Consider the following 115,343-nt stretch of genomic DNA (forward strand, 5'->3'; position numbering starts at 1 on the left):
CCACGGGTACGTTCACCCGGATACGGATCCGCGCGAAGCTTTGTTGATCGCCGTCAACCGGGTTTTCCGAGGCAAACGCCGCCTCTATCCCGGCGACATAAGCGTCCATGCCAAAGCCGGCGCCGTTGTTGGGAATATTGGTTTCGGCGAGGAACCAGAAGGCTTCCGGCGGCCAGTTGTCGGGGAACACCATCGGCAGGCTGTCATCGAAGATGCCCGGTTCCGGCAGCAGGGTGCACATGTAGGCCGGTGGCGTGCTGGCCGCGACCCGCGAGCTGGCGGCGCGCGACTGGCAGAGTTCCATCGACAGATTATTGCTGTCCTGATACCACATCGGGAATTTCCCGGTGGCGAAGGTGTAGGGGCCGGGGTCGACGGCGGCGAGTTGCGCATAGGCACTGCCGGTCAGCGAGAGAGCGAGCCCGAGCGCGTTGAGCGCAAAGCGTGGCCACTTGTTCATGATGCCTCCTGATGCGGATCTGGGCATGTGAGCGTTCATTGCACGATGACCACTTCTTCGGTGTCGCTGCCGCCGTTGGACGACGTCACGCGGACCTTGGCGGGCGGTATCGGCGAGATCCCGGTGGCCAGGGTTTTCACCGCGCCGTCGCCGCTCAGCGCACCGATGGCGGCGCCGCTGCCGGAAGTGGCGGTGAGTACGGGTGGCGAGGTTTCGTCACTGGTCGAGGCCACTACCGTCAGTTGTCCAGAACTCAAGCTGTATTGGGCGCTCTGGATCACCACCAGGTCGGTCAGGGTCATGGGCAGGGTGGTCGGCGTGCTGCTGGCGATGGCGAGGTGGTTGTCGGCGGTCACTTGCAGGACGCTCGGCAAGGTCGGATTGGCCGACGATTGCGCGTACCAGGCGCCGGTGGAGTTGGCTTCGGTCATGTTCAGCACCGGGGTGAGGCTGGTCACGGCGACGGTGCCGGGAGCTGGCGGTGCGAGAACGAAAACGTCCTGCTGAGCGACCGGCGCACTGGTCCCCGCTTTGCGTGAGTAGGTGCTGCGCTGGGTGATCATCGGCGTGGGTCGAACCACGGTCGACAACTTGCCGGAGACCGCGAACGTGGTGGAACGCAGGTCGAGTCCGTTCGGCCCTTCAATACGCACGTAGTTGGTGTTGAATGGGCTACCGGTCACCGCTTCGGAGAGGTTCGGGTCGCCGACAAATTGCTCGGCGGCGCCGGTGACCGGGTTGGTTTCTGTGTACGGGCCGTTGACGCTGCGCAGGAACGGGCCGATGTCGCCCTTGAGCGCGCCGTCATAGGTTTTCGGCGTGCCGATGCCGATGTCGCGGGTCATGTTGATCGCGCGGCGACCGGGGGTGTCGATGTTGAACACATCGACGCCGTACGGGTGGGTGATGACGTAGGTGCCGGCGGTGGGCACATCGACGCGAATGCGGATCCGCGCGAAGCTGACTTGATCGCCCTCGACGGGCTCTTCGGCAGCGAACGCGGCTTCGACGGCGCTGACGTAAGTCAGGTCGATTCCGCGCGCCGCATCAACGAGGGTGGTCTCGCCGGTGAACCAGAACGCTTCATCGGGGAAGTTGCTCGGGAAGACAATCGGCTGGGTGTCGTCGAACACGCCGGGCGTCGGCAGCAGCGAACACATGTACGAAGGCGCGCCGGGAGTACTGGGTACTCGGGAGCTGAGCGCTTTGGACAGGCACAGATCCAGCGTGCGACCGTGGGTGTCCTGATACCAACTGGCGAAACCGCCGTTGGCCGGTGTGTACGGCCCCGGATCAACAGCGAACAAAGCGGCCTGAGCAATGCCCTGGGCCAAGGCGCTCACGACCAGGACGGTCGCGGTTTTGGACAGTAAAGGGTGCATGAGTTAATCCCTCTATCGAAGTACCTGCCCCTTGGGGATGGGTCAGTTGCACAGGGCCTGTACACCTTCCATGCCAAGCTGCGGTGGATGGGTGGGAGAGGGCCGGGGTAGAGGGCTTGGCGGGCGGTTTGGCGAAGTTTGTGGACTGCGGGGAACGGGCGTCATTCCCCAGGATTGGGGGCGGTGGGGATGCTCTTGATGGCCCGTCGTACGCAGAACCCCTGTAGGAGCTGCCGCAGGCTGCGATCTTTTGATCTTGATTCACAAAAGCAGGATCAAAAGATCGCAGCCTCGTTTCACTCGACAGCTCCTACAGGGATCTGGGGTGGGTTTGGGAGGTGTGCATCGGGTCGCTATCCCCGCATCCGGGCAAACCCCCACCCGTGGGCTATAACCCTATAGGGACGTATCGGGAAGTCGCCGCCATGAACATGCAGTCGAAATCGCTACCGGTCGAGGAGGCCAACTTGAGGTGGGGCTCGCGCAAGCAGTCGTTCAATCTGCTGCGCTGGTTTTCGCTGATCAGCATGGCCGTGATCGGCACCGTCGCCGTGGCGCTGGGCACGGTGTCGACGCGGTTCGTGATCGAGGAAAGCGTGCAACGCGATGCCTTGCTCACTGCGCAGTTCATTCAGGCCATCGCCTCGGCTGAAGTGCGCCACGTCTCGATTCCCAACGTGCGCACCATGGGCGATTTGCTCGATCCGCGGCTGGACAAGGATTTTCCCGATGTCGATCCGCAAGCCCGGGCTGATGCGCGAGGCGAGTTTCTCGATCACATCGGCCATCTGCCGGATGTGATCCTCGCCAACATCTATGCACCGGACCGACGGGTGATCTGGTCGACGAACCCCGCGCTCATCGGGACCAACATTCACGCCGATGAAGATCTTGATCGCGCCTTCAACGAAAAGATTCCGGTGTCGGCCAGTTACCACGACGTCGACAAGGCTCGTGAAGAACAAAAATTCGTCACACCGCCGGATTACATCTTTATCGAAAACTACATCCCGCTGTTCGACGCCGAGGGCAAGAATGTCACGGCGATGGTCGAGATCTACAAGGAACCGAAAGACCTCATCGCCCGCATGGAACGCGGACTGGCGCTGATCTGGCTGGCCACCGCGCTGGGCGGCGGACTGATTTATCTGGGCCTGTACTGGATTGTGCGGCGCGCGGCGATTCTGCTCGCGGCCCAGCAAAAACAACTGATCGCCAATGAAACCTTTGTCGCCTTGGGCGAGATGTCTTCCGCCGTGGCGCACAGTTTGCGCAATCCGTTGGCGACGATTCGCTCCAGTGCCGAACTGGCGCTGGAATTCGACGCGGGCCCGGCAGAAAAGAACATCAAGGACATCATCGGCCAGGTCGATCGCATGTCGAAATGGGTGCGCGAGCTGCTGCAATCGCTGCGTCCGCTCAACGATGACCCGGAACCGGTGAACCTGGTGGCGGCGTTGCACGAAAGCCTCGTCGCCTTCGAACAACAGATCGCCAAGGCCGGCGTGCAGGTGGTGTTTCATCCGCAATACACGCCGATGGTGCTCAGCCAGCCGGTGCAACTGACGCAGATCCTCAACAGCCTGCTGGCCAATGCGCTGGAGGCCATGGACAAGGGCGGTACGTTGACCGTCAGCCTTGAACCCGGCGGCGACCGGGGTGTGTGCGTGGTGCTCAGCGACACCGGTAAAGGCATGAACGAAGAGCAACGGACCATGGCGTTCCGGCCGTTTTTCACCACCAAGTCAGGTGGCTTGGGCGTTGGCCTGGTGTTGGTCAAACGCATCATGGAGCGCTTCGGCGGCGGCGTGACGCTGGACAGCCGCGAAGGCGAGGGCACCACCGTTCGCCTGGCCTTTCAACTGGTCCCCTGATTCACACCTTCCCCCTGTAGGAGCTGCCGAAGGCTGCGATCTTTTGATCTTGATCTTAAAAACCAAGATCAAAAGATCGCAGCCTTCGGCAGCTCCTACACAGGTTCATAAACGCCGCAAAAATTTATGAACTTCCCCCATCAATGGGTGTCAAGCCCCGGTCACCGGGGAGTGGGGAAATTCACAGCGCCCCCAAGTCCCTGTTACAACTGGAAATAATTTCTTGGCGCACTAGTTGCAAAACACCATCACCCCTTCCTTGATGAGGCGGCTGGTGATGGACAGAACAACGCGTGACCCAAGCAACACCTTCTTGTTGACGCCGTTGAGCGTCTTTCTGATGTTGACCCTCGGCACCATGGCCGGCGTTCACGCCAGCCCCATTGATGACGAACGACAGCCAGAAACCTCCGACCCGTCGGCGTACTACGACGAACCGGCGGACGAGACGACCGCCCTCAACGCCATCCTGACCATGCCCGAGGCCAACGAAGATTCCTTCGATTTGCCCGACGGGGTCAAAGGCTCGCGTGACACCCCGCGCGTCGAAAACCCGCTGCCGCCGAGCGTGCAGACCAGTTTCAATTACCCCACCAATGGCAAACCGAGCCCGCTGTTCGGCGCCCAGCCGTTTACCCAGCAGATCGTCCTGTTCGAAGAGTTCGGCCCGGAAAAACTCGACCCGACCACCCCGGCCGCGCCGCTGCCATTTCCGCCGGCTGCGATTGGCCCGGCACCGGCTCAGGATCCGAATAACGTCGCCCGCAGCGCGCCACCCGGCAGCGCCCTCGATGCGTTCCTGCGTCAACCGGGGCTGACGCCGTTCCCCAGCCAGTTCTCCAACGTCGTCGACCGCAACCCGTGGCAGGCGCAGATCGAAGTGTTCCTCAACCGCCACATCGGTTCGTCCGCCGAAGGCCGACCACCCGGAAAAGGCTGGGCGCATCAGCGCTGGAACGAGTTCTACCCGCAAGTCGCCTACAAAACCGTGCAGACCGGTGCACGGCTCAACGGTGGCCTGCGTGACAGTCGGCAAATGCACGGCTATGCCCTGGGCGAATTCGGCCCCGGTGGCCTGTACCACAACGTGGCTGGCATTCCCGCAACCGATGGCACTGCCAAAGGCGTCGATCCACGGTTCCACCCGAACATGCCAGTGCAAAACCACAACGCGGTGTGGACCTTCGACGGCACGCTGCCGCCGAAACTGTTGATGGTGCGCTACGGCCAACCGGTGATGATGCGCCACTACAACGGCTTGCCGATCGACCCGTCGGCCAACCGTGGTTTCGGTCTGCACACCATCAGCACCCACGAGCACAACGGCCACGCGCCAGCGGAAAGCGACGGCTATGCCAATGCGTTCTTCTTTCCGGGGCAGTTCTACGACTATCGCTGGCCGATCCAGCTCGCCGGTTACGACAGCATCAACACCAAGGCCGAAGACCCGCGCGCGGCGTTCCCCTGCGCCCCAGGCGAAACCCTGTGGGTCAACGATCTCGCACCCGCGAAGAAGACCTGCGACAACGGCACCATCAAGATTCGGGGCGACTGGCGCGAAACCATGAGCACCCACTGGTTCCACGACCACATGCTCGATTTCACCGCGCAGAACGTCTACAAGGGCAACGCGGCGATGATGAACTACTACAGCGCGCTGGATCGCGGCAACGAGTCGGTGAACGACGGCGTCAACCTGCGCTTCCCCAGCGGCAGCGCCTTGCCGTGGGGCAACCGCGACTACGACGTCAACCTGGTGTTCGCCGACAAGGCCTGGGATCAGGAAGGGCAGTTGTGGTTCAACCCGTTCAACACCGACGGCTTCATCGGCGATCAGGTGCTGGTCAACTGGCAGTGGAAACCGACCCTCGACGTGCGCGCACGCAGCTATCGCTTCCGCATTCTCAATGGCTCGGTGTCGCGCTACTTCAAACTGGCGCTGGTGCGCGAGATCAAAGGCAGTGGCGGAGAGTTCCAGGGGCCGAAAAACTCGGGTCTGACGTACAGCCGCGTGCCGTTCCACATGATCGCCAACGACGGCAACATCATGGAACACAGCGTGCCGTTCGACGGCAGCATGGACCTCGACGCCGACGGCGATAAACAGAACCACAACGCGATCCTGCCCACCCAAGGCATCGCCGAGCGCTTCGACATCATCGTCAACTTCTCGAAAAACGGCATCAAGCCTGGCGACAAGCTGTTCTTCCTCAACCTGCAGGCGCAGGACGACGGCAAAGGCCCGAAAGAAGTGATTCCCCTGGCCGACGTGCTCTCGGAGAAATACCTGCCGGTGATCAAGCAAACCAGCAAGGGCCCGCAGTGGGACAAGGGCGATCCGGCGGTGGGCAAGGTTTTGCAACTCAACGTCAAGGCGTACACCGGCCAGGATCTGGCGATGAACCCGGCAGCCTACGAACCGGCCAAACCCGGCAAGGCTGAAGGGCTGGTGATGATCCCGCTGAAGATCCATCGCGACAACGCTGCCGACAAGGCTCTGCTGGCCAAGGCTCGCCACCGTACCTTCACCTTTGGCCGCGCCGATGGCACCGATGAAGCGCCATGGACGGTCAAGACCGATGGTGGTTTTGGCTTCCACATGGATCCGCGTCGCCTGAACGCTTCGACGCAATTGTCCAGCGGTCCGACCGACGCCGGTGTCACCGGGTTCGGTACCCTGGAAGTGTGGAATATCAAGGCTGGCGGCAAGGGTTGGAGCCATCCGGTGCACGTGCACTTCGAAGAGGGAATCATCCTCAGCCGCGGCGGCAAGGCGCCACCGGAATGGGAAAAATGGGCGCGCAAAGACGTCTACCGCATCGGCTCCGAAGCCGATGGTCTGGACAACGTCGAAATGGCGATCAACTTCCGCGAGTTCGCCGGGACGTACATGGAGCACTGTCACAACACCCAGCACGAAGACAACTCGATGCTGCTGCGTTGGGACCTGGAAAAACCCGGCCAACTGCAACTGATGCCAACGCCGCTGCCGAGCTGGGACGGTGTGCGTTACGTCAACTCTGCCGCGCTGCCGACCTTCCGCAACGGTGACGGTATGGGCCCACAAGTGGTGATCAAGCCATGAACCGCCGCCACGCCGACAGCCCGCCGCTGCCTACCCCGCGCTCCCGGGCGCTGGGCATGCACCTGGTGCTGATGCTGGTGGCCTGTGTGCTCGGCAGCCGCGTATTGCTGGCCCATCAGGCCAGCGTCGGCGGATCGCCAACGGCCAGCGAATCCGCCACCCCGTGGGGTGGCGACTATTTCCCCAACACCCTGCTGACCGATCAGGACGGTCGGCAGGTGCATTTTTTCGATGACCTGATCAAAGGCAAAGTGGTGGTGATCAACTTCATCTTCACTTCGTGCAGTGATTCCTGCCCACTGGAAACCGCGCGCCTGCGCCAGGTGCAGAAACTGCTCGGCGATCGGGTCGGTCAGGATATCTTTTTTTACTCGATCAGCATCGATCCGCTCAGCGATACACCCGAGGTGCTAAAAGCGTATTCGCAGCGCTTCAAGGTCGGCCCCGGCTGGAAGTTTCTCACCGGCGAATTCGAGGACGTCACCGACCTGCGCAAGAAACTCGGGTTGTTCATCGACGGCGTCGACAACGGTCGCAGCAAGGACCACAACCTCAGCCTGATCGTCGGTAATCAGACCACCGGGCGCTGGATGAAAGCCTCGCCGTTCGAAAACCCGTGGATCCTCGCCGATCAACTGGCCAACACCTTGCAAAACTGGAAACAGCCGAGCATCGAAGAAAGCTACGCCAATGCCCCGGATATTCGCCCGCCGAGCAATGGCGAAGAACTGTTCCGCACCCGCTGTGCCTCGTGCCATAGCCTCGGCCCAATGGATGGGCAGGGCCTCGGCATGCGCAGCATTGGCCCCGACCTGATCGGCGTGACCCGCCATCGCGACGCCCAATGGTTGAACCGCTGGATTCGCGAACCGGATCGCCTGCTCGCGGAAAAAGACCCGATTGCCGTGCAACTGTACGAACAGTTTGAGCGAATCCCGATGCCCAATCTGCGCCTGGACGAGCAATCCGCGCAGTCGATCATCGATTTCCTCCGTGATGAAACCGAGCGTCAGCAACCGTCCACCGCAACCGTCGCCGACGGTGCATTGACGCCAGTAAAACCGGGCGATCCAGCCGCAACGGTGAGTCAGATGCGCTAGCGGCGCAATAGCATCATTGAACCGTGTGTCGTGGTCAGAGCCACCTACACTGATGGCTGTAACTGGCCCGATACAAAAACTCCAGGGCACTCCCATGCAGCGACTGGAAGCACAAAAAACACCGGCGCCGGACACCCCGGCCGCAATGGGCAAGAGCTGGCGCGAACAGTTCAATCTGCTGCGCTGGTTCTCGCTGGCGAGTTTTTTCATCATCGCCGCCGTGGCAGTGGGCCTTGGCTATATCTCCACGCGCTTCGTGGTCACCGAAAGCGTCGAGCGCGACGCCTTGCTGACCGCACAATTCGTCCAGGCCATCGGCGCGGCGGAAATACGCCATGCCGGCATCACCCCGGCGCGGACCATGGGCGAAATGCTTGACCCGCGCCAGGACGACAACTTTCCCGATGTCGATCCGGTTGCCCATGCAGCCGCCCGCGCCGAGTTCCTCGACCATGTCGAACACCTGCCGGACATTCTCCTGGCCACGGTGTATGCGCTGGATCGCACGGTGATCTGGTCGACCAATCCAGAACTGATCGGGGTCAAATTCGAGGATGACGACGAGCTCGACGAGTCGTTCGAGATGAAAGTCGCGGTGTCCTCCAGTTACCACAAAATCGACGATGAAAAACCCGAGCAGCAGTTACTGCGCGAACCGAAATACCTGTTCATCGAGAACTACATCCCGATGTTCAACGCCGACAAAAGCAAAGTCATCGCCATGGTCGAGATCTACAAGGAACCGGCGGATCTGGTAGACCGCATCGACCGTGGGTTCGCCTCGATCTGGGCGGCGACGTGTTTCGGTGGAGCGGCGATCTTTCTCGCCTTGTTCTGGATCGTTCGGCGTGCGGCGAAACTGCTGCAGAGCCAGCAGCAACAACTGATCAGCAACGAAACCTTTGTCGCCCTCGGCGAGATGTCTTCGGCGGTCGCGCACAGCTTGCGCAATCCCTTGGCGACCATTCGTTCCAGCGCCGAACTGGCCCAGGAAATCGCCAGCCCCGGCGCGCAGCGCAACATCGGCGACATCATCAGCCAGGTTGATCGCATGTCGCGCTGGGTCCGCGAGTTGCTCGTTTCGCTGCGGCCGATGAATGACGACGGCGAGGCGGTGGACCTGTTGATGGCGGTCGAGGACACCCTCGGCGCGTTCGAAGCGTTGATCAAACGCAGCAACGTCGAAGTGCGCTTCACACCGCACAATTGCGCGCCGGTCGTCAGCCAGAAGGTGTTGCTCACACAAATCCTCAATAGCCTGTTTGCCAACGCCCTGGAAGCCATGCCCAAGGGCGGTGTGCTCAGCGTCGAATTCGAATCACCGCAGCCCGACAGCGTGCGCCTGACCGTGAGCGACACCGGCAAGGGCATGAGCGCGCAGCAGCAACTGTTGGTGTTCAAACCGTTTTTCACTACCAAACAGGGCGGCCTCGGGGTTGGTCTGGCGTTGGTCAAAAGAATCATGGAGCGTTTTGAAGGTTCGGTCGTACTGACCAGCCGCGAGCAGGAAGGAACCCGCGTCAGTCTCAACTTCAAAGTGGCATCGGGAGGGGAATATGGAACACAGCATTCTGCTGGTCGAGGATGACGAACTGCTGGCCGAGAATATTCAGACCTACCTGGAGCGCAAGGACTTCGAGGTGACGGTCTGCCATTCGGCCGAAGACGCGTTGGGGCAATTGGAAAGCTTTATGCCGGACATCGTGCTCACCGACAATTCGCTGCCAGGCATGAGTGGTCACGACCTGATTCAGAAGCTGCGCATCAGCGCGCCGGATCTCAAAGTGATCATGATGACGGGCTACGGCAACGTTGAAGATGCCGTGGTGGCGATGAAGGAGGGCGCTTTTCATTACGTGACCAAACCGGTCGCGCTGCCGGAACTCAAACTGCTGCTGGACAAGGCGCTGGCCACCGAACGGATGGAGCGCACGCTGTCGTTCTATCAGGAGCGTGAGGCGCAGAAATCCGGGGTGCAGGCGCTGATCGGCGATTCGGCGCCGATGCAATATCTGAAAAACACCATCGGCCAGTTGCTCGACGCCGAGCGACGCATGGCCAACACTGATCTGCCGCCGGTTTTGGTGGAAGGCGAGACCGGCACCGGTAAAGAACTGGTGGCCCGTGCGCTGCACTTCGACGGCCCGCGCAGCAAAGGCCCGTTCATTGAGTTCAACTGTGCGTCGATTCCGTCGAACCTGGTGGAGTCGGAGCTGTTCGGCCATGAGAAAGGCGCGTTCACTGACGCCAAGGATCGCCGGGTCGGGCTGGTGGAAGCGGCGGATGGCGGCACGCTGTTTCTCGATGAGATCGGCGAAATGGATCTGCTGCTGCAGGCGAAGATTTTGAAGTTGCTGGAGGATCGGACGATTCGCCGGGTCGGTTCGGTGAAGGAGCGCAAGGTCAATCTGCGGGTGATCAGTGCGACCAATTGCAACCTTGAGCAGATGGTCCAGCAGGGTAAATTCCGCCGCGATCTGTTTTTCCGCCTGCGGATCATTTCCATCAAGGTGCCGCGTCTGTATGCCCGGGGCGACGATATTCTGCTGCTGGCGCGGCACTTCCTCGCCAGCCATGGCAAGCGTTACGGCAAACCCAATCTGCATTTCAGCCAGCAGGCCGAGGAGTTGCTGCTCAGTTACACCTGGCCGGGCAACGTCCGCGAACTGCGCAACATGCTTGAGCAGACCGTGCTGCTGGCACCCAGCGATACGATTGCCGCGCATCAACTGAACGTGTGCATGAGCCTGGTCGACGAACCGCCCATGCATTTGCACGAAGCCCCGATGCACTACGAACCGCGCCCGGCGAGCAACACCGAGTCGATGAACCTGCCGGAAGTCGAACGCGACATGGTACGCAAGATGCTCGACAAGACCGACTGGAACGTCACCAAATCCGCACGCCTGCTGGGCCTGAGCCGCGACATGCTGCGCTACCGCATCGAAAAACTCGGCCTCGCCCGCCCGGATAAACGGCAGTGGTAGCCCGCCACCGATTCCCTGTAGGAGTGAGCCTGCTCGCGATAGCGGTGTGTCAGTCGACCTGTTTATTGCTGACACACCACTATCGCGAGCAGGCTCACTCCTACAAGGGATCGGTGGTGCCGCAGATGTTGTACGCCACCAGAATCAATGTTGTTGTTGCCGGCTCAGACACTCCAGCAGACAACTGGGATCCAGCACCTCGTCATTCACATAAATCCCGCGCTCGGCATCGTACGTGCGAATAAACACCCGCACCGTCGCATCCGCCACGTTGGGCAATTGCGAGTCGTAGAACACGTGATCATCCGGAATGACCACAAAATCCTGCGGCGCCGTGTCCTCGTATGGCTTCGGCGGCGTCGCGTTCAACGAATACGGAGCAGGGTGGGCGAAGGGCTGGTTGGGCCCGTAGTAAACAAAATTGCTGTCCAGCGCTTGCGCCTGAGTGGCAGCGAGCAGACAGCCGGTCAACAACAGTCGATCGAGCATTGGCATGGCGGCACCTGCGAGTGCGGTTTTCCCCAAGGCTATTAACTATAGCTGCCCGACATTCAAACAATCAGATATGTAGGAGCTGCCGCAGGCTGCGATCTTTTGATCTTGACCTTTAAAAACAAGATCAAAAGATCGCAGCCTGCGGCAGCTCCTACACGAATTGGCTTACAAGTTTGTAACAACCGCAATTGCCGGGCTGATCTAGACTCGGATCCGCTCAATCAAGAGCACCGTCCGGAGTGCGCCATGGAAGTGCCCAACAATAAAACCGCCATCGACAGCAATCGACAGGCGTGGAACGATTCCGCCCGCCATCATCAGGATTCGCCTGACTGGCAGGCCTTGCTCGGCGAAGTTGCGCAGGCGGATTTCTCTTGTCTTGATGAGACCTTGAGCGGGTTGCTGGAGGTCGATGGCAAGGATGTGATTCAACTGGGCTGCAACAATGGCCGCGAGAGTCTCTCCCTATTTGCGCTCGGTGCCAGAAGCGTGGTCGGTGTCGATCAGTCGGCGGCGTTTCTCGAACAGGCGCGTGAACTGAACAAGCGTTCACCGCACAACGCCGAATTCATCGAAGCCGATATCCATCATCTGCCGGCGTCGCTGCACCATCGCTTCGACGTGGCACTGATCACCATTGGTGTTCTCAACTGGATGCCGGACATCGGCGAGTTTTTCCGCCATGTCGCTTCAACGCTGAAACCGGGCGGAAAACTGGTGATCTACGAAACCCATCCGTTTCTGGAAATGGTTGATCCGAATGCGGAAGATCCTTATCGCCTCGCCAGTTCGTACTTCCGCGCTGAACCCTTTGTGCAGGAAGAACCGATTGTCTATGTCGGCAAGGTTGAACAGCAGGCAGCGAAGTCGTATTGGTTTGTGCATACGCTGGGGGCGATTTTCAGCGGTGCGATCGGGGCAGGACTGAACATTGCGCACTTCAAGGAATACCCGCATTCGAATCGGGAAGAGGTGTATGACCAGTATCTGAATCAGCAAGCGCAGATGCCGATGTGTTTTACCCTGGTCGCCACCAAGATTTGATTGATCGGTGCGGCTACCGGCCTCATCGCGAGCAGGCTCACTCCTACATTTGAAATGCATTCCCCTGTAGGAGTGAGCCTGCTCGCGATGACGGCATCACTGCCGCTAGACATTTCAGATGTGAATCAAGCCTGCGCCGCCGCACTCACCACCGGCCGTCCCGGTTTGCGCAATGGCTCAAGTCGTGAACCCTCATACCGCGTTTCCCGGAAAAACTTCCAGCGACCAAACAGGCAATACACGTGCATCACGCGCCCCTGCTCGTGATAGCCCATACGGATATGCAGCTTCAGCGCCGGAATATTGTGCGTCTCACACACGTCCACCACCTTGTCGCAACCCTGCGCCGCCATGGCTTCCCACAATGCCACTTGCACGTCCACCGACAGACTGCTGCCGAAATACGCTCGGGTCATTTCGCCACCGAACTCGAAGAACTCACCCGGCTTCACCGGGAAGGTGCAGCCGTAATAGTGACGGTCGTGATAGTCGCGAATACTGCCCCAGATAAATGCCACCGCGTGGCCGTCGGCATCGAGGTACATGTGCCCGGTGTGACCCTCGGCGGCGAGTTCCGCCATGGTGCCCACGCGGTCACCAAAATGCTTGGTGAAGGCGATGGCATTCTCCGGCGTGATGTCGACTCTGCGCAGGCCATCATAAGGGCGCAGTTTGTGCGGCGGTACCGGGCTGACCAGGTCGCGCTCCATCCACAACAGCTCCCAATGGAAGAACACGTAGCGTTTCCACAACGTGCCGAAGGTGCGGCCGAGGCCTTTCTGGCGGATACGCTCTTGTAGTTTTTCGATGACGCTCATGATGCCCTCCGTGGCCGAAGCCCGGGTGTTGTGGATGGTGCTTTTGTGGGTATAGATCACCCTTGCCAGTTCATTTCAAAGTGCCATCTTCGAAAGTATTGCAAGGTATGTAAGTCAATCGAGTGCCGCGGCACCGCGTAGAAAATCCTTGTTCAAATCGGTGTAGGAAACCCGTTGAACACCCGCCAGCCGCAGCTCTAACACGCGGCTCAGGGATTCAACGGGAGGAAGATAGGCATCACCAAAATCGCTGCCGAGCTGAGTCGGGTGAGCGACGATTTCCAGCACGCCGTCGGTCGGCGCTATGTCGTCAAGCAAGTCGATGGGCGTGCACACGTAGTCGGCGGTAACACCGGCCAGACGCTGCAAACGCCAATTGAGTAAACCCTTGAATACGCGCTTGGGCAGATTGAGGTTTTGCCCCAGGTTGCGCGCCAGCCGAATCGGCACCCCTTGCTGTGCGGCGAAGCGCGCGACAATCTCGCCGATCGGCCAGATGTTGTGCACGTGCTGATGCGAATCGATATGGCTCGGACGCAGGCCGTGATCGACGCAACGTTGCCATTGCGCCTGCAGCTCTTCGCGTACCGCGTCACGGTCTTCGCGCGCGAGCCCAAAACTGTGACGCGGCAGGCTGAGGTCGAACACACCGAAGTCATCGCAGAAGGTGCGCCGGGCCAGAATCGCCTGACTCAGCGGTCGCCCGTAAGTCAGGTTGAAGTGCAGGCCGATCCGGCCCTGCAAGGTCGCATGCCGGGCCATGGCACACGCCGCTTCAAACGCCGGCATGTTGGCCATCGCCGTGGCAGAACTGATGACCCCGGCCTGAAACGCGGCGAAGATCACCGCATTTTCGTTCGGGCTGAGGCCGAAATCGTCAGCGTTGACTATGACTTGGCGAGGCATGTTCGCCCTCCGTGGTAATCGCGACAGGTTTCAGTGCAGGTTTGGCTTGCTCGGCCCGGCGTGTCCGCCACGCCTGTACGCGCGGTTTGAGTCGATGCCACAGGCGCAGGCCCAGGCCAAGAACCAGGCCACTCGGGCGCCAGGAATAAAAACTCCAGCGCCAGTGCTCCAGTTGTCCGGTCATGCGTTCGTGGAGTTGATGGCTGGAGTTTTCCAGACTGACCCGCGAGGCATCGATCCAGCGCCAGTTGTCGTCCAGGCCCCAGCGAATCCATTCCTCCAGCAACACCCGACCGCTGCCCAGATCGGCGTATTGCGGCAGGAACGCGAGGTTGTAATCGTAGAGTCGCCCTTGCTCCAGCAGGCCGAGGCGATAGCTGATGCAGCGGCCATTCAGTTCCAGCGTCACTACGCGCACCAAGCCTTGGCCGGCGAGGGCAGTGAAGGCGCGTTCGATCAACTGGCGGCTGCGTTCGCCAGCGAAAATCCCCACCCCTTCATCACCTTTCCAGCTCACCGCTTCGACTTCGCTGATGACCTGCAGCAGCGGCCCCATGCTCATCGCATCGGGAGTGATCCGCCGCACTTCGGCCCCGCAGGCGGCAATCCGTTTGCGTGCCCGGCGCAGCTTGTAACGCGGATCGCCGGAGACTTCCTGATGATCCGCCTCGCTGATCAAATGCACGGGCACCCGACAACTCAAGCGTCGCTCAGCGGTGGAGCTGCGCGCCATCCATTCGGTCAGCGTGCTTTCTTCACCGGCAGGCTCGGACAATTCATTGAGTTGCAGCAGCGCATGGGGCACTCGCTGACGAATCAGCAGCAAGGCCTTGCGCATGTCTTCGCCGCGAAGCAAAGACAACAGCGCCAAGCGATCCGCCAGCGGATAACCCAAGTGATGCAGGACCCGAAAGGGCACTCCGGCAAAACGCTCGCGACTCGCCACCAGCGGCAGACACAGACGCAATTCGTCCGCCTCCCAACCCAGCAGGATGTGCAAACGCTCATCCTCGCCAAGGGCCTGTTCGGCCGCGCACAACCAACCGAGGTTGTTGAACGGCGTGTGGTCCGTCACCCGCCGGCGCAGCGCTTCATACGCCGCTTGCGGGAAATCGGCGGCGCACAGCGAAGTGCGCCATTCGAATCGCGTCACCATAGGCTCAGGCCGCCGTGGCTGTTACGGGTGGACGGGACGGTTTGCGCAACGCATCCAGGCGCGAGCCGCTGTAGCGGCTTTCGCGGTAGAAGCGCCAGCGACCGAACAGGGTGTACACATTCATGATGCGGTTCTGCTCGGTATAGCCCATGCGCAGGTGCAGCTTGAGCGCGGGGATGTTGTGGAACTCGCAGACGTCGACGACCTTGTCGCAACCTTGCGCCGCCATGGCTTTCCACAGCTCCAGTTGCAGGTCCACTGACAGCTCGCTGCCCCAATAGGCGCGGGTCAGTTCACCGCCGAACTCGAAGAATTCGCCGGGTTTCACCGGGAACATGCAGCCGTAGTAGTGCCGGTCGAAATAGTCCCGCGAACTGCCCCAAATAAACGCCACCGCGTCGCCCTGATCGTCCAGGTGCATATGCCCGGTGTGGCCTTCGTTGGCCAGCTCGGCCATGGTGCCGACGCGGTCGCCGAAGTAGCGGGCGAAGGCGCTGGCATTGTCTGCGGTGATCTTCACCACCCGCAATGGCGGGTAGGGTTTGAGGTTGTGCGGTGGCACCGGGCTGACCAGGTCGCGCTCCATCCACAGCAGTTCTTGATGGGAGAAGATGTAGTGCTTCCATGCCTTCTTGACGGTGGCAGCGAGTCCTTTCTGCCGCAGGTGTTCAGTCAGTTTGTTGAGCATGTTCATGGTGTTCACTCCTGATGACGAGGCATCGCGCGGCCACTGGCCTGCGCGGCTAAACATCAACGGACGGTTCATGAAGCGCTCCAGCTGAGCGCGAACAGGGTTTGCCCCGGCAGCTCGAAACGCACATGCCCGTCCTGGCAGGCAAACGGCGCGTCGCGGCTGCGGTTGTCGGCGCCGAAGTAACGCAGGGCGCCGTTGTTCAATGGACATTTGGCGCCACTCAGGTCAACCCGCTGTAGCCGCGTGCCTTTGTTCACCCCGAGCAGACCACGCTGATCGTCGCCGGCCATCGCCAGCACATCGACTTCAAAGCCATCGTTTTCCAGCCACAGCACTTTGTGCAGCCAGTGTTGGGCTATGAATTGCTGAGCCAGACCGACGGGTTTCAGCTCGAAGCGTTGCTCATCCTCCGAGACGCGCAACATGCCTTTGGGATACTGCGGTTCATCGGCGGCCTGAAACCAGTTGAGCATCGTCAACAAGCCATCCTGCGAAGCGTTGATCACCACCGACGCCCACCATAGCGAAGCGTAGTGGGTTTCCTGATCGTAGGGGCTGAGGCTGGAGCCGCTGGACAGGTTGGTCTGGTCGAGCAGCAACGCCTTGCGCGGCTGACCTTTGCCGTCGAGGCCGACCAGTTCAGCGGCGCGGCGCACACTGTCGCGATACACGCGTGTGGCGAGCAGGTCGCGGATCATCCATTCGTGCCACGCCAGTGCGTCGACCTGATCGCCTGATTCGCTGAGCAAACGCCGCGCCCAATCGATGCCACGTTTGTCTGCCGCGTTGTTGGCAAAGGGTCCGTTGACCAGCCGCGAACTGGCCGGCATGGCGATGCGCACGCCTGCCTTGGCATTCGCCGGATCGCTGCGCACCTGCCGCGCCATGCTGGTGAAAATCGCCTGATACTGCGCATAACTGGAGTAGTTGAGGTTCGGCTCGTCGGCAAAACCGATGTAGTGCGTGCCTTTGCCACCGAGCGCGCGGGTGCCGGCCAGCCACGCATCAAGCCCGTCGTTGCTTTGCACATCGGCGCGCAGATCGGCCTGACGCTGACTGCCGGCCAGCAGGGTGATGTCCTGCTTGATGCCGAAGCGATCCTGATAAACCCGGCGAAACGCATCTTCGAACTGCGGATTCTTCGCCGTCACGTCGACAAAACTGTAGTAACTCGCCGCCGTCGGTTTCAGCGCATCCAGCGCCGCGTGACTGGCGGGCGGCGGCATCACGTAGGGCAGGGCGATGCCCAGATCCGGCGTGCGCCCGAGGATTTTGTCGTGCAATACCAGACGTGTCTGGCCAGCGTCTTCACGCAGCGGTTTCAGTTGCTGGGGTGTCTGGGCGAACAGGTTGGCGGTGCCATCGAGCCAGAACGCCGCTTTGCCGCTGCCTTGCAGACGCAGACGCCAGACCTGCTCGCGTTCACTGACGGGCAAGGCAACCTGATCGAATTGCCAATAGGCGCGATACGGTTTCAATGCCAGCGTCAGTTGCTGTTCATCGCCGACCCGCTGCGCCTGCAAGCCGTTGACGCCACCATGAAATTTACCGGCCAGCACCGCGTGTTCACCCGGCGCAACCTTGAAATACAACGCGTCGCCATTGTGGGTGTCGGCGCTGAAATGCACTTTCGCCGGGGCGAACAACGCCACCGTGCGCTCGTCATGTTCGACGCGATAATTGCGAAAGCTGTAGCCGGGAATTTCCAGTCGATAACTGGCTGCGCCGGGCAGCAGCGGCCAACTCTGGCTGCCACGTACTTCGCTGGCCTTGATAAACCGATCGCCCTGCAACCTGCCCTGGCCATCGAGCAGATACAAATGCTCTTCATTGGCCTCGGCCTGCCATGCCGGCGTCCAGCGCACGGTCACCGTGTCCGGCCGATCGGTTTGCAGATACAGGCTGCCGTCGCGGATCTCGCCCCAGCGCATCGACGCGGCGAACGCGTCCAGCGACAGGCCGAGACCGAGCAGCAGGGCGAGGCCTTTCATGCGGTTTTCCGCCGTTGCAGCATCAGCCACATGGGCGTGACGTCGCGGGGCAGGATGATCAGCGTCTGCCAGAACGGCACGCCGCTCAAACGGCAGTAGAGCACCAGCATCGCCACGGTCACGGCCAGATACGCAATCGAAGAAGCAGCGGCGGCGCCGACGATCCCATAGGCCGGAATCAATACAAGGTTCAGCGCCAGATTCAGCAGGGCACCCAGCCCCATCAGCAACGACACCGTGCCGGGACGATTCTTGCCGAGCAGGTCCAGCCGCAAGATGCTCGCGTAGCACAAGCCCAACAGCCCCGGCAGCAAGGCGAGCAGCGCCGGATACGCCGGTTGGTACGCCGCCCCGAACAAGGTGACGATCAGCCATTCACCAATCACCGCCATGGTCAGGCAGGCGCCGAGCATCACCGTGGCGGTCAGGCGCAGGGCCAGCGGGGTGACCTTGTCCATGCCTTCGTCCTGTTGCAGCAGGCGTTTCATCAGCGGCGTAGTCACCGCTTCCGGGACGATCAACAGCAGTTCAGCGGCAGCGCTGGCCATCGCGTAATGACCGAGGGCGGTGCTGCCGAGCAGGGCGCCGATAAACAGATAATCCGAACGCAGAATCACTTGCTGGAACAACAGATCCGGATGGCTGCGCGCGCTGTAGCGCAGCAGTTCTTTCTGGCTGGCGCGGTCCCATTGCAGTTGCAGCGGTTGTGCGCGCTTGAGCCAGACCCATCCGACCAGCACCACCAGACTGATGCCGGCCAGCCAACTGATCAGCGCCGCTTCCAGCGCCGCGCTTTGCCACATCCAGAACAGCGCGAGAAACAGCAACAGCGGCGCCAGCGACTCGACCAGACGCAAGGCGTTGAACGCGACCACGCCGCCCGAGGCGTTGTGCAGCGTCAGCAAGCCGCTTTTCAGTACCGTCAGCGGCACCGCCAGCAGCAACAGCCAGGCGAGCAAGCCAAGTTGCATCGTCACATCCAGCTCAGTGCCGAATTCGCGCACCAACGCCACCACCAGCAAGGTCAACAACCCCGCGAGCAAACAGCCGAACACCAACACCTGACTGAGCAACAAGCCCATCGGCCGTTGCTTGGCCGCTTGGTAACCGACCGCCGAATTCAAGCCGCCACTGGTGGCCGCGCTGATCAGATCCGGCAGGGTGCTGAGCAGCGCAAACAGTCCGCGCTCACTCGGCCCGAGAATCCGCGCCAGCAACACGTTGCGCAGCAAACGCAGGGCGATCATCGCCAGTTTGGTGCCCATGCTCAGCGCCAAATGCTTGAGGTAGTTACCTCGGCTCATGGCCGCGCCCCGCGGAAAATCCGCCACGACAACAGCTCCGGGTTGCGCGCCGTACGCTGGCTGACGCCGAAACGTGGCAGGTTCAGCGGATCGCCTTCGCCGCGATAAATGCCGGTGCCGGTGCCCAGCGCAAAGGGATAGTCATGGCGGGCAATCTGTTGCCGCACCCGTTCATCGTTATCGCCATTGGGGTAGCAATACACCGGCAGCGGCCGGTTGCAGCCATTGTGCAGGGCATCGCGGCTGCGGCTGATTTCTTCGCTCAGGCGCACATCGTCAAGGCCGGTGAGAATCGCGTGACTGGCGCCGTGCGGGCCGAAACGCACCAGCCCGGAAGCCTCCAGTGCGCGCACCTGATGCCAGTCCAGCGCCTGCGGTTGCGACTCCTGCGGGCATTCATCGGTCAGCCGTTCAAGTTCTTGTGGCTCGAGCGACTTCAGCCCTTGCAGGTAATGCAGCATCGAGAGGCTGCGGCGATCGACATCGATGTCATCCACCAGCACGGGCACCGGGTGGCCGCTGGCTTGCAGGCATTCGATCAAATGCATCCGCGCTTTTTCACCGTGGCTGCCCCACAGGGTTTCGCCAAGGCTTTCCCACCAGAAGCGCTGACGGCTGCCGATGAAATCGGTGGAGAGAAAAATACTCGCCGGCACCTGATGTTTCTGCAGCAGCGGATAGGCGTTGACCGCGTTGTCGCGCCAGCCGTCATCGAAGGTCAGCGCCACCCGTGGGCGCTCGGTGCGCAACGAGTTGGGCTGGAGGATTTCCATCAGCGGTACGCAATCGAAATGCCTGCGCAACCACACCAGCAAATGCTCGAAGGCTTTCGGCCCCACGCACAATTCGTTGCGGTGCGGCAGGTCGGCGGCGCGGTCGTTCGACAGCACGCGGTGCAGCATCAGAATCACTCCGGCGCCGTGCAACTGGTTGCGGCCCACGGAAGAGTTGAGATAGAGCCAGCCACTGGTGCGTTTTAGTAATTGTTTGATCGCCATGGCTTCGGTCCTCTTAACGGTTCTGTTCAGGATTCCACTGGGCATACCGCTGACCGCGCAGGAACTGCCACAGGCCAAGACTCATCCCGGCGAGGGTGACCAGCAGAAACGCGGCGAGGCGGAAGGGTTTCGGCAAGCGGTGTTGCGAATCCAGCAGCCCGGCAATCGCCACGGCATAGCCGAACAGTTGCGCGATCAGGGCCAGGCGATAAAAGCCGTGGTCTTCCCACAGCCAGAAGTTGCTCAGCAGCAGCGGCAGCAACAGGATCGGGGCGAGACGGCGGATCAGTTTGTGGCTGATCAAGGCAATCGAATACAGGCCATATTTCAGCGGATTAAGCAGTTCGCGACGCTGGGCGAGGCTTTGCAGACCACCAACGGTAACGCGCTGCCGACGACGGAATTGCTTGTCCGCCTCATCCACGCCGTGGTCGATCACTTGCGCTTCCGGCACGTAAACGATGCGTTTGTGCGCGACCGGCGCGCAGGTGCTGATAAAGAAATCATCGTTGACCTCAGCCGGAACTTTCTGGAACAACTCGCGGCGCAGGGCGAGCAGGGCGCCGTCGGCGGAGACCATGCAACCGGTGCGGTTCTCGACTCGGCGCAACCAGCCCTCGTAATGCCGATAGAGGCTGTCACCCACGCTCAAGCCGCCGCCGGTGACCGGAATCACCATGTGCCCGGCACAGCCGCCGACGTTGGGATCATTCAGCGGTGCGAGCAGATAACCGAGGGTTTCGCGTGACCATTGGTTGTCGGCGTCGGTGAACACCAGAATGTCGCCGGTGCTCAGCGCCACGCCGGCATTCAGCGTCGCGGCTTTGCCTTGGCGCGGCAGGTCAAGCACCGTGATGCGCGGGTCGACCACCTTGTGCGCGCAGGCCACGGTGTCATCGGTCGAGCCGTCGCTGGCGAGGATGATCTGCAGCGTCGCCGGCTGATAATCCTGAGCCAGCAACGTGCGCAACTTGTGCTCGATGTGCCGCGCCTCGTTGTGCGCGGCAATCACGATGCTGACATTCAGCGGCGGTGCCGGCGTGTGGCGCCAGGCCGGGAACAGCGGCGCCAGAATCGTCAGCAGCAGCGGGTAGCCGACATAGGCGTAGACCGGCAGCAACAGGCACATCCAGAAAATGAACTCAGCCACGGGCAGGCCTCCTGGCGTTCCAATGACACAAACTCAAAATGAACGCGGCGCCGGCCAGGTGCAGGCGCACCCAATGCAGGCCCCACAGTTGCAGGGTCAGACCAATATTGCGGTGCTTGACGCTTTGACGCAGGCTGAGGACCAGCGCCGGCAGGCTGGTCAGCGCAACCATGACGGCCGCGTGATGGGGGAAGCCATCGAGCAGCGCCGAAATCGCCAGAAAATCCAGCAACCACACCAGCAGCGACAGCATCGGGAAACGCAGCAGGCGCAGGCTGAACCCGTGGGTGCGCAGCAATTGCAGATGACTGCCCTGACGCCACAACTCCTTGCCCATCCACTCGCGCCAGTTCATTTCATAACCCCAGTGCAGGGCGACGTTGTCGTTGATCGACAGCAGCCGCGCGCCCTGTTCGTGCAGGCGCAAGGTGAACTCCTTGTCTTCGCCAGTGCGCAGGCTTTCGTTGAAACCACCGACCTTGTCGAACCAGCGACGGCGCATCAGCAGGTTGGCACTGGGCAGCCAGTCCACCGGGTGGGAGGTTTGCGAAGACACGCGCAACGTGCGTTTTTGCCAAGCGCTGGCGTACCACGGTGCTTCGGCGGGGGTGTGCAGATCAAGGCCGAAAACATCGGCCTGAGCGCTGGCCTCGATGTCGAACAGCGGCTGGAGCCAGTTCTCCGGCATTTCAACGTCGGCGTCGATGAACGCCAGCCATTCACCGCTGGCGATCGCCGTGCCGCGATTGCGCAGCGCGCCGATCAACAGCCCCGGCAGCACCAGCACCTGCGCGCCGAACTGGCGGGCAATCTGCGGGCCCTGATCGGTCGAGCCGTTGTCGACCACGATCAGTTCGCACTCGACACTGGCCGCGTGCGCGGCCTTTTGTGCGGCGAGCAAGGTGCGGCCAATGTGCCGGGCCTCGTTGAACATCGGGATGACGATGCTGATGCGGCTCATGCCTTGGCCTCCGTGGTCAGGGGTGCCTGTTCGGCTTTCAAGCGCAGGACGCTGGTCATGGCGAGCATGATCCACACGTATTTCTGGTTCGGTGCGCTGAGGAACATCAGAAACAGCGTCAGCGACAGGAAGCTCACACCGAGGTGGGTCATCATGTCGGCCTGATGCCAGTCGCGGCGCAGCATCCACGCGGCACGGGCGCGAATCAGGTTGTACAGGCCGAGGCCGAGCATGCCGACGAACAACAGGCCGGCGGGCACGCCCAGTTCACTGAAGATTTCCAGGTAGGTGTTGTGCGCGCGGCGATACAGATCGCCGATCTTGCGGTTGGCCGAAAACGCCTTGGCGTAACCGGTGGTCGCGTAGTGCAGCGGGAAGGTGCCGGGGCCGGAACCGAGCAGCGGGTTCTCGCGGATCATCTGGCTGCCGACCACGATGTACGAGGCGCGGCGGCCGAGGGATTCGTCATCGTGGCCTTTGGCCCCGGCGCTCAACACGCTCAGCGATTGAATCCGCGCGAGGTAACCGGCCGGCATCGCGTAGATCGCCAACGGAATCACGATGGCCGCGCCGAGCATGGCAAAGCCCAGATGCCGAGGACGAATCAGCGTCAGTTGCGTGCGGTAATGCCAGCAGCCGATCAACAGGCTCAAGGCCAATACCACCAGACCTGAGCGCGATTCGGTTTTGGTCATGCCGCCGAGTAACAGCAAGCAGCAACCGCCCCAGAACAAGCGGTGCAGCAGGTTGGGGCTGCGGATCACCAGCAACAGGCCCATCGGCACGGCAAAAGCGATCAGCAGGGCGAACGCGTTAGGGTCTTCGAGCAGTCCAGCGGCGCGGCCCTGGTCCTGGAATTTGGTCGAGAACATCGCCATCGCACAGGTGGTGCTGACGGCGAGAGTGACCAGGCGCGCGAACAGGTCGAGGTTCAGCTCACGGCCGATCAACAGGGTGATGACAAACAGAATCAGACCGACGCTGAGTTCACGCAAATGGCCGAGCGACATGCCCATGTCATCGGTATTGAGCAGGCTCAGAAAGTACAGGACCATGAACCACACGAGGAAGCGCCAGATGTTGCTGCGCAGGCGCTCCGACGGAATCTGATGCAAGGCCAGTTGCAGCATCAGGATCACCGCCAGCGAGGCACCGATCAGCTTGCTCCCGGACAGCATGCCGTCCTTGAAAAAGCCCTCGAAAGGCACCAGCGCGGCAATCCCGAGCAGGCCCCAGGTCGGCTTGCGGTACAGCACCGCAAAACCCACCAGGCCCAGCACCGCCCCCGGCGCCAGAAACGGATAAGGGCTGGCCAGCAAACCGATGCAGACCAGAGCGAGCAGACTGACGATCGAGAGCGGGAAAATCATGCGCGTGCCTCCCGTGCCGTGCGGATGTACAGCTGCGACCAGCGTTCGGCCAGAGCCTTGAGGTCGTAGCGATCCTGTTGCGTGCGTTTTGCGTTGTCGCGCAGTTGCCGGGCCAGTTTTGGCTCGCTCAGCAAGGTGTCGAGCTGGCGGGTCAGATCAGCGCAGTCGGTCGGTGTGGCGAGTAACCCGTTGTGCCGGTGTTCCAGCACATCGGGGATCCCGCCGACGCCGAACGCCACCACCGGCACCCCGGCCTGCATGGCTTCGAGCAAAATCATCGGGGTGCCTTCGGTGCGCGAGCTGATCACCAATGCATCGAGCTGCTGCCACCACGGTTGCATGGCGATCTGGTAACCGGGCAAACGAATCCGCTGCTGCAAACCGGCGCTGTCGATCCGCGCCTGCAACGCCTCACGTTCCGGGCCATCGCCGAGCATCACCGCGTCCAGTTGCGGATGCTGATGACACAGCGGAATCAAGGCATCGAGAAACAGGTCCGGGCCTTTCTCGCTGCTCAACCGGCCGACGTAACCGGCCAGCCAGCGTTGCCGATCCGCATCCGGCACCAGCGCCGCAGCGGCTGGCAGACCGTTGGGGATCACCTGCAACTTCTCCGCCCGGACACTGGCCTGACGGTGCAGCACAGCGATGCTTTCCGCCACGCAGACCACCCGATCCACCGACGCGGTGCGGCACAGTTGCAGGCTCAGCCAGGTGTAGAACTTTTGCTTGCGACTGCGTGGCGTGAAGCCGTGCTGGGTGATCACCAGCGGCAGGCGCAACAGCGTTGCGCCAACCCAACCGAACAACAGCCCTTTGAAATTGTGCGTGTTGATCAACGGCTTCTCACTGCGACGCTGACGCAAATGCCCAAGCAATTCGCCAAGTCCGGCACAGCCGCGACAGTCCACACCAGCCTCGCGAAAGCGCGCGAGCAGTGCTGGCGGCGCGTCGAGAAACAGCACCTGATGCTGCCCCGGCGTCGCCAGACAATGATCCAGCAACATGCGCTCGGCCCCATAGAAACCGCCGCTGCTGAGCAAATGAATGATCGGCAGCGCGGCAACCGGGGAGGACGCGGTGCTCAATTACGCACCCAGTGCAGGAAGCTTGGCACCGTCCAGTTCTTGTGCGGATTGCTTGGCAGCGTGTTCTGGTCGTTGATCACCAACAGCACCGGTACGCCCAGCTCGTGGCTGATCTGCGCCGGGTGTTTGAAGCGGTGATCGAAGAACTCACGCACGTAGACCAGGGCAATCGCCAGCAGCAACCCGGTGAACAAGCCGAACGGAATGATCAGGCCCGGTTTCGGGAACGCTGCTTCGGTCGGTTCGAACGGCGGGCTGAGCACCCGGGCGTTGGACAGATCGTCGTTGAGCGCGCCGGTGGTGCTGCTTTCGGCAAACCGCTGGGCGTAGGTCGAGAACGCGGCGTGCAGCGCATCGATTTCGGTGTCCATCTGCCGCAGCTTGCTTTGCGTCTGCTGCAACTCGTGAATGCGGTTCTTGAACTCGGCGATGCGCGCGGTTTTCTGATCGATCACCTGCTTGACCACCGCCAGATCGTTGGTGCGTTCCTGAATGCGGTTGCTCACCACTTTGAGGAATTGCTGACGGGTGCGGGCAATCTGCTCGCGGGTCAGCAGCATCGGTTCGCTGCCGGGCTGGAACACCGCCAGGTCATTCATGTAGCGGCTGACCTGGGTAGTGAGTTGCTCGCCCATCTGTTTGATTTCCCGATCCTCGAACGCCACGTTGTCGACGGTGGTGGTGAAGGTGTAGGGGAAGGTGTAGTCGTTGAGCTTGTTATTGCTGGCGGCGGCCAGCGCGGTTTTCAGGTATTCGAGCCAGCGCTGGCTCTGCAACAGGCGGTCCTGATACAGGTTCAGGGCTTGCTCTTCGGTGTTGATGGCATTGAGGCGGAAGGTGATTTCTTCCTTCGGATCCGACGAGCCGACACTTTCCAGCAAGGCTTGGCGATTGCCTTCCAGGCCATCGAGACGCACTTGATACAGGTGCTTCTTCGACTCGTAGAAGGATTGCGGCAAGTCAATCGATTGCAGCGCCTGACGACTCACCAGATAGTTTTGCAGCAGGGCCGAAACAAACGTCGTGCCTTGGTGCGGATCGGGGAAGCTGTAGACGATCGAGATCACGTTCGAGCCGGGCAGGGTCTCGATTTTCAGCTTGTCGATGGCTTCTTGCGTCAACGCATCAAGTGCGGTGTCACGCACTGGGTCGGTTTCCAGCCCGAGCATGTTGCGCACCGGGTTGATCACGTACTGGCGCAGCGGCGAACTGACATAGCGTTTGAACGGCTCGGCCACCAGTTTGCTGAAAATGCCCGGCGAAGGTGTGTATTCACCCTTGTCGCGCAGTTCGCTGATGGTCTGGCGGATCAGCGCCGGCGAACGGAGGATGTTGGCTTCCGTTTCCATGTCCGCCAGCGACGGCGGAATAAACGTGGCGTTGTCCACGGTGAGCGACGTGGTGGCGTCACCCTGAGAGAGTTTTTTCGACTGCACGATGACCTGCGCGGTGATATCGAAGCTCTGTTTGAGCACCAGCGGCAGGAGCAGGGCGATGACTGCAAAGATCAGGAAGACGCGCTTCACCAGTTGCTTGTTGGCGAAGAAGATCCTGAAGAACTCATGCAGGTAGTTTTCCTTTGGATTCATGTCGGTCACCTGAGAGTCAGTTGTTGTTACTGTCTTTGTTGTCGACGCGGTAGCCGAAGCTGAACCCGACGCCCTGGAACAGCACCACGTCGGCCAGTTGGCGGGCGAGTTCGCCGGCGCTGGCCAGTTTGGTTTTCGGCACGTAAAGCATGTCGTCCGGTTGCAGATACGCGATCTGCGAAGCATCACCCGACAGTGCTTTCTCGACGTCGTAACGCACCGCCTGCACCTGATTGCCGTTGCGGCGCATGATCACCACCGAATCCAGCCGTGCCTTGACGTTGGTGCCACGGGCCAGGGTCAGCGCTTCAAGCACCGAGACTGGCCGGCGGATCGGGTAGGAACCCGGTTGGCCGACTTCGCCGAGCACGTAGATTTCGTTGCCGGCAGTGGATTTCAACAGCACGTCGACGGTCATGCGGCCGGGCAGTTGCGCGTATTTTTTGTTGAGGAAGGTTTCCAGTTGATTGACGGTCATGCCTTGCAGCGGCACGGCGCCGATTTCCGGGAAACTCGCGTAGCCGTCGGTGCCGACGGTGATCTCGCGGCTCATGCCGGTGGCGGGGTGATTCAGCGCGCTTTTCAGGTTCTGCTCATTGGTCAGCGGGCTGATGATCTGCACGGTCAACTGATTGCGGTTGGGCTGGAACAGTTGCTTGCGCTGATAGGCGCGCTGGATTTCTTCACGCGCCTGATCGCTGGTCAGCCCGGCGATTTTCACCGAGGTGTTGGCGCCCGGCAGTTCAATGGTGCCGTCCGGCAGCACCAGTTGATTGCCGTTGAGCTGGCTGGCAGCGGTGAAGTTCAGGCCGATCTGGTCACCCGACTGCACGCGGTAAGCGTCCGAGCCACTGGTGCTGATGTGGAAGATCACATCCAGCACATCCTGCGGGCGCAGGGTCTGCTCGATCTTCGGCATATCGGTGGCCTGGGCGTTGGCCGGGGTGGCGGTGAGAATGTTCACCGGCATGTTCTGGGTTTCGGAGTTGCTGGAGCAGCCTGCAAGCGGCAGCATCAGCAGCACAAGAATCTTGGCGTTCATGGCGTCATCCTTCGCGTTCGCTTAGAGGTTTTTGTAAAGCCATTTGGGCATGTAGTACTTGCGCCGGTTGAACACGCTGCCGACCACTTTTGCCCCGGCCTGGGTCAGGCGTTGCACGGCCGCCTGGGCGACTTCCCAGCGGGTGTCTTCGGCGCGCACGACAAACACCACGCCATCGACCTGAGTGCTGATCACCAGGGTGTCGGCGGCGGAGTACACCGCGTCGCCGTCGATCACCACGAAGCGGTACTGGCTGCCCAACTGGTCGAGCAACGGGCCCAGGCGCTCGGCGGTCAGGTGTTCCATGGTGCGGATCGGCCGGCCGTTGGGCAGCACGTGGAACGGCAGGCTCGAAACCTGCACCACGCAGTCCTGCAGCAGCGGCGGGTTGTCGGGGTTGAACAGCAAGTCGCGCAGGCCGCGCTCCTTGCTCAGGTTCAACTGCTGCGTGAGGTTGCTCGCCGACTGGCTGGCGTCGACCAGCAACACCTGGCCGCTGCTCATTTGCGCCAGTTGGCTGGCCAGCGCCAGGGCGCTGGTGGTGGTGCCGGCGCCGGGGTTGGCGGCGGTCAGGAACAGGATCCGCAGATCGAGATCCAGCACGGTCGAAGTCAGGTTCGATTCGCTGGGGTTGGCAATGCTCAGGCTTTTGTTGGTTGAACCGTCCATTAGCTTGCTCCGTGGCCGCTGAATACTTTGAAGGGGGTTTTCAACAGAATCTTCAGATCAAGCAAAAGGCTCTGCTCGGCGATGTAGCTGAGGTCCAACTCAACGCGCTGGTCGAAGTCGATATTGCTGCGCCCGGAGATCTGCCACAGGCCGGTCATGCCGGGGTAGATCGCCAGACGGGCGAGGTGACTGTCCTTGTAGCGATAAGCGTTGAACGAGGTCGGACGCGGGCCGACCAGGCGCATGTCGCCGGTCACTACATTGATCAGGTTGGGCAATTCATCGAGGCTGGTGCGCCGCAGAAAACCGCCGATGCCGGTGATGCGTGGGTCCTGGTCAATCTTGAAGTCGATAGCGTCGGCACCGTGTTTGTTCAGGTGACGCAGCGACTCTTTCAATTCTTCGGCGTTAGCGACCATGGTGCGAAATTTGTACATGCCGAATTTGCGGCCGCGATAGCCGGTGCGTTTTTGCACGAACATCACCGGGCCTTTGCTGGTGAACTTGATGATCAGCGCGAGGCCCAGCAGCAGTGGTGAAATCAGCACCAGAATCATCAGCGCGCCGAGGCAGGCGACCACCCGATTGGTACGTGACAACTGCCATGGGCGACCGCCATCGCGCCCTGTGAACCAGCCGCGTCCCTGGCGGTGAATCGCCGCGTCGAGACGCATCCGGTGTTCGGGGTCAACGCGCTTGTCGCGGCGCATTTGTTGGATCGGTACACCTTTTTCATGTCCAGTCATGGAGTCCTCCGCTGATGTTCAGCCGCGAGCGGCGCGTGGGCGATAGGCAGTGGGGTAGTAGTCGCGGAACCAGGTGATGAAACGTCCAAGTCCCTCATCCAGCTCGATCCGGGGCTGAAACCCGGTGGCCTGGGCCAGGTCGCCGGCCTCGGCGCAGGTGTTGAGCACATCGCCCGGTTGCAGCGGCAGCAGCTCGACAATGGCTTTCTGGCCGAGGTGTTTTTCCATCAACGCCAGATAGGTTTTCAGCTCGACCGGATGCTGCCCGCCGATGTTGAACAGCCGCCACGGCGCCATGCTGCTGGCCGGATCGGGCTGCTCGCGATCCCATTGCGGATCGGCGTGCGGCGGGCACTCGGTGAGGCGGGCAATGCTTTCGATGATGTCGTCGATGTAGGTGAAGTCGCGCTGGTGCTCGCCGTAGTTGAACAGCTTCAACGGCTCGCCTTCGCTGATCGCCCGGGCGAACTGGATCGGCGACATGTCCGGCCGGCCCCACGGCCCGTACACGGTGAAAAAGCGCAGACCGGTGCAAGGAATGCCGAACAAGTGGCTGTAGCTGTGCGCCATCAGTTCATTGGCTTTCTTGGTCGCGGCGTACAGCGACAGCGGGTGATTGACGCCGTCCTTCACCGAGTACGGTGTGTGCTGGTTGGCGCCGTACACCGAACTCGACGAGGCGTAAATCAAGTGTTCGACCGGGTGATGCCGGCAACTCTCGAGAATGTTGAGAAACCCGTCGAGGTTGCTGTCCAGATAAGCGCGTGGATTTTCCAGCGAGTAACGCACCCCGGCCTGCGCCGCCAGGTGGATCACCACTTGCGGGCGTTCGCGGACAAACAGCGCTTCGATGGCCGAGGCATCGGCCAGGTCAACCGTGGCGAGCTGGAAATCGCCGACCTGCTCGCGCACCCATTGCACGCGGTCGTGCTTGAGTTGCGGGTCGTAGTAGGCGTTGAAATTGTCCAGGCCGACCACCGAGTGCCCGTCGCGCATCAGCCGTAACACGCAATGGGCACCAATGAAACCGGCCGCACCGGTGACCAGCACCTTCATGGCCGCAGTCCTTCGGGGGCGATGTGGCGCAGGCCGATGCCGCTGTAATGCAGGCCGGCGGCGGCCACTTGTTCCGGGTTGTAGAGGTTGCGCCCGTCGATGATCACTTTCGAACGCAGCTTGTCGGCGAGCAGCTCGAAATCGACCACACGGAAGTTTTTCCATTCGGTGCAGATCACCAGGGCGTCGGCGTCTTCGAGGGTGTCGTCGCGGGTGGCGCACAGGTGCAGATCGTTGCGGTAACCGTAGAGGCGCCGGCATTCGGACATGGCTTCCGGATCGTAGGCCTGTACGCTGGCGCCTTCGGCCCAGAGTGCATCCATCAAGTAACGGCTGGGGGCTTCGCGCATGTCATCGGTGTTCGGTTTGAACGCCAGGCCCCACACCGCAATGGACTTGCCGGCAAGGCCCTGGGGGAACTGCGCTTTCAGTTTGCTGAAGAGGATGTGCCGCTGGCTGTCGTTGACGTCGGTGACGCTGCGCAGCAGTTTCAGTGGCATGCCGTTGTGTTCGGCGGTGTGCAGCAGGGCGCGCAGGTCCTTGGGAAAGCACGAGCCACCGAAGCCGCAGCCCGGATAGATGAAGTGGTAGCCGATGCGCGGATCAGAGCCGATGCCTTTACGCACAGCTTCGATGTCCGCCCCCAGCAGCTCGGTGAGGTTGGCCAGTTCGTTCATGAAGCTGATGCGCGTGGCGAGCATCGCGTTGGCGGCGTACTTGGTCAGTTCGGCGCTGCGGTTGTCCATGAACATCAGTTTTTCGTGGTTGCGGCAGAACGGCGCGTACAGCTCGCTCATCTGCTCGCGGGCTTCGTCATCGCGAGTGCCGACAATGATTCGGTCCGGGCGCATGCAGTCGGCGAGGGCGCTGCCTTCCTTGAGGAATTCCGGGTTGGAGACCACGCGTACGGTCAGACTGGTCTTGTCGCGGCGCTGCAATTCGCTGTTGGCGGTGGCCAGCACCTGATCCGCCGTGCCGACCGGCACCGTGGATTTGATGATCAGCGTGCGATCGGCTTCCATGTGCGAGGCGATCTGCCGGGCAACATTGAGCACGTGGCTCAGGTCCGCAGAGCCATCCTCATCGGCTGGTGTGCCGACGGCGATGAAGATCAGCTCGGCATGCTCGACCGCATCGCTGGCCTGGGTGCTGAACAGCAGACGGCCGGCCTTGATGTTCTCCTCAAGTGTGCTGGACAAACCTGGCTCGCTAATTGGCGGCACCGCTTGTTGCAGTTGTTTAATCTTGTTCGGGTCAATATCCACGCATAAAACGCGATGCCCGACATCTGCAAGTGCGGCGGCTTGTATTAATCCAACATAGCCCGTGCCAAATACGCTCACGTCCATCTGCGCACCCTCGATAGAGCGAAAAGAAGAAGTTCAAAATGAGACTGTCAAAAGGGGTATAGCGCAGGGTTTGAAAAGCGTGTCAGCAAAATGACATGTTGCACCTGTATAACAACCCCCATTTTTGGGGCGATTGGCCATCAAGTGCTTGCTATTGCTGGATTTGTCCCGTGCTTGACGCTCTTTTCACATTTCGAAGAAAACGATGGACGGTCGAACGCCGCGAATTTAAAGGCTTTCAGCAACTTGAGTGTGTCAGATTTGAGTCATCGGTTTTTTGACGCTTTGCAAGAAAGTCAGCCATTTCTTGCGCTTTGATGGCCGGGTGCTAGTGTCAGATTTTGACCGACAAACTCTTGACCCTTTACGGTTTCTGCGCGACCGGAATAGCCATGTTTCGATATCTGAAAGAACTGCTTTTAGTTATTTATTTGCTGCTTTATTCCGAATATTACATAGATCGGTTAAACGCTATCGGCGTCGGTTTTGCTGTACTTCTTTTTGGCGCGATGTTTTTGGCGCTTACTTTAGCGTTATATCTAACGGCGTATATACGACAGGCACTCATTCGGCATGGGTTCGCATTGGCGATGTTTGTCTCGGCAGTATTTTTCGACGTCTACACCCGGGTCACCGCGGATTACCTGAGCTATAGCAGCTTCGTGTCGCTGGTGTATTCCGGCGGCTTCATTCAGGAGGCGGCGTACCAGTACCGAGACGCGATCCTGCAGGGCGCCCTCAGTGGTTTGCTGTTGTTGTTCGGCATCGGTCTGAAGCCACGCCATGGTCTGGCGATTCCCAACGCGTTGCGTGTGGCGGCGCCGCTGTGTGGCGTGCTGCTGCTCAGTGCCGTGCTGTTCTTGCGTGCGGGAGAGGGCGCTCGTGGCTTGCCGATCATGTACACGCCGCTGGCCTACCTCAACCTGTTTACCTATGAAGCACTGCACAACACGGTCGGGCCACGTGAGCCGGTGACGCTGGCGCGTGCTTCAGAAGCGGTCGGCCATGACATCGTGCTGATCATCGACGAAAGCATTTCCGGCAATTACCTCGATATCAACGCGCCGTTCGGTGTGCACAGTAACCTCAAACAAGCGCCTCCCGGCGTCAACATCTTCAATTACGGCTACGCCGCGTCCATCGCCAATTGCAGCGCCGACACCAACGTGACCCTGCGCTACGGCGGCACCCGCGCCGACTACATGCGCATCAACAGCACGTTGCCGTCGATCTGGCAGTACGCGAAAAAGGCCGGGCTGCGCACCGTGTACATCGACGCCCAGCGTACCGGCGGCAACCTGCAGAACCTGATGACCGATACCGAGAAGAAGGACATTGACGCGTTCGTGCAATTCGACCAGACCAGCGTGCGCGATCGCGACATGGCGGCAGCGGCGAAGCTCATCGAATTGCTCAACGATGGCAAACCGGAGCTGGTGGTGATCAACAAGGTCGGCGCGCATTTTCCGGTGCACGACAAATACCCGGATGCGTTCATGGCGTACCGCCCGACCTTGCCGCGCGGGCAGTTCACCGAGGTGGCCGATACTGGCGAACGCACCGGTTTCAATGGCCAGCCGGATGATTGGGTGCTGTATCGCAATGCCTACAAGAACACCGTGTTGTGGAACGTCGGCGAGTTCTTTGCGCGGGTGTTCGCCCAGGCCAATCTGAACAATGCGCTGCTGATCTATACGTCTGATCATGGCCAGGATTTACATGAGCGTGGTAATCCGGGGTTGAACACGCATTGCGGTGGCGATCCGGTGGAAGAAGAAGGGTTGGTGCCGCTGGTGGTGATTTCCGGCAGTGAACTGAAGACGCTGGATTGGCCGGCGCAGTTGGCGAATAACAAGGATCGTTCCAGTCACTACAACATCTTCCCGACGCTGCTGCAGTTGATGGGCTATGACCTGGCGGGGATCGAGGCTGTCTATGGCAAGCCACTGAGTGTCGCGACGGCAGATGAGTTCACCTTCAACTACCGCTTCAATGCGCGGTTGGGGGCCAAGCCTGAGTGGAAGCATATTGATCTGGGCAGCATTGTCACGCCGGCGCAGGCGCCGACGAGTGTGGCGGCGGGGCAGTAATTTTTGAGTTGGCTGGGCTGACGCTTTCGCGAGCAGGCTCGCTCCCCTATTTGAAATGCGATCAACTTGTGGGAGCGAGCTTGCTCGCGAAGGGGCCGGCCGATTCAACGCGCAATTCAAGTCTGTCATCGCCATCCGCTATCCTTGCCCCACACTGACCCATCAGGTGGCGGCATGCTCCAGATTGAAAACGTCTGCAAAAGTTACCTCACCCCCCAAGGCCCATTGCCGGTGCTGCAAGGCGTCGACTTGACGCTCAAGGCTGGCAGCAGCCTGGCGCTGATGGGCGAATCCGGCAGCGGCAAAAGCACCTTGCTGCACCTGGTGGCCGGTCTCGACAAGATCGACAGCGGCAGCATTCGCAGCGGTGAGCATCGGCTGGAGGCAATGAACGAGGCGCAACTGGCGAATTGGCGACGCAGCGAAATCGGCCTGGTGTTCCAGCAATTCAACCTGATCGGCAGCTTGCGCGTCGAAGACAATCTGGCCTTTCAGGCGCGGCTGGCCGGGCGCCATGAGCCGCGTTGGCAGGCGCATCTGGTGCAGCGTCTGGGCCTCGGCGATTTGCTCAAGCGTTATCCCGAGCAACTTTCCGGTGGTCAGCAGCAGCGGGTCGCTTTGGGCCGGGCGCTGGCCTCGCAGCCGAAATTGCTACTGGCCGATGAACCCACCGGCAGCCTCGACGAAGCCACCAGTGACGAAGTGCTGCGCTTGTTGCTGGAATTGCTCGATGACACGCCGACCACATTGTTGATGGTCACCCACAGCCCGCGAGTCGCGGCCCGATTGGCGCAGCGAGTGGTGTTGTCCAGTGGACGGCTGACGTGATCGTCTTTCAGCAAACGCTACGCGCGCTGCTCAGCCATTGGCGGCGTCACCCGGTGCAGTTTTTCAGTGTGCTGACCGGGTTGTGGCTGGCGACCAGTCTGTTGACTGGCGTCGAAGCGCTGAACAGTCAGGCGCGTGACAGCTACGCACGGGCCAGTCAGTTGATTGGCGGCGAACCGCAGGCCAGCCTCAGTACGCCGAACGGTGCAACATTCGCGCAGCAATGGTTCGTGGATCTGCGCCGACAGGGCTGGCCGGTGTCGCCGCTGTTGCAGGGCCGGTTGCTGCTCAAGGGCTTTGAAAATCAGCGGTTGCAACTCCTGGGCATTGAGCCGGTGTCGCTCCCTGCCGATTCGGCGGTGGCCGGGCAGGCGTTGCCGATTGAGCGTGTCGTCGAGTTTTTCACGCCGCCGGGGATTACCTGGATTTCACCGGAAACTCTGCAAGCGCTGGATCTTCGCGAAGGCGACACGCCGCAAACGGCTAATGGTCTGCGATTGCCGCCGTTGCTCGCGCAAAAGGACATGGCGCCCGGCCTGTTGCTGGTGGACATCGGCGTCGCGCAAACCCTGCTGGAACAACCCGGGCAATTGTCGCGGCTGTTGCTACCCAAGGATTTTCACGCCGAGTTGCCCGCCGCGTTCAAAGGTCAGTTGCAGCTCAAGAGCAGCAGCGAGGAAAACAATCTGGCGCGACTGACCGAAAGCTTTCACCTCAATCTCGATGCGCTGGGATTTCTTTCGTTTGTGGTCGGCTTGTTCATTGTCCACGCCGCCATCGGCCTTGCTCTGGAACAACGGCGCGGCTTGTTGCGTACGCTGCGCGCTTGCGGGGTCAGCGCGCGAATGCTGATTTTTTGCTTGATCGTCGAACTGGGTGTGCTGGCGCTGATCGGCGGATTGTTCGGTGTGATCAGCGGCTATTGGCTGGCGAGTGTCTTGCTGCCAGATGTCGCCGCCAGCCTGCGCGGGTTGTACGGGGCGGAAGTGGCGGGGCAGCTGCGCCTCAGCCCCTGGTGGTGGTTCAGCGGCATCGGCTTGAGCTTGCTCGGCGCGTTGCTTGCCGGGGCTAACAGTCTGTTGCGCGCCGCCCGTTTGCCGCTGTTGGCCGTGGCGGATCCGCAAGCCTGGCATCAGCAATATGCGCGCTGGTTGCGCCGTCAGGGCTGGCTGGCAGCGGTGTTGGGGTTGCTTGCGTTGGTGGCGTTGATCTGGGGCGACAGTCTGGCCAGTGGTTTTGTCCTCATGGCCGGGTTGCTGATCGGCGCCGCATTGGCGCTGCCTGTATTGCTCAGCGCGCTGTTGAATCAATTGCTCGGGCGTAGTCGTTCGGTGTTGGGGCAGTGGTTTCTCGCCGATTGCCGTCAGCAATTGCCGGCATTGAGTCTGGCGCTGATGGCGTTGCTCCTGGCGCTCGCCGCCAACATCGGCGCCGGCAGCATGACCGCCGGTTTTCGCCAGACCTTCAACGACTGGCTCGAACAACGCCTGAGTGCCGAGTTGTATATCAATCCGAGCAATCCGGCACAGTCGCGGGAAATGTACAGCTGGCTAAAGCAGCAGCCGAACATTGCGGCGATTCTGCCCAACTGGCAGGTCGCGGTCACATTGCAGGGCTGGCCGGCAGAGGTGTTCGGCATCATTGATCACGCGCACTATCGTCAGCACTGGCCGCTGCTCGATGTGACGGGCGGCGACCCGTGGGCGCATCTGGCCACGGATGATGCGGTAATGCTCAGCGAGCAAATCGCCCGGCGCCTGAAATTGCATGTGGGTGAACACGTGGCGATTGCGACACCCAACGGCACGTGGTCGCCGCGCATCGTTGGCATCTACGCCGATTACGGCAATCCCAAGGGGCACTTGCTGGTCAGCATCCAACACCTGCTGCGCGGCTGGCCGCAACTGACGCCGAACCGTTTCAATCTGCGTATTGACCCGCAGAATATCCCGGGATTTTTAACTGCATTGCAGACGCGTTTCCAACTCGATGACAGCCGCATCGTCGATCAGGCGCGGCTCAAGGGCTGGTCGGTGCAGGTTTTCGAACGCACGTTTGCGGCGACGGCGGCGTTGAACAGTTTGACGCTGGCGGTGGCGGGCGTGGCGCTGTTCATCAGCCTGCTCACGCAAAGTCAAAGTCGCCTCGGTCAGCTCGCACCGCTGTGGGCGCTGGGCGTGACGCGCCGGCAGTTGATGCTGCTTAATCTGGGGCAAACATGGCTGCTGGCGTTGCTGACATTGGTATTGGCGTTGCCACTGGGGATCGCGTTGGCGTGGTGTCTGGACGCGGTAATCAATGTGCAGGCGTTTGGCTGGCGACTGCCGTTGCGGGTGTTTCCGTGGCAATTGCTGCAGTTGATGGGGTTGGCGTTGTTGGCGACGTTGCTGGCTTCGGCATGGCCGTTGTATTCGCTCTATCGCACGCAACCGGCGGACCTGTTGAGGACGTTTGCCCATGAGGATTAGCCTCGTTGTGCTGGTGTTTTTGCTGCTGCTTGGTGGTTGCGAAAAGTCCACGCCTGAGCAGAAGGGCTTCGCCGGGATGGGCAATCAGGCGTTGGCGTTTACGCCGGTAGTGCCGGGCCGGGTGTTCAGTTTTCCGGCGGATCACGCTGCGCATGAGGGTTTTCGCATTGAGTGGTGGTACGTCACCGCCAATCTCAAGGATCAGCAGGGCAACCACTTCGGCGTGCAATGGACCTTGTTTCGCAGCGCATTGAAACCCGTGGCGGAGCAGGCGGGGTGGGGCAATCAGACGATCTGGCTGGGGCACGCGGCGGTGACGTCCAGCACGGTGCATCACGCCGCCGAACGTTACGCCCGAGGCGGGGTGGGGCAGGCGGGTGTGCGGCTGGCGCCGTTCGAGGCGTGGATTGATGATTGGCGGTTCGCCAGTCAGGCGCAGGATCCCTTGAGTGACCTGCAACTCAGCGCTCGTGACAAGGACTTCGCCTATCAACTGCACCTCACCTCCAGTCGTCCGTTGGTGTTGCAGGGCGACAAGGGTTTCAGCCAGAAATCCGAAGAAGGCCAGGCGTCGTATTACTACAGTCAGCCGTTTTTCCAGGCCAGTGGTACGTTGCAGATTGACGGCCAGTGCTACACCGTCAGTGGCCCGGCATGGCTTGATCGCGAATGGAGCAGCCAGCCGCTGACCGCCCATCAAACCGGTTGGGACTGGTTCTCCCTGCACCTGGACAGCGGCGAACACGTGATGCTCTATCGCATGCGCCAGAAGGACGGCGCGCCGTATCTCACCGGCACCTGGATCGCTGCCGACGGCCAGACGCAAACCCTGAGTAGCTCGCAGATCCAGCTGACCCCGCAAGACATCGCAAAAGTGGCCGGCCGGGCGATGCCGGTGAAATGGTCGATCAGCATCCCCGACAAACACCTCGACATCACCCTCGACGCGCTCAACCCCAACGCCTGGATGAACCTGCGCATCCCTTACTGGGAAGGTCCGGTGCACATCAGCGGCAGTCATCCCGGCCAGGGCTATCTGGAAATGACCGGGTACTGAACGGTCTCCGCAAATCCCTGTAGGAGCTGCCGAAGGCTGCGATCTTTTGATGTTGGTTTTAAAAGCAACCTCAACAGATCGCAGCCTTCGGCAGCTCCTACAATGGATCGGTTTGAACTCGGCTTGCTGTGTTGTCCTCTACAGAGAAACCTGTCGAGGATTTGCCATGAGCGACGACCTGCCCCCCCCGGACATGACCACCTGGCAACGTCTGTTCGACGACGAAAGCTACTGGCAGCAATCTCCTGACGCGCATTACCTCGACCTCCAGCGCATCGCCGACGACCTGCTCGGCCAGGGCGCCATCGACCTTGAGCAATGGCAGATCCTGCGCGCCAAGGCCGACGACCTGCACAAGGATTCCCTCGCCATCAACGTCACCCGTGAACTCGACGACCCCGAAGCCTGAGGACTGCCCCATGAAACCTATCACCCAAGGCGAACACCCCGACGAACCCCGGCCACCGGGCGAAACCGAGCGCGACAACGACGCCCTGCGCCCCACCGACCCGAAACAGCGGGAAAACACTGGCAAAGGCACGCCCAGCGGCGAATCCACCGCGCAGGACCTCGCAAAACAACAGACCTCCTCGACACCAACCAAAGCCAAGCCCTGAACAGCGTCTATGCTCAGTGGCACATTCGGCGTCGGTTGCACATTGGCGCCGGGTGCTGCCATTCATCACAGGGAAAGTATTGCTTATGAAGCTCGACGCACTGGCCAAGGCCATCACCCTCGCAACCGTTCTGTCCGCCACCAGCTTCGGCGTCCTGGCTGCCGATATTCCGTTGTCCGCCACTGTTGAAGCGGATCAGGTCACCACCAAAGTAATCTCCGTCGATGCCGCCAAACCATCAGGTTGTGCTCGAAGGTGCCGAAGGTAAGCCGGTTCACGTTCAACTGAGCGACAAGGCGAAAAACCTCGACAATCTCAAGGCCGGCGATCAGGTCAGCATCAAGGTACAGCGTTCTGTCGCCGCTTACCTCGACACCGATGTGGATAAAGGTCTGCCTGGCACTACCGAACGTACCGGTGAGTTGCGTAAGGCCCCGGGCAGCGACAACCCCGGTGGCGAAGCGTACCGTCAGGTTCAGGTGCAACTGAAAATCACCAGAATTGATTTGAAGAAAAATCAGGTGACCCTGCAAAACCCGGCGGGCGTATCGAAAGTTCTCGAGGTGAAAGAGCCTGAAATTCAAGCCAAGCTGAAAGATCTGAAAGAAGGACAGAGCGTTATTGTCACTTACACCGATATCTTAGAAGTGACCAGTCAACACGAAAGTTGAGTTTTAACTCTACAAGGTGACTACTCTTGTACAGTTTTTGTATGAGAGTAGTCATACTATTAGTTCAGCTTGGCGTTTTTGAAAGTCTCGTGAAAGAAATCGTCGATAAATATCTATTAACGTTTTCGTACATAAATTTCATATTCAAGAATGAGGACATATGCGCCAACTTCTATTAAAATCCTTCCCGTTCGCCCAGTGTCAGGGCTCTTTACCGGTGCATGGATTGCCAGGCCATTACACTGGGCGAACACCTCTTCGGAGTAGTTGTATACAATTTCTGCAAACAAAAAGGGCGACTTTATAGTCGCCCTTTTTGTTGGCCGTACATTAAACCGAGGTTTGCGCCTCAGGCTTGCCTTGCTGCCCTTGGAAGCGCTTCAGCGTGGCTTGATACATTTTTGTTCTGCGGTGATTTTCCCCGTAGGTGCCCGCAGCTGCGACGGTTCCTGACTGGATGTGATCCAGATAGCTGAAAATCTTGCGCGGCGACAGAAACTTGATGCCATAGCCCAGGCTGCTCATTCGGTCTTGCAGCGCATAACCCGGTACCTGCTCATCCATGCAGAAGTGCAGGCCCAGGGACTTCATCAAACGCGCATTCCACAATGTGCAGAAACTTTTCAGATGAGTTTCTTTGTAGGGTCTAGGCATTTTCGAGCGCAGGCCCAGACGCACTTTTGCTTTACGGACATAGTGCTTGCAGAAACGCGAAGTTAAACGCCAAGTGTCACGCACAATCCCCCGATTGAGTTGTTCGACACAACCGACTGCGGCCATATCCGGTTTTTTTGTGCATTCGCGCATCATCATTGCAAACACTTCCTTGTCGTAGACAAAGGTATCGGTGTGCAACAGAAACAGATAATCGGTGTCGACTTTTTCCAGCGCCAGATCCAGTGCTTTACCGTGTGCAATATGGCCGGGTTCCTTGCCTGGCGAAGGCCGTTCGATCAAGTTGATCCAGTCGAGCGAGCGCAAGTAATCCACACTGGCATCCGCCGAATCGTTATCCACCACCCACACCGGAATGCGCTGTTCCTGGACATGCTCACGCAAAAGCTCGAGGCACATTCGGGTGATGTCCGGGGTTTTGTAATTTACCAAGACAAGGCTGAAATTCGACGCTGGCTGGGTTGGTAAATCAAACGCTTTCATGTCAGAAGGACTCATCTGCGATACAAGGGCGACAGGGTTTCGTGGCCGCGATCGTAGCGAGGCAACCTTAGTCGAACCTTAATTTGCCGATAGGCTGGCTAGCAGAGTGTGTCGAATTGAGACCGCTGGTCTTATGAAATGCATGAGGTGCTGCCGGTCATTAGCGGATAAAATGCGCACCCCTCTCACGGTTCAAGGAAGAAACGGCGCGCGCCGTTGTGTCACGGATGAAACCACTTTCCCTTTACCACCCGGCCCTGTACTGGCTGCGCGTGTGGCAAAAAAGACTGTTCCGCCAGATTGCCTGGCGCTGTTCCGGCAAACGCTACGCACGCCCCGTCGCCGTAGCCGAGCGTCTGCCATTTCGCTACCTCAAACACACCTCGAAACTCATCCGCAAACTCGGCGACTCCGACCTCGCCCTGCAACACAACAAAGTCATCAACCTGAAACTCGCCGTCGCCGCCATCGACAGCGTCATCATCGCCCCCGGCGAACACTTCTCCTTCTGCCGCCTCGTCGGCCGCCCGACTGTGAAGCGCGGCTACGTTGAAGGCATGGAACTGTCTTTCGGCGAGGCACGACGCGGGGTAGGCGGTGGCATTTGCCAACTGAGCAACCTGATTCACTGGATGGCCATCCATTCACCGCTGGTGGTGGTTGAACGCTCCAACCACAGCTTCGACCCGTTTCCAGATGAAGGGCGGGTGCTGCCGTTCGGCTCTGGCGCGGCGATTTTCTATAACTACGTTGATCTGGTGCTGCATAACCCGACGGATCGGCACTTTCAGCTGAAGTTGAACGTCGGCGAGACACAACTCGAAGGGGAGTTGTTGTGTGATCGGGTTAGGGAATATCGCTATCACGTGTTTCAAGAGGCGCATCGGTTTGTGCGGGAGGGGGTAAGCGTTTATCGGGAGAATGAGATTTGGCGGGAGGTGCGGGAGAAGGGGCAGGTTGGGGAATTGGTGGAGAGGGTGAGGTTGTATCGGAATCGGGTGGTGGTTAAGTATGAGGTGGCAGAAAGCCTCATTGCGGCGGAACGTTGAGGCGAGAATGTGCCAGCGCTTTCTGTCGTTATATACGTGAGGAACGCTTGGCCATCATGAGTCAAACATGAAGGACTCGATTTTCTCAACAAATGCCCATGATTCTGGAGTCGATGCACAAAAAACAGTAAAACTCATAAAATCCGGAGTCAGTGAGTTTGCTGGCTGTTCACACAGCTGGATGCCTGATTCGCAAGTGTAAAAAATGTTCATTTTTGTTGTCTCTGATTTTATTCGGTGTCAATGAATGTTCTGTATCTGTTGAATATAGTAAGGCGGATCAAGAAAGGAGGCAGATTTTTTAGTGTAGAAAATAAATCTGTCCCCTTTCTTCTTTGATTTCTAAGGGAAATCGGGGATCCCTCAGGGTAGGTTACTTTCTGAATAATAAACCGTAGTCTGTCCCCATTAGCGCGATTGTTGTTTAAAGTGGATAATCGCATCGCCATGGGGGGGTAAACAATTCTGGATTGATTTTTAATGTGGCCAGGGATGTGTTTATTTCTTCCTCAGAATCCATGGTTTTTATTTCAGATATGATGATGTCTCTGTCGTCAAGTCCGTCGTTTGTGTTGATTTTTTCGACGGGTATCGTAAATATTATTAGTGCATATTTTGAGTTTTTTGAGTTGTTAATAAAATCGAAATATTGGTGTGGGCCCTCTGTAAATTGATATTTATAAATTGCGTATATTGAAATCCATTTTCTCAGTAGTGGGTCTTCGGATATTATTTCCTGGGCGATAATGTCGTAACCCGTTCCATCGAGACCATACCATACACCTCGTGGGATTTTTTTTTCTGTTCTGTCATTTTTGACCTTCAAATAGGTTTGGCCAATGGATTCGAATTACTTTTCCATCTTTCGGGTACAGTTGCAAGTGTGGTGTAGCCGCATGTGGGTCAGTAGGGCTATGATTTGCTATATAAACTTTTCTAGTCTAAAAATTAGATGCCGGCGTATCATCCCAATGGTAATAAGACTCTTTGCCTTGAGGGTTTTAAAAGTAATCCTTCGCGGTTGTCGAGTTGAATTCTTCGGCATTTCTATATCCTTGGTCTACGAGAAAATAAATCTGTCCTCTTTTTAATTGCCCGCTTTTTTATTTTTTATTATTGTAATGATAAGCAGGAAATAGACCTGCAGTTTTCGAAAGTTGCATTTTTATGAAGGGTTTATTCTCGACTGCATAAAGATTACGCTGTTTTTATTAGATTCAGGGCGTGATCTAGCGCTTTTTCAAGTTCGGCCCAAGTTTTCGCACTTTCGCTGTATATGGGCGACTTCCAGTTTTTATCTGAGATTAGCGATATTCTAAAGGCGCCATTTTCGCTGAATTCTGGGTGCCATCCAATATCTATTATTTGTTCGGGTGGCAGCGATGCCTGTAAAAGGTCCTCTTTTAGTTCCTCGGTTATAAGTGCGATGTCGGATCCAGTTAATGTGGAGAGATCGTCGAAGGTTATTGTTCCTCCGAACGTTATTATCTTATTCATGTTCATCGCTCATTTTTTCCTCTTTGTTAGTTTTTTGAAAAAAAGGGGCTGGAAAATTGGCGTAGGTGCATAGAGTTCGGAGGCAGCGAAGACTGGGGAAGATTGGAAAAAGCTTTGCGCGATGAGGTGCATCATCAGGCCCAGAACCTAGAGTGGATTTGTGGGTATCCCCCAGGGTTTGTCCCCGATTACGCTCGAATATGGCTTTTAGGGCTTCCAGAATTTAATTTCTTCCAAGTGGCGCTCTATATCATCCATATCATCATCTCCAAGTGTTGAGTCAAAGTTCTTGCTGATGATTTTTCTTACTTTGGCAAGGCGCTGAGTAACCTTTTCATTATCAATAAAGTCGGTGGTGGCCTTTCGGTAATCTTCGACGGGTTTGTCCGCGTAGTAGCTTCCCATTTTGTGTAGTGAAATTAGGATGAACTCGATGTCTGCTAGAACTTCGAGTGCATCTTTTCCATTAACTATTATCTGTTTGTTTTTTTCTAGCATCATTTCCGCCGGTTGAATGTTGGATTTTCTAGCTTCGCATTTTCTTTGATCGTAAGCGCCATTGTGCCGTATCTAGGGTTTTTTAACCATCCAGTTGAGAGTCCGGCACGTCTGTTTCAATGTGGTCTCTGCCACGTCCTCTGCCAATTTAATACTTATCTTCAGTCTCAAGTTGGCTTAATGGCTTTTTTTGGCAGGTACCATGTAGACACGATTGTTGTCCTAAGCTTGGATTGCTCCATCACGTTTGACGAAAAGGGACAGACTTATTTTCAGTTTGTAGAAAATAAATCTATTCACTTTTTAGTCAGGATTACTTCCGGCGTTCACGCGATTGCCCTACCACTACAGTTCGGTGATATAGTCATCCTGTAGTTGTGGTGTTTCTCTCCAGCAGGTTGACGAAGTTCAAGCAGTGTCCGTACTTATAGAGGCTTTTTATTCGTCTAAAAAACTCAGACTTTCAGTTTTGTATTAGGAAGCCTGATTTTGTGATTTTTTTAGTAGGTTTTTGAGTTCAGGGTAAGATTCAACTTCTTCATCGGTTAGATTGTCTATGATTCGCTGAATTTTATTAGAGTATTTCTCCTCAATAACTACTTCAGTCCAATCAAGTTCGGAAGCTGCGGCGATTGCTACCTCGGAGAACCTGGAGTCAAGAAGTTTTTTTAATAGCTCTATCGCTTCGGGCGATCGCAACTCTCCGAGAGCAGTAGCGCTTCTTTCTTGCCAGTATTCCTCTTTTAAAAGAATTGTTTCATCAAGTTGTTGCCAGTCCATGGCGTTAAATTTCCCTAAAACGCCATGAGCTACCTGTTCAGTAATGTACTCGTTCCAATTTGAGTCTTTATTCGCTCCAAGCCAGTAGTTATATTCTTCGTAAACTTTGCTGCTCATGATTGATCTCGACTTAAATTGGTGGGGACATAGGCGAATCGCCGGCCGGGAATGAAGAGGTTACAACTCCGTTGTCTTTCAGTATCTGCCACTGCACACCGTCAACTGTTTTGGTGTGTAGGGTAGTTTTAACTCCATCCATTTCTCGCATAAGAACACCTGGTGTTGCGGCTACATCATCAGTAACCCAAAGTATTTTATTCAAGGATAGACCTTGTTAAATGCCGAGAAAGGGGAGAGGTTCCAGAGGGTAGATTATAGACACAAAAAAAGAAACCGTGGTATGTCCCCGTTTTGTCTCATTGCAATTGTAGTTTTTCTCCTTTGAGTTGTAGTTTTATTTTCTAAATTTTCTGAACTGGATACGTGTCGCCCGTTATTGCAATTGATCTTCCATCTGATTTTATGTCTTCGATGCTGTTAATAACTACTTCAAGTTCTCTTGAGTTGGGGAGTAGAAAGTAAAAAAGCTCGAAGTAAAGATAATTTTTTATAAGGTTGGCAGCCAAATTGTGATGGTCTTTTAAAATTTCATTAAAGGTTGGGTAACCTAGTTTTTTTAGTTCGAGAATGTCAGCGTAGCCTTGCTCAGAGTCATCAATTTTGCATTCGGCAATAAATGAGTTTGCATGGTTGATGAAGTTTTCCGGGAATTCATCGTTGTTTATTGTCATTTCGTATTTTTTTGTTTCGAGAATTAATTTCTCGCCGAAGCCAAGGCTCCTGTAAGTGACCGTGTTTAGATTGACTTCTGCGCCGGCTGATTTAAATATCATGGAAATTCTCTAGTTGGTATTAGCATGATCGTACCATCCTCTTTAAGCGTTATTGAACCTGATGATCTATAAGCTTCACCTGCTTTCTAGGAGAAAAGGGGACAGATTCTGAGAAATCCCCGCTTTTTCCTACGAGAAATCAAGAAGTTGGGAATTGAAGAGACCTGCACGGGGCGGCAGCTTGTATTGCACCACACAAAAACAAGATCCCGATCCCATGCAGGCCATCCGACTCTTACACAGCGCGCTCGCTCAAGCACTTCCCACTGTCCACTCTCGTCGTCTGAAAACGCTAATGTGTTGTGTCAGTTCATTACTGCGCGGTCGTCGTCTGACGCTGACAAGACTTGGGCGATTCATGTCAGGCAAGGCTTACCCCAAACATGCCATCGAGCGAGTGGGTCGGTTATTGGGAAATCGCCATCTGCAAACAGAACGTTCGCTGTTTTACTGGGTCATGTTGCGAGCACTGCTGGGATCCCTGAAACACCCCTTGATCCTGGTCGACTGGTCACCGATTGACGCGGCGGGAGAGTTCTTTTTGTTACGCGCCGCCATTCCGCTGGCTGGGCGCTCGTTCCCAATTTACGAAAGTGTTCATGAGCGTGAAGGATGCCCAAAATATCAAAAACGCTTGCTGCAAACGCTGGCTGAACTGCTCCCCAAAGACTGTTTGCCGGTCCTTGTGGCCGATGCCGGTTTTCGACGACCTTGGATCAGGGCTGTCGAGGCGCAAGGCTGGTATTACGTGGCTCGGGTGCGTAACCGCGATCTCTACCGCAGCGACTCAAACACCTGGTTGCCAGTGAAAAACCTTTACGCGTTGGCGTCGTCTTCACCGAAGTCGCTGGGCCATATTGAGATGACCCAAAGTGCTCCGCATTTCATTAATTTGTACTGCGTCCGACACCGGGCCAAGGGGCGAAAGCATCAACGCGTCACCGGTTCAATCGCCAAAAACAAGCTCAGCAGGCAATCGGCTAATCGTGAACGAGAGCCGTGGTTGCTAGCCAGTAACCTGCCAGAGGATCAATGGAATCCATCGAAAATCGTGGCGATTTACAAGCAGCGGATGCAGATAGAAGAAGGCTTCCGAGATGTGAAAAGCGAGCACTTCGGTATGGGCTTAACTCGCCATCGAAGTCACTGTCCGCGCCGAATTGAAGTGCTGTTGCTGATCTCCGCATTGGCTAACTACATCATCTGTTTAACCGGGTCACAGGCCCGCGAAGCAGGTCAGGAGCTCCGCTTTCAAAGCAATAGCCTTAAACGTCGGCGGGTGTTGTCGCTGTGGCGACTGGGGTTGGAATACTGGTGCAGCGGGCGTGGCTCAACGTCTCGAAAAACCTTGGAGAGACTTGAGCACGCGTTGCGAGACGAGGTACATCAACAAGCACATGCATTGGGATAGGTTTGTGGGGATCCCTCAGGGTCTGCCCCCATTTTGTCGTGAGTGACAGATCAGGATAAGACACGTTTAGAGCGCGAGAGGGTGGATGGCAGTTCGGGGAAGACCATCTTCAGACAAAACAAAATGTGACTTCCTCCCCGGTTACACCTTTACTATTTCAATTGGTAACTGAATTTCTCATCCAGCCCAAAGCTTTCATCTTGATTTTTTACTCGATCGAGAATGATTAATATTTTTCTATACGAGTCACCCATTAGCTCTTCTGAATGTTTTGAGTTTATCCAAATTAATTCAATTGGGCGCTCTACGTCGGTACTGAGTAGATCCCAAAGCGCATTAAGATTATTTCCGTAGTATTGAGTAACAGAAAAAGCAGACGCTATCCGCTTATGGAATTCTTGCTCAGATGAGATGGATAATCCATCAAGCTCAACTATCATTTTGATTTACTTCCACTTTCCAATAGGGGTGACAGTTTCGTAATGGTCACTTGTGATGTAAAGCAGTCCGTCATCTGAGTAGAGTAGCCTGGTTCCAGGCTGATTGCTCCGCGACATCGTGTTATTGAGACCGACGTCAGCTTCATACCAGGTTCGGCCGGGGGCTGAAGGAAGTACGTTTGTATCGTTGTAAAAAACATCACCGCCTAGCTGCCCACCAGGAACGCTATTGTTGACTGCTTTACCTTTTTTCCATCCGCTTTGTGTTGCCTGAGCTTTTGTAACGTAATTTGGGGGAAGATCACCAGTGGCCCGCAAACTTTCGACTAAGGGATTAGCAGCCTCAGTCGTTCTAAGATCACGCTTCATGGCTTCGTATTTGGCGGCGTTATGAGCGGAGTTGTTATAGGGTTCAGGCTCATCACACTCTTTACTTGCTAGCCCCAACGGATCCACCCACCCCGTAGGGTTCGGCACGTACTGGTAGCTATTCAACCCACCCGCAAGCTTGATCGGATCCGGCGTCAAAAATCGTCCAGTCCCCGGATTGTAGTAGCGGTGCCGGTTGTAATGTAACCCCGTCTCGGCATCGAAATACTGACCCTGGAAGCGCAATGGGTTATCGATCTCGCTGACGTCCAGCGCTGCGAGATTACCGTAGGCTCGATACTTCGCCGACCACATGATTTCACCGCTGTAGTCTGTGAGCTCCTGCGGTGTGCCGAGGTGGTCGAGTTGGTAATAGAACGGCGTGGCTTTAAGTGGGCCTTCGCCATCGAGCATCGCCAATGGACGGAAGCTGCCCGGTTCGTAGATGTAGCTGCGGTAGCGGTTCTCGGCGCTTTCAGCGATCAAGCGTTCGCCTTGCCACAGAAATTCAGTAGTGTGGCCGTCGACGGTTTTTTCTATCCGTCGACCGAAGGCATCGTATTTGTAGGTTGCAATGCTGCCACCCGGCAAGCTAACGCCGATCAAGCGGTGTTGGCAGTCGTAGCGGTATTCGGTGACCAGTTTCTGACCTGTACCACGCCGTTCGCGAATCAGATTGCCGTAGGCGTCGTAGTCATAATGGCGGTCACCCTGCATCAGCAGGCGGTTGCTTTTGACGTTGGCGAGGTTGGCGGTGCCTTCATTGCTTTGGCCCAGCAGGTTGCCCGCCGGGTCATGGGCGAAGCTTTCCGGAGTAGCGCCGCGCACGCTGATTAGGCGGTCGAGGGGGTCGTAGTGGTAGCTGCGATTGCCTTTGCGGCTGTCATCGATACCCGCGAGATTGCCATTGGCGTCGTAGTTATAACGACGCTGGAACAGGTTCTTGTCTCGCTGGCCGACGGTGTGTGCTTGCAGACGGCCTTGCTCGTCGTACTGGTATTGGCTGAGCAGCAGGCCTTGCTGGCGCTGTCGTTCGCGACCGGCGCTGAACTGGTGAGAGGTCAGGCGCGAACCATTGAGGTCGATGCTGCTGAGTTGCCCGCCGGGCTGGTGACGGTAATCGAGTTTGCTGCCGTCAGGGAGGCGGCAGTGTTTGAGCTGACCGACGCTGTCGTACTCGTAACGCAGGGTGCCCCAGCCTTGGTGTTCTTCGATGAGGCGGTCTTGCAGGTCGTATTTGTAGGCGAGCGGCCAGTGGCCGTCGTCGACGTTTACGAGGCGACCGAGGGCGTCGTAGCTGTAGTGGATTTCCTCGCCATCGGCCAGGGTTTTCACCAGCAGTCGGCCAGCAGCGTCGCGCTGGTACTCAGTGACCAGTTCGCTGCCGTCGTCACCGAACTCTGTTTTCTTCAGCAGTTGACCGTTGAGGTCGTACTCGTAAGCCGTGCGGCGGCCGTCGAAGCCGGTTTCTTGCTGGATAAGGCCATTGGCGTAATAGTTGAGTTGGTAGTGTTCGCCGCGCTCGTTTTCGATTTCAGTGAGCAGCAGGCGCGAGTTGTCGTAGCGGTAGAGCAGTTGGCTACCGTCAGGATTGATGCGACGACTGACGAGGTGCAGGTTGTCGGCGTACTCGTATCGGGTGATGCGGCCAAGTTCATCGCGTTCAGCGGTGACATTACCGTAAGCGTTATAGGTAAATGCACGGGTTGCGCCGCCCGGCATTGTGACTTGGGCGAGGCGATTAGCGGCGTCCCACTGGTATTGGGTAATGGCGCCAGATTCTTCCTGACGGGTGATCTGCCGACCCAGTGCGTCGTAGCGATACTTGCGTTGGCCACCATCGGGCAGGCGCTCTTCCAGCAACTGGCCGAGGTTGTTCCAGCCGAGTTGATGGCGGCTGCCGTCCGGGTGGCGAATCTCCAACAGACGCCCTTGGGGATCGTAACTGTAGAGCGTGGCATTGCCGTCCGGATCGATCTGCTGGGTGATATCACCCTGACGATTGCGTTGATACTTCCAACTGGCCTTGCCGCGATGCACATCGCTGACGAAACCGTTGATGTATTCGTACGTGGTGGCTTCGTCTTCCGGCGGGATGACGGCAGTCATCAAGCCGTTGTCGTCGTAGCGGTACTCGGTGACCGCTCCTAACGGATCCTTTTCCGCGACCAGCTGGCCTTTTTCATTGTAGGCCTTGAGATGCTCGGCGCCGTCCGGGTCGACCTTGCTGATCAGTCGCGCCTGATCATCGTGGGTGTACACCTCTTCGCTGCCGTCGGCGTTGGTTACGGTTACGCTGCCTTTGTCATCCCAGGCGTAGTGCGCTTCCATCTGCGAGAAGTTGGCCCAGTGACGGGTGCAGCGAGACAGTTTGCCTTCGTTCTCCCACTCCCAGTAGAACGCCGCACCACCCGCCAGTTGCCGCTCGAGAATGACGTGCTGTTCGTTGTAGCGATAGCGTTCGGCTTCACCGGCGGCATTCTTCGCCTCGATCAGGCGATGCTGGGCGTCATAGCTGTAGGTAACCAGCGTCTGCACGGTGTTCCAGGTGTCTTCAAGATTGTCCGCAGGCAGAAACTGCTGATAGTCGACCGCAATGATGTGTTTGCGGTCGTAACGCAGAAGCAGGGCACGGCCGGCACCGTTGTCGAGACGTTTGATTCGGCCGTGAATGTCCCGTGTGACGTGCTGTCGATTGCCATAGCTGTCGCTGATGGCGATCAGAGTTGCGCCTTTGCTGTTAAAGCGGAAATGGTAAAACGATGGGCGTTTACCTGCTTGGGCCAGGACCAGTTCGGAGGGATCGTCACCGAGAAAAATGGCGGCTCGCGAGAGGCTGTTGGTGATGGCTGGACGTTGTTCACTCGGGAGCGGGAAGGGCGTAGAGCGGTTTTCGTGGTCGGTCCAAACGACTTCGTCGCCGTTGATTTCGAGGCGATGTGCCAGTGCGTGGCTCCAGCCATATCCCAAGCCGCAGTCAATTTCCACGGCGCTGGTTCTGTATAGGCGGGTCCACTCAAACGGTAGCAGACCATCCAGTTGACCATCGGTCAGCGTCAGTAACTCTTCACCGGTAACCATCGAAACCGGGCATTTGTCGACGCGCGTGCAAGACACGGGCTCAGCGCTTTTATTTGCGGGCGTCGTGGCTTGTCTTGAAGCATCGTCACCGTGCGCCCCAGTACCTAGACGAGCGTTTGCTTTACCATCGAATCGAACTTGCACTACGCCTTGTTTAACTTGCCTTCCAATACCGCGCGCGGCCACTGGAACGTACTTGGTAACGTATGCCATGAAGCCTTTAATAATTTCAAAGATTGACTTAACAAAATTAATAACGGCTTTAAGGACGATTTCTCCGTATTTCTTGATCCGTGCGGCGAGATAAATCAGGCCCGTGCCTTCGGCGGCCACTGTCAAAACAATGGAAATGACGATATCGATGGCAATGCCCACGACAGCCGCCGTAGTCATTTTTGCGGCATCGCCTGCGGTTTTCATCGGTGGCAGGCTGGCCAGCCATATAACCGCAGTGTGCATCATGAGGAAAAGCGCTGCTTCGTCACTGGCTAAAAGCATGGCCTTTTTCATGACATCAGGGGCAGTTTTTGCTACATCGATTAGCTCTTGGGCACCTTCGCCTAGTTTTTTTCCAAACTTTCCAGGATCTTGAAGGATATCGAGAACAAGTTTGATCCCATCCCAAACGCCTTTAATTGCCTCCCAACCACCGTCGAGGATGCCATTACCAATAGCCATGACGGTACCGGAGAGCGACAGACTGGACCATTGCTGCCGATATCCGTTGGGCCCCGTCCATTTTTTGCGAAGAAAACCTTCCAGTTCGCTGTTGAGCCCCTTGTAAGAATCAAACAGCGTGTTTATCTGCGTTGGTGTCACTTCGTTGTGAACACGGATTATGTAGCGTTTACCCGGTACGCCATCTGACCAACTCGCTTTACCTTGAGCGTCCAGTTTGACCTTGTGGGTCGAGGTGCCATCCTCTGCGACTACCTCAACTTCAATATTGCCCAGAGGAATGTCGTAAAGCGATTCGAACTTGCTCTCGATCAGTAGAGGCCCTTTCAGCGGGCACTTGGCCACAACGCTAAAGTTGCCATCTGTCATGCTCACCGCGGTTGATGAACCGCCGGCTTTGATGATGCGCTCCATGCCCAGCAGGGAAGGTTTGTTGGTTTTGTGGCTGACTTCATCAGCCAGACTTGCATACCAGGAATGAGTTTGTTTCTGGTAAATCGTCAGGCTGTTCTTGAAATTCTTCAGTTGGTTGTCAACGAAGGCAATGCGTTCCTTTGCGATCATCAGCCTTGCTCCAGAATCAGGTGGTTTAACAGTGCTTCTTTAAGATTGTCCGGCGCATTCGGGCGGCGCACGAAACGGCTGACTTTCAACTTCAGGTTGTTTTCGGGCCAAGCGGTGTAGATGTCCGGGCGATCTTCTTCCAGCCACTGCATCAGGTTGCTGATCAGCGTTGACGGGTTTTCCTTGGCCAAGCCATCCAGCAACGGCTTCGGTACCTCCCACCAAGGCCAATCCTTCACCCTCGGCACAACCCGCGTCCCAACCTCCAGCGCTTGCCCATTAATCAAATACCGCTCAAACACCGGCATCACTTCCCCAGCCTTCTCCCCAAGCCCATGCAGAATCGGGTAAATATGCCGCCCATCCCAAAACCGGAAAAACACCTCGGTCCCGTCCGGCATCTTCACCTGCGTCAGACTGCGCAAGTGCTCGAACACGTCGTTCGGCTCCGAGCGCGACACCGCCAGCCAGCCCCATTCGAGGGCATCGGTTTCAGCGATCCACGGCAGGAACGCGGAATTGGCTTTGAGCTCGGTGACGTAGGGCATCACCGGTTGCCAGGTGGAGTAGGGCGTGCCGCCCCAGATCGGGATGAGCTGGGCGGTGGGTTCGGTCAGGTACAGGTTTTTCAGCGCGTCGGAATCACTTGCTGCACTGATGATCAGGTACAGGCGCTCGCCATTTTGCAACGGTTGTTGCGCCAGCCAATCCTTGGGTGTAATTCGATCAGATGGCACAGGCACCTGCCTTGCATTTTTCGCATTCTTCGCAGAACGGCGCGTTACGTTTGAGGGTGTTGATCTGGGCCGGGGTCAGGACCTGGCCGGCCTTGTCGGCGTCGGCCTGTTTGAGGATGCCAGGCATCAGCGGGGCGGCGCCGGTGCCGCTGCCGGGACTGCCGCCGGAGTTCATGTTGATCACCGGGCCGCTCATGGTCACGCCGCCGGCATCGATCTTGATGAAGCTGCCGCCGCCGATCAGGGTCAGCTCTGCGCCTGCTTCCATCACCACTTTCATGCCGCTGCTCAGGTGGATTTCCTGGCCGGCGTCGATGAACTGGCCGGTGCCGATCTTGATGTGCTGATTGACGCCCACGGTGAGGTGGTCGTTGGCGCGGGTTTCGACTTTGCGGTCGGCGTAGACGGTGTGGTGTTCTTCGGCTTTGAACTCGGTGTAGCTGTTCTGCTCGACGGTGTCGTGGCGTTCGTTGCCGACGCGGATTTTCTGGTCGTGCTCGATGTTTTCGTCCCAGTCGCGCTGGGCGTGCAGGTAGATCTGTTCCTGACCTTTTTTGTCTTCGACGCGCAGTTCGTTGTAGCCGCCACCGCCCATCGAGCTGAGGGTCTTGAAGGTGCTGCGGGTCTTGTTCGCCGGCAGTTCATAAGGGACGGTGTTTTCCTTGTGGTACAGGCAGCCGCTGATCAGCGGTTGATCGGGGTCGCCTTCAAGGAAGGTCACCAGCACTTCCATGCCGATGCGCGGGATGGCGATGCCGCCGTACTGGGCGCCGGCCCAGGCGCTGGAGACGCGCAGCCAGCAGCTGGTCTTGTCGTCGGCCTGGCCTTCGCGGTCCCAGTGGAACTGGACTTTGACCCTGCCGTACTGGTCGCAGTGGATCTCTTCACCTTTCGGGCCGGTGACCACGGCACTTTGGCTGCCGAGGATGCGCGGTTTCGGGTGGCGCAGGGGCGGGCGGTTCGGCACGTCCCACGGGGTGGCCTGGAAGCGGTTGCGGTAACCCTGGTGGAAATCGTCTTTCAGCGCAGTGGTGTCGCTGGTCACCGACTCTTCGAGCACTTGCGGCTGCTTGCCTTCGTGGAGGACTTCGGTGAGTAGCCAGAGGTCGTTCCACTTGGCCTTCGGGTGCGCGGTCAGGGCGAGGAAGTGGCCGCTGACCAGCAACGGCTGGTCACTTTTGCCTTCGGCGAGCTGGAAGTCGCTGCGGTGGCGTTCGAGGGCGCGTTTGGCCAGGTGTTTGCCGCGCTCGCGGTCGATGAAGCGCCCCGGGTAATCGTAGTCTTCGAGGTCGGGCAGGGCGTCGCCGCGCTGTTCGCTTTCGAGGGTGATGCGCGGTTTTTCGAAATCGTAATCGCGGCGGGTGGTGCGGCTGGTACGGGTTTCCAGGCGCAGGTCGAAGCGCTTGATCACCGGGTCGCTGGCGACCATGCCGGAGTCTTGCTGATAGGCCACCGGCTTGAGTTTCGGGAACACCGTCTGGTCATCGCCGAACACCAGTTTGTGCGCCGTCGCCGTGTGCTCGAAGTGGTAGTGGATACCCTCTTCCTCGCACAGGCGCTGGATGAAATGCAGGTCCGACTCATCGTATTGCACGCAGTAGACGCGCTCGGGATAGATCGAACCGGTCTTGAATTCGTAGGCGTTGCTTTGAATACCGTGCTCTTCGAGGACCATGCCGATGATTTTTGGCACGGTGAGGTTCTGGAAGATGCGCTGATTGATGCGATGCGCCAGGTAGGACAATTGCGGACGCAGGGTCACCGAATAACGGGTCAGGCGTTTGCCCGAGTCGCCTTGCGCGGCGCGGTAGATCTGGCCGTGGATGCCGCTGCCGTCAGGCGACAGTTGCAGGAAGGCCGGTTTGTGCAGGAGGGTTTCGAGGTCCAGCGACGGCTGCTCACTGACCAGCTCCACCTCAAAGACAAAAGGCTGGCTGATGGCTTCCCGACCGGTCAGGGTAAACACCTGAAAGTCAGCGGAAAGACCTTCGATGGTCAGGGCAAAGTGGGTTTCATTGGCCGGCGCGAACATCCCTTGTTCCTCGTGCTGTCACAAAAATCTGGAGTTGCGAAAACAACATCGACCAGCAGAGCTGGCCGATGCTTGTAACGATCAGCCGTAATTAAACGACTGGAGCACGCCAGTCATCGGAACCCGAAGTACCGGATACTTCGTGGGTCCAGGTGATTTTACGGTAGGTGAACTGCACTTCTTCCAGGTGGGTGAAGTGCGCGTTGCCTGGATCCTGGCAGTTGTGCATTTTGTTGTTGATGGCGACGATGATCGCGTCTTCCAGTTTGGTGGTGTAGTAGTGCTCTTGAGTACCTTGAGCAGAAGTACGGTACCACTGGATAACGATTTCGCTCATGCGCTCGCCGGAGGTCAGAGCAGCTTGCAGCAGAGGCGAAGCCTTGTCGTAGACCTTGGTGATCACAACTGGCTTGTGAACGCGCTGACCGGTTGGCTGACCGGATTGCGGGTCACGCGGGATGATCACGTCGTGGGTGAAAGCCTGAACCATAACCTGGTCTTCGTGGCCTTCCTGGTAGGTGTTGCCTACGGAGTCAGCGGTGAAAGCGCCTGCAGTGATCAGGCCTTGTTTTTCGCCGGTAACCGACATGTACGCTGGTGTTGCCATGGGGTGCTCTCCTTGCGGAATAATTTAAGGTGCCCGGGAGGCGAAATCGCCCGGTGGGTGCCTGACTGTTATCAAGGAGCGTGCCAACAATTGCGGCGACCATGCGGGCCGGGGTGTTTGTCTGATTTTTCAGGCGCTTGTGAGAAATAAAAGGCTCGCCCAACGCAAAAGTGCGCAAGAAGTTGCGCAGTACTGCGCAACTTCTTGCGCACTTGGCTGCAGGCCTTGTACGGCGAAGCTCTCAGCGGTTTTCTAGGTCTTTTTTGCAAATCAAGTGCGCAACTTCTTGCGCATAATGGCCAGATGCTTTCATTTGCCTGAAACGGCTGCCTCAAGAGCAAAAGATCGCAGCCTTCGGCAGCTCCTACAGGAAAAATGCATTCCAACTGTAGGAGCTGCCGCAGGCTGCGATCTTTTCGACCGTTACCGGCAAAGTGCGGACAGACACTCATCAATCGAACGCTGCTGCGTCGCGGCATATAACCCCAACTCATCAATGGTTGCGCGCCCCAGTGCCTGCTCGAAGGCCTGCCGATTGGAATGCTCGCCATAATGCGCCTGCGCCGCATCGCCAAGGTTTGACTGAAAAATCCCCGCTGCACTGACCGGCAGAAAATCTTCGTACACCAACGGCTCAGCTTTCACATAACCAGCGCGCAACAAGTCCTCCAGTGACGATTGCCCAAGTCCTCCTGCCGCGAGGCCCTTTTCCGTAGCGAAATAACGAAAGTACGCCAACCCTTGTTCACGCATACCCTCGACACTGTCAGGGAATTCGCCAAAGTGCTGGGCCATCAGCGCGTTGTAGCGTGCGGCGTTGGCTTCGTTAGGGAAGTCGCCGAGTTCATCGCGTGCGGCATTCAGCAAGCGGTCGTATAGCGCCCGGCCCTTGGGCGTGAGTGCTGCGCCGCGCTGTTCGATCTCGCCGAATCGCGCGCTGTGACTGCCAAGGGTTTCGCTTTGATCGGTGAAGGCGATCGGCTCGTCCAGCGCCTTGAAACTGGTCTGGCGCAAGAGGATCGGGCTCTCCCGGCGCGGCGGCCCTTCGATCACGGCTTTCGGGGTGATGCCATGGGCCGGCATCTGTTCCTGAACGCTGTCGATGTCCAGCGTGCGCGGCGTCAGGTGATTGATGTGCGGGCCTTTGAACGCCACCACATCGGCGATCAGGCGATGTTGGGCGCTCAAGGTCTGATATTGCGCGGCAGTTACCGTAGCGCTGTGATGCCAGCGAAAGGTTTCCAGTGCCTGCAGGACGAATGCCTCGGTCTCGCTTTCATTCAGTCCCCCTGCGGTTTCAGCTTGCGCGATCAGGCGTAATGCTTCCGGGGTAAAGATCGAACGCTTGGCCAGCACGGATTCGGCAAAGGCGCGCAGCTGCGGATCTTCAATCAACTCCAGACGCAATAACGAGGTGAACACCCGAAACGGACTGACTTGCAGCGCTTGTTCATGCACCGCGCGAAATGCCGTGGAATGCACCGGCACGCCCGCCGGGGTCAGGTCGTAATAACCCACCGGTTGCATGCCCATCACCGCAAACAGGCGGGCGAGGGTGGCCAGTTCCGTCGCGGTGCCAACGCGGATGGCGCCATGGCGCTCCATGTCCAGCCGTTCGATTTCGCCGGTGCTGTCGAGTTGCCGGGCGATGTCTGGCTGACGTGCAAGCACCTCGCGATTGGTCTGCTCCACCAGTTGCATCAGCGCGCCGTACAGCGGCACTTCTTCGCGGTACATGTCGGACATGGCTTTGGAGAAGCGTTGGCGGATCAGGTCGGGGCTGACGAACGGCTGCAAGGTCATGAAAAAAATTCCTGCCACGGTCACGGAATGGATGAGGGAAAAGATCGCAGCCTTCTCGCACGCGGGCAAACGAAGAATCCTACGAACTTCATTCTGCCAACGACTGATCCACCAGTTCGATCCAATGCATCAGGCGGGTGCGCCCAGCACTGGCCAGATGGCTCTGACAGCCGACGTTGGAGGTGACGATCAGCTCAGGGCGGCCGCTTTCCAGCGCATTGAGGCGATTGTCGCGCAGTTGCCGGGCCAGCACCGGTTGCGTCAGCGAATACGTGCCCGCCGAGCCGCAGCACAAATGGCCATCGGGCACGGCGGTGAGATTGAAACCGAGGCGGGTCAGCACGGCTTCCACCGCACCGCCCAGTTTCAACGCGTGCTGCAACGTGCACGGGCAATGCACGGCAATCCGCCGTTCAGTGGCAGCGCAGATCTGTTCGAGCGGTTCCTGTGCAAGTACCTGCACCAGATCCAGCGTGCGCTCGCTGATTTCCCGTGCCTTGGCCGCATACACCGGATCGTCTGCCAGCAAATGCCCGTAATCCTTGATGAATGCGCCGCAACCGCTGGCGGTCTGCACAATCGCTTCGGCACCGTTTTGCAGGTGCGGCCACCAGGCATCGATGTTCTGCCGGGCGCGGTCGAGGCCTTTGGCCTGGGCGTCGAGGTGATAGTCCAGCGCGCCGCAACAACCGGCCTCAGCCACCGGCGTGACACTGATGCCCAAGCGATCCAGCACCCGCGCCGTGGCGTCATTGGTGTTTGGTGATAACCCCGGTTGTACGCAGCCCTCAAGCAACAACACCTGCCGGGCATGACGCGGGGCGGGGCGCAAACCGCAAAGCGGCTGAGGCTGTGGCAGTTTGCTTTCCAGGATTCGCGGTAGCAGCGGCCGAAACGTCGTGCCCACCCGCAACAAGCCTTTGAACAATCCCGGATTCGGTGCCAATGCGCGCAATCCCTCGCGCAACAGACGCTGCGCCGCCGGGCGTGGCACCGCTTGATCGACCACCGCGCGGCCGATGTCGAGCAGGTTGTGATAGTCGACGCCGGACGGGCAGGTGGTTTCGCAGTTGCGGCACGACAGGCAGCGGTCCAGGTGCAGTTGTGTCTGCGCGGTTGCCGGCGCGCCTTCGAGCACTTGCTTGATCAGGTAGATACGTCCGCGCGGGCCATCGAGTTCATCGCCGAGCAACTGATAGGTCGGGCAGGTCGCATTGCAAAAACCACAATGCACGCAGGTGCGCAGAATCTTTTCCGCCTCGGCGGCGCGGGGCAGCTGTCGCGATTGTTCGCTGAGGGTGGTTTGCATGGCTAGAACTCCGCGTACATCCGCCCGGGGTTGAACAGTCCTTGCGGGTCGAGTTGCGCCTTGAGTTGCCGGTGATAGCGCAGCAGCGTCGCGGGCAATGGCTGGAACGGCGACTCGCTGGCACCGTGGCTGAAACAGGTGGCATGGCCCCCTAGTGCCTGCGCGAGAATGTGGATGTGCACCGCGTCTGATTTCAGCCAGCGTTGCGCGCCGGCCCAGTCGATCAACTGCTCGCCGGGCAAGTCCAGTGGCCCGAGATTGTTCGGTAATGACAAGCGCCACAACGGCCGGCCTTCATCGAAAAACGCCAGCCGTTGCTCATTCAGATCACCCCAGAACTGCGAGTCCAGTGGCTCACCACCGAGTCGTTGATGCGCCGCCGTCACCGAGCCTTCACCGCCCTCAAGACGCAGATACAGGCTCTGGCCATCGTGGCACGCGGCACTGATTGGCAACGGTTGTTGACCCCACTCGGCAAGCTTCGCCAGCGCCTGTGCGCATGCCATATCGAGGCGAATGCTCAGGCACTGGCGCGGTTTGGGCAGGACTTTCAGCGACACTTCGGTGAGCACGCCGAGGCAGCCGTAACTGCCGGCCATCAGTCGCGACAGGTCATAACCGGCGACGTTTTTCATCACTTCGCCGCCGAAACGCAGGTGCTGACCAAGACCGGTGATCACCCGCGTGCCGAGGACGAAGTCGCGCACCGAGCCAGACCACGGTCGGCGTGGCCCGGACAACCCCGTGGCGATCATGCCGCCGACGGTGGCGCCTTCGCCGAACGCCGGCGGCTCGCAGGGCAGCATTTGTCCGGCAGCATCCAGCGTCGCCAGCAGCTCGGACAACAGCGTGCCGGCGCGCACCGTAATCACCAATTCTGTCGGCTCGTAACGGACGATGCCGCAGTGGGCACGGGTGTCGAGCACTTCGCCGGCCACCTCGCGGCCGAGAAACGCTTTGCTGTTGCCACCCTGGATTTTCAGCGGCGTGGCATTCGCCCGGGCCTCGTTGACCTGATCGAGCAGGGCGCTGGCGGCGTCAACATCGGCCATCAGAAACGCTCCAGTTCGGGGAAGGGCAATTGTCCGGCGTGAATGTGCATCGCACCGAATTCGGCACAGCGGTGCAGGGTCGGGATGTTCTTGCCGGGGTTGAGCAGGCCTTGGGGATCGAACGCGGCTTTTACCGCGTGAAACAGGCGCAGTTCATCATTGTTGAATTGCGCGCACATCTGGTTGATTTTCTCGCGGCCGACGCCGTGTTCTCCGGTGATGCTGCCGCCGACCTGCACGCACAGTTCGAGAATCTTGCCACCCAAGGCTTCGGCGCGGTGCAGTTCGCCCGGTTGATTGGCGTCGAACAGGATCAGCGGGTGCATGTTGCCGTCGCCGGCATGAAACACGTTGGCCACGCGCAAACCGTATTCTTCGCCGAGGCGGGCGATGCCTTGCAGGACACCGGGCAATTCCCGGCGCGGAATGGTGCCGTCCATGCAGTAGTAATCGGGCGACAAACGCCCGATGGCCGGAAAGGCATTCTTGCGCCCGGCCCAGAAGCGCACGCGCTCGGCTTCGTCACGGGCCTGACGCACTTCGGTGGCGCCGGCCGCGGTCATGACGTCGCGCACCCGTTGGCAATCGTCGTGGACGTCGGCTTCGACGCCATCGAGTTCGCACAGCAGAATCGCCTCGGCATCGACCGGGTAACCGGCGTGAATGAAGTCTTCGGCGGCGCGAATAGCGAGGTTGTCCATCATCTCCAGACCGCCGGGAATGATCCCTGCCGCGATGATTTCGGCGACCGCGCGGCCAGCCTTTTCCACTGAGTCGAAACTGGCCAGCAGGACTTTCGCGACCTGGGGTTTGGGCAGCAGTTTGACCGTGACTTCGGTGATGATCCCCAGCAAGCCTTCGGAACCGGTGAACAACGCGAGCAAATCGAAACCCGCTGAATCGAGGGCGTCTGCACCCAGGGTCAGGCGTTCGCCTTCGATGGTCAGTACTTCGATTTTCAGCAGGTTGTGCACAGTCAGGCCGTACTTGAGGCAATGCACACCGCCGGCGTTTTCCGCGACGTTGCCGCCGATCGAACAGGCGATTTGCGAGGACGGGTCCGGCGCGTAATACAGGCCGAAGGGCGCCGCTGCCTGGGAGATCGCCAGATTGCGCACCCCCGGTTGAACCCGCGCGGTGCGGGCTGCCGGGTCGATGTGCAGAATATTATTGAAGCGCGCCATCACTAACAGCAGGCCCTGTTCCAGCGGCAAGGCGCCGCCGGATAACCCGGTGCCAGCGCCACGGGCCACCACCGGGACGTGCTGTTGATGGCAGAGTTTGAGCAGGGTTTGCACCTGCTCGAGTCGACGGGGCAGGGCGACCAGCATCGGCGTGGTGCGGTAGGCGGAGAGGCCGTCGCATTCGTAGGGTTTGAGTTCCTCCTCGCGCCATAAAATGTCGAGGTCCGGCACGGCGTGCTGCAGAGCCTTGAGCAACTCAGCCTTGTTCACCTGCGGCAACGGGCCGTCGAGGCGTTCGTCATAAAGGATGTTCATCTCAGGCCCTTACCCTTGATCGTTTGATCGTTCCCACGCTCTGCGTGGGAATGCAGCCCGTGACGCTCCGCGTCACTGGACGCGGAGCGTCCCTTGAGGCATTCCCACGCAGAGCGTGGGAACGATCGGGGGCAGGGTGCGTTGTCATCTTTGGCTTCCCAAAAACTCGCGATACAGGCGCGCCGTATTTCCCGGCTGTTCGACCATCGGCATATGCCCGACGTGATCCCAGACATCCACGCGCAAATTGGCGATGCCCTTGCTCCACACCGGAACGCTGCTGACGTCGATCAGCCGATCCTTGCGCCCCCAGAGCAACAGCGCCGGGCATTTGATGTCGGCCAGTTTCGGCTCCATCGGCGGGCTGGCGCGAAAATCGCGGAAGATCTCTTCCAGTTCATCACGTTGTTGTTCGTAGCGCTGGGCGATGGCGTCAAGCACCAGGTTCGGCACCCACGGCGGCGATTCCATGGTCATCGCATAAAAGCGCCGAAACTCTTCCCGCGAATTGATCAGAAACGGATTATGCCCGCGTGCCAGATGCCGCTCCATGTCGCTGGCCTGCGGCGCGGTGACGCCCGCCGGGTCGATCAGCGCCACCGAGGCGATCCGGTCGGGATAAGTCGCCGCCAGCCACGCCGCGATGTAGCCGCCCATCGAGTTGCCGATCACATGGACTTTCTCCACGCCGCAAACGTCGAGCAACTGGATCATGCGCTTGGCCTGCAACGGAATGTCATAGCCGCCGCCGGCCTTGAAGCCGGTTTCGCCATGACCGGCCAGATCCGGGATGATCACCCGATACTGGCGCACGAAGTGCCGGGAAAAACGCAGCCACAGGTTTTTGTCGGCGCTGTAGCCATGCAGCATCAGAATCGCGCTGGCCGCTTCATACGGCCCGCCCTGCCAGGTCGAGACGGTCATCTCGGTAATCGGCACTTCGATCTTGTGCAATTTGTACAACTTGGCCTCGATGGCCATGTTCAGGTCATACAGCCAATGACCGACCGCCGGATAGCTCAACCAGCTCCAGGCCACGAAAACCGCGAGGGCGACAAACAGCAAAAGCATCGACGTCTTCCTTTTACGTGTTCAGGACAGAATGTGGTCGGCCGGTTTCAGCGCCCGGGTCAAGCGGTGATAGCTGAAACTGAAGCCGGGAAACATCGCGATCACATGACCGCTCTTGCTTTGATACCAACTGTGGCAGCCGCCGGACTTCCAGACCGTGCGCTCCATTTCCCGGTGAATCATCTCAGTGTAGGTACGTTCCGCTTCGGGGCGCACTTCGATGCTGCGCAGACCCTTGGCCTGCACGGTACGAATGCAGTCGAGGATGTAGTTCATCTGCGATTCGATGATGAACAGCGCCGAGGTGTGACCGATGCCGGTGTTGGGGCCGGTGACGATAAACAGGTTGGGAAAGTCCGGCAGGCTGGTGCCCAGATACGCGCGCGGGTATTGCGCCCAGACATCTCTGAGTTGCACGGCGTTTTTTCCACTGACCGGGTAGGAAATCACGCCATCGGTGGCGTCGTAACCGGTCGACCAGACAATCAGATCAACATCGATATGCTGGCCGTCCTGAGTGTTGATTCCGGTTTCGTCGATGGACGCGATGCCTTGCTCGCGGGTGTGCAAGGTGACGTTGGCACGACTCAGCGCCGGGTAATAGGTACTGGACACCAGCACCCGTTTGCAGCCGATGGTGAAGTCCGGGGTGAGTTTCTCCTGCAGCGCCGGGTCCGGCACCTGGCGTTTGAGAAAACGCAGGGCGTGCTGCTGGACCAAGTGAATCGCCGCTTTCGAGTATTTGAACGCGATAACCCGCGTTTCGAACTGCCAGTAAATCAGCCAGCGCAATAGTTTGTACGCGGGTTTGCGGCCGAGCAGCCAGCGTTGCAGCGGTCCGAACTGGCGATCGGCGCGGGGCAGCACCCAGTGTGGCGTGCGCTGGAACACGTGCAGTTGCTCGACCTGCGGCGCAATGGCCGGAATCACTTGCACCGCACTCGCGCCGCTGCCGACGATGGCCACGCGTTTATCGCGATAGTCGTAGCTGTGATCCCAGTTGTTCGTATGAAAAGTCTTGCCTTGAAAGCGATCCTGGCCGGGAAAGTGCGGGATGACCGGTTGGCTCAATGGCCCGGTGGCGTTGATCAGGAACTGCGTATAAAAGGTGCCTTTGCTGGCGGTGTGCACGGCCCAGCGTTTTTGTGTGTCATCCCATTCGACGCGCTCGACGTTGGCTTGCAACTCGACGCGCTCGCGCAAACCGAACTGCTCGATCACGTGCTCGGTGTAGCGCTGCAGTTCGGCCTGCCCGGCGAACATCTGCGACCAGCGGTATGGCGCAAACGACAGCGAATACAGCGGCGACGGCACGTCCACCGCCGCGCCGGGGTAGGTGTTCTGGCACCAGGTGCCGCCAAAGAAGTCCCTTCGCTCCAGCAGGCGAAAATCGTCGATCCCGGCTTTGAGCAGGTTGATCGCGGCACATTGGCCGCCAAAACCGCTGCCGATGATCAACACTTTATAGGTGTGCATGGGCCTCCTTCTTATAGTTGTTTTTCCATTTTGCTCCTTTCATGTATAGCCAAATATTTGCCCTGTGCGCGGCCCTGATGTCGCTCTATTCAGCCCGCTGGCCGGTGATGGCTATTTAACGTTGCCCTGTTAGACTCCCAACACATCCGTCCTGCGGTGTGCGTGATCGAGGTCCTTATGGGAAATACGGGAGGAAAGGGACTTTCATTAGCCAGGAGGCTTTATACGTCACGAGTCCTCGGGCTGTTGCTCGGGCTGCTGTGTGTATCCGTCGCGATGTATGCGCTGGATCCGCCGCTGTGGGTCTGGGCGCTGATGCTGTTCAACGGCCTGGTCTGGCCGCATCTGGCCTTTCAATGGGCACGCCGCTCCAGGGTTCCTTATCACGCTGAACACCGCAATCTGTTGATCGACGCCTTTTTCGGCGGCTTTTGGCTTGCCGCCATGCATTTCAATCCGCTGCCCACTGCCACGACCATTTCGATGATGGCGATGAACAACGTCGCCATCGGCGGTTCACGCTTTCTATTGGCAGGCTCTGCGGCGCAATTGCTCGGGGTTGGCGTGGGGCTGGTGGTGTTTGCTCCGGCATTCGTTCCGCAGACCTCGCCTGCGCAAATGTACGCCTGTTTCCCGTTACTGCTGCTGTATCCGTTGGCGCTGGGCTGGATCTGCTTTCGCCAGGCCTACACCCTGGGCCGGCATAAACGCGAACTGCTTGCCCTGAGTCGCACCGACAGCCTCACCGGCCTGCTCAACCACGGTGCCTGGAAGGATCAACTGGAGATCGCTTTTCAGCGCTGCAAGCGGCAGAAACAGGGCGCGGCGATTGCGCTGATCGACATCGACCATTTCAAAGCGATCAACGACACCTACGGCCACGTCGCGGGTGACATCGTGCTGCGCCAGTTGAGCAAGTTGCTTAAACAGAACCTGCGGGCGACTGATGTGGCGGGGCGCTACGGTGGTGATGAGTTCTGCGTGATTCTGCCGGAACTGCCGCTGTTCAACGCTGCGCAGGCGATGGAAGCGTTGCGTGAGCGTTTCGCGATTCTGGGCTATGAGCAGAATCCGGCGTTGAAGGTCAGTTTGAGTATCGGCCTGGCGGCGTACGACCCGGCGCATGCCGACGCGACACGCTGGCTCAATGATGCCGATCAGGCGTTGTACGAGGCCAAGGCGAGCGGGCGCAATCGGGTGATCTGCAATTGCGATAACAAGCCTCGGCAGACGTTGCTGGATTCGGTTTGACCGCTTCACCCCACATCCCCTGTAGGAGCTGCCGAAGGCTGCGATCTTTTGATTTTGCTTTGTAAAAACAAGATCAAAAGATCGCAGCCTTCGGCAGCTCCTACGGTGTTCGGTGGTGGTCAGGGATATGTCGCATTCGGTGTAGAGCCTTGCGCCAATGTCGGGTACGGTTAAATCCCCCCGACGCGAAACAAGGATCGCTTCATGACGTTCTCATTTTCTCGCTCCCTGCTGGCCGCCAGTCTCGGCCTGTCTCTCGCCTTCAGCGCTGCTCACGCTTTCGCCGAACCGCATAAACAAGTGCTCGCCGATGCCGGGCAATACCAGCCAGAAGCGCTGAAACTGCTGGAACGGCTGGTCAATATCGACTCCGGTTCCGGCTATGAACCGGGCCTCAAGCAAGTCAGCGACATCGCCATCGACGAGCTGAAAAAACTCGGCGCGACCATCGAACTGGTGCCCAATACGCCGGAAAAATCCAACCATGTCCTGGCCACGTTCAAAGGCACCGGCAAGGCGAAAATTCTGTTGATGGCGCACATGGACACGGTGTTCAAGGAAGGTTCGGCGGCCGAGCGGCCATTCCACATCAAGGACGGTCGTGCTTACGGGCCGGGGGTGATGGATGACAAGGGCGGCATCGTCGCCGGGATCTATGCGCTGAAAGTCCTGAAAAACCTCGACTTCAAGGACTACGCGCAAATCACCTTCCTGCTCGACGCCAGCGAAGAAACCGGTTCGGACGTCGCCACCGACCTGATCAAGAAAACCGCCAAACAACACGACGTGACCCTCAACCTTGAGCCGGGCCGCCCGGCCGATGGCCTGGTGGTGTGGCGCAAGGGCAGTGCGACAGCGCTGGTCGAGGTCAAGGGCAAAGCCGCACACGCCGGCGTCGCCCCGGAACTGGGGCGCAACGCAGCGATGGAGGCGGCGCATCAGATTCTGCAACTGGGCAAACTCGGCGATGAGGCGAAGAAAACCACCATCAACTTCACCGTGCTCAAGGCCGGCGATCGCACCAACGTGATTCCCGATCAAGCCACGGCCAAGGCTGACGTGCGCGCGGCGGTGCCGGAGGAGTTTGACCGGATCGAGCAGGACCTTGCGCGGGTGTCCCAGGACAAGCTGATTCCTGAGACTGAAGTGAAGACGTCTCTGCAGCGCGGCTTGCCGCCGATGCCGCAGACTCCCGAGTCGGATCGCTTGATGGCCATGGCCCAGGGAATTTACGGCGAGATTGGCCGCAAATTGACCGAGGAGGGCAGTGGCGGCGCGGCGGATGCCAGTCTGTCGGCCGGGGTCGGTACGCCGACGCTGGATGGCTTCGGGATTGTCGGCGGCAATATTCACACGCCGGAGGAGTACGCCGAGGTGGCGAGCGTGGCGCCGCGGATTTATCTGTTGTCGCGGATGATCATGGAGTTGGCCAAGCCGCGGTGAGGGTTTGATCGTTCCCTCGCTCTGCGTGGGAATGTCTCAACGGACGCTCCGCGTTCGGCTCTGGAAGGGACGCGGAGCGTCCCGGGCTGCATTCCCACGCGGAGCGTGGGAACGATCATTAAGCCGCGGTGAGGTGGTCTGCGGTGTGATGAGGTCGGCGGGGTGCCAGATAAATCGGCCCCTCACCCTAACCCTCTCCCAGAGGGAGAGGGGACTGACCGTGTTGTTTGTGTTCCATGTGGCAACCGGCAGATCAAGTTGAATGCAAATTCGCATTCAACGCGGTCTCTCACGTCGGCGTAGATCCAGAGCATCCCCCAATCAGTTCCCTCTCCCTCTGGGAGAGGGCTAGGGTGAGGGGCTTTTGTGGGAAAAGTGGAAGGCGCGGACGGCGTACAACTTTCCAAGACGTTTCCTACAACGTACCCTGTTGCCGCATTTCGGTATCGACCCCTATAGTTCGGGCTCGCGGAAAAACACCGCGAACGACCTTGGCCGGTCGATACAGAGACGTACAGTCTGCCCAACATATTCAGTCGATGTTTGTCTGTGATGTTGTGTTATGGCAGCTGTGCGTGGGACACCTTCGGGTGTGCCGGTTCCTGTATCCGGTCGGCCAACCCGCGTACGGCTGCCACCTTCCTCGTTTGGCCGCGACTGGTGGTAGCTCTCTCAATACAGGAGTTATACCAATGTGTGATCAAGTAATGCCCCGCTTCCTCCCCATCGACACCTACGACGCCGAATCCCCGGTGCTCTTCCTCAACACCCATTCAGAACTTAGCGACATGGCCGCCTGTGCGATGCACCGGTTTGTGGTCGTGCGCGATCTGGCTGACACCTTTGCCAGTCTCAACCTCAAGGGCATTTCCGACTGTGATCTGACTCGGGTGACCAGCGCGGTGCATCTGTTGATGCGCGAGGGCTGTGCGATTCTGAATGTGATTCAGGCGCGGGCGCTGCAGCGGGAGGAGGCTTACAAGACACCGGTTTAGCGGTGTAGCGGCAGACGCCTTCGCGAGCAAGCTCGCTCCCACAGTGGATCTTGGGTGAACACAATATTCATGTTCGACACCGATCAAATGTGGGAGCGAGCTTGCTCGCGAAGGGGCCGGTGAGGCGTGTGCATCACTCCTTGACGCTCATGTATTCCTTGGCCCAGAGAATGTATTCCTCCGGCTGGGTATAGGTGTGGGTCAGTTCGGTCGCGCTCAGGTCGGAGGCCTGGGTAAAGATCTGCCGCTGTTCGCGCAGGCTGTCGTACGTCGCTTTGATCGCCGCAAAGTAAGCGCCATGCCCGTCAATGGTCACGCGCACACCCAGTTCGGCCAGACGTTTGTCGTCGCGCAGCGCCGGGTTGCCGTAGGTCACCAGCATCAACGGTACGTTCAGGTGTTCGGCGATTTGTTCGAGCTGATCGAAATCCTGAATCCCGACCATGCAGATGCCGTCAGCGCCGGCCGCCTGATACTGGCGAGTGCGGCTGATGATTTCCTGGTTCGGCAGGATGCCGGCATTGGTACGGGCGATGATCGCCATTTCCGTATCAACCCGGGCTTCCAGCGCCGCGCGGATTTTGCCGACGCCTTCGGCGACGGTGATCAGGTCGGTGGATTTGCGGCCGAATTGCGCCGGCAGCAAGGTGTCTTCGATGGTCAGGGCGGCGACGCCGGCGCGTTCCAGTTCAACGATGGTGCGCATCACGTTGAGGGCGTTGCCGTAGCCGTGGTCGGCGTCGGCGATCACCGGCAATTGGGCGACGCGGCCGATGCGGGTGGCCTGTTCGGCGAACTCGCTGAGGGTGATCAGGGCAAAATCCGGGGCACCCAGCACCTGCAACGAGGCCACGGAACCACCGAGGATCCCCACCTCAAAACCCAGGTCAGCGGCAATGCGCGCGGACATCGGATCGAACACCGAAGCCGTGTGATAGCAGGTGTCGGAAGCCAGCAGTTGGCGGAAGTTACGGCGCAAATCTTGATGGGAAAGCCTGGTCATACGAGTTCCACCAATACAAAGGAATGGAAAGGCTTGAACAAAGGTGTCAACGCCGAAGAATGAAAAGGCTATCACGCGAATGGGTCAAGGATCATGACGAATTTGCAAGGGACAGGTTGTCGCGGACTCTTTTGCTGAAAGGATTTACCTTTTTGCGGTGATGACCGTCAGGCCGCCTCCGCCTGTTGCTGTTGGTTGGGCAGCATCACCGCGCGTACCGAATTGCCCGGTTGCAGTTGCAGGCGCTTGGCGGTGAGGCGGTCGATCACCAGGCTGCTGCCGACCCGGCGGGCGCGGGCGACGGTGATGCGACAGTTTTCCAGACGCCGGTTGTGAATCAGCCACAGCGGCGCCTGTTCGTCCGGGCTGCCGAGGCTCAGGGTCAACTCGACGCTTTCACGTACGGTGCGAATGCTGCGCACCGGCGCTTCGATCACCGGGCCGCCGTCGAAAATGTCGATGTAGCCTTTGTGGGTAAAACCTTCGGCCTGGAGGATTTTCAGCGCCGGCTCGGTATTGGGGTGTGCCTGGCCGATCGCGGCCTGGGCCTGTTCGGTGAGCAGGCAGGTGTACAACGGCTGGCGCGGCATCAGTTCGGCAATGAACGACTTGTTGCCCAGCCCGGACAAGTGATCGGCATGGCTGAAGTCCATTTGAAAGAAATGCCGGCCCAGACTGTCCCAGAACGGTGAACAACCGTGCTCATCGGCGCTGCCGCGCAGTTCGGCAATCATCTTCTCGCCGAACAGGTGCGGGAATTCGGCAACGAACAGCAAACGCCCCAGCGAGAGCAGGCGGCCATTGCTGCCGTGGCGCTGATCATGGCCGAGAAACAGCGAGCACAGCTCCGATTGGCCGGTCAGTTCGTTGTTAAGAAACAGCGTCGGGATCTGCCGCTGAATACCCAGATCCGGCGCCGAACTCACCGTCAACCCGACCCGATAGTTGTACCACGGCTCGCGCAGGCCGACCGCCCCGGCCAGTGCGCTGACACCGACCACGCGCATGTCGTCGTCTTCGAGCACAAACAAGTAGTCAGCGTCGGCCCGTTCCACCTGTTCGGCGAACGCCCGTTGCGCCCAGCGGACCCGGTGGGACAGGCGATCTTCGTTGGCCGGCAGGGTGGTGAACCCCGGGCCGGCCTGTTGCACCAGTGCCATCAAGGCTGGCAGGTCGCTGACTTTGACCGGGCGGACAATCATGCTGTAACTCCTTCTGCGCGCCTGTTCGGGCACTGTCGTTGGCTGCGTAACCGCGCGGGTTTCACAGGGCAATCAGCCGGATCTGGCTGCCATCGGTCACGTTCAGCGCCGCACATATCGCAGGGGTGAGGGACAGCGGTTGATCGGGTTGATAATCGAGTTCGGCAATGATCGCGCGAAAGCCGTGCAGGGCGTCGTTGCTCAGCAGGTAACGGCCACGGGCATCGATCTGTGGCCGTTGCTGCACCGTTGCAGTCAGGCTGTGGGCAATCGACCGGATATTCGCGGTGCGCGCATACAGGGTCGGGCCAGCGTCGAACAGGTCGATGTAGCTATTGGTTTCGAAGCCTTCACGCTCAAGAATGTCGAACGCTTCCTGACCGTCCGGGTGAATGCGACCGATACAGTCCTGCGCCGCTTGTGGCAGCATCGGCACGTAAATCGGGTATTGCGGCATCAGTTCGGCGAGAAACGTGCGGCTTTGCAGCCCGCACAGGCGCTCGGCTTCTGCGTAAGGCAGGTCGAAGAAGTGCTTGCCCAGCGCATCCCAGAACGGCGAATGGCCGGCCTCGTCGCTGTAGCCGACGATTTCAGTAATCACGGCCTCGGCAAAGCGCGGCGCATGGGCGGCGATGAACAACAGCCGCGCCCGTGACAGCAACTCGGAGAACGGCGTGCGCACCAGTCCTGCGTCGATGTGAAAACCGCGCAGCAGCGTGTGGTCGTTGAGGTCGTGACACAGCGACAGCGCTGGCACGCCGTGTTCAATGTTCAGCTCGCGTGATGCACTGGTGAAATGGCGGTTGCGCAGGCTGTAGAACGGCTCGTTGAAGCCTGCCTTGGCAAGAATTTCCGAACAGCCGACCAGCCGTTGGCTGTCCAGATCCTCCAGCACGAAGAAATAATTCTCCGCGCCGTGAGTCGCCGCCGCGCTGGCGAACGAAGCACAGGAACCGGCGATTTTCTCGCGCAGACGCTCGCGGTCGTCCGGCAAGGAGGTCACGCCCACCAGACTGTCGCGGGCCAATTGTTGTAGCTGGGGCAGATCAGTCTGTTCGACTGGGCGTAAGACCAGCATGGATATACTCCTGTATCAAAAGGTTCGGCAAAGCGCCGAACCTGACTATCACTGTCGGTTTCCACGCGATAAATCGGCGGTCGCCTGATTTGTTGTCAGACGCCGCTCTTTTTCTTGTCAGCCATTGCTCGGGTCAGGTAGCGCGGTGCTGGCGCCGAGCTTGTTGAGGAAGAACAGGTACACCAGACCCAGGGCAATCCAGATCAGGCCGAGCTTCTGCGCATCGACGCCCATGTTGTACATGATGGCCGCGACGATGATGAAGCCGATCACCGGGCAGATCAGGTGACGCACGACCTGACCGGACTTCTGCCGACGCCAGTAGTAGTTGATCACTGTCAGGTGCAGCAGCATGAAACCGCTGAGCGCGCCGAAGTTGACCAGCGAGGTGAGGGTGTCGACCGAGTTGATGAACAGGTAGCAGATCACCAGCGACAGCACGGCGACCAGGTAAATGCTCAGATACGGCGTGTTGTGTTTCGGGTGCACCTTGGCCAGCACCTTCGGCAGTTTGCCGTCGCGGGCCATGCCGAACAGCAGGCGCGAGACTGCCGCTTGCGAGGTGATGGCCACGGCCACGCCCCAAGCCAATGCCGTCGCGACACCGGTCAGGGTCGCCAGCCAGCTGCCAGCGGCGATTTCGGCGATTTCATAGAACGCGGTGTCGGCGGATTTGAAACCCATGCCGGCCGCCAGATCGGTGGCGATCCAGGTTTGTGCAACGAAAATCACGCCCATGACCACCAGTGTGATCAGCGCGGCTTTGCCGACGCTCTTGCCCGGATCGCCCTTGATTTCTTCAGCGAGCGTCGAAATCGCATCGAAGCCAAGGAACGACAGCACGGCAATCGACACCGCTTGCATCAGCAAGGCGAAGTTGAAGGTTTCCGGGTGATACAGCGGCGCCAGGGTCAGCTCGCCGTTACCGCCACCGTTGTGCAGAGCATTCCAGGCGTAGAACAGGAAGATCCCCAGCACCACCAGTTGCGCCAGCAGAAAGATGATGTTCATCCGAGCGGTAAAGGTGATGCCGCGCAGGTTGACAAAGGTCGCGCTGACCAGGAAAGCCAGAATGAAGCCGACTTTCGGAATGTCCGGGTACAAATGGTTGAGCGCCATCGCCGCGTAGACGTAGAGCAGCGGTGGAATCAGCAGGTAATCGAGCAGCATCAGCCAGCCGGCGATGAAGCCGACGTGCTGATTAAGGCCGCGTTGCGCGTAGGAGTACACGGAGCCGGCAATCGGAAAAGCCTTGGCCATGCTGCCGTAGCTCAGCGCGGTGAACAGCATCGCGACCATGCCGATGATGTACGCCAGCGGCACCATCCCCGGGGCCTCGGCGTTGACATAGCCATACACACCGAACGGGGCGATGGGGATCATGAAGATCATCCCGTACACCACCAGGTCGGTCAGCGTCAGGCTACGTTTCAACTCTTGCTTGTAGCCGAATTCTTCAATTTCCATGAAGCGCAACTCCTTGTAAGCCAGTCGGTCGTTTTAGTTGTTATCGGTCCATCGTTTACAGCGTCAGCAGTCTTTCATTCATTACAGCAATGGTGCGAGGTATCCAGCCCAGCGCGATACGGCTTCGGGGCTGCGCAGCAAGTCATTGCGCACCTCGATCAACACCGAGTCGAGGCCACGGGCATCGCCGTGCACCGGCACGGTCATGTCGCCCAGCGGATCGATCTTGTACGGCTGATTGCCGGCCACCTTCAGCGGGTGTTCGCCGAGGCCGTCGAGCAGGCGTTGCGCGTAGGCCCTGGCCTGACCGAACAGCACGCCGACTTCCAGTGGTCGCGGCTGGCCGTAATACACCGGGGTGAAACTGTGAATCCCCACGACACGCACCGCTTGACCCTGGGCAACACGTTCGTCGATCAAGGTCTGCAAACGTGCGTGAAACGGTTTGAACAGGGTCTGGCGGCGGTATTCGCGGGTGGCTTCGTCCAGTTCGCGGTTGCCCGGCACCTGATAAATCTCGCTTTGCGCAGGAATGCTGTCCGGCGCATGCCGTGGCCGGTTCAGATCAATCAGCAGTCGCGAATAATTGGCGCTCAACAGCGTTGCGCCAAGCATCTGCGACAACTGCTCGGCCAGTTGCAGCGCACCAATGTCCCAGGCGATGTGTTCAGCGGCAGCAGCTTCGTCCAGGCCCAGATTGTTCAGGGCGCCGGGGATGTAGCGGCTGGCGTGTTCGCACACCAGAATCAACGGATGCGTCGAGTCAGCGCGGCTCAGGTTGTAGGCCGGTCGGGTGTACAACCCCAGCTCGGCGGATTCAGTACAGGCGTGCATAGTGCTCACACAAGTCAGCGGGCGAGAGCTGTTCCGTCAGCGCCAGTTCCTCGGTTTTCAGGGCGTAGTAGGTGTCGAGCAGCGGCTTGGGCAGCCATTGGGTGAAGGTGCCACTGTCGCGCAGGCAATCCAGCGCCTGGGCCAGCGAGGCGGGCAGGGCGACGATGCCCCGGGCCTGGCGTTGCTCATCGTTGAGTGAATCGGGAATTTCATTGGTGATCGCGTTCAGCGCCAGACGCTGTTCGATGCCCAGTCGTCCGGCAATCAGCAGCGCCGCCATGGCCAGATGTGGTGAGGCGGTGGCGTCCATGGCGCGGAATTCGAGATTGAACTGGTTGGCCACAGGCTTGCCACCCAGGGTTACAGTCGGGCAGATGCGCAGCGCCGCCTCGCGGTTCTGTTGACCCAGACAAGCGTAAGACGCGCTCCAGTGATGCGGCTGCAAGCGCTCGTATGACACCGGCGTCGGGGCGGTGAACGCACACAGTGCCGGCAAGTAATGCAGGATTCCCGCCGCCCAGTGCTGGCCGAGGCTCGACAGTCCGTTGCTGGTGCCGGCGTCGTACAGCGTCGGCTGACCGGCCAGGTCGAGCAGGCTGACGTGCAGGTGCACGCCGTTGCACACCGCGTCGGCGGCGGTCTTCGGCGCGAAGCTCAAGTCCAGGCCCATTTGCCGGGCGATCTCGCGGGTGATCTCGCGCACGTTGACGGCGCGATCGGCCGCCGCCACGCCGAGCGTCGGGCGACAGGTGATCTCGTATTGATGTTTGCCGTATTCGGGCAGAAACATTTCCGGCTCGACGCCACCGGCGCGCAAGGCACTGAGCAGCCAGCCGCCGAACTCGGCGCCCTGACGCTGGGCTTCGAGGGAAAATGCCAGATGCTCGGCAAAACCGGCGTGCAGGTTGAATTCGTGTTCGAACGCGGCGTTGACCTGCAAGCCCAGTCCATCGCGGTAACGCTCGATTTCATCGCGCAACAGCGTGCGCGGGCAGGCGCCCCAGGGGCGGCCATCGGTTTCGCGGATATCGCCGTGGATGAAATCCAGCGCCGGCGCATCGGCGTCCGGGCCGTTGCCGACGGTGACGCGGCTGCTCAGATCGGGAATCAGCCTCAGGTCGCCATACGCGCCCCACGGATTGGTCGAGGCAATGATGTCCTGCGGCGTCAACGCGCTGTTGGCCGGCACCCAGCCGCACCCTGCAGCTTGATAATGCTCAAGCTCATCGGTGGGAAACGAGCGGCCACGGGTGATGCCGATCAGGTCGGTGGTGACCAGCGTGGTCATCGGCAGCGGTGTCAGGCGGGCGCTCATGGCTGCATCTCCTGCAGGCGGGCGAGCACGGTGTCGGTGTCGGTGATCCAGCAGTAACCCTTGATCGCATTCAGGCAGGCGTGATGGCGTTCGGCGCTGTAGGTGGCGCAGGCGTCCTCGACCAGCGTGACCAGATAGCCGCGATCGGCGGCGTCGCGCACGGCCATGTCGACGCACTGGTCGGTGACGATGCCGGCGATGATCAGGTGACGGGTTTCCAGGTTGCGCAGCACGTAATCGATGTTGGTTGAGTTGAAGACGCCCGATGAGGTCTTCGGCAGGACGATTTCGTTTTCCACCGGGCTCAGGTCTTCAATGATCCTGGCCTGCACGCTGCCTTTGGGCAGGTGCATGTCCGAGAGTTTGTGGTCGAGCGAGCGGTCGCGACCATCTGCGGTGAGGCTTTCGATAATGGTGTGCAGCACGTTCTGCTGCGTTTCGCGAAAAGCGCTGAGCAAGCGACGCTGGTTGGGCACCACCTGCATGTGCGCCCGGGTCAGGAAATACTCGGCGTCAGGCCCGTTGAGGTGCGCGTCGAACTGCGGTTCGAGCCAGGCACGCTGCATGTCCACCAGCAACAGTGCGGTGTGATCGGTGACGAACGGCAAGTCCCGCGGCGAGCGGTGGGGAAGGCTGAACATCCTTATTTATCCTCCAGCAGATGGGTGTTGAAGTCATTGCGCAGGGCATCGATGCCTTCCAGGCGATCGGCGAGGTTTTCGGTGCGCAGGGTCAGGCAGGCAATGAGTGCCTCGACCTGCGCCAGCGCGGGCACCATGGTGTCGAACGGCGAGGCCGATTCCACCGGCGCGCTGATGATCAGGTCGGCCAGTTCGCGCAGTGGCGAGGCATAGATGTCAGTGAACAACACCACGCGCGCGTTGTTGTTTTTCGCCGCACTGGCGACCCGCAAGGCCTGGGTCTGGTAGCGGCGATAGTCGAACAGCAGCACCACGTCCTGACGTTGCAGATCAAACAGGCGATCCGGCAGTTGCGCGTTGTCTTCCAGGGCGAAGCAGCCGGGGCGCAGCAGGCGCAGGTGATTGAGCAGGTAAGTCGCCATCAGGCTGCTGAAGCGCCCGCCGAAGCAGTACACCTGATGCCGGGCATCGAGCAGCCAGTCGGTGAGAATGCGCACGTCTTCCGGCTGGGTCAGCGATTGGGTTTCGAGCAGCAGGCGATGGCTGTCGCCCAGATAGTGGCTCCAGGCGTCGTCCTTGTGCTGATGAGCGCGCGGTTGCAGCAGCGTGCGCGGCGAGCGCAAGCGATGGTCCATGTCGCTGAGCAGCGCTTCCTGGAATTCGGCGTAACCACCGAAGCCGAGTTTTTTCACCAGCCGCACAATGGTCGGATCGCTGACCCCGGCATGTTCGGCCAGACGCGCCATCGGCCCCAGACCGTTGCGTGGGTACTGATCAAGCAAGGCGCGAACGACTTTGCGCTCCGACGGCGTAAGATCCAGGCCGGGATCGGTGATCAGGTCTCTGAGAGGGGGCATCCGGGCTCCTGCTGGATGAGGGTGTTGAATTCGCTTCATAATCCGTTAAAACAGTATTTATGTAACTGGCATTACATGTCTAGTGAATTTTTTATCGTGTTGAAAAGGCCCCAAAATAGGGCGAGACGCCCGTGTAACAAGGACTACACGGAGTTCGACAGGGCTTGTAGTCCATCGCCCACGACAGTGTCAGAGATTGCCGTATTTCTGCTTTTGTCCGCACTTGCCGCGTCCATTCAGCCACCCTGCAGCCCCCGGTTTACGGCACAATTACCGACAGAACGGCTTTGCGCCGCTGATTTTCATGAAGGCCCACCGGAGCGATCCCTGTGCAGACCACTCGTTTGACATTGATTTGCCATGCGCGAACCGTCGCACAGAAATTGGCGTGTTTTCCTACGAATGAACCTGTTGAAAATAGCGGTCTGGCATCGGCCGAATTGGCGGAACGTTTCGACGCCGCGCGACGCTTGATTTGCGCGCCGGAGTTGCGCACGCGCCAGACAGCGGCGTGGTTTGGCGCGGACGCGCAGGTTGATGAGGCGCTGCGTGATTGTGATTGGGGGCGCTGGCACGGCATCTCGATCAAAGCCCTGCAAGCCTCGGAAGCAGAAGCGCTGCACACCTGGCTCGAAGACCCGCAAACCAGCCCCCACGGCGGTGAGTCGGTGGCGCAGTTGTGTGAGCGTGTGGCGCAATGGCTGGCCAGTCTGCAAACCACGCCGGAACATGTAGTGGCGGTGACGCATCCGTTTGTCATCCGCGCTGCGCTGATCCACGTGATGCGCTGTTCGGCGTTCCATGACATTGATGTCGAACCATTGTCGATGCTCGAACTGCGCTTCACCGGGCGCTGGCGCCTGTGTCTTAAAGGAGCTTTGTGATGAAACAACTGCTGGTGATCGGCATCGGTGCCGGCAATCCCGACTACATCACGATGCAGGCGGTGAAGGCGCTGAACCGGGTCGATGTGTTCTTCCTGATGGATAAAGGCCAGAGCAAGGACACGTTGATCGACCTGCGTCGCGACATGTGTGAGCGCTACATCGACGACCCTGACTATCGCTTCGTCGAAGCTCACAGCCCGGAACGCGAGCGCGGCGATATCGACTACACGGCCAGTGTCGATGACTTGAACCGTGCCAAGCAGAAAACCTTCGAACGCCTTATCAATGAGGAATTGTCCGACGGCCAGTGCGGTGGTTTCCTGGTGTGGGGCGACCCGGCGTTGTACGACAGCACCGTGCGTATCCTCCAGGCCATTCTGGCCTCGGGCACGTGCGTCTTCGAGTTTGACGTGATTCCCGGGATCACCAGCGTTCAGGCGTTGGCGGCGCAGCACAAGGTGCCGCTGAACACGATCGGTCGTTCCATCGAAATCACCACCGGGCGGCGTTTGGCGGCAGGGCAGGTGAGTGATACGGACAGTCTGGTGGTGATGCTCGATGCCGAGGATGCGTATCAGCGGGTCGCCGATCAGCAGACCGAGATTTACTGGGGGGCTTACCTGGGCACGCCGGATGAGATTCTGATCAGGGGCAGGCTGGCGGATGTCGCGGAGGAAATCGAGCGGGTGCGCAAGGTGGCGCGGGCGGAACATGGGTGGATCATGGATACGTACTTGCTGCGTAAGCCCTAGATCGTTGGTGCTTTGAGTGGCCCTATCGCGAGCAGGCTCACTCCTACAATTGAATGGGTTCACAATTCCAATGTAGGAGTGAGCCTGCTCGCGATAGGGCCGCAACATTCGAAGTACATTTCGAACAGGCAAAAAAACACCCGGTGCAACGCAAGTCGCACCGGGTTTTTGTTGCCAGAAAACAGCGGATGTCGTGGATCCGCCGTTCTCTGTTGAACTCTTGGTTATGCGCGTTCCAGCGCCAGCGCCACACCCTGACCGCCGCCGATGCACAGGGTCGCCAGACCCTTTTTCGCATCACGCTTGATCATTTCATGCACCAGCGTCACCAGCACGCGGCAACCCGATGCACCGATCGGATGGCCCAACGCGATGGCGCCGCCGTTGACGTTGACCTTGTCCAGATCCCATTGCAGATCCTTGGCCACTGCCAGCGATTGTGCGGCGAAGGCTTCGTTGGCTTCGATCAGGTCGAGCTGGCCGATATCCCAGCCGGCCTTGTCGAGGCAGCGACGGGTCGCCGATACCGGGCCGATGCCCATGATCGCCGGATCGACGCCTGCGTTGGCATAAGCGGCGATGGTGGCCAGTACGGGCAGGCCGAGGGATTTGGCTTTCTCTGCGCTCATCAGAATCACGGCGGCAGCGCCATCGTTCAGCGACGAGGCGTTGCCCGCAGTGACACTGCCGTCCTTCTTGAACGCCGGGCGCAGTTTTGCCAGGGATTGGGCAGTGGTGTCGCCACGTGGCTGTTCGTCGACCTTGAAGGCAACCGGATCGCCTTTGCGCTGCGGGATCAGGATCGGCGTGATCTCATCGACAAAGCGACCGGCCTCAATGGCGGCAGCGGCTTTCTGCTGAGAAGCGGCGGCGAAAGCATCTTGCTGCTCACGGCTGATCTCATATTTGTCGACCAGGTTCTCGGCAGTGATGCCCATGTGGTAGTCGTTGAACGCATCCCACAAGCCATCGCTGATCATGGTGTCGACGATTTGCGCGTGGCCCATGCGCAGACCGGTGCGTGCGCCCGGCATGACGTAGTTGGACAGGCTCATGTTTTCCTGGCCACCGGCGATGATCACGTCAGCGTCGCCGCAACGGATCGCCTGTGCACCGAGGTGCAGGGCTTTGAGGCCCGAACCGCACACCTTGTTCAGGGTCATGGCAGGTACTGCGTGCGGCAGGCCAGCCTTGATCGCAGCCTGACGCGCCGGGTTCTGGCCGGCGCCGGCGGTCAGCACCTGGCCCATAATCACTTCATCGACCTGCGCACCGTCCAGCCCGGTCTGTTCGAGCAATTGGCGGATCACCGCCGCGCCCAGATCAACGGCGGACACGCTGGCCAGGGAACCCTGGAAACTGCCGATCGCGGTACGCGTGGCGGCAACAATTACGACGTCTTGCATTTTCGAATTCCTCACTGGGCAGCGAACTGCATTTCCGGTACGTGATCCGGGACGATCAGTTTACCAGCGGTTTTGGCGACGATTTCCTCGACGCTGACGCCAGGTGCGCGTTCCTTGAGGACAAAAGCGCCATTTTCGATTTCCAGGTAGGCGAGGTCGGTCAGCACGCGCTTGATGCAGCCGGCGCCAGTCAGCGGCAGGCTGCATTTGGACAGCAGCTTGGACTCACCGTCCTTCGATGCGTGGGTCATGATCACGATGATGTTGTCGGCGCCGGCCACCAGATCCATCGCGCCGCCCATGCCCTTGACCAGTTTGCCGGGGATCATCCACGAGGCGATGTTGCCTTCGACGTCGACTTCGAACGCGCCAAGCACGGTCAGGTCGACATGGCCACCGCGAATCATCGCAAAGGATTCCGCGGAGTTGAAAATCGACGCGCCGATGCGTGCGGTCACGGTCTGTTTGCCGGCGTTGATCATGTCGGCATCGATGGTGTCTTCGGTCGGAAACGGGCCCATGCCGAGCAGGCCGTTTTCCGATTGCAGCATGACTTCCATGCCGTCGGGAATGTAGTTGGCGACCAGGGTCGGAATGCCGATGCCGAGGTTCACATAAAAGCCGTCCTGCATTTCGCGGGCGACGCGCTGAGCCATTTGTTCGCGGGTAAGTGCCATGTTTTTATTCTCCGTCAGCCTGAATTATTTGCGGATGGTGCGCTGTTCGATGCGTTTTTCGAACGTGCCGCAAATGACCCGATCGACGTAGATGCCCGGGGTGTGGATCTGCGAGGGATCGAGTTCGCCGGGTTCGACGATTTCTTCGACTTCAACCACGGTGATTTTGCCGGCGGTGGCGGCCAGTGGGTTGAAGTTCTGCGCGGTGTGACGGTAGATGACATTGCCGAAGTGGTCGGCTTTCCAGCCTTTGACGATGGCGAAGTCGCCGGTGATGGATTCTTCCATCAGGTACTTGCGACCCTTGAACTCGCGCACTTCCTTGCCTTCGGCGACGGGGGTGCCGACGCCGGTGGCGGTGAAGAAGGCCGGAATGCCGGCGCCGCCTGCGCGCATTTTCTCGGCGAGGGTGCCTTGCGGGGTCAGGATGACTTCGATGTCGCCCTTGAGCAGTTGCTCTTCGAACAGCTTGTTTTCGCCGACGTAGGAGGCGATGACTTTGCTGATCTGACGATCGGTGAGCAGCACGCCGAGGCCGAAACCGTCGACGCCGCAGTTGTTGGAGACGACGGTGAGGTCGCGGGTGCCTTTGCGCTTGATCTCGGCGATCAGGTTTTCCGGAATGCCGCACAGACCGAAGCCGCCGGCGATAACGGTCATGCCGTCTTCAAGCCCGGCCAGGGCTTCCTCGTAGGAACTCACGCGCTTGTCGAAACCTGCCATATGCACCTCTTTTATTATTTGCGGGCGGCTGGCTAGCCGAATGACTGGAGTGTCGCGCCGGTGGATATATTTGTTAAGTTGATTTTTAAGGTTGATTGATAGATAAAACTCAATAGTTGCGTTATGGCTTGCGGCTTAACGCTGGATCGTTCCTGAGGCTTGAGTATGACCATCAAACAGATTCGCGCCTTCCTCGCTGTGGCCCAGAGCCTGAGTTTCGCCGTGGCCTGCGAGCGTCTGCACCTGTCGCAATCGGCGTTGAGCCTGACCATCAAAGCGCTGGAAGAGGGCCTGGGCGGGCGCCTGTTCAGCCGCAACACGCGCAACGTCGCGATGACTGCGGAAGGCGAATCGCTGCTGCCGCTGGCGCGACGGCTAATTGCCGACTGGGACAACGCCGAAGACGAAATGCGTCAACGCTTCAGCTTGCAGCGCGGGCGGGTAACGCTGGCGGCGATGCCGTCGTTTGCCGGCAACCTGCTGCCGCCGATCCTCAAGACGTTTCGTGCGCGCTATCCGAACGTCAATGTCACCGTCAATGACGTGATCAACGAGCAAGTGCTGGAAATGGTCCGTGACCGTCAGGTTGAACTGGGGGTGGCGTTCGAGCCGATGCAAAACACGTCGATGACGTTTACGCCGCTGTACAGGGATCGCTTCGTCGCGGTGGTGTCGAAGGATTCGCCGTTGGCGCAGCGCAGCGAGATCGATTGGCAGACGTTATTGCAGGAGTCGTTCATCACCTTGCAGCGGCCATCAACGGTGCGGGTGATGCTCGAAGAACACTTGCAGGCGCGGGGCATGAAGTTGCCGGTGGAGTTTGAAAGCCATCAATTGGCAACAGTCGGGCGGATGGTCGCCAGTGGGCTGGGTGTCAGCGCCGTCCCGGCGTTGTGCGCCGAGCAGATGCAGGAGTTGGGTGGCCATTGCCTGACGCTGGATGATTCGGTGGAGCGAGCCATCGGCGTGCTGACCGAGCCGGGCAATGAACTGTCGGCAGCGGCGCAGGCGTTGTTCGATATTCTCAAGGCTGAAGATCTGGGGCGGCTGTGAGATCTACCCCCTCACCTGATCTGGTCAAACGATACTGGACACAGTTATAGGGTTTTGTTCATTTCTCATGCCGCCAGGGCCTCCATGGCTACCGGAGTCCTATAACCGTTGTGGCTGTGCAGCCTGATCCGATTGTAATAGTGGGTCAGGTAGCGCAACACATCGGTACTGGCTTCGTCTTCGTTTCGGTAGCCGGCCTTGGGTATCCATTCAGATTTCAAACTGCCAAAGAAACGTTCCATCGGAGCGTTATCCCAGCAGTTTCCCCGTCGACTCATGCTTTGTTTTATCCGCATGTCCGACAACGTTTCACGGAACATTTTGCTGCTGTAATGACAGCCCTGATCCGAATGGAACATTAAGTTTTCAGGCCGTCCTCGCGACTCGAAAGCCACCTTCAAGGCTTGACAGGTTAGTGCTGAATCCGGGCTTCGGGACATCGCCCAGCCGACGATGCGTCGGGCATGCAGATCAAGTACCGCAGCCAGATAAACCCAGTAAGTACCCGCCCAGATGTAAGTCACGTCGCCACACCACACTTGATTGGGCGCCTCGACGTTGAATTTACGCTCCAAATGGTTAGGGGCGTATTGAGCCTCCGCGCCGCTGGGTTTGTAACGATGCCTGCGCCGTTGCTGGCTCTTTAATCCAATTTCGCGCATCAGGCTACGAGCCATGTAGCGACCTACAGACTCCTTTTCGTTACGCAACGCCTCTGACAGGCCTCGCGCGCCCATCGAACCGCGACTTTGCTGATGCAGTTCAACAGCCTTGATCTTGAGGCGATCGCGTTCAACATCAACTTTTGTGCCCTGTTTCAACCGGTCGTAAAAACTGCTGCGGTTGATTCCAAACACACCACACAACTCGGTTCTTGGATATTGCTCGCTTAACTCCTCGACCAGCCTTATCGATCGAGGGAATCCGACATCAAGAGAGCTGTAGCCTTTTTTAAGATTTCTTTCTCACGCTCAATCCGTCGGATTTTTGCTTCCAGTTCCTGAATGCGTTGTTGATCGGGTGTCATGGCCTTGGATCTTTCGGGCGTCTTGCCGTTGCGCTCCTGGCGCAACTGCTCAACCCAGCGGCGCAGAGCGGTCGGGCCCACCCCCATCGCTTCGCAGGCCTCACTTACTGAATAATCTTTATCCAGTACCAAGCAAGCCGCGTCCCGTTTGAAATCTGTCGAAAAGTACCGTCTAGTCAAAATTACACCTCGTCGTTGGGCGTAGATTACGCCCTTCAGGGGTGTCCAGAATCATTAAGCCAGATCAACCCCAACCCTCTCCCCCAGGGGGGCGAGGGGGAAAGGGAGCCAATTGGGGATTTCTCAAATCCTGAGTTCGACTCGAAATTTTCAGGTCGATGTGTGCTTGTCAACAATTCGGTCAGTCCCCTCTCCCTTGGGCTAGGGCTAGGGCGAAGGGAGATGATCGGGGGTTCTTCAGCTTGTGGGCTCGACTCAGCATTTTCAGGTCGCCGTATTCAGGCCTGACAACTCGGTCAGTTCCCTCTCCCTTGGGAGAGGGCTAGGGTGAGGGGCTTGGATCCTGAGTCGAGCGCAGAGTGCAGCAACTCACCGAATCAACTGCCGTACCAATAAAGGCAAAAGCTGTTCACACGACGCTTCAATCTTCAAATCCAGCAAATCATCCGCACGGGTCTTGCCGAGATTGATCGCCATCAGCGGTTTTCCGCGTTCGGCAATCACCCGGCACAGGCGAAACGCCGAGTAAGCCATCAACGAAGACCCCACCACCAACATCCCCGCCGCATTTTCTGCCGCCGCCATCGCCCGTGCCGCCGTAGGCTGCGCAACGTTTTCGCCGAAAAACACCACGTCCGGTTTCATCCGTTCGCCAAAGCAATGCGGACAGTGCGGCACCTGAAAGCGCGCCTCGAACGCCGGGTCGAGCAGGGTGTCGCCATCCGGTGCCTGCACCGCGTCGACCCCGGCCAGATACGGATTATGCAACTCCATCAGTTGTTGAATCGCGTCGCGCTCGCTGCGCTGACCGCAGTCCAGGCACAACACCCGGTGCAGGCTGCCGTGCAGTTCGATCACATCGTGACTGCCGGCCTGATCGTGCAGGGTGTCGACGTTCTGGGTAATCAAGGCGCTGATCAGCCCATGGCGCTGCAAACCGGCCAACGCTTCGTGCGCAGCATTGGGCTGTGCCTGACGCACCCTCGGCCAACCGAGCATGGCCCGCGCCCAATAGCGGCGGCGCGACTCGGGGGCGGCGAGGAATTCCTGGTACATCATCGGTCGTCGGCCACGGCGTACACCGTCGCTGTCGCGGTAATCCGGAATGCCCGACGGTGTGCTGATGCCGGCCCCGGTCAATACGATGAAGTCGCCATCAGCCATCACCTCTTGCAGGGTATCGAGGTGTTCGCGGGTCGGGCTGTCGAGCATGGTCAGCGCTCCGAAGTGGGCAGTGCCAGCAGGTTAGCACGCGACCCGCGTGGCTTACTTGCGCGCCTCCAGAATCAGGTTGAACGGTGTCTGCGTGGCCCGGCGGAAGTGCTTGAAGCCGGCTTCGGCAAACACTTTGCGCAGACGCATTTCCCCGGCCTGCGCGCCCAGGCCGAGGCCGACTTCCTGCGACAGCGAATTGGGCGTGCAGATAAACGTCGAGGCGGCGTAAAACAGCCGTCCGACCGGGTTGATGTTGTCGTCCAGCGTGTCATTGGCAAACGGCTCGACCAGCAACACCGTGCCGTCGTCTTTCAGCGAGTCATAGGCGTGGCGCGCGGCGCCGACCGGGTCGCCCATGTCATGCAGGCAGTCGAAATAGCAGATCAGGTCGTAATCATTGCCGGGGTAGCTCTTCGCCGAGCCCTGGAAGAACTTCGCGCGGCTGCTGACCCCAGCTTCCTCGGCGCGTTGGCTAGCGACGGTGACCGAGGGCGCGTGATAGTCGTAGCCGACGAAGCGCGAGTTGGGGAACGCCTGGGCCATGATCACCGTCGAGGCGCCGTGACCGCAGCCGATGTCGGCGACTTTCGCGCCTTGTTCAAGCTTGGCCACCACACCGTCCAGTGCCGGCAGCCATTCGGCGATCAGGTGGCCTTTATAACCGGGCCGGAAGAACCGCTCCGTGCCGGTGAACATGCACGGATGATGATCGCCCCATGGCAGGGCGCCATTGCCGCGCATGGCTTTGACCAGTTTGTCCTTGTCATGAAAAAACGACGCCACCACCCCGAGTCCGCCAGCGACGTAGACCGGTGAGTCTTCGACGGCCAACGCCAGCGCTTGTTCTTCCGGTAAACGAAACTGGCCGTCGTGGTGCTCCATGTAGCCGGACGCGGCGTGAGCGCTGAGCCATTCGCGCACCAGACGCGGGTTGCAGGTGGTTTTGGCGGCGAGGGCATCGGCGCTGATTGGTTGACTGTCGGCCATGGCCCGGTACAAACCGAGTTCTTCGCCGACGATGACATTGGCCAGCATCGCCGCGCCGCCCATATCGTTGACCAGTTTGCCCATGAATTCGTTGAGCTTCGCCTCATCCATTATGTGTGCTCCTGAAACAGGATCACGGTCCGGCGGCGTCGATGGTCGAGGCGTGCGCCACCGGGCGGTGGTCACGGGTATGGGCAGGGCACCGCTGACGTCCTGCGTCCCCCTCGACTGGGTAATGAAGAAGTCTAGCCCCGGTCCGGGCGTGATGCTGGATTTGTGGACAGTGAAAAACCTGTGGGAGCGGCAATAACTCTGTATCACTGTGTATCGCCGTGATGGGGGGACACACAGGGCTGCAAATGCTCAGTCATCTGCACACAAACCCAATACATCCGGCGGCTCAAATGTGGAAAATCCACTGCTGAGATACATCCCATGCATACGTCGCCCTCATCACTGCCACCCAGCGTCGGCCTCGGCCTGCGCCGAGGCCTGCTCAAAGACCTGCAAGTTGCGCGCAGCGGCGATTTCGACTTTCTCGAAGTCGCTCCGGAAAACTGGATCGGCGTCGGCGGCGCCCATGGCGCGGCGTTGCGTGAACTGGCCGAGCGCTACCCGTTGTCCTGTCACGGTTTGTCGCTGTCACTCGGCGGACCGGCGCCGCTGGATGTCGGGTTCTTGCAGGAGGTCCGGGTGTTTCTCGACCATTACAACGTGCCGCTGTACAGCGAGCACCTGAGTTATTGCAGTGATGACGGTCATCTGTATGACTTGCTGCCATTGCCGTTCGCCGAAGAAGCGGTGTACCACGTCGCCGCGCGAATCCGTCAGGCTCAGGACATTCTCGGCAGGCGTCTGGCCGTGGAAAATGTCTCTTACTACGCCGCGCCGCGTCAGGACATGGACGAAGTGACCTTCACCAACGCCGTGCTGCGCGAGGCCGATTGCGACTTGCTGCTGGACGTCAACAATGTCTACGTCAACGCGATCAATCACGGATTCGATCCGCAAATCTTTCTTGCCGGCATCGAGCCGGGCCGGGTGGTCGGCATGCATGTGGCCGGGCATTTCGATGAGTCCGATACGCTGAAAATTGACACCCATGGTGCCTCGGTGAAGCCGGCGGTCTGGGCATTGCTGGCCGAGGCCTACGCGCGGTTCGGTGCGCAACCCACTTTATTGGAGCGGGATTTCAACTTCCCGGCATTTTCCGAACTGGTCGCCGAGTTGCAGACCATTCGCCACTTGCAAGCGGCGGGGCGCCATCGTGGATAACCTGCTACAGCAACAACGGGCGCTGACCCGGTATTTGCGCGATCCCGAACATCAATCGCCACCGGCCGACATGAACGTGGCGCGGGTCAACGTCTATCGCGATCTGGTGTTCAACAACGTTTCGCAATTATTGCGCGGCACGTTTCCGGTGTTGATCCGCATCATTGGGGAACAACGCTGGGGCCTGCTGGTGCGAGGTTTCTTGCGCGACTGGCGGGCGCAGACCCCAAAGTTTGCAGAGATAGCCGAAACGTTTCTCGACTATCTCGCTGCGCAACCGCAGGTGTTGCGCGAGGGCGAGTGGCCGGCGTTTTTGCTGGAGCTGGCGCATTACGAATGGGTCGAGATGGTCTTGCAGCAATCGGATGCTCAAGCGCTGCCGTCGACGGATCCGGCGCTGTTGCTGGCACGGCCGCTGCAAATCTCGGCGTTGGCCTGGCCTCTGGCGTATGTGTGGCCGGTGCATGAACTCGATCCGGATAATCAGCCCGCCACGCCACCGGGGCAACCGACGTTTTTGCTGGTGCGGCGCACGGCAGACTGGAGTGTGAGGTTTTCCGAACTGAGCCCGCTGGCCTGGCGCTTGCTGCAGCGCATCACCGAGTTTGCGTCGTTGACGGGGCGCGAACAGTTGCAAGGTCTGGCACAGGAGGCGGGGCAGCCCGCCAGCCATTCGTTCATCGACAGTGGTCTGGCGTTGTTGCAGCAGATGCATGAGGACAGCGTGATCGGCATTTCTTGATCCGCTACAAACCCCGGTAGGAGCTGTCGAGTGAAACGAGGCTGCGATCTTTTGATCCTGATCTTCAAGATCAAAAGATCGCAGCGTCCCGCAGCTCCTACAGGGGATGTAGGGGGAGTTTCAGTTCCGCACACAACCCGCCACCCTCGCGGTTGCTCAAAGTCAGTGAGCCGCCCAACGCCATGGCCAGTTGCTGGGCGATAGCCAGCCCCAGTCCGGTGCCGCCGGTATCGCGATTACGCGAGTTTTCCACGCGGTAGAACGGTTGCAGCACTTGCGCCAGTTCGGATTCAGCGATGCCCGGCCCTCGATCCATCACGGTGATCGCCAGGCTGCCCTTGTTGGCTTCGACCCACACTTCGGCGGCGCCGGCGAATTTCAGCGCGTTGTCGGTCAGGTTCACCAGAACCCGGCGCAAGGCATGGGGCCGAGTGTCGATGACCGCCGCGCTCTTGCCGACCAGGTTCACCTGCTTGCCCATGTCCTGATAGTCGAATACCAGGCTTTCGAGGAAGGAATCCATGTTGGTGCGGCGGCTTTCCTCGGTCGAGCCATGGATGCTGCGGGCATAAGCCACGCCTTCGCGCACCAGATGCTCCATCTCGCTGAGGTCATTCCACAGTTTGTCTTTCTCGGCGGAGTCGTCCATGAACTCGGCGCGCAGTTTCATCCGCGTGATCGGCGTTTGCAGGTCATGGGAAATCGCCGCCAGCAGTTGCATGCGCTCTTTGAGGTAGGCCGCGATGCGCGCCTGCATCGCGTTGAATGCTCGCGCGGCGTAGACCACTTCGGTGGGGCCGCTTTCGTCGAGGTTGATCGGGTGGGCGTTGGGGTCAAGGGTTTCCACGGCGTTGGCCAGCCGGGTCAGGGGGCGGACCGCAATGCGCACCGCCAGCCAGGTGCAGGCGAGCATCAGCGCCAGTTGGCCGAGCAAGACCACCGGCAACCAGGGCAACAACGGGGCCATGGCGGGGCGCACGTCGATGGTCACCGGGCTGCCGTCGCTCAGGCGCAAATGGCCTTGAAAGTGTTTCTTCGGCCCGGGAATATCGGTGAAGGTCAGCGGATAGCGTTCACCGATGGCTTCCGTGATCGAAGTGACAGCCACCGGCACATCACCGGCCTCGATCGGCGTGCCCGGCTCGCCTTCGCTCAACAGGTAGCCGTAATTGGCTCGTGCCAGACGCGTGAGCCAGTCGGGGCGCTCTTCGGCGGGCAGGCGATCGAGGATTGCAATCGCCGTCGAGACGTCGGTTTCCAGATTGCCGAGCATGGTGTTTTTCGCACTTTGGTAACGCTCGTAATACTGCGCGCCGAACGACAGCGCCTGGGCGAGCAGCAGGCCGATCAGGAAAATCAGCGACAGGCGCGAGGCGAGGGTGCGCGGCCAGTGCAGATTGATGCTCATGCCGGGGCACCGAGGATCTCGACCGGCAGCGAGAACACGTAACCTTCGCTGCGCACGGTCTTGATGTAGGCCGGCTCGCGCGCATCATCGAGCAGACGCTGACGCAAACGGCTGACCAGCAAATCGATGGAACGGTCGAACAGATCCGCGTCACGGCCTTGGGTCAGGTTGAGCAGTTGATCGCGACTGAGCACCCGTTGCGGGTGATCGAGAAACACCCGCAGCAAACGGTATTCGGCGCCGCTGAGGGCGACCATGGTGCCGTCCTTGTCCAGCAGGTGACGGGCCGAAGTGTCCAGCTGCCAACGGCCGAAGGCGAGCAGTCGACCGGCTTCGGTGACCACCAGATTCGGCGGCAGCATGCGCGTGCGACGCAGCACGGCGTTGATCCGCGCGAGCAATTCGCGGGCGGCGAAGGGTTTGGTCAGGTAATCGTCGGCGCCCATTTCCAGGCCGATGATGCGGTCGGTTTCATCGTTGCGCGCGGTCAGCATCAACACTGGCGTGGCCTTTTGTTTGCCCACGCGCAGTTCACGGCATAACTGCAGGCCATCGTCGCCGGGCATCATGATGTCGAGCACGATCAGGTCGACGGTGTTGGCTTCAAGAAAGCTGCGCATCTGCCGGCCATCGGCGACCACCGTGGTGCGCAGGCCGTTTTTCTTCAGGTAGTTGCCAACCAGTTCGCGGATCTCGCGGTCGTCGTCGACGATGAGAATGTGATCGACATGGTCCATCGGGTTCGAGCCTCTATCAAAGGGGAATGCCGAGCAGTCTATCGAGCCTGCTGCGGCTCGCCTGCCTGCCTTTGTATTGCAGTGTATCTGCCGTGACAACGGATACATGAGCACGCAAAAACGCGGTTATTTCAGGGTTTTGTATCGCTGTGTATCCACTGCTGGCCGGGATACACAGCGATGGAAACACGGCTTTTCCTGACACAGACGCGATACCTGGCGGGCCTCAAATAGGCTCCATCGAGGCCCTCACCGATCGCCTCGGCTCAAACCCACTGAAGCCTTGAGGAATACGCCATGAGCAACAAATCCGTAATCGCCGCCTGCCTGTTTGCCGCCCTGAACATCTGCACGCTGTCGGCCCGCGCCGAAGCCGATGTCACCCCGCAAACCTACACCTACGGCACCCACCTGGATATCCAGAAGGTGATCTCGCTGAAACAGGACAACTCGGTGACGTGCGGCATTGTCCAGGCGCGCATGACTTATCTCGATTCGACCGGCCAGACCCGCGTGCTCGATTACAGCAAATTTGCCGACGGCTGCCACAACGACAACTGAGTCTTCAACGGCAACCAGGCCAACTCTTTATAGAAGGAACAACACCATGAACAACCTCTCGCGCTTTTTCACCGCCATCGCGTTCTCCCTGGCCGGCGTCGGCGCCCATGCCAACGCTGCGGTTGAACAGCATAGCTGCCACAGCGGCACCTGCTTGCAACTGACCCCGGTGGCCAGGCAGGGCAGCGATGGTCTGATTGCGGCGGACGGCTCCAGCCGCACGCCCCAAGGCCAGATGTTTGCCGAGAACGGCGCCAGCCGTACGCCGCAGAGCCACTGGCTGGAAACCCAGAGCGTTTGAACACCTCATCACAGTCATTGAACCAAGGTGATTCACTATGTACCTCATCGCATTCCTCGGCGGTCTGCTGACCGTACTCAGCCCCTGCATCCTGCCGGTGGTGCCGTTTCTGTTTGCCGGTACCCAACGCAGCCGCGCGGCGATTTTGTTGACCCTCGGCGGCATGGCCCTGACCTTTGCCTTGATTGCGAGCCTCGCCGTGGTCAGCAGCGAGTGGGTGGTTCAGGCCAGCAACAGCGGACGTTACGTCGCACTGATCGTGATGAGTGTGTTCGCTCTGTCGCTGATGTCGGCGCGGATTGGCGACTGGCTGACGCGGCCCTTCGTGATGCTCGGCAATCGCCTCGATCCGGGCGCGCGCAAGAAGGCCGGACCGATGGGCTCGATCATGCTCGGCGTGGCCACGGGGTTGCTGTGGGCGCCGTGTGCCGGTCCGATTCTCGGGGTGATTCTCAGCGGGGCCATGTTGCAAGGTGCCAATGCGCAGACCAGCCTGTTGCTGTTGGCCTACGGCGCCGGCAGTGCATTGTCGCTGGGCACGCTGATTTTCACCGGGCGCCGCTTGGTCAACCGCTTGAAACCGTCGATCCCTGTCACCGGTTGGCTGCGCCGTGGGGCCGGTGTGGCGGTGCTCGCCACTGCCGCCGTGATTGCCACGGGCACCGATAAAACCTTGCTGGCCAACACGTCATCCGCAGGCGTGGCGCGTGTCGAAAAAAGCCTGTTGGAAAACGTGCCGAAAGTGCTCGATTACGTCGTCAGCAAAGTCCGCGCGGACTCGCCGATGGAGCAGGGCCAAGGGGCGATGCCCTCACTCTCCGGCGCGGTGCAATGGCTCAACTCGCCTGAGCTGAACGCCGATTCCTTGCGCGGCAAAGTGGTGCTGGTGGATTTCTGGACCTACGACTGCATCAACTGTCAGCACACCTTGCCGTACGTCAAAGACTGGGCGCAGAAATACGAAAAGGACGGGCTCGTAGTGATCGGCGTGCACACCCCGGAATACGGCTATGAGCGAATCATCGACAACGTTAAAGATCAGGTGAAAAAACTTGGCATTACCTACCCGGTGGCCATCGATAACAACTATGCGATCTGGCGCAACTTCGACAATCAATACTGGCCGGCGCATTACCTGATCGACGCCAGGGGGCAGGTGCGTTACAGCCACTTCGGCGAAGGTCGCTACGAAACGCAGGAGCAGATGATCCAGCAGTTGCTCAAGGAGGCGAAGGCACCTGCCGCTTGATCAGCAAAACCAATGGCTCAGAGGTCACGCGCCATGAGCCATTGCTCGTTGTCCCAAGCGCGAAAACGCTGCAGAACCTGCCAGCCGCGTTTGGCGTAGTAATCCTGCTTTGTCTGCGTGTGCAGGTACAAACGGGCAAACCCGCAGTCTTTCGCCTCCTGACAAATCCCTTCAATCAAGCGTTCCGCCAGCCCTTGCCCGCGCGCGCCAGGGCTGACGAATACGCAGGCCAGCCATGGGCCGAGATCAGGGCGCGAGGCGAGGTCATCGCGTGCCAGCGCCGCGCCGCCGACCAGCTGTTCACCGTCCATGGCGATCAGGCAGGACCAGTCACCATTACCTTGGCCTTGGGCAAATTCACGCTGCCATTCGGCCAGCGGTTGGTCGACGTATTCGTAAGGGAATTGTTGATGAATCCATTGGGCATAGTGGTCGCTGTGCTGCATGTGATGCGCGAGCCAATCAATTTTCAGTGACATCCGACGAGTCCGTTCGAGAAGCGAGCGAACATCAGAAACCAATCGCCGAGCGTTGGCAATCCTGAAGGTGTTCCAGCCGCTTAACAGATTCGCGCCACTCATCGGCAAACCCCGTGTTTCAGGGGTTGCCGGACGATCGGCAGCGACGCCAACCGGTTGCAGCGCGATAGTGGACGAGCAGGGTCACTGCCGGCCCTGCCACATAAAAAGAACGCGAGGTTGCCATGCCGAAATTCGTGATTGAACGCGAGATTCCAGGAGCCGGAAAGCTGTCGGATGCAGAACTCAAGGCCGTGTCGCAAACGTCCTGTCAGGCGTTGCGTGATCTCGGGCCGCAGGTGCAGTGGCTGCAGAGTTACGTCACGGCTGACAAAGTTTATTGCGTGTACATCGCGCCCGACGAAGAGCAAGTGCGCGAACACGCCAGGCTCGGTGGGTTTCCTGCCAACAGTGTGGCGCGTGTGGTGACGGTCATCGATCCGACGACGGCCGAATGATCACCGGTTCCCCCCAGCAGCGGAGTTCACGTTCATGAGTACCCCGATTGATCTGACTGCCTTGAAGGAACGCCAGAAAGTCGCGTGGGCCAGTGGCGACTACGCCGTGATTGGCACGACGTTGCAAATCGTCGGTGAAAACCTCGCCGAGGCTTGCGACCTGCGTTGCGACGAGGAGGTACTGGATGTCGCCGCCGGCAACGGTAATGCGACGCTGGCGGCGGCACGGCGCGGTTGTCTGGTCACCTCGACCGACTACGTCGCGGCATTGCTGGAGCGCGGGCAGGATCGTGCCCGGGCGGAGCATCTGGAAGTGACTTTTCAGGTGGCCGATGCCGAAGCGCTGCCGTTCGCCGACGAGAGTTACGACGTGGTGCTGTCGACCTTTGGCGTGATGTTCGCGCCGGATCAGGACAAGGCTGCTGCTGAACTCGGCCGGGTTTGTCGCCTTGGCGGCCGGATTGGTCTGGCCAACTGGACACCGGAAGGTTTTGTTGGCCAGATGTTCAAGACCCTTGGCCGGCATCTGCCACCGCCTGCCGGTGCCCAGCCCCCCTCGAATTGGGGCTCCGATGCGTGGCTGCACAAGCATTTCGACGACCGTGATTTTCTGCTGCGCGTGACGCGGCGCGAGTTCAACTTCCGCTATCGCTCGGCCGCGCATTTCATCGACATCTTCCGCCATTGGTACGGGCCGGTGCATAAGGCCTTTGCGGCACTACCGCCGGAGAGCGGGCAGGCGCTGGAGAGTGATCTGGCGGATTTGCTCAATCGATTGAATCGGGCGGGGGAAGGTTCATTGGTGGTGCCGAGTGAGTATCTGGAGGTGGTGATCACTAAACGCTGAAATCAATTGTGGGAGCGAGCTTGCTCGCGAAAGCGGTGTTCCAGTCGACGAAAAAGTTGACTGATGTACCGTCTTCGCGAGCAAGCTCGCTCCCACAGGGGCAGGTACTTTGGCAGTTGAGCCTATTTCACCTGCGGCCGCTCAAACCACTCCAGCGCCGTGCGCCAGATGCAGATCCCCAGAAAGTACGCCGACATCAGCAACCACAAGCCCATCACCATCGGATTGATTACCGGATGGTTGAGCACCAGCGACAGGCTGCACAGCAGCCAGATCGCCGTCACCGCAATGTTGATCGGCATGAACCGGCGTACGCGGAACGGGTGCAAAAACTTCATCCGCGTCACGGTCAGCAACGCCAGGCCAATTACCGTCAGGAACGTAATCCAGGGCCCCGGACCGATGATGTACAAACACAGCGCGACCACATTCCACGCCGCCGGAAACCCGACAAAGTAGTTGTCCTTGCTCTTCATATTGACGTTGCAGAAGCAGAACAGCGACGACACCAGAATCAGCGACACGGTGAGCAGCAGGGTGTAGTCGGGCAATGGAATGTAGCGATAGATGAACAGCGCCGGAATGAACACGTACGTCAGGTAATCGATCACCAGATCAAGGATCGAACCGTCGAAGCTCGGCAGCACCGATTGCACATTGACCTTGCGCGCCAGCGCGCCGTCGAGGCCATCGACAATCAGCGCCACGCCCAGCCACATCAGGCAATGGGTCGGCTGGTTTTCCAACAGGGCGAGGGTGGCCAGAAAGGCAGTGACCACGCCAGTCGCAGTAAAACCATGGGCGCCCCATGCTTTGAGCCTGGCGATGTGTACAGTCGATATCACGGGGGCGTTCTCCAGAAAGTGAAGCAAGCCGGGTATCACCCTTGGCGGGAAGGGCGCCGGCAAACCGGGTCGGGGTTGCAGCTATCGACCGGTCTGGCCGGGATAAGGTTCACCATTGATCAATCTTAGCTGGCCGGCAAAAAATACGCGGACGAAATCCATCGGAGCATTGAGTGTCAGCCAAACGGTGCTGGCGCGATGGCTTAAGGGGTCTATCGTTGCCAGACGCAGTCACTGCCAATGCTTGAGGATGACGTCATGAACACCAGCGATTTGCTTGAACAACTGCTGCGAGGCCAAGCCTCGGCGGGACAACAATCTGCCAACCCGGCTGGCGGCTTGGGCGGCTTGGGTGGGTTGCTGGGCGGCCTGCTCGGTGGCGGCTCGGGCGCGGCCAGCGGCGGCGGATCCGCCGGTGGACTTGGCGGCTTGGGCGGCCTGCTCGGTGGTTTGCTCGGCGGCGGTGCCGGTGGTGGTCTGGGCGGTGCCTTGGGTGGGGCGCCAGGTGGCGGCACGCAAAGCCGCTCCGGCGGGACCAATTATGCGGCGCTGGCGTCGTTGGGCATGATGGCGTTCCAGGCGTATCAGGCCTGGCAACGCAGCCAGGCCAGCGCGGCCCCGCAACAGATTCCACAGACGGCGAATCTCCTTGCTGGCCCGGACGTCGAAGAACACAGCCACGCGGTGCTTCGCGCGTTGATTGCGGCGGCCAAGGCTGACGGTGAGATCGACGCCCGGGAACAACAGATGATCAGCGGGGAAATCAGCAAACACACCGACGACCCCCAATTGCAGCAATGGTTTGAGGACGAAGTCGCGAAACCGCTGGACGCCAACGAAGTTGCGCAGGCCGCCAACGGCGATCCGGCCATGGCCGCTGAAATGTATCTGGTCAGCGTGATCCTCGTGGATGACGAGCAGGACGCCGAGCGCAGTTATCTGGATGAACTGGCAGCCGCGTTGAATATCGACCCGCAGTTGCAGGTGCATCTCGAACAACAGGCCAAAGGCCAGGCCTGACAGCAGAATCAAAAGATCGTCCGATCGCGGCCCGAGCCTTCGGCAGCTCCTAAAGGTTGTTTCAGTGCATCTGACGGCCGTCCGTCCGGGCAATTTTCACGTCGATTGAATTTTTCACAGGCGCCGCCTCTCTGCTGCTGTAGAGGCGTGTGGAACAACGTCCTGCCAATCGACCGAGAACTTTGCCATGACTGTCCTGACACACCTGCAAGCTGCGCCTGCCCAACCGCATGCGATGAACCCCGCCGGGAGCATCCGGCAGATCTATGAAGCGCTGTTGCGCGATGATAATTGCCAGGACCTTGCGCAGGCGTTTTTGCAGGAGCAACTGCAACTTGCCGCGCAGCTCAGCGATTCTTTGCCCGAAGATCCGACGACGTGGCACGCCTGGGTGGCCGAACATTGCGCCGATGTCGCCCGGCAATACGCCGACTATCTGCAACAACGCAAGGCCGGTGGGCCTCGGCAGTTCTTCCGTGGCAAGGCGCAGGCGCTGTATTTTCTGCAAGCGGTGGCACCGACCAAACTGGTCGACGGCGCCTGGCTTGCTGGCCTGTTACCGCGCTGGCAGGACCCGCGTTTCCAAGGCTTGTTGCGAACCTTTCTGGAAGAACTGGGCGAAGGCAATCCAGCGCAAAATCACGTGGTGATTTACCAGAAATTGCTCGCCGAACACGACTTGCAGGACAGCAGCGCCATCGACGATGAACGCTACCTGCAAGGCGCGATACAACTGGCGCTCGGTGTCTGTGGCGCTGATTACTTGCCCGAGGTGATCGGCTACAACCTCGGCTACGAACAATTGCCTTTGCACTTGTTGATCAGCAGTTACGAACTCAGTGAGCTAGGCATCGATCCTTACTACTTCACCCTGCATGTGACCATCGACAACGCCAGCACCGGCCATGCGCAAAAAGCCGTGCAGGCGGCGCTCGATCTGCTGCCACTTGAGGCTGATCGCGCCGAGTTTCTGCGCCGCGTAGCGCTGGGCTATCGGCTCAACGACCTGGGGCAGGGCAGTCGCGCGATCATTGAAGGTTTCGACCTTGAGCATGAATTGCTGGCGATGCTTGAACGCAAGTGCCCATTCGCCCAACACATGCACTCCGACTACTGCCGCTTCGAAGGGCAGACCGTCAATCAGTGGCTGGCGGCACCGGAGCAATTGCCCGGTTTTCTCCAGGCATTGCAGAACAAAGGCTGGATCAAGCGCCACGAAGACCCGCAGGCCAGTCGTTTTTGGCAACTGATCGCGGGCGACGGTGCGGCGATGTTTGGCGTGTTCAATGCCTACGAAAAACAACTGATGCACGACTGGATCGCCGGCGACTGGACGCCGTCAGATAAAGCCAAACCTGTTCGACGGCACAGTCAAACCGCAGCGCCCATCGAAGGGCTTGAACAGGATCCCGACGTACAGGCGCTCAACGCTGCGCTGCAAGGTCAGGACGGCTTGGCGCAGATGGCGATTCTGATCCCCTGGCTCGCCCCGGCCCGCCATGCACACCCGGCCGGACTGCTCGCCACGCGGCGTTTTATCGAACTCAAATCCCGCTTGCCTTAAGGACCTTGCCGATGAATCAGGAAGAAAAACTCTGCCCCAACGACCTCGTGCTGCTGCACCTCGGCCGGCGCTTGTTGGCAGACGGATATCGGTTCACCACGCCGACGCCGTTGACCCATCAACGGGTCAACCAGCGTGACGAGGGCCAGATGGCCGACTCTTTGCGCGATGTGTTCGGCTGGTCGCGTCCGTTCGCGCCGGGGTTGTTGTCGGCCGATGAACAGCGGCAACTGCAAGACGCGCAGGTCATTGATAGTTACGAAGGCCACTTGAAGAGCAGGGTGCGCTGGTCAAGTCTGGATGATTTGCTCTTCGTGCATTCGGCGTTCCCCACCGAGGCGGCTGACGCGGTGTTTTTCGGCCCCGACACCTACCGTTTTGCGCAACTGATCCATGCCCACCTGCAGCAGAACTTCGCCCCCATCCATCGCGCGGTGGACATCGGTTGTGGGGCTGGCGTCGGTGCGATTCTGATCGGCCGTGCCCGTCGCGAGGCACAGGTGCTGGCGCTGGACATCAACCCTGCGGCGTTGCGTCTGACCGCGATCAATGCCGCGCTGGCGGAAGTCGCCAACGTCGAAGTGCACGCCAGTGATCTGTTGCAGGGCGTCGATGGCGAGTTCGACCTGATTGTCGCCAACCCACCCTACATGGCCGATCCGGCGGAGCGCGCGTATCGCCATGGTGGCGGAACGCTGGGGGCAGGGCTGTCGTTGCGCATTGTCGAACAAGCGCTGAATCGACTGGCGCCCGGCGGCTCGCTGTTGCTCTACACCGGTGTGGCGATGGTCGATGGGCGCGATCCGTTTCTCGACACCGTGCTGCCACGACTGGACGAGCAGCGCTTTGGCTGGACGTACCGCGAACTCGATCCGGATGTCTTCGGCGAAGAACTGCTCAACCCCGGCTATCAACGGGTCGACCGGATCGCAGTGGTGGCGCTGACCGTGACCCGGATGGGCTGAAACAAGGCAGGTGCACGATGAACAGGAACCTCGACGACTACAACCGCATGCGCGATTTTTCGGCGACGTCGGAACCGGCCGCGGTCAAGCGCTCAGGGCGTAAAACCGGCGCCGATCACGCGTTGCAGTTCTGCATCCAGAAGCACGACGCTTCGCACCTGCATTACGACTTTCGCCTGGAACTCGATGGCGCACTGAAGAGTTGGGCGGTGCCGAAAGGGCCGTCGCTCGATCCCAAGGTCAAGCGGCTGGCGGTGCATGTCGAGGATCATCCGCTGGATTACGCAACGTTCGAGGGCAGCATTCCCGAAGGGCACTACGGTGCCGGGGATGTGATCGTCTGGGATCGTGGCGTGTGGATTCCGCTGGAAGATGCGCACAAGGCCTACGAAAAGGGCAAGCTCAAGTTCGAGCTGCAGGGCGAAAAGCTTGCCGGCATCTGGAATCTGGTGCGCACGCACATGCCGGGCAAGAAGGAGCAGTGGTTTCTGATCAAGCACCAGGACGCTGCTGCGCGGCCGCAGGATGACTACGACGTGCTGGTTGCCGAGCCGGACAGTGTGCTGAGCGAGCGCACGATAGTGGGCAAACCGAAACTGGCCGCCGAGCAAAGCAAACCGCTGAAAAAGCCCCCGGCCAAGGTGCGCAAACCTGCGACCGGCAAGCTCACTGGCGCGCACAAGGCCAGACTGCCGGCGCAGCTCAAGCCGGAACTGGCGACGCTGGTCGACAGTGCGCCCGAAGGGCAGTGGAGCTATGAGATCAAATTCGACGGCTACCGGATCATGGCGCGCATTGATCATAATCAGGTGCAACTGTTTACTCGCAACGGTCACGACTGGACCCACAAGTTACCGCAACAGGCCGCTGCCCTGGCCGCGCTGGGATTGGAATCAGCATGGCTGGACGGTGAAATGGTCATCGCCAATGAACAAGGCGTACCGGACTTTCAGGCCCTGCAAAATGCTTTTGAAGCTGGGAGCAGCGGCAACATTCTCTACTACCTGTTCGATCTGCCGTATCTCAACGGTGTCGACCTGCGTGAAGTGCCGGTCGAAGAGCGGCGCGCCGCGCTGGCCACGGTGCTCGGCAATCATCAGCAACCCTTGTTGCGCTTCTCCGAAGCCTTCGACGAAACCCCCGATGCACTGCTCAACAGTGCCTGCCAGATGCAGATGGAAGGCCTGATTGGCAAACGCCTCGGCTCGCCGTATGTGTCGCGGCGCAGTGGCGACTGGATCAAGCTCAAGTGCAAGCACCGTCAGGAGTTTGTGATCGTCGGCTACACCGATCCGAAAGGTTCGCGCAGTGCATTCGGCGCCTTGTTGCTGGGGCTGCATGACCGCGACAGCGGCGAATTGCGCTACGCCGGCAAGGTCGGCACAGGCTTCAGCGAGTCGACGTTGAAAAGCATTCTGGCTCAACTCAAACCGTTGCAGGCGAAGAAGGCGGCGGTGGTCAACCCACCCAGCGGCTTCGAGGTCAAAGGCGTGCATTGGCTCAAGCCGAAACTGCTGGCGGAAGTCGCGTTTGCTGAAATGACCAAGGACGGTTCGGTGCGCCACGCCGTGTTCCATGGCTTGCGCGATGACAAACCGGCCAAAGACATCACTGAGGAGCGAGTGAACTCCGTGAAGACTGCAGAGAAGAAAACGGCAACGAAGAAACCGACGAAAAAAGCCCCGGTGAGCAACGCTGACACGGCGCCGTCACAGCTCGGCCTGGCCAACGGCAAGGTGCGCATTACGCACCCGGACCGGGTGATCGACGCGGTCAGCGGTACGACCAAGATGCAACTGGCCGAGTATTACGCCAGCGTCGCCGAATGGATCCTGCCGCAACTCAAGGATCGCCCGGTGGCCCTGGTGCGCGCTCCAGACGGCATTGCCGGCGAACTGTTCTTCCAGAAAAACGCCGAACGCCTGGCGATCCCTGGCATCACCACGCTGGACAAGGATGTCACCGGGCAACCGGTGATGCTGATCAACAATGCCGAAGCGCTGATCGGCGCGGTGCAGATGAGCACCGTTGAACTGCACACCTGGAATGCGACCACGATCGATCTGGACAAGCCCGATCGCTTTGTCCTCGACCTCGACCCGGACCCGTCGTTGCCGTGGAAAAGCATGGTCGAAGCGACGGCGCTGACATTGACCGTGCTCGATGAATTGGGATTGAAAGCGTTCCTTAAAACCAGTGGCGGCAAGGGTATTCACCTCGTCGTGCCACTAACCCGAAAACTCGGCTGGGATGAAGTCAAGGATTTCAGCCACGCCATCGTCAATCATATTGCCAAGCTGTTGCCGGACCGGTTTTCTGCGGTCTCGGGGCCGAAAAATCGCGTCGGGCGGATCTTTATCGATTACCTGCGCAACGGTCTGGGCGCCACCACCATCTGCGCTTACGCCGCGCGCACCCGCGAAGGCTTGCCGGTGTCGGTGCCGCTGTTTCGCGAAGAGGTCGCCGAGATCAAGGGTGGCAATCAGTGGAACGTGCACAACGTTCATGAGCGGTTGGCGGAGGTTGGCGACGAGCCGTGGGCTGACATGAAGAAAACCCGCCAGAGCATCACCGCCGAGATGCGCAAACGCCTGGGGCTGAAAAAGTGATCAGGTGTCGCGCAGCAAGTCGTGCGCGTTGAGCAATTCGAAAGCGATTTGCGGGTGGTTTTCCAGGCCGCGACGGATAGCGGCCGGAATCGCTGCGCGCGTCTTGCGGCACAGGCCGGGTAACTCGTCGATCTGAATGGCAATGCCCCGCATCGTGCGCACTTCGTTGAAACCGGGAGCGACGTCGACGCGAATGCCCAGTTGCTCGAACATTCGCTGTTGCAGGCGTTTGAGATCATCGAGGTCTTTGAGCATTTCCAGGCGAGCGAGCAGGCGCTTCTCTTCCTCACGGGTCAGACGCAGGATGCGCAAGTCCGCGCCGGGCGTCTGCAGCAACGGGTCGCGCCCGCAAATGCAGGCGCCGGGCGGGCAGGGTGAGCGCAAGGGCACAGAAGTCGTCATGGCCTCCATCATAGAGGCCGTCGGACCGTTTTGCCTATGCGCCTTCAGCGGCCATCCATCGGCTGCTTTATCCGTGACGGCTACTGATTCAGGCCTTCGTAATGCACCAGAATCGCGTTGGCCAGATCTTCATCGCTGGCGTTGAGTCCAGGGTTGTTCTGGCGGACCTGTTGCAGCACCGATTCAAGATAAACCCCACGAATGGCCCCGCCACTGGCGACAAATGCAGACAAGTCGTCACGGGCTGGAATCACCATTTTGTGATCCTTGAAGGTCGAGTACAGCGACGCGGAGACACCGGCCGAAGTAGCGACGTCGCCCGCATCAACACGGGCCAACGCCGAACCGACTGGCAGGCATAAGAGTAAAGAAGAAACGAGCACTAACTTGCGCATGACGGTGTTCCTCCACAAGCGCGAAGCAAAAAGGGAAGGACTGCATAATGTGAGAGGGGCGCGGTGAGCGGGAGTTCCGTGGCGCTGGAAAGTCTGCGTTATTGCAAGACAGACGCGGGCAACACCATGGCGGGTTGCCCGGCCTTCAGACTGCGACGGCTCAGATCACCCCGCAGGCCATGCGATCACCGCCACCGCCCAGCGGTTTGGGCATGTCGGCGTGGTTGTCGCCACCGGCGTGGATCATCAGCGCGTGGCCCTTGATCTCGGAAATTTTTTTCAGACGCGGCGCCAGCACCGGATAGTTGGCGATGCCGTCAGCGCTCACGTAAACCGCCGGAAGATCACCCAAATGACCGTCGGCGTAAGGGCCGAGGTGCTTGGCGGTTTTTTGCGGATCGAAATGTCCGCCTGCGGCCAGTGCGGCGCCTTTCACGCCGTCCTTCATGCCGGCTTCACAGCTACCGTTTTCATGCACGTGAAAACCGTGCACGCCGGCCGGCAGGGATTTCAGGTCGGGCGTGAACAACAGGCCATATGCCGTCTCACTGATGGTGACCGAGCCGATAGCCTGTGGCGCACCGTCGGCGCTGACCAGATTGATCGCGACTTTTTCCGTCGCCGCCTGTGCGGTGCCGATGGCGAAGGTGCCGAGCAAACCCAACCACAATGCGCGTTTCATAAGCATTTTCCTTTTGCTGCAAGAGTGTTCAGAACGACGGACTCAATAGCCTGCCGGCATTAACCGGCGATGAAGGCACATCCTCCGGCGTTGCAAAGTGTGACTTGCCGCGCAATCGGAAAGTTTTGCTGCCTTTGGCCAGCATGCCGACACCTGCTGACACGCTCTGGCGCGGCAGACCTGCGCAAATAGGCTTAACTGAAGGCTGACAAGCGCTTACGGGCGTGACGAGGGAGGAAAATCCGGTGTCGATCAAACTGCGTTTAGTGTTGCTGATTGTGACAAGTCTGCTGACAGCCTTGATCGTGAGTCTGGTCAGTTACATCGGCAATCAGCGGATGGCCTCGGCGGTCAGCGATAACGCGGTCAGCATGAGCGCGCTGCGCAACCACATGGAAGCCGACATGATGCACGACGCCCTGCGCGCCGATGTCTACTCGGCGATGCTGGTGGGGTTGGGCAAGAGCACCAGTACGGCGTCCGAGGTGCGCGATTCGATCAACGAGCATGCGGGGCATTTTCGTGAGGTGCTCGAGGAGAACCTCAAGCTGCCAATCAACCCGACATTGCGCACGGCGCTGGAGCAGATCAAACCGAGCCTCGATACCTACATCAACGCGGGCGAGCGGATCGTCGGTTTGGCGTTGGACAATCCCGATGCCGCTCAGCAGGAACTGGGCACCTTCAACACTGCGTTTGGCCAGCTTGAAGCGCAAATGGCCGCGTTGAGCGAGTTGATCGAGTCCAATACGCGGCAGACCAGCGCAGGCACCGAAACCGCCATCCGCAATGCCAACGTTGCGCTCGGCGTGGTGTTGCTCGCCAGTCTTGTGCTGCTCTTGATTCAGGGGCGCTGGGTCATCCTGAGCATCATGGGGCCGTTGAAGACCGCCAGCCGTATCGCCGAAAGCATCGCCCACGGCAACCTCAGCGAGCCGATTGCCGAACCGTCCGGCAAGGATGAAGCCAGTGTCTTGATTCGTACGTTGGCGACCATGCAGCGCGATTTGCGCAACATGATCGATGTGGTGCGGCGCAATGCTCACGGCGTCAGTGGCATGAGCGAACAACTCAGCCATGGTTGCCATCAGGTCGCCGACAGCAGCCAGCAGCAAAGCGTCGCTGCCGGCACCATGGCTGCGGCGGCCAGCCAGATGACCGCGAGCATCGAGGAAATCACCCGCCACGCCGAACGTGCCCTGAGCATGGCCAGTCAGGCCGAGACGCTGGCCAAGGAGGGCGGCGGAGTGATCCATCAAGTGGTCAGCGACATGGACGATATCGCCCGATCAGCGCAACAGTCGGCCCAGGTGATCCGCACGCTGGATCAGGAATCCGAAGCCATTTTCAACATCATTCAGGTGATCAAGAGCATTGCCGACCAGACCAACCTGCTGGCGCTCAATGCTGCCATTGAAGCGGCCCGGGCCGGGGAACAGGGCAGGGGCTTTGCGGTGGTCGCGGATGAAGTGCGCAGCCTGGCGGCGCGCACCAGCGCCTCGACCCAGGAAATCGCCGCGATGGTTGCGCGCATTCAACACAGCACCCGTGAGGCGGTCAGCAGCATGGAGGCGGGCGTCGCGCAGGTCGACAAAGGCATGGCGGTGACGGCGGATGTCGAGCGGGCGATACGTGAAATTCTCGACGCGACGCTGAGCACGACGCAACTGGTCAACGACATCACCCGCACGATTGGCGAGCAGAGCCAGGCCAGTAACGAGATTGCGCATCAGGTGGAAATGATCGCGGGGATGTCCGAAGGCAACAGCCGGGTGATCGGGCAAACGGCGAATACCACTGATGAGTTGTCGAGGCTGGCGGGGCAGTTGGCGCAGTCGGTGGATCGGTTTCGGTTGTAACCAGGAAGATGTGTAGTGCTTGGGCTGCCGCCTTCGCGAGCAGGCTCGCTCCCACCTTTGGAATGCGTTCCCTTGTGGGAGCGAGCCTGCTCGCGAAGACGGCAGCCCAGTCAACATCTATTCAGAGTCAGTTAACCCCGATCAGAACTTGAACGCCTGCCGCCCCACCAACAACCACTGGCCGTCCTGCTTCTGCCAGATCTGAAAGTTCTCGATTTCCGTCGGCACCACTTCAGTCCCTTTCAACGCCTGCGCTGAAAAGTGGTGGCGCACCAGCGCGGTATCGCCGGACAGGGTAATGGTCTGGTTCTGCATTTCCAGGGTCTTGAACGCGCTCTTGCCGGTTTCGATGTCGGCAATGAATTCCTTTTTGTCCTGAATCTTGCCGCTGGAATGGCCGTAGGTCAGGTTGGGCGCGGTGAGGGCGTTCAGTTCGGCGATGTCCTTGTGCAGCATCGCCTGGGTCAGATGGTCCACCGCTTGGGCGACATCCTTTTCCGCCGGGGCAGACGCGGCCATGGCGTAACCGTTGAAGGCACAGAGAAAACTGATCAGGAGTCGGGTCTTGGTCATGAAGGTTATTTCCTTGTTGTTATGGGAGACGACTGATTCATCAGTCATCGTACAACCTAGCAGATAATCTTCAGATAAGGCACTGCTTCAAAGTGCGGATCGTCCGGGGTTATGTTCAGCCTTCGCCGGCCGATAGAGTCCTGAGCGGAAAAAGACTCTCAAGTCGGGAACAGACGCGCGGGTTTGCCCTGACGTGATATTCTTCGCGCCAACTTGGTTTGACCTTATTCAGTTTGCTTGCCTGCGGGCGGGCCGACGGAATCCCTGTCGCTCAAGTAGCTGAGCCAATAATGATAAGAAGTCAGTTCAGAAGGGACATTAACTGAGGTCGATGCAGCATGTCGGCCTTGTGTGCCCACCCGTCAAAATTGAAGTGTGCCGGAATCTGCGACGCTAGCCTGAGCGTCATCAAAGCGGATCGCATACTGATAACAGCGGCGGGCGGAAGGCGTTTTATCATAGGTGCAACAGATGTTTAAAAAAGTGAACACAGCCCTGCTGGGTCTGGCTTTGGCGATGGGGATGACATCCGCCAATGCTGACGAAGCAAAGAAAGTCGACGTTCTGCTGATCGGCGGCGGCATCATGAGCACCACCCTCGGTGTGTGGATCAATGAGCTGGAGCCAAGCTGGTCGATGGAAATGGTCGAGCGCCTCGACGGCGTCGCCCTGGAAAGCTCCAACGGCTGGAACAACGCCGGTACCGGTCACTCGGCGCTCGCTGAGCTGAACTACACCCCGGAAGACGACAAAGGCAACGTGACGATCCCGAAAGCCGTCGAGATCAACGAAGCGTTCCAGGTCTCCCGTCAGTTCTGGGCCTGGCAGGTTCAGCAAGGCGTTCTGAAGAACCCTCGCTCGTTCATCAACACCACGCCGCACATGAGCTTTGTGTGGGGCGATGACAACATCAAGTTCCTGAAAAAGCGCTACGAAGCCCTGCAAGCGAGCCCGCTGTTCGCCGGCATGCAGTACTCCGAAGACCCGGCTGTGATCAAGAAGTGGGTTCCGCTGATGATGGAAGGGCGTGACCCGAACCAGAAAATCGCGGCCACCTGGAGCCCGCTGGGTACCGACATGAACTTCGGCGAAATCACCCGCCAGTTCGCCACGTACCTGCAGACCAAGCCTAACTTCGATCTGAAACTGTCCAGCGAAGTGCAGGACATCACCAAGAACGAAGACGGCACCTGGCGCGTCAGCTACAAAAACCTGAAAGACGGCACCAAAACCGAAACCGACGCCAAGTTCGTGTTCATCGGCGCGGGCGGCGGTGCATTGCACCTGCTGCAGAAGTCCGGCATTCCTGAAGCCAAGGAATACGCTGGCTTCCCGGTTGGTGGTTCGTTCCTGGTGACCGATAACCCGGCCATCGCTGAACAGCACCTGGCCAAGGCCTACGGTAAAGCATCGGTTGGCGCACCACCGATGTCCGTTCCGCACCTGGACACCCGTGTTCTGGACGGCAAGCGCGTCATCCTGTTTGGCCCGTTCGCGACCTTCAGCACCAAGTTCCTCAAGGAAGGTTCGTACCTGGACCTGCTGACCAGCACCACCACCCACAACATCTGGCCTATGACCAAGGTCGGCATCAAGGAATACCCGCTGGTCGAGTACCTGGCTGGCCAACTGATGCTGTCGGATGAAGACCGTCTGAACGCGCTGAAGGAATACTTCCCGAACGCCAAAGCCGAAGACTGGCGCCTGTGGCAAGCCGGCCAACGCGTGCAAATCATCAAGCGTGATGAAGCCGCTGGCGGCGTGCTGAAACTGGGCACCGAAATCGTTGCTGCACAAGACGGCTCCATCGCCGGCCTGCTGGGCGCATCGCCAGGCGCGTCGACCGCTGCACCGATCATGCTGAGCGTGCTGCAGAAAGTCTTCAAAGACAAAGTGGCTACCCCTGAGTGGCAAACCAAGCTGCACCAGATCGTGCCAAGCTACGGCACTCAGCTGAACAGCGATCCGGCCAAAGTGGCTGCGGAGTGGGCTTACACCGCCAAGATCCTCGAACTGCCGACGCCTCCGGTGATTGGTCAGGCTGCTGCTCCGGCTGCACCTGCAGCTCAAAAAGCTGAAGCTCCGAAGGAAAACGCTGCACGTGACATGGCGCTGTAACTAGACGCCTGACACACAAAGCCCACTGAACCGGCGACGGTCAGTGGGCTTTTTTATGGCAAATATTTTTCTAGGAGCTGCCGAGTGAAACGAGGCTGCGATCTTTTGATTTTGATCTTGCTTTTGAAAGATCAAAATCAAAAGGTCGCAGCCTGCGGCAGCTCCTACAGGGTTTTTCAGGTGCTCAGGATTTGGCCTTTGCCAGATAAGCGCCGAGTCGCCGCCCCATCTCTTCCCCCAACGCCTGCAACCCACTCAGCGGCCGCACCATCACTTCAAACTCGACAATCTTCCCGCTCTCATCAAAGCGAATCATGTCGATGCCTTTCAGCTCCTTCGAACCCACCTTGGCGCTGAACTCCAGAATCACATTCAAGCCATCGGCAGTCGCCAGTTCACGGTGATAGGTGAAGTCTTCAAACACCTCGAACACGGTATTGAGGATCATCGACACCACTGGCGCGCCCGGATAAGGCGTGTGCGCCATCGGCGAGCGAAACACGGCTTGCGGGTCGAGCAGGCCGGGCAGGGCGCTGAGGTTGCCGGTGCGGATCATTTCGTGCCATTTGCCCAGCGATGCGGCGACGTTGGGTTGCAGGTTCAGATCGGTCATGTTCACTCCAGGATTTTTCTTGTTGTTGTCGCGACGGCAATGACTCTAGATCAACCACGGCGAAATTGAACCCTTGTGCCGCGATCTGAATATCGGCCCATGGCCCATGCGGATCAGATGTGTATCTGATCCGTATTTTTTCACTGGATCTGCCTCTGTTACCGGCTCAGTCATCCGCTCAAAATAGCCCCACAGCTCGGTCACTCGCGGCAGTCCTTCATCCCGAAGCGCCCAGTGCACCGCAAGCTCGGCATTGAGGAGAGCAACATGAACAAGATGGCGATTTTTCTGGGTGGATTCCTGACATTGACCATTCTGATCGGCCTGCTCGCAACGATTTCTCCGGTCTGAAGACATATTGCTACGCCAGTTGAAACTCCATGGGCTTGTAACGAGCGAAATCGAGTTTCGAGTCTGGAGGCTGACGGCGCGGATCGCTTTTATCGCGGTGGCGGCGACAGTGGGCGGCTGAGGGCGGTGCGTCGGCCTCAATGATCAAGGCATCTTTGCTGGTCTCTTCGCAAGCGAGCTCGCACCCACAAGGTATGAAGCGTTCACCCTCAATCACTGTGGGAGCGAGCCTGCTCGCGAAAGCGGAGTATCAGCCACCGCTGTTGCGACGACGTTCAATACCCTCCGGGCCGCCGATGTCCAGCAGCCTTCTTTCCACCAGGACATTTTCAAGGGCCTGACGCTCGACCGGCGCCATTTGGTGCTCACGTTTCTTCAGCTCCAGCAGAATCGGGCTGGACCAGGTGCGGTAAGTCTGTTCGATGGTGCGACGCGACGTCATCAGTCTCTCCTTGATCAAGAGCCCGGTGTTGCGGGGCAGGGGCTCAATCCGATGAGGTATTAACGTTAGTCGACAAAGCCGGAAGTCGCGAATGCCCAAGTTTGTGGGGGTTGGTTTGCTCAGGTGGACCATATGATATGAAGCACGCATGCAGAAGGATTAAACAAGCAACTTTCTTGTTCATCAAAGGGCTAAATCTAAAGACTCGACTGTAGGAGAGCCCTTATCCCTACCTTTGATCGAAAAAGCAGTTTCAAAATCTATCCTTGTCGGTGAGTATGGCCTCTGTTTTTAAGTATTCAGAAGTCGTTTCGTCGAATTTGCCATGGAGAAAATGGTTCATGACCATCAAGATCGAGGGAGTGATCGCCAGCAAGATTGGCTTCGCTTCTCACCAAAATTCTGTCCCGGTCCTCAGAGAGCTGACCGTACACAACGATGGTGAAGCTGATTACAGCGATCTTGAGCTGGAGCTTGTCGCGGATCCTCCTTTCCTTGAAGGCAAGACTTGGCGACTGGATCGATTAAACAAAGATTCGACGCTGCATATTTCAGAGCGCAATTTAAAGCTGAATGCCGCTTATCTCGCCGATTTGACGGAAAGCCTTAGTGCGACCCTTGTGCTACGCCTACGTTGCAGCGGTGAAGTTCTCAATAGTCAAAGCTTCCCGGTTGAGCTGTTGGCAAGAAATGAATGGGGGGGTGTTAACTCCATGCCAGAACTGCTGCCGGCGTTTGCGATGCCAAATGATCCTGCGGTAGATCGGATACTCAAATCTGCTTCTGATGTTCTGCGCCGAGCTGGCAAAGCGGATGGCATCAACGGTTACGAAAGTAAGTCCAGAACCAGAACCTGGGAGCTCACCTCCGCAATATGGTCAGCAGTCTGCGGGCTTAAATTGAGCTATGCGCTGCCGCCGGCAAGCTTTGAGACTTTCGGCCAGAAAGTCAGAACCCCCAGCCTCATATTGGAGGGCGGTGTTGCAACATGCCTGGACACAGCGTTGCTTTTTGCCGCAGCACTGGAGCAAGCCGGGCTGAACGCACTTCTGTTGCTGACCAAAGGTCATGCTTTTGCAGGTGTTTGGTTGCAGCCTCAGGAGTTTTCCCAACTGATTACAGATGAGGCCTCCGCGGTACGAAAGCGGATTGACCTGAAAGAGGCACTCGTATTTGAAACCACTCTGGCAACGCAATTCCCTGTGCCAGGTTTCAGTCAGGCGATTAGTACAGCTGAAAGACAGGTCAACGATGATGATTTCATCATGGCCATTGATATGCATCGAGCACGCATGCAGCGTATCCGTCCTTTGGCAACGTCAATTCCGGCGTCGAAGTCCGATGTGGGTCAAGAGTCCGGGGTAGAGTTCGTAGCGTTGGAAATACCACCACAATTACCGGGTTTTGACGTCGAAATTCCGACTGACTCAGAAACACCCGCCGGTAAGCTGACGCTGTGGCAACGTAAGCTTCTCGACCTGACTACTCGAAATCGACTATTACATTTGCCGGATAGTGCTAAAGGTGTGCGCTTGATCTGTCCTGAGCCCGCCGAGCTAGAAGACCAATTGGCCAGCGGCAAGCGCATCAGGATCGTTTCTATACCGGATCTGGAGGCTGGAGGTCGAGATGCGGCACTCTATGAGCAACAAAATCGAGAGTCGCTCAGAGATGAATACGCTCGCAGTGCATTGTCTCGTGGTGAGGTACTGGCCACCCTTGAAAAACCTAAACTCGAAGTAGCGCTGATTGACCTGTACCGCAAAGCTCGAAGTGATCTTGATGAAGGCGGAGCGAATACTCTCTTTCTTGCACTCGGGTTTTTAAAGTGGAAAAAGTCGGCAGACGACCCAAAAACCTATTCCGCTCCTTTAATTTTGCTACCCGTAAAACTTGATCGTAAAAGTGCGTTGTCCGGCGTGACGATGACTTTGCTTGAGGATGAGCCTCGCTTCAATTTGACCCTGCTCGAACTGTTACGACATGACTTTGAACTCGTTATTCCGGGGCTTGAGGGTGACCTTCCCACCGACGACAGTGGCATTGATGTCACTGGGATCTGGAATACGGTGCGCCGTGCTATCAGAGATGTGCCGGGCTTCGAGGTCACCACAGAGCTCGTGTTGGGAACGTTCTCCTTCGCGAAATATTTGATGTGGCAGGATCTGGCTGCTCGCTCTGAGCAGCTTTTGAAGAGCCCGATGGTCAAGCATTTGCTGGAGAGAAGTGTTGGCGGTGAAGGTTTTGCTACGTCGGGGGAGTTTCCGCAGCCTCACGAGTTGGATAGAAAAGTCAGACCGGCCGATCTGTTCACACCGTTACCGGCTGACTCCTCCCAATTGGCTGCAGTTGTTGCCTCCGCCAGTGGTTGTGATTTCGTTCTTGATGGACCTCCCGGCACCGGTAAGTCCCAAACCATCGCCAACATGATCGCCCACAACCTGGCCCTAGGTCGCAGGGTCTTGTTCGTCGCAGAAAAAATGGCCGCTTTGGATGTTGTTTATCGTCGGCTCGAAGAAAAAGGGCTAGGCGAATTCTGTCTTGAGCTGCACTCCAGCAAAACATCCAAGGTTGAAGTACTTAAACAACTGGAGCGGGCTTGGGATGTTCGCGATGCCTTGACTGCTGATGAGTGGGCTGTAGAAACGGCAAAACTGCACAAACTACGAAATCGATTGAACGAAGTCGTGGAAACCTTGCATCGTCGGCAACTTAATGGATTAACAGTCCATCAGGCGATAGGTCGTGTCGTACGGGATGGGCACGCCGCATTGCCACGTATTGCATGGCCAGAGGGAACTTCTCACGACGCGGAAGATTACGCGCGCCTGCGTGATCTTGCCCGGCGTCTCGACTTGAATAGTCAGGCTGCCCGCGATCTGTCAGCGGACTTCTCGCTCATCGCTCCCACCGAATGGTCTAATGGCTGGCAAGAGTCGATCGCTGCAGTATCAAGGGAGCTGCCGGGAGTCATTGAACGGCTGAAGATCGCCTGTAATAACTTGTTGAGAGCCACCGATCTTCCCCTAGCCGTTACAAGTGGAGAGGACATCGAGCGTTTTTGCCAGTTTGTTGCGCTCTTGGTAGATACGCACGGTATCGATCTCTCTTTTGCATTCACGTTGAATGCAAGTGCCAAGATAGTTGCAGCCAAGAAAGCTGTGCAGATCCTCACAAATTACCGTGAAATTGAACGCTCGCTGTCGGTGCGTTACGCCTCAGAAGCCTGCCGCACCATCAACCTCGAACAACTCAAAAACGACTGGGAAACTGGCAAGACCAAATTTTGGTTCCTCGCTACTTTGGCCAAGAAAAAGGTGGGTAAAAACCTAGCGGGTCAGGGCGGAGCGGTTGGACTACCGAACGTTGAGCAGGATCTTGCCAGACTGCTCGAAATGCGTGATCTGCTTATCTCCCTAGACAGCTTGTCTGCAGATATAAACGCTGTGCCTGGATGGAGCGGCGTTTCTAGTGATCAATCCGCGATGGCAGTAGCATGGGAGCTCGCTGAACGCCTTCGAACGTTGATCAGCTCTAACGCTGAGTCCCCTGAAGATCTTATTGCACTGCGCGGAGCCACTCAAAAGCTTGTGGTTGAAGCCAATGAGTTATTGGGCGGGGGTGGCTTTATCGCCGCAGCGCTTCACCAGTTAAAAGATGCATTGGAAGTGTTCAATCAAACGAGCAAACGCTTCAATGAACTGAGTAACCGCCCGGCAGAGGGCAAATTAACAATTGAGTCATTGCTTGATGCGTCCAGTGCTATTTCTCGTCATGAGTTGAAGTTAAAAGCCTGGTGCGATTGGTGTCGGGTGCGTGAAGAGGCAATAGCAGCCGGGCTTCAGCCGTTAAGTGATGCATTGGCAATTAAAGGGTTACCAGAGGGCGGGACTGTAGACGCGTTCGAAACATCTTATGCACGCTGGTTTGCAAGGGTGATGATCGACGCGGAACCGCTGCTGCGTAATTTCGTGCCAGCGGAGCACACTAGCGATATTGAGGCGTTTGTACGTCTGGATGAAGATCTTTCCAAGCTTACTGTTCGATACATTCGAGCGAAGCTTTGTGGATTGATCCCGTCGAAAAACGAGATCGGCAAGCAAGGTGGTTTCGGCATCCTGAAGCACGAGCTGCAAAAATCACGTCGGCACAAACCCGTGCGACAGCTTGCTGTTGAGATGGGCGATGCCATGTCGAAACTCGCTCCTTGCATGCTGATGAGCCCTCTTTCGATTGCGCAATATCTTCCAACGGACCTCGCACTTTTTGACTTGGTGATATTCGATGAGGCTTCGCAAATTGCTCCATGGGATGCCATAGGTTCAATCGCGAGGGGTAAGCAGGTGGTCATTGCGGGTGATCCCCGTCAGATGCCTCCAACCAACTTTTTCAATCGCGCCGCATCTGCCACCGAAGATGATACTGCTGAGGACATGGAGAGCATTTTGGATGAGTGTCTGGGCGCAGGCATCCCAAGTCATAGCTTAAGTTGGCACTATCGGAGTCGCCATGAAAGCTTGATCGCATTCTCGAACCATCGCTACTACGACAGTAATCTAATTACTTTCCCTGCAGCTGAAACGCGTGCCAGTGCTGTGGAGTGGCGACGTGTTGATGGCGTCTACGCGAAAGGCAAGGGCAGGCACAATCAGGCCGAAGCCGAGGCCATCGTTACCGAGACTGTGAAGCGATTGATGGATCCAGCGTTTGTAGCGAGCGGTCATACTATTGGGATCATCACACTCAATAGCGACCAGCAAAGACTGATTAACGATCTGTTGGATAGGGCGCGGCAACAGTTCCCCCAGATTGAGCCCTTTTTCCAGCATGACATTGCCGAACCTGTCGTCGTAAAAAACTTGGAGACAGTCCAGGGCGATGAGCGCGATTTGATCATGCTAGGTATCGGATATGGCCCAACCGAGCCTGGTGCGCAGGTTATGTCGATGAACTTCGGCCCATTGAACAAAGAAGGCGGATGGCGTCGTTTGAACGTGGCGATAACCCGTGCACGCAGGGAGATGATGGTTTTCTCATCTTTTGATTCTTCGATGATTGATTTGAATCGCACCAACGCCCGGGCTGTTCGCGATCTTAAGCACTTCATTGAATTTGCGCAGAGAGGGCCAAGGGCTCTTGCTGAGGCAGTGCAGGGTTCAGTGGGTGGTTATGACTCTCCTTTTGAGGAAGCTGTTGCTCAAGAGCTGAGACGAAAAGGCTGGCAAGTCGTACCACAAATTGGGGTATCTCGTTTCCGAATTGATCTAGGCATTGTCCATCCGGACAGACCTGGTGATTATCTGGTTGGTGTTGAATGTGACGGTGCGACCTATCACAGTGCGGCCACCGCGCGAGATCGCGACAAGGTTCGTAGCGCAATCCTGCAAGGGTTGGGCTGGAAGCTGGTTCGGCTCTGGTCTACAGAGTGGTGGATTGATAAGTCTGGTGCGCTGGATCGCTTGCATGCAACGCTCGAAGCTCTTTTGGATGAATCGCGTGCGACTGCTCTTGTTAGCAAAACAGTTGAGCAGGAATACTCAATACCTCATTTGTCATTGGTGCATAGTGCTGCATTGCCGAATGACGTAGAACAAGAGGAAATTTCTGCTGTATCAGAGGGCGATGCTTCTGACGAACTACCTCCCGAAGTCAAAATCGCAAAGTCGTTTGCACTGCAGGCCTCACCCGCAATCAAGGATGAATACCGCGTTACCGACTTCACAAGCGTGGGCGACAGAATCAATGCGGAGGCGTTTTACTCGCCTGAATATGATGCAGTTCTTGCTGAATTGATTGCACATGTTTTGTTGCAGGAAGCTCCTATCCTCGATTCAGTGTTGGTTCAGCGCGTAGCCCGGGCACATGGCTTTCAACGCTCTGGGCGTCTCATTCGAGAGCGAGTTCTTGATCTGACAGAGCAAAATCATCATCTGAAAAGTGATCCAGTTGATGGCCAATTTGTTTGGCATTCCGAAAGTGATATTGCTGGTTGGAACAAATATCGGATACCAGCGACATTGGATGATGGCAGGTCGGTGGAGGAGATCGCCGCTGAGGAACTATTAATGGTTGCGTCTTTGATTTCCGCCGGCGACATGCCTTTGGAAATTGCCAAAACTTTCGGCGTAAAGCGCTTGACTGGAGCTGCGCGTGAAAGGATAGAGCTGGCAATCAAGTCGATGTCAGACCTGTAATTTTTTGAAGCGGTACAACGAAAAAGGAGAGCATGGTGGTTGCCTGCTCTCCTTTTTATTGCCTGTTTACTCGGTCGACTGAAAGTTTGCTATCGCGAGCAGGCTCACTCCTACATGGGTATTTTTGTGGGTTCGGATCAGTCGTCGACCTTCATCATTTCCTGCACACCTTCCCACGCTTCGGCGCGCATGCGTTCGATGTCCAGGCCCGGAATCACCCCGTTATCCACGACCACGCGGCCGCCGACCAGACTGTATTTCACCGTAATCGGTTCTCCCGCCACCACCGGGGCGACGGCGCTGTCGTGGAAGCCATAGAAGCGTGGATGATCGAGGCTGTAGATCACCAGATCCGCAGCCTGACCGACTTCCAGTGTGCCGACCGCACCGAGCCCCAATACTTGCGCGCCGCCCGCCGTGCCCCAGTGAATGACATCTTCAGCGGTGGTCGCCGAGGCGCCTTGTTCGGCGCGGTGGATCAGCCACGCGGTGTTGGCTTCGCCGACCATGCTTCCGGACTCGTTGGAGGCCACGCCATCCACGCCCAGGGAAATCGCCACGCCGGCCTCGTACATTTGCGGCACCGGCGCGACGCCGCTGCCCAGTCGGGCGTTGCTCACCGGGCAGTGGGCGATGCCGGTGCCGGTTTGCGCGAGCATGCGGATTTCGCCCGGTTGCAGGTGTACGGCGTGGGCGAACCAGACGTCGGGGCCGAGCCATTCGTGTTCGGCGACGAATTCCACCGGCAGGCAGTTGTATTTTTCGCGGCAGAAATTCACGTAGTTCTGCGTTTCCGACAGGTGCGTGTGCAATCGCAAACCGAGGCCGCGCGCGGTGTGAGCGAGTTCGCGCAACAGTGTCGGCGGCAGCGAGAAGGTTGGCGTGGTTGGGGCGACAACGACGCGACGCATCGCGTCCGGGGTGTCCTGGTTATACAGCGATTTCAGTCGCTCGATATCGCCGACCATTTGCTCGAGGCTTTCCGGTTGCAGTGCGGTTTTCGAGAAGCCCGGGTGTGCGCTGGCCGATTCCAGCGCGCCGCCTCGGCACAGTACAAAGCGCAGGCCAAATTCATCGGCCATGTCGAACAACAGGTCGCCGGTCTCGGTGCTGCCGTGGGCGTGGTAGAGGTAATGGTGATCGGCGCAGGTGGTGACGCCGGACAGCAGCAATTCGACCATGCCCAGCCGTGCGGCGATCCGCGCCAATTGCGGGGTGAAGCGGTTGAGGCGCGGGTAGGGCACGCTGGCCAGCCAGCCTTGCAGATCCTGATTGAGGCCTTCGGGCACGGCTTTGAGCAGGTTCTGGAACAGGTGATGGTGAGTGTTGATCCAGCCCGGATAGACCACGCAGTTGCGCGCGTCGCTCACTTGTTCGCCGGGTTGTGGCTCAAGGTTGGCGGCTATTTGGGCGATGCGACCGTTGACCACGCGGATGTCCACGGCGCCGGCCCGCGCGCGGGGGCCGCGCAGGCCGGTCATCACCGCGACCGGGTTCTTGATCAGGATGTTCTGAAGTTGAGTCATGGGCAGCTCCAAACTAAAGGATGTGCGAGGCGGATTTGCTGGCGGTGGTTTCCGGCACGCTGACGCCATTCAGCGCGGCGTTGAGCAGCACCGACACCAGGCAAGCGATAACCACGCTGCTGTGCAGGAACGGCTGCGACCACTCGGGGAGTTGTTTGAACAAGGTGGGTGCGAGCACCGGTACCAGCGCGGCGGCGATGGTGAAACCGACGATCAGCACGTTGTAGCGATTGCGCTCATAGTCGACTTTGGCGAGGGTCTGAATGCCCGCCGCCGCGACCACACCGAACATGGCGATGCCGGCGCCACCGAGGGCGGCAGTCGGCATCGAGGCGATGATCGCGCCGGCCTTCGGCACCAACGCAATCGAGCACATCAGCAAGCCGCTGACCGCGACCACCCAACGGCTGCGTACGCCGGTGAGGATCACCAGGCCGACGTTTTCCATAAAGGCGATAAAGGGAAATGCGGCGAACATGCCGGCGATGGTGCTGGCCAGGCCATTGGCGCGCAGGCCGTTGATGACCTGTTTATCTTCCACCGGTTTTTCGACGATGTCGCCGATGGCCACGAACAGCCCCATCGACTCGACCATCTGCACGATCATCACCACCACCATGGTCGCGATAGGGATCAGGCTGAAGGTCGGCAAGCCGAAATAGAACGGGTAGGGCACGGTCAGCCATGGCGCTTCTTCGACGCTGTGAAAACTGCCCATGCCCAGACCGTAGGCCAGACCGGCACCGATCAGCATGCCGATCAACACTGCCATGTTGCGCAGCAGTGGGCTGCCATAACGGTTGACCAGCAGGATTGTGAGTAACACCACCACCGCCACACCGAGGAACGCCGGCGCGCCGAAGTTGCTCGCGTTGCGCCCGCCACCGACCCATTCATAAGCAATCGGGAACAGCTGCAGACCGATCACCGTGACGATGCAACCGGTGACCACGGGCGGGAAGAAGCGCCGCAATCGACCCACAAATGGCGCCATCAACATTGTGAAAATCCCGGCGCCGATCACCGCCCCGCAGACCCCGGCAAATC

At 59.0% G+C, this 115,343-nt stretch carries 98 protein-coding genes and 2 pseudogenes (2 of these 100 cut by a window edge); 36 read left to right on the forward strand and 64 right to left on the reverse strand.

Annotated elements, in window-relative coordinates:
• Positions 1-460, reverse strand: partial view of an Ig-like domain-containing protein gene (locus P3G59_RS11175; RefSeq protein ID WP_277761563.1) — the beginning only. 1,775 nt of this gene lie to the left of the window's left edge; only the first 460 of its 2,235 coding nucleotides appear in the window; it begins with the start codon at positions 458-460; its stop codon lies off the left edge, out of view.
• Between the two features lie 35 nt (positions 461-495).
• Positions 496-1,842 carry a hypothetical protein gene (locus P3G59_RS11180; protein ID WP_277761564.1) on the reverse strand — a complete coding sequence of 449 codons (1,347 nt, stop codon included), beginning with the start codon at positions 1,840-1,842 and terminating at the stop codon, positions 496-498.
• A 425-nt stretch (positions 1,843-2,267) separates the two neighbouring features.
• On the opposite strand from P3G59_RS11180, the gene P3G59_RS11185 reads away from it, so the two are divergent.
• The 5 genes from P3G59_RS11185 to P3G59_RS11205 all read left to right on the forward strand — a co-directional run bounded on the left by P3G59_RS11185 (position 2,268) and on the right by P3G59_RS11205 (position 10,888).
• Positions 2,268-3,716, forward strand: coding sequence for an ATP-binding protein (locus P3G59_RS11185; RefSeq protein ID WP_277761565.1), 1,449 nt, complete (start codon positions 2,268-2,270; stop codon positions 3,714-3,716).
• A 277-nt stretch (positions 3,717-3,993) separates the two neighbouring features.
• Positions 3,994-6,801: a multicopper oxidase domain-containing protein gene (locus P3G59_RS11190; RefSeq protein ID WP_277761566.1), complete on the forward strand. Its 2,808-nt coding sequence runs from the start codon at positions 3,994-3,996 to the stop codon at positions 6,799-6,801.
• Complete coding sequence (locus tag P3G59_RS11195) at positions 6,798-7,901, forward strand: SCO family protein (protein WP_277761567.1); 1,104 nt, start codon at positions 6,798-6,800, stop codon at positions 7,899-7,901. The genes P3G59_RS11190 and P3G59_RS11195 overlap by 4 nt, the downstream gene beginning before the upstream one ends.
• A gap of 94 nt (positions 7,902-7,995) precedes the next feature.
• Positions 7,996-9,489 (forward strand): ATP-binding protein, encoded by a 1,494-nt coding sequence (locus tag P3G59_RS11200; RefSeq protein ID WP_277761568.1) that lies wholly within the window; start codon positions 7,996-7,998, stop codon positions 9,487-9,489.
• Positions 9,458-10,888, forward strand: a complete 1,431-nt coding sequence (locus P3G59_RS11205) for a sigma-54 dependent transcriptional regulator (RefSeq protein ID WP_277761569.1) — start codon at positions 9,458-9,460, stop codon at positions 10,886-10,888. Before P3G59_RS11200 ends, P3G59_RS11205 begins: the two co-directional genes overlap by 32 nt.
• 144 nt (positions 10,889-11,032) lie before the next feature.
• Here P3G59_RS11205 and P3G59_RS11210 read toward each other — a convergent pair whose 3' ends face one another.
• Positions 11,033-11,383 carry a hypothetical protein gene (locus tag P3G59_RS11210; RefSeq protein WP_277761570.1) on the reverse strand — a complete coding sequence of 117 codons (351 nt, stop codon included), beginning with the start codon at positions 11,381-11,383 and terminating at the stop codon, positions 11,033-11,035.
• 246 nt (positions 11,384-11,629) lie between these two features.
• On the opposite strand from P3G59_RS11210, the gene P3G59_RS11215 reads away from it, so the two are divergent.
• Entirely contained in the window at positions 11,630-12,427 is a 798-nt protein-coding gene (locus P3G59_RS11215) for a class I SAM-dependent methyltransferase (RefSeq protein ID WP_277761571.1), read from the forward strand.
• 125 nt (positions 12,428-12,552) lie between these two features.
• Here the strand turns inward: P3G59_RS11215 and P3G59_RS11220 are convergent, their stop codons facing one another.
• The 17 genes from P3G59_RS11220 to P3G59_RS11300 form a co-directional block, all read right to left on the reverse strand.
• Positions 12,553-13,245: an N-acetyltransferase gene (locus P3G59_RS11220; protein ID WP_277761572.1), complete on the reverse strand. Its 693-nt coding sequence runs from the start codon at positions 13,243-13,245 to the stop codon at positions 12,553-12,555.
• A gap of 114 nt (positions 13,246-13,359) precedes the next feature.
• Complete coding sequence (locus P3G59_RS11225; protein WP_277761573.1) at positions 13,360-14,151, reverse strand: ChbG/HpnK family deacetylase; 792 nt, start codon at positions 14,149-14,151, stop codon at positions 13,360-13,362.
• The gene (locus tag P3G59_RS11230; RefSeq protein ID WP_277761574.1) at positions 14,123-15,307 is read right to left on the reverse strand and encodes a GNAT family N-acetyltransferase; all 1,185 of its coding nucleotides are present in this window, start codon (positions 15,305-15,307) and stop codon (positions 14,123-14,125) included. Before P3G59_RS11230 ends, P3G59_RS11225 begins: the two co-directional genes overlap by 29 nt.
• Before the next feature lie 4 nt (positions 15,308-15,311).
• Positions 15,312-16,001, reverse strand: a complete 690-nt coding sequence (locus P3G59_RS11235; RefSeq protein ID WP_277762135.1) for an N-acetyltransferase — start codon at positions 15,999-16,001, stop codon at positions 15,312-15,314.
• A gap of 68 nt (positions 16,002-16,069) precedes the next feature.
• A complete protein-coding gene (locus tag P3G59_RS11240; protein ID WP_277761575.1) occupies positions 16,070-17,992 on the reverse strand; it encodes a hypothetical protein in 1,923 nt (640 codons plus the stop codon).
• Positions 17,989-19,296: an oligosaccharide flippase family protein gene (locus P3G59_RS11245; RefSeq protein ID WP_277761576.1), complete on the reverse strand. Its 1,308-nt coding sequence runs from the start codon at positions 19,294-19,296 to the stop codon at positions 17,989-17,991. Before P3G59_RS11245 ends, P3G59_RS11240 begins: the two co-directional genes overlap by 4 nt.
• Positions 19,293-20,294 (reverse strand): polysaccharide deacetylase family protein, encoded by a 1,002-nt coding sequence (locus P3G59_RS11250; RefSeq protein ID WP_277761577.1) that lies wholly within the window; start codon positions 20,292-20,294, stop codon positions 19,293-19,295. Before P3G59_RS11250 ends, P3G59_RS11245 begins: the two co-directional genes overlap by 4 nt.
• 13 nt (positions 20,295-20,307) lie before the next feature.
• Positions 20,308-21,444 (reverse strand): glycosyltransferase, encoded by a 1,137-nt coding sequence (locus P3G59_RS11255; RefSeq protein WP_277761578.1) that lies wholly within the window; start codon positions 21,442-21,444, stop codon positions 20,308-20,310.
• A complete protein-coding gene (locus P3G59_RS11260) occupies positions 21,437-22,405 on the reverse strand; it encodes a glycosyltransferase (protein WP_277761579.1) in 969 nt (322 codons plus the stop codon). Before P3G59_RS11260 ends, P3G59_RS11255 begins: the two co-directional genes overlap by 8 nt.
• The gene (locus P3G59_RS11265) at positions 22,402-23,775 is read right to left on the reverse strand and encodes an O-antigen ligase family protein (RefSeq protein ID WP_277761580.1); all 1,374 of its coding nucleotides are present in this window, start codon (positions 23,773-23,775) and stop codon (positions 22,402-22,404) included. The genes P3G59_RS11260 and P3G59_RS11265 overlap by 4 nt, the downstream gene beginning before the upstream one ends.
• Positions 23,772-24,863: a glycosyltransferase family 4 protein gene (locus P3G59_RS11270; RefSeq protein ID WP_277761581.1), complete on the reverse strand. Its 1,092-nt coding sequence runs from the start codon at positions 24,861-24,863 to the stop codon at positions 23,772-23,774. The genes P3G59_RS11265 and P3G59_RS11270 overlap by 4 nt, the downstream gene beginning before the upstream one ends.
• The gene (locus P3G59_RS11275; RefSeq protein ID WP_277761582.1) at positions 24,860-26,452 is read right to left on the reverse strand and encodes a Wzz/FepE/Etk N-terminal domain-containing protein; all 1,593 of its coding nucleotides are present in this window, start codon (positions 26,450-26,452) and stop codon (positions 24,860-24,862) included. The genes P3G59_RS11270 and P3G59_RS11275 overlap by 4 nt, the downstream gene beginning before the upstream one ends.
• A gap of 16 nt (positions 26,453-26,468) precedes the next feature.
• Positions 26,469-27,494, reverse strand: coding sequence for a polysaccharide biosynthesis/export family protein (locus P3G59_RS11280; RefSeq protein WP_277761583.1), 1,026 nt, complete (start codon positions 27,492-27,494; stop codon positions 26,469-26,471).
• A gap of 21 nt (positions 27,495-27,515) precedes the next feature.
• A complete protein-coding gene (locus P3G59_RS11285; RefSeq protein ID WP_277761584.1) occupies positions 27,516-28,163 on the reverse strand; it encodes a CpsD/CapB family tyrosine-protein kinase in 648 nt (215 codons plus the stop codon).
• Entirely contained in the window at positions 28,163-28,909 is a 747-nt protein-coding gene (locus tag P3G59_RS11290) for a sugar transferase (protein ID WP_277761585.1), read from the reverse strand. The genes P3G59_RS11285 and P3G59_RS11290 overlap by 1 nt, the downstream gene beginning before the upstream one ends.
• A gap of 18 nt (positions 28,910-28,927) precedes the next feature.
• Positions 28,928-29,965 (reverse strand): NAD-dependent epimerase, encoded by a 1,038-nt coding sequence (locus P3G59_RS11295; RefSeq protein WP_277761586.1) that lies wholly within the window; start codon positions 29,963-29,965, stop codon positions 28,928-28,930.
• Positions 29,962-31,314: a UDP-glucose/GDP-mannose dehydrogenase family protein gene (locus P3G59_RS11300; protein ID WP_277761587.1), complete on the reverse strand. Its 1,353-nt coding sequence runs from the start codon at positions 31,312-31,314 to the stop codon at positions 29,962-29,964. The genes P3G59_RS11295 and P3G59_RS11300 overlap by 4 nt, the downstream gene beginning before the upstream one ends.
• 392 nt (positions 31,315-31,706) lie before the next feature.
• Between P3G59_RS11300 and P3G59_RS11305 the strand changes: the two genes are divergently transcribed.
• From P3G59_RS11305 to P3G59_RS11335, 7 genes and pseudogenes are all read left to right on the forward strand, one after another.
• The gene (locus P3G59_RS11305) at positions 31,707-33,404 is read left to right on the forward strand and encodes a sulfatase-like hydrolase/transferase (RefSeq protein ID WP_277761588.1); all 1,698 of its coding nucleotides are present in this window, start codon (positions 31,707-31,709) and stop codon (positions 33,402-33,404) included.
• A gap of 174 nt (positions 33,405-33,578) precedes the next feature.
• Entirely contained in the window at positions 33,579-34,232 is a 654-nt protein-coding gene (locus P3G59_RS11310; protein ID WP_277761589.1) for an ABC transporter ATP-binding protein, read from the forward strand.
• Positions 34,229-36,700: an FtsX-like permease family protein gene (locus P3G59_RS11315; protein WP_277761590.1), complete on the forward strand. Its 2,472-nt coding sequence runs from the start codon at positions 34,229-34,231 to the stop codon at positions 36,698-36,700. The genes P3G59_RS11310 and P3G59_RS11315 overlap by 4 nt, the downstream gene beginning before the upstream one ends.
• Complete coding sequence (locus P3G59_RS11320; protein WP_277761591.1) at positions 36,690-37,757, forward strand: lipocalin-like domain-containing protein; 1,068 nt, start codon at positions 36,690-36,692, stop codon at positions 37,755-37,757. The genes P3G59_RS11315 and P3G59_RS11320 overlap by 11 nt, the downstream gene beginning before the upstream one ends.
• Positions 37,758-37,923: 166 nt before the next feature.
• Positions 37,924-38,166, forward strand: coding sequence for a hypothetical protein (locus P3G59_RS11325; RefSeq protein ID WP_277761592.1), 243 nt, complete (start codon positions 37,924-37,926; stop codon positions 38,164-38,166).
• Positions 38,167-38,176: 10 nt separating this feature from the next.
• Positions 38,177-38,374, forward strand: coding sequence for a hypothetical protein (locus P3G59_RS11330; protein WP_277761593.1), 198 nt, complete (start codon positions 38,177-38,179; stop codon positions 38,372-38,374).
• An 85-nt stretch (positions 38,375-38,459) separates the two neighbouring features.
• A pseudogene (locus tag P3G59_RS11335) lies at positions 38,460-39,045 on the forward strand (hypothetical protein).
• A 330-nt stretch (positions 39,046-39,375) separates the two neighbouring features.
• On the opposite strand, the gene P3G59_RS11340 reads toward P3G59_RS11335, so the two are convergent.
• Positions 39,376-40,203 (reverse strand): glycosyltransferase, encoded by an 828-nt coding sequence (locus P3G59_RS11340; RefSeq protein ID WP_277761594.1) that lies wholly within the window; start codon positions 40,201-40,203, stop codon positions 39,376-39,378.
• A 227-nt stretch (positions 40,204-40,430) separates the two neighbouring features.
• Here P3G59_RS11340 and P3G59_RS11345 point away from each other — a divergent pair, with 227 nt between their 5' ends.
• Positions 40,431-41,252 (forward strand): VanW family protein, encoded by an 822-nt coding sequence (locus P3G59_RS11345; protein WP_277761595.1) that lies wholly within the window; start codon positions 40,431-40,433, stop codon positions 41,250-41,252.
• Positions 41,253-41,676: 424 nt separating this feature from the next.
• Here P3G59_RS11345 and P3G59_RS11350 read toward each other — a convergent pair whose 3' ends face one another.
• The 5 genes from P3G59_RS11350 to P3G59_RS11370 all read right to left on the reverse strand — a co-directional run bounded on the left by P3G59_RS11350 (position 41,677) and on the right by P3G59_RS11370 (position 44,920).
• Positions 41,677-42,078 (reverse strand): hypothetical protein, encoded by a 402-nt coding sequence (locus P3G59_RS11350; RefSeq protein ID WP_277761596.1) that lies wholly within the window; start codon positions 42,076-42,078, stop codon positions 41,677-41,679.
• A 371-nt stretch (positions 42,079-42,449) separates the two neighbouring features.
• On the reverse strand, positions 42,450-42,749 hold the full coding sequence (locus P3G59_RS11355; RefSeq protein ID WP_277761597.1) for a hypothetical protein: 300 nt from the start codon (positions 42,747-42,749) through the stop codon (positions 42,450-42,452).
• A 207-nt stretch (positions 42,750-42,956) separates the two neighbouring features.
• Complete coding sequence (locus tag P3G59_RS11360) at positions 42,957-43,247, reverse strand: hypothetical protein (RefSeq protein WP_277761598.1); 291 nt, start codon at positions 43,245-43,247, stop codon at positions 42,957-42,959.
• Between the two features lie 474 nt (positions 43,248-43,721).
• Complete coding sequence (locus P3G59_RS11365; protein WP_277761599.1) at positions 43,722-44,144, reverse strand: HEAT repeat domain-containing protein; 423 nt, start codon at positions 44,142-44,144, stop codon at positions 43,722-43,724.
• A 344-nt stretch (positions 44,145-44,488) separates the two neighbouring features.
• The gene (locus P3G59_RS11370) at positions 44,489-44,920 is read right to left on the reverse strand and encodes a hypothetical protein (protein WP_277761600.1); all 432 of its coding nucleotides are present in this window, start codon (positions 44,918-44,920) and stop codon (positions 44,489-44,491) included.
• A 217-nt stretch (positions 44,921-45,137) separates the two neighbouring features.
• Here P3G59_RS11370 and P3G59_RS11375 point away from each other — a divergent pair, with 217 nt between their 5' ends.
• On the forward strand, positions 45,138-46,331 hold the full coding sequence (locus P3G59_RS11375) for an IS4 family transposase (RefSeq protein ID WP_277762136.1): 1,194 nt from the start codon (positions 45,138-45,140) through the stop codon (positions 46,329-46,331).
• A gap of 152 nt (positions 46,332-46,483) precedes the next feature.
• Here P3G59_RS11375 and P3G59_RS11380 read toward each other — a convergent pair whose 3' ends face one another.
• From P3G59_RS11380 to P3G59_RS11430, 11 genes are all read right to left on the reverse strand, one after another.
• On the reverse strand, positions 46,484-46,771 hold the full coding sequence (locus tag P3G59_RS11380; RefSeq protein ID WP_277761601.1) for a barstar family protein: 288 nt from the start codon (positions 46,769-46,771) through the stop codon (positions 46,484-46,486).
• 6 nt (positions 46,772-46,777) lie between these two features.
• Positions 46,778-51,463, reverse strand: coding sequence for an RHS repeat-associated core domain-containing protein (locus tag P3G59_RS11385; RefSeq protein ID WP_277761602.1), 4,686 nt, complete (start codon positions 51,461-51,463; stop codon positions 46,778-46,780).
• Positions 51,463-52,200, reverse strand: coding sequence for a DUF4123 domain-containing protein (locus tag P3G59_RS11390; protein ID WP_277761603.1), 738 nt, complete (start codon positions 52,198-52,200; stop codon positions 51,463-51,465). Before P3G59_RS11390 ends, P3G59_RS11385 begins: the two co-directional genes overlap by 1 nt.
• A complete protein-coding gene (gene tssI / locus P3G59_RS11395; protein WP_277761604.1) occupies positions 52,190-54,232 on the reverse strand; it encodes a type VI secretion system tip protein TssI/VgrG in 2,043 nt (680 codons plus the stop codon). Before tssI ends, P3G59_RS11390 begins: the two co-directional genes overlap by 11 nt.
• Before the next feature lie 91 nt (positions 54,233-54,323).
• Positions 54,324-54,839, reverse strand: coding sequence for an Hcp family type VI secretion system effector (locus P3G59_RS11400; RefSeq protein ID WP_007949952.1), 516 nt, complete (start codon positions 54,837-54,839; stop codon positions 54,324-54,326).
• A 423-nt stretch (positions 54,840-55,262) separates the two neighbouring features.
• The gene (locus P3G59_RS11405; RefSeq protein ID WP_277761605.1) at positions 55,263-56,642 is read right to left on the reverse strand and encodes a VOC family protein; all 1,380 of its coding nucleotides are present in this window, start codon (positions 56,640-56,642) and stop codon (positions 55,263-55,265) included.
• Positions 56,643-56,730: 88 nt separating this feature from the next.
• Complete coding sequence (gene glcF / locus P3G59_RS11410; RefSeq protein WP_277761606.1) at positions 56,731-57,951, reverse strand: glycolate oxidase subunit GlcF; 1,221 nt, start codon at positions 57,949-57,951, stop codon at positions 56,731-56,733.
• Positions 57,952-57,953: 2 nt separating this feature from the next.
• A complete protein-coding gene (gene glcE, locus P3G59_RS11415; RefSeq protein ID WP_277761607.1) occupies positions 57,954-59,003 on the reverse strand; it encodes a glycolate oxidase subunit GlcE in 1,050 nt (349 codons plus the stop codon).
• On the reverse strand, positions 59,003-60,502 hold the full coding sequence (glcD, locus tag P3G59_RS11420; RefSeq protein WP_277761608.1) for a glycolate oxidase subunit GlcD: 1,500 nt from the start codon (positions 60,500-60,502) through the stop codon (positions 59,003-59,005). The genes glcE and glcD overlap by 1 nt, the downstream gene beginning before the upstream one ends.
• 144 nt (positions 60,503-60,646) lie before the next feature.
• Entirely contained in the window at positions 60,647-61,573 is a 927-nt protein-coding gene (locus tag P3G59_RS11425; RefSeq protein WP_277761609.1) for an alpha/beta fold hydrolase, read from the reverse strand.
• A gap of 21 nt (positions 61,574-61,594) precedes the next feature.
• Positions 61,595-63,049 (reverse strand): NAD(P)/FAD-dependent oxidoreductase, encoded by a 1,455-nt coding sequence (locus P3G59_RS11430; RefSeq protein ID WP_277761610.1) that lies wholly within the window; start codon positions 63,047-63,049, stop codon positions 61,595-61,597.
• 177 nt (positions 63,050-63,226) lie between these two features.
• Here P3G59_RS11430 and P3G59_RS11435 point away from each other — a divergent pair, with 177 nt between their 5' ends.
• From P3G59_RS11435 to P3G59_RS11445, 3 genes are all read left to right on the forward strand, one after another.
• Positions 63,227-64,300, forward strand: a complete 1,074-nt coding sequence (locus tag P3G59_RS11435) for a diguanylate cyclase (protein WP_277761611.1) — start codon at positions 63,227-63,229, stop codon at positions 64,298-64,300.
• 204 nt (positions 64,301-64,504) lie between these two features.
• A complete protein-coding gene (locus P3G59_RS11440) occupies positions 64,505-65,743 on the forward strand; it encodes a M20/M25/M40 family metallo-hydrolase (RefSeq protein ID WP_277761612.1) in 1,239 nt (412 codons plus the stop codon).
• 692 nt (positions 65,744-66,435) lie between these two features.
• Positions 66,436-66,738, forward strand: coding sequence for a hypothetical protein (locus P3G59_RS11445; protein WP_277761613.1), 303 nt, complete (start codon positions 66,436-66,438; stop codon positions 66,736-66,738).
• A gap of 133 nt (positions 66,739-66,871) precedes the next feature.
• Here P3G59_RS11445 and P3G59_RS11450 read toward each other — a convergent pair whose 3' ends face one another.
• The 8 genes from P3G59_RS11450 to P3G59_RS11485 all read right to left on the reverse strand — a co-directional run bounded on the left by P3G59_RS11450 (position 66,872) and on the right by P3G59_RS11485 (position 75,135).
• Positions 66,872-67,741: an oxaloacetate decarboxylase gene (locus P3G59_RS11450; protein WP_277761614.1), complete on the reverse strand. Its 870-nt coding sequence runs from the start codon at positions 67,739-67,741 to the stop codon at positions 66,872-66,874.
• Positions 67,742-67,908: 167 nt separating this feature from the next.
• Positions 67,909-68,943, reverse strand: a complete 1,035-nt coding sequence (gene astA, locus P3G59_RS11455) for an arginine N-succinyltransferase (RefSeq protein WP_277761615.1) — start codon at positions 68,941-68,943, stop codon at positions 67,909-67,911.
• 61 nt (positions 68,944-69,004) lie between these two features.
• The gene (locus P3G59_RS11460) at positions 69,005-70,021 is read right to left on the reverse strand and encodes an arginine N-succinyltransferase (protein WP_277761616.1); all 1,017 of its coding nucleotides are present in this window, start codon (positions 70,019-70,021) and stop codon (positions 69,005-69,007) included.
• 117 nt (positions 70,022-70,138) lie between these two features.
• Positions 70,139-71,488, reverse strand: coding sequence for an APC family permease (locus P3G59_RS11465; protein ID WP_213028242.1), 1,350 nt, complete (start codon positions 71,486-71,488; stop codon positions 70,139-70,141).
• Between the two features lie 81 nt (positions 71,489-71,569).
• A complete protein-coding gene (locus tag P3G59_RS11470) occupies positions 71,570-72,322 on the reverse strand; it encodes an N-formylglutamate amidohydrolase (RefSeq protein WP_277761617.1) in 753 nt (250 codons plus the stop codon).
• A complete protein-coding gene (locus P3G59_RS11475; RefSeq protein ID WP_277761618.1) occupies positions 72,306-73,637 on the reverse strand; it encodes a glutamine synthetase in 1,332 nt (443 codons plus the stop codon). Before P3G59_RS11475 ends, P3G59_RS11470 begins: the two co-directional genes overlap by 17 nt.
• Positions 73,634-74,278: an isochorismatase family cysteine hydrolase gene (locus P3G59_RS11480; RefSeq protein WP_277761619.1), complete on the reverse strand. Its 645-nt coding sequence runs from the start codon at positions 74,276-74,278 to the stop codon at positions 73,634-73,636. Before P3G59_RS11480 ends, P3G59_RS11475 begins: the two co-directional genes overlap by 4 nt.
• A 2-nt stretch (positions 74,279-74,280) precedes the next feature.
• A complete protein-coding gene (locus tag P3G59_RS11485; RefSeq protein ID WP_277761620.1) occupies positions 74,281-75,135 on the reverse strand; it encodes a MurR/RpiR family transcriptional regulator in 855 nt (284 codons plus the stop codon).
• A 329-nt stretch (positions 75,136-75,464) separates the two neighbouring features.
• Here P3G59_RS11485 and P3G59_RS11490 point away from each other — a divergent pair, with 329 nt between their 5' ends.
• Together P3G59_RS11490 and cobF are read left to right on the forward strand one after the other, a co-directional pair.
• Entirely contained in the window at positions 75,465-76,019 is a 555-nt protein-coding gene (locus P3G59_RS11490; protein WP_277761621.1) for a histidine phosphatase family protein, read from the forward strand.
• Entirely contained in the window at positions 76,019-76,774 is a 756-nt protein-coding gene (cobF, locus tag P3G59_RS11495) for a precorrin-6A synthase (deacetylating) (protein ID WP_277761622.1), read from the forward strand. Before P3G59_RS11490 ends, cobF begins: the two co-directional genes overlap by 1 nt.
• A 224-nt stretch (positions 76,775-76,998) precedes the next feature.
• On the opposite strand, the gene P3G59_RS11500 is transcribed toward cobF, so the two are convergent.
• From P3G59_RS11500 to P3G59_RS11510, 3 genes are read right to left on the reverse strand one after another with little or no spacing between them, the layout of a single operon-like run.
• Entirely contained in the window at positions 76,999-78,180 is a 1,182-nt protein-coding gene (locus tag P3G59_RS11500) for an acetyl-CoA C-acetyltransferase (RefSeq protein WP_277761623.1), read from the reverse strand.
• A gap of 11 nt (positions 78,181-78,191) precedes the next feature.
• Positions 78,192-78,857: a CoA transferase subunit B gene (locus P3G59_RS11505; protein ID WP_116031285.1), complete on the reverse strand. Its 666-nt coding sequence runs from the start codon at positions 78,855-78,857 to the stop codon at positions 78,192-78,194.
• Between the two features lie 24 nt (positions 78,858-78,881).
• Positions 78,882-79,580 carry a CoA transferase subunit A gene (locus tag P3G59_RS11510; RefSeq protein ID WP_016983257.1) on the reverse strand — a complete coding sequence of 233 codons (699 nt, stop codon included), beginning with the start codon at positions 79,578-79,580 and terminating at the stop codon, positions 78,882-78,884.
• A gap of 165 nt (positions 79,581-79,745) precedes the next feature.
• Here P3G59_RS11510 and P3G59_RS11515 point away from each other — a divergent pair, with 165 nt between their 5' ends.
• A complete protein-coding gene (locus P3G59_RS11515) occupies positions 79,746-80,633 on the forward strand; it encodes a LysR family transcriptional regulator (RefSeq protein ID WP_277761624.1) in 888 nt (295 codons plus the stop codon).
• Between the two features lie 65 nt (positions 80,634-80,698).
• Here P3G59_RS11515 and P3G59_RS11520 read toward each other — a convergent pair.
• From P3G59_RS11520 to P3G59_RS11530, 3 genes are all read right to left on the reverse strand, one after another.
• Positions 80,699-81,840, reverse strand: a protein-coding gene (locus P3G59_RS11520; protein ID WP_277758129.1) for an IS3 family transposase whose coding sequence is annotated in 2 segments (ribosomal slippage) — positions 80,699-81,591 and positions 81,591-81,840 — 1,143 coding nt in all. Because the reading frame shifts where the segments join, the coding sequence is not laid out codon by codon here.
• Between the two features lie 369 nt (positions 81,841-82,209).
• The gene (locus tag P3G59_RS11525) at positions 82,210-83,052 is read right to left on the reverse strand and encodes an NAD-dependent protein deacetylase (protein ID WP_277761625.1); all 843 of its coding nucleotides are present in this window, start codon (positions 83,050-83,052) and stop codon (positions 82,210-82,212) included.
• 54 nt (positions 83,053-83,106) lie between these two features.
• The gene (locus P3G59_RS11530) at positions 83,107-84,153 is read right to left on the reverse strand and encodes a class I SAM-dependent methyltransferase (RefSeq protein ID WP_277761626.1); all 1,047 of its coding nucleotides are present in this window, start codon (positions 84,151-84,153) and stop codon (positions 83,107-83,109) included.
• Between the two features lie 324 nt (positions 84,154-84,477).
• On the opposite strand from P3G59_RS11530, the gene P3G59_RS11535 reads away from it, so the two are divergent.
• Complete coding sequence (locus tag P3G59_RS11535) at positions 84,478-85,317, forward strand: DUF692 domain-containing protein (RefSeq protein WP_277761627.1); 840 nt, start codon at positions 84,478-84,480, stop codon at positions 85,315-85,317.
• The gene (locus P3G59_RS11540) at positions 85,310-86,059 is read left to right on the forward strand and encodes a putative DNA-binding domain-containing protein (protein WP_277761628.1); all 750 of its coding nucleotides are present in this window, start codon (positions 85,310-85,312) and stop codon (positions 86,057-86,059) included. Before P3G59_RS11535 ends, P3G59_RS11540 begins: the two co-directional genes overlap by 8 nt.
• Positions 86,060-86,156: 97 nt before the next feature.
• On the opposite strand, the gene P3G59_RS11545 is transcribed toward P3G59_RS11540, so the two are convergent.
• On the reverse strand, positions 86,157-87,467 hold the full coding sequence (locus P3G59_RS11545) for an ATP-binding protein (RefSeq protein ID WP_277761629.1): 1,311 nt from the start codon (positions 87,465-87,467) through the stop codon (positions 86,157-86,159).
• Positions 87,464-88,204 carry a response regulator gene (locus tag P3G59_RS11550; protein ID WP_277761630.1) on the reverse strand — a complete coding sequence of 247 codons (741 nt, stop codon included), beginning with the start codon at positions 88,202-88,204 and terminating at the stop codon, positions 87,464-87,466. The genes P3G59_RS11545 and P3G59_RS11550 overlap by 4 nt, the downstream gene beginning before the upstream one ends.
• A gap of 297 nt (positions 88,205-88,501) precedes the next feature.
• Between P3G59_RS11550 and P3G59_RS11555 the strand changes: the two genes are divergently transcribed.
• The 3 genes from P3G59_RS11555 to P3G59_RS11565 are packed head-to-tail and all read left to right on the forward strand — an operon-like array spanning position 88,502 to position 90,315.
• Positions 88,502-88,765 (forward strand): DUF2790 domain-containing protein, encoded by a 264-nt coding sequence (locus P3G59_RS11555; RefSeq protein WP_277761631.1) that lies wholly within the window; start codon positions 88,502-88,504, stop codon positions 88,763-88,765.
• A 46-nt stretch (positions 88,766-88,811) separates the two neighbouring features.
• On the forward strand, positions 88,812-89,066 hold the full coding sequence (locus P3G59_RS11560) for a hypothetical protein (RefSeq protein WP_277761632.1): 255 nt from the start codon (positions 88,812-88,814) through the stop codon (positions 89,064-89,066).
• 37 nt (positions 89,067-89,103) lie between these two features.
• Positions 89,104-90,315 carry a cytochrome c biogenesis protein DipZ gene (locus P3G59_RS11565; protein WP_277761633.1) on the forward strand — a complete coding sequence of 404 codons (1,212 nt, stop codon included), beginning with the start codon at positions 89,104-89,106 and terminating at the stop codon, positions 90,313-90,315.
• A gap of 17 nt (positions 90,316-90,332) precedes the next feature.
• On the opposite strand, the gene P3G59_RS11570 is transcribed toward P3G59_RS11565, so the two are convergent.
• On the reverse strand, positions 90,333-90,794 hold the full coding sequence (locus tag P3G59_RS11570; RefSeq protein WP_277761634.1) for a GNAT family N-acetyltransferase: 462 nt from the start codon (positions 90,792-90,794) through the stop codon (positions 90,333-90,335).
• A gap of 224 nt (positions 90,795-91,018) precedes the next feature.
• On the opposite strand from P3G59_RS11570, the gene P3G59_RS11575 reads away from it, so the two are divergent.
• Positions 91,019-91,291 carry a DUF4242 domain-containing protein gene (locus P3G59_RS11575; RefSeq protein ID WP_277761635.1) on the forward strand — a complete coding sequence of 91 codons (273 nt, stop codon included), beginning with the start codon at positions 91,019-91,021 and terminating at the stop codon, positions 91,289-91,291.
• Between the two features lie 34 nt (positions 91,292-91,325).
• A complete protein-coding gene (locus tag P3G59_RS11580) occupies positions 91,326-92,138 on the forward strand; it encodes a class I SAM-dependent methyltransferase (protein ID WP_277761636.1) in 813 nt (270 codons plus the stop codon).
• A gap of 122 nt (positions 92,139-92,260) precedes the next feature.
• On the opposite strand, the gene pcsA is transcribed toward P3G59_RS11580, so the two are convergent.
• Complete coding sequence (pcsA, locus tag P3G59_RS11585) at positions 92,261-92,983, reverse strand: phosphatidylcholine synthase (RefSeq protein WP_277761637.1); 723 nt, start codon at positions 92,981-92,983, stop codon at positions 92,261-92,263.
• Positions 92,984-93,241: 258 nt separating this feature from the next.
• On the opposite strand from pcsA, the gene P3G59_RS11590 reads away from it, so the two are divergent.
• The 4 genes from P3G59_RS11590 to ligD all read left to right on the forward strand — a co-directional run bounded on the left by P3G59_RS11590 (position 93,242) and on the right by ligD (position 99,141).
• Positions 93,242-94,003 (forward strand): tellurite resistance TerB family protein, encoded by a 762-nt coding sequence (locus P3G59_RS11590; RefSeq protein WP_277761638.1) that lies wholly within the window; start codon positions 93,242-93,244, stop codon positions 94,001-94,003.
• Positions 94,004-94,190: 187 nt separating this feature from the next.
• The gene (locus P3G59_RS11595; RefSeq protein WP_277761639.1) at positions 94,191-95,567 is read left to right on the forward strand and encodes an iron-containing redox enzyme family protein; all 1,377 of its coding nucleotides are present in this window, start codon (positions 94,191-94,193) and stop codon (positions 95,565-95,567) included.
• Positions 95,568-95,578: 11 nt separating this feature from the next.
• Positions 95,579-96,532, forward strand: coding sequence for a class I SAM-dependent methyltransferase (locus tag P3G59_RS11600; protein ID WP_277761640.1), 954 nt, complete (start codon positions 95,579-95,581; stop codon positions 96,530-96,532).
• Between the two features lie 17 nt (positions 96,533-96,549).
• Positions 96,550-99,141, forward strand: coding sequence for a DNA ligase D (ligD, locus tag P3G59_RS11605; protein WP_277761641.1), 2,592 nt, complete (start codon positions 96,550-96,552; stop codon positions 99,139-99,141).
• Here the strand turns inward: ligD and P3G59_RS11610 are convergent, their stop codons facing one another.
• From P3G59_RS11610 to sodC, 3 genes are all read right to left on the reverse strand, one after another.
• Positions 99,142-99,543, reverse strand: a complete 402-nt coding sequence (locus P3G59_RS11610) for a hypothetical protein (protein ID WP_277761642.1) — start codon at positions 99,541-99,543, stop codon at positions 99,142-99,144.
• A gap of 80 nt (positions 99,544-99,623) precedes the next feature.
• Positions 99,624-99,938: a DUF2388 domain-containing protein gene (locus P3G59_RS11615; RefSeq protein WP_150650743.1), complete on the reverse strand. Its 315-nt coding sequence runs from the start codon at positions 99,936-99,938 to the stop codon at positions 99,624-99,626.
• Between the two features lie 160 nt (positions 99,939-100,098).
• Positions 100,099-100,620, reverse strand: a complete 522-nt coding sequence (sodC, locus tag P3G59_RS11620) for a superoxide dismutase [Cu-Zn] SodC (protein WP_277761643.1) — start codon at positions 100,618-100,620, stop codon at positions 100,099-100,101.
• Positions 100,621-100,865: 245 nt separating this feature from the next.
• On the opposite strand from sodC, the gene P3G59_RS11625 reads away from it, so the two are divergent.
• Positions 100,866-102,479: a methyl-accepting chemotaxis protein gene (locus P3G59_RS11625; protein WP_277761644.1), complete on the forward strand. Its 1,614-nt coding sequence runs from the start codon at positions 100,866-100,868 to the stop codon at positions 102,477-102,479.
• A 141-nt stretch (positions 102,480-102,620) separates the two neighbouring features.
• Here P3G59_RS11625 and P3G59_RS11630 read toward each other — a convergent pair whose 3' ends face one another.
• Positions 102,621-103,052, reverse strand: coding sequence for a nuclear transport factor 2 family protein (locus P3G59_RS11630; RefSeq protein ID WP_277761645.1), 432 nt, complete (start codon positions 103,050-103,052; stop codon positions 102,621-102,623).
• A 471-nt stretch (positions 103,053-103,523) separates the two neighbouring features.
• On the opposite strand from P3G59_RS11630, the gene mqo reads away from it, so the two are divergent.
• Positions 103,524-105,170, forward strand: a complete 1,647-nt coding sequence (mqo, locus tag P3G59_RS11635) for a malate dehydrogenase (quinone) (RefSeq protein ID WP_277761646.1) — start codon at positions 103,524-103,526, stop codon at positions 105,168-105,170.
• A 184-nt stretch (positions 105,171-105,354) separates the two neighbouring features.
• Here the strand turns inward: mqo and P3G59_RS11640 are convergent, their stop codons facing one another.
• Together P3G59_RS11640 and P3G59_RS11645 are read right to left on the reverse strand one after the other, a co-directional pair.
• On the reverse strand, positions 105,355-105,783 hold the full coding sequence (locus P3G59_RS11640; RefSeq protein ID WP_277761647.1) for a nuclear transport factor 2 family protein: 429 nt from the start codon (positions 105,781-105,783) through the stop codon (positions 105,355-105,357).
• 45 nt (positions 105,784-105,828) lie between these two features.
• On the reverse strand, positions 105,829-106,140 hold the full coding sequence (locus P3G59_RS11645) for a hypothetical protein (RefSeq protein WP_277761648.1): 312 nt from the start codon (positions 106,138-106,140) through the stop codon (positions 105,829-105,831).
• A gap of 48 nt (positions 106,141-106,188) precedes the next feature.
• Between P3G59_RS11645 and P3G59_RS11650 the strand changes: the two are divergent.
• Positions 106,189-106,278: pseudogene (locus P3G59_RS11650) on the forward strand (glutamine cyclotransferase); the annotation flags it as partial.
• 106 nt (positions 106,279-106,384) lie between these two features.
• On the opposite strand, the gene P3G59_RS11655 reads toward P3G59_RS11650, so the two are convergent.
• On the reverse strand, positions 106,385-106,576 hold the full coding sequence (locus P3G59_RS11655; protein ID WP_277761649.1) for a hypothetical protein: 192 nt from the start codon (positions 106,574-106,576) through the stop codon (positions 106,385-106,387).
• A gap of 341 nt (positions 106,577-106,917) precedes the next feature.
• Here P3G59_RS11655 and P3G59_RS11660 point away from each other — a divergent pair, with 341 nt between their 5' ends.
• Positions 106,918-112,770 (forward strand): DUF3320 domain-containing protein, encoded by a 5,853-nt coding sequence (locus P3G59_RS11660; protein ID WP_277761650.1) that lies wholly within the window; start codon positions 106,918-106,920, stop codon positions 112,768-112,770.
• A 137-nt stretch (positions 112,771-112,907) separates the two neighbouring features.
• On the opposite strand, the gene P3G59_RS11665 is transcribed toward P3G59_RS11660, so the two are convergent.
• Together P3G59_RS11665 and P3G59_RS11670 are read right to left on the reverse strand one after the other, a co-directional pair.
• Positions 112,908-114,296, reverse strand: coding sequence for an amidohydrolase family protein (locus P3G59_RS11665; RefSeq protein ID WP_277761651.1), 1,389 nt, complete (start codon positions 114,294-114,296; stop codon positions 112,908-112,910).
• A 13-nt stretch (positions 114,297-114,309) separates the two neighbouring features.
• Positions 114,310-115,343: the 3' portion of a nucleobase:cation symporter-2 family protein gene (locus tag P3G59_RS11670; RefSeq protein ID WP_277761652.1), read on the reverse strand. It continues 334 nt past the right edge of the window; only the last 1,034 of its 1,368 coding nucleotides appear in the window; its start codon lies beyond the right edge, outside the window — the gene reads right to left on this strand; the stop codon is at positions 114,310-114,312.

The organism is Pseudomonas sp. A34-9 (assembly GCF_029543085.1).
Classification (GTDB): domain Bacteria; phylum Pseudomonadota; class Gammaproteobacteria; order Pseudomonadales; family Pseudomonadaceae; genus Aquipseudomonas.

What these genes read in the sequence shown, in the direction of transcription:
- P3G59_RS11180 (WP_277761564.1), bottom strand. Translation starts at nt 1,842, where the DNA reads ATGCACCCTTTACTGTCCAAAACCGCGACCGTCCTGGTCGTGAGCGCC.
- P3G59_RS11185 (WP_277761565.1), top strand. Translation starts at nt 2,268, where the DNA reads ATGAACATGCAGTCGAAATCGCTACCGGTCGAGGAGGCCAACTTGAGG.
- P3G59_RS11190 (WP_277761566.1), top strand. Translation starts at nt 3,994, where the DNA reads ATGGACAGAACAACGCGTGACCCAAGCAACACCTTCTTGTTGACGCCG.
- P3G59_RS11195 (WP_277761567.1), top strand. Translation starts at nt 6,798, where the DNA reads ATGAACCGCCGCCACGCCGACAGCCCGCCGCTGCCTACCCCGCGCTCC.
- P3G59_RS11200 (WP_277761568.1), top strand. Translation starts at nt 7,996, where the DNA reads ATGCAGCGACTGGAAGCACAAAAAACACCGGCGCCGGACACCCCGGCC.
- P3G59_RS11205 (WP_277761569.1), top strand. Translation starts at nt 9,458, where the DNA reads ATGGAACACAGCATTCTGCTGGTCGAGGATGACGAACTGCTGGCCGAG.
- P3G59_RS11210 (WP_277761570.1), bottom strand. Translation starts at nt 11,383, where the DNA reads ATGCCAATGCTCGATCGACTGTTGTTGACCGGCTGTCTGCTCGCTGCC.
- P3G59_RS11215 (WP_277761571.1), top strand. Translation starts at nt 11,630, where the DNA reads ATGGAAGTGCCCAACAATAAAACCGCCATCGACAGCAATCGACAGGCG.
- P3G59_RS11220 (WP_277761572.1), bottom strand. Translation starts at nt 13,245, where the DNA reads ATGAGCGTCATCGAAAAACTACAAGAGCGTATCCGCCAGAAAGGCCTC.
- P3G59_RS11225 (WP_277761573.1), bottom strand. Translation starts at nt 14,151, where the DNA reads ATGCCTCGCCAAGTCATAGTCAACGCTGACGATTTCGGCCTCAGCCCG.
- P3G59_RS11230 (WP_277761574.1), bottom strand. Translation starts at nt 15,307, where the DNA reads ATGGTGACGCGATTCGAATGGCGCACTTCGCTGTGCGCCGCCGATTTC.
- P3G59_RS11235 (WP_277762135.1), bottom strand. Translation starts at nt 16,001, where the DNA reads ATGAACATGCTCAACAAACTGACTGAACACCTGCGGCAGAAAGGACTC.
- P3G59_RS11240 (WP_277761575.1), bottom strand. Translation starts at nt 17,992, where the DNA reads ATGAAAGGCCTCGCCCTGCTGCTCGGTCTCGGCCTGTCGCTGGACGCG.
- P3G59_RS11245 (WP_277761576.1), bottom strand. Translation starts at nt 19,296, where the DNA reads ATGAGCCGAGGTAACTACCTCAAGCATTTGGCGCTGAGCATGGGCACC.
- P3G59_RS11250 (WP_277761577.1), bottom strand. Translation starts at nt 20,294, where the DNA reads ATGGCGATCAAACAATTACTAAAACGCACCAGTGGCTGGCTCTATCTC.
- P3G59_RS11260 (WP_277761579.1), bottom strand. Translation starts at nt 22,405, where the DNA reads ATGAGCCGCATCAGCATCGTCATCCCGATGTTCAACGAGGCCCGGCAC.
- P3G59_RS11265 (WP_277761580.1), bottom strand. Translation starts at nt 23,775, where the DNA reads ATGATTTTCCCGCTCTCGATCGTCAGTCTGCTCGCTCTGGTCTGCATC.
- P3G59_RS11275 (WP_277761582.1), bottom strand. Translation starts at nt 26,452, where the DNA reads ATGAATCCAAAGGAAAACTACCTGCATGAGTTCTTCAGGATCTTCTTC.
- P3G59_RS11280 (WP_277761583.1), bottom strand. Translation starts at nt 27,494, where the DNA reads ATGAACGCCAAGATTCTTGTGCTGCTGATGCTGCCGCTTGCAGGCTGC.
- P3G59_RS11285 (WP_277761584.1), bottom strand. Translation starts at nt 28,163, where the DNA reads ATGGACGGTTCAACCAACAAAAGCCTGAGCATTGCCAACCCCAGCGAA.
- P3G59_RS11290 (WP_277761585.1), bottom strand. Translation starts at nt 28,909, where the DNA reads ATGACTGGACATGAAAAAGGTGTACCGATCCAACAAATGCGCCGCGAC.
- P3G59_RS11295 (WP_277761586.1), bottom strand. Translation starts at nt 29,965, where the DNA reads ATGAAGGTGCTGGTCACCGGTGCGGCCGGTTTCATTGGTGCCCATTGC.
- P3G59_RS11300 (WP_277761587.1), bottom strand. Translation starts at nt 31,314, where the DNA reads ATGGACGTGAGCGTATTTGGCACGGGCTATGTTGGATTAATACAAGCC.
- P3G59_RS11305 (WP_277761588.1), top strand. Translation starts at nt 31,707, where the DNA reads ATGTTTCGATATCTGAAAGAACTGCTTTTAGTTATTTATTTGCTGCTT.
- P3G59_RS11310 (WP_277761589.1), top strand. Translation starts at nt 33,579, where the DNA reads ATGCTCCAGATTGAAAACGTCTGCAAAAGTTACCTCACCCCCCAAGGC.
- P3G59_RS11320 (WP_277761591.1), top strand. Translation starts at nt 36,690, where the DNA reads ATGAGGATTAGCCTCGTTGTGCTGGTGTTTTTGCTGCTGCTTGGTGGT.
- P3G59_RS11325 (WP_277761592.1), top strand. Translation starts at nt 37,924, where the DNA reads ATGAGCGACGACCTGCCCCCCCCGGACATGACCACCTGGCAACGTCTG.
- P3G59_RS11330 (WP_277761593.1), top strand. Translation starts at nt 38,177, where the DNA reads ATGAAACCTATCACCCAAGGCGAACACCCCGACGAACCCCGGCCACCG.
- P3G59_RS11340 (WP_277761594.1), bottom strand. Translation starts at nt 40,203, where the DNA reads ATGAAAGCGTTTGATTTACCAACCCAGCCAGCGTCGAATTTCAGCCTT.
- P3G59_RS11345 (WP_277761595.1), top strand. Translation starts at nt 40,431, where the DNA reads ATGAAACCACTTTCCCTTTACCACCCGGCCCTGTACTGGCTGCGCGTG.
- P3G59_RS11355 (WP_277761597.1), bottom strand. Translation starts at nt 42,749, where the DNA reads ATGAATAAGATAATAACGTTCGGAGGAACAATAACCTTCGACGATCTC.
- P3G59_RS11360 (WP_277761598.1), bottom strand. Translation starts at nt 43,247, where the DNA reads ATGCTAGAAAAAAACAAACAGATAATAGTTAATGGAAAAGATGCACTC.
- P3G59_RS11365 (WP_277761599.1), bottom strand. Translation starts at nt 44,144, where the DNA reads ATGAGCAGCAAAGTTTACGAAGAATATAACTACTGGCTTGGAGCGAAT.
- P3G59_RS11370 (WP_277761600.1), bottom strand. Translation starts at nt 44,920, where the DNA reads ATGATATTTAAATCAGCCGGCGCAGAAGTCAATCTAAACACGGTCACT.
- P3G59_RS11375 (WP_277762136.1), top strand. Translation starts at nt 45,138, where the DNA reads ATGCAGGCCATCCGACTCTTACACAGCGCGCTCGCTCAAGCACTTCCC.
- P3G59_RS11380 (WP_277761601.1), bottom strand. Translation starts at nt 46,771, where the DNA reads ATGATAGTTGAGCTTGATGGATTATCCATCTCATCTGAGCAAGAATTC.
- P3G59_RS11385 (WP_277761602.1), bottom strand. Translation starts at nt 51,463, where the DNA reads ATGATCGCAAAGGAACGCATTGCCTTCGTTGACAACCAACTGAAGAAT.
- tssI (WP_277761604.1), bottom strand. Translation starts at nt 54,232, where the DNA reads ATGTTCGCGCCGGCCAATGAAACCCACTTTGCCCTGACCATCGAAGGT.
- P3G59_RS11400 (WP_007949952.1), bottom strand. Translation starts at nt 54,839, where the DNA reads ATGGCAACACCAGCGTACATGTCGGTTACCGGCGAAAAACAAGGCCTG.
- P3G59_RS11405 (WP_277761605.1), bottom strand. Translation starts at nt 56,642, where the DNA reads ATGACCTTGCAGCCGTTCGTCAGCCCCGACCTGATCCGCCAACGCTTC.
- glcF (WP_277761606.1), bottom strand. Translation starts at nt 57,951, where the DNA reads ATGCAAACCACCCTCAGCGAACAATCGCGACAGCTGCCCCGCGCCGCC.
- glcE (WP_277761607.1), bottom strand. Translation starts at nt 59,003, where the DNA reads ATGGCCGATGTTGACGCCGCCAGCGCCCTGCTCGATCAGGTCAACGAG.
- glcD (WP_277761608.1), bottom strand. Translation starts at nt 60,502, where the DNA reads ATGAACATCCTTTATGACGAACGCCTCGACGGCCCGTTGCCGCAGGTG.
- P3G59_RS11425 (WP_277761609.1), bottom strand. Translation starts at nt 61,573, where the DNA reads ATGCTTTTGCTGTTTGTCGCCCTCGCGGTTTTCGTGGCCTGGAGCTGG.
- P3G59_RS11430 (WP_277761610.1), bottom strand. Translation starts at nt 63,049, where the DNA reads ATGCACACCTATAAAGTGTTGATCATCGGCAGCGGTTTTGGCGGCCAA.
- P3G59_RS11435 (WP_277761611.1), top strand. Translation starts at nt 63,227, where the DNA reads ATGGGAAATACGGGAGGAAAGGGACTTTCATTAGCCAGGAGGCTTTAT.
- P3G59_RS11440 (WP_277761612.1), top strand. Translation starts at nt 64,505, where the DNA reads ATGACGTTCTCATTTTCTCGCTCCCTGCTGGCCGCCAGTCTCGGCCTG.
- P3G59_RS11445 (WP_277761613.1), top strand. Translation starts at nt 66,436, where the DNA reads ATGTGTGATCAAGTAATGCCCCGCTTCCTCCCCATCGACACCTACGAC.
- P3G59_RS11450 (WP_277761614.1), bottom strand. Translation starts at nt 67,741, where the DNA reads ATGACCAGGCTTTCCCATCAAGATTTGCGCCGTAACTTCCGCCAACTG.
- astA (WP_277761615.1), bottom strand. Translation starts at nt 68,943, where the DNA reads ATGATTGTCCGCCCGGTCAAAGTCAGCGACCTGCCAGCCTTGATGGCA.
- P3G59_RS11460 (WP_277761616.1), bottom strand. Translation starts at nt 70,021, where the DNA reads ATGCTGGTCTTACGCCCAGTCGAACAGACTGATCTGCCCCAGCTACAA.
- P3G59_RS11465 (WP_213028242.1), bottom strand. Translation starts at nt 71,488, where the DNA reads ATGGAAATTGAAGAATTCGGCTACAAGCAAGAGTTGAAACGTAGCCTG.
- P3G59_RS11470 (WP_277761617.1), bottom strand. Translation starts at nt 72,322, where the DNA reads ATGCACGCCTGTACTGAATCCGCCGAGCTGGGGTTGTACACCCGACCG.
- P3G59_RS11475 (WP_277761618.1), bottom strand. Translation starts at nt 73,637, where the DNA reads ATGAGCGCCCGCCTGACACCGCTGCCGATGACCACGCTGGTCACCACC.
- P3G59_RS11480 (WP_277761619.1), bottom strand. Translation starts at nt 74,278, where the DNA reads ATGTTCAGCCTTCCCCACCGCTCGCCGCGGGACTTGCCGTTCGTCACC.
- P3G59_RS11485 (WP_277761620.1), bottom strand. Translation starts at nt 75,135, where the DNA reads ATGCCCCCTCTCAGAGACCTGATCACCGATCCCGGCCTGGATCTTACG.
- cobF (WP_277761622.1), top strand. Translation starts at nt 76,019, where the DNA reads ATGAAACAACTGCTGGTGATCGGCATCGGTGCCGGCAATCCCGACTAC.
- P3G59_RS11500 (WP_277761623.1), bottom strand. Translation starts at nt 78,180, where the DNA reads ATGCAAGACGTCGTAATTGTTGCCGCCACGCGTACCGCGATCGGCAGT.
- P3G59_RS11505 (WP_116031285.1), bottom strand. Translation starts at nt 78,857, where the DNA reads ATGGCACTTACCCGCGAACAAATGGCTCAGCGCGTCGCCCGCGAAATG.
- P3G59_RS11510 (WP_016983257.1), bottom strand. Translation starts at nt 79,580, where the DNA reads ATGGCAGGTTTCGACAAGCGCGTGAGTTCCTACGAGGAAGCCCTGGCC.
- P3G59_RS11515 (WP_277761624.1), top strand. Translation starts at nt 79,746, where the DNA reads ATGACCATCAAACAGATTCGCGCCTTCCTCGCTGTGGCCCAGAGCCTG.
- P3G59_RS11525 (WP_277761625.1), bottom strand. Translation starts at nt 83,052, where the DNA reads ATGCTCGACAGCCCGACCCGCGAACACCTCGATACCCTGCAAGAGGTG.
- P3G59_RS11530 (WP_277761626.1), bottom strand. Translation starts at nt 84,153, where the DNA reads ATGGATGAGGCGAAGCTCAACGAATTCATGGGCAAACTGGTCAACGAT.
- P3G59_RS11535 (WP_277761627.1), top strand. Translation starts at nt 84,478, where the DNA reads ATGCATACGTCGCCCTCATCACTGCCACCCAGCGTCGGCCTCGGCCTG.
- P3G59_RS11545 (WP_277761629.1), bottom strand. Translation starts at nt 87,467, where the DNA reads ATGAGCATCAATCTGCACTGGCCGCGCACCCTCGCCTCGCGCCTGTCG.
- P3G59_RS11550 (WP_277761630.1), bottom strand. Translation starts at nt 88,204, where the DNA reads ATGGACCATGTCGATCACATTCTCATCGTCGACGACGACCGCGAGATC.
- P3G59_RS11555 (WP_277761631.1), top strand. Translation starts at nt 88,502, where the DNA reads ATGAGCAACAAATCCGTAATCGCCGCCTGCCTGTTTGCCGCCCTGAAC.
- P3G59_RS11560 (WP_277761632.1), top strand. Translation starts at nt 88,812, where the DNA reads ATGAACAACCTCTCGCGCTTTTTCACCGCCATCGCGTTCTCCCTGGCC.
- P3G59_RS11565 (WP_277761633.1), top strand. Translation starts at nt 89,104, where the DNA reads ATGTACCTCATCGCATTCCTCGGCGGTCTGCTGACCGTACTCAGCCCC.
- P3G59_RS11570 (WP_277761634.1), bottom strand. Translation starts at nt 90,794, where the DNA reads ATGTCACTGAAAATTGATTGGCTCGCGCATCACATGCAGCACAGCGAC.
- P3G59_RS11575 (WP_277761635.1), top strand. Translation starts at nt 91,019, where the DNA reads ATGCCGAAATTCGTGATTGAACGCGAGATTCCAGGAGCCGGAAAGCTG.
- P3G59_RS11580 (WP_277761636.1), top strand. Translation starts at nt 91,326, where the DNA reads ATGAGTACCCCGATTGATCTGACTGCCTTGAAGGAACGCCAGAAAGTC.
- P3G59_RS11590 (WP_277761638.1), top strand. Translation starts at nt 93,242, where the DNA reads ATGAACACCAGCGATTTGCTTGAACAACTGCTGCGAGGCCAAGCCTCG.
- P3G59_RS11595 (WP_277761639.1), top strand. Translation starts at nt 94,191, where the DNA reads ATGACTGTCCTGACACACCTGCAAGCTGCGCCTGCCCAACCGCATGCG.
- P3G59_RS11600 (WP_277761640.1), top strand. Translation starts at nt 95,579, where the DNA reads ATGAATCAGGAAGAAAAACTCTGCCCCAACGACCTCGTGCTGCTGCAC.
- ligD (WP_277761641.1), top strand. Translation starts at nt 96,550, where the DNA reads ATGAACAGGAACCTCGACGACTACAACCGCATGCGCGATTTTTCGGCG.
- P3G59_RS11610 (WP_277761642.1), bottom strand. Translation starts at nt 99,543, where the DNA reads ATGACGACTTCTGTGCCCTTGCGCTCACCCTGCCCGCCCGGCGCCTGC.
- P3G59_RS11615 (WP_150650743.1), bottom strand. Translation starts at nt 99,938, where the DNA reads ATGCGCAAGTTAGTGCTCGTTTCTTCTTTACTCTTATGCCTGCCAGTC.
- sodC (WP_277761643.1), bottom strand. Translation starts at nt 100,620, where the DNA reads ATGAAACGCGCATTGTGGTTGGGTTTGCTCGGCACCTTCGCCATCGGC.
- P3G59_RS11630 (WP_277761645.1), bottom strand. Translation starts at nt 103,052, where the DNA reads ATGACCAAGACCCGACTCCTGATCAGTTTTCTCTGTGCCTTCAACGGT.
- mqo (WP_277761646.1), top strand. Translation starts at nt 103,524, where the DNA reads ATGTTTAAAAAAGTGAACACAGCCCTGCTGGGTCTGGCTTTGGCGATG.
- P3G59_RS11640 (WP_277761647.1), bottom strand. Translation starts at nt 105,783, where the DNA reads ATGACCGATCTGAACCTGCAACCCAACGTCGCCGCATCGCTGGGCAAA.
- P3G59_RS11645 (WP_277761648.1), bottom strand. Translation starts at nt 106,140, where the DNA reads ATGTCTTCAGACCGGAGAAATCGTTGCGAGCAGGCCGATCAGAATGGT.
- P3G59_RS11655 (WP_277761649.1), bottom strand. Translation starts at nt 106,576, where the DNA reads ATGACGTCGCGTCGCACCATCGAACAGACTTACCGCACCTGGTCCAGC.
- P3G59_RS11660 (WP_277761650.1), top strand. Translation starts at nt 106,918, where the DNA reads ATGACCATCAAGATCGAGGGAGTGATCGCCAGCAAGATTGGCTTCGCT.
- P3G59_RS11665 (WP_277761651.1), bottom strand. Translation starts at nt 114,296, where the DNA reads ATGACTCAACTTCAGAACATCCTGATCAAGAACCCGGTCGCGGTGATG.